The following is a 113,625-nucleotide window of genomic DNA, read 5'->3' on the forward strand; positions in this document are numbered from 1 at the left end:
GTAAATCCTATTGCTGATAACGCTCCGTAAAAATCAGCAGATTGAATTGGCGACCAATAATAAATAACGTCTGTGTATCCGTCCGGCCTGCCATCAACGTTTTGCGTTGCCCAGTACAGGCCTGCTGGTCTATTGAGGTCGAAAAACGCTGTTAAACTTGCTCCGTCTGGAATCCGAACAGCTTTACCACCCCAGCCGAATTCCCCTTTAAGCATTGCATTACTTAGGCCAATACTTGCACGGAACGCAGCAGGGTTAGGAATGTCCGTACCATTTGCAGCCTTTTTCATAGACGCATCAGCGCCCTGTTTTGCTGTGTCAGCTGATTGCTGTGCTGCCGCTACAGCCTGATTGATTATTGCTAATTCCTGACCGACTAAATCCAGAATGAATTTTAAATATTTTGTTCTGTTCGCTAGTGCCTGCGCCTGAAAATTGGCAGGGCCATCGGCTCCGGCTAAAACATCGGTATCAGTTTGCAGCTCTGGAATATGAGCCGTAAACTCGATACGCTCATTAATTGGCGGTAAATCATCTGGTGTAATTATGTCTGACATGCTCAACCTCTGAATTTATTAGAGCCATTAAATTTAATAGCGCCATTGAATTTAGTTCGATTAGATAATGACGACTCGACGTTTTCCCATTCGCACAACGGATTTAAAACCTGTGCGCGCGCAACAACGTCATATCCGACAGGGAAATCAGGCGTAGTGCTGAACTGGCCGTTATCGTCTGTTACTAGCCGTTCCGTCGCAGTCGCACCGCCCGCCAGCGTGTAAATCAGCGTGACATCAATATCTGAAACGACGATCCCCGCCGCAGCAGTCAGCACGCCGGATAGCACGTCATCGGTAAGCGTGAGGGTTAGTTTCAGATTGCTGCGCACTTTTATGCCGTCGCCGTGCCAAAACGGGGCGCGGAAGTTTGCATAATGCTGGCCGAAGCCAAACGGTTTGTACGTGAGAAAGCGATAACTAACACCCACGGCAGCCGGGCGCGGCAGCAGATCGTAATGCTTCAAAACAAACGCGACCGCGGCGTCGGGATGGTATGTAAAAACATACTGAATTCTGGACATGTCGTTAGGGTCTAGCGCGTACGCCTTGCCCTCATCAGATACAAACATGTCCTTCAAAATCCCGTTAACTTCAGGGATCGTGCAGCGAGTGATCAACTGGTAGTAACGCAGGCGACAAACAAACCGCTTTTGCTCTGTCGTTAATGGCATTGAGCATTCAGGAACAAACAAGTTAATGCCGAGTATCCGCGCCCAAATACTTAGGCCGAAATCATTCGCTGTACGCAGATCAAAAACATCACGAAACCAGTTATCCCAAAACTCTGCATGTTCCTCGGTGTACCAGGCTTCCTTTTGCTCCAGAATTTTTTTTATCGGGTTGTCGCCGTCATATTGCCAGATGATATTTTGCAGCAGGTTAACGCTATTCTCTATTTCCGGTATCTGGGATGACATATTTACTCCATAAAAAAACCCAGCGCGATGGCTGGGTTTGTATGAGTTATTCTTTACTTAACCTTTACTTTCTTTCGATGGCGTATCAAGAACCCGTGTAGCCTTAAATCTCTTGTCTAAAGAGGCAGCAACTGAAACATCAGACAGTTTTATTGTTATGCTCTCCCCTTTACCTATAGTTATTGGGTATCCATTACTAGAAACTATAGGGTAATCCTCAATAAAGGATGCTAATGGGCTAAATTTAAAAGGTTCGTCTGTATCATTTTTTAGCTTAACAATAATATTAAAATCATTACCACCGACACCGAATGTTCTTTTTTTAGACTTTTCAATCTCAGATTTAACTTTCTCTGGAACGCGGACTGCCAACTCAACACCGATATCTTTCTGGCTTAGAATATAAAAATCATCTTGAGATAATTTATCATCTTTACTTGCAGCTATAAGACTTACTGGCATTTCAAATCTGGCAAAACTCTCCATTTTCTTTTTATAGCATTCTATATATTTCGATTTTGGCAATATCAGTGCAATTTCTGACTTAGCATCACGTAGTGAACTCGATTCCAGCCTTGAGTCCTCATAGCTTTGACACGACGGTACTTCTACGTTTATTTCAGCATTTTGACTACTGGAATTCTTAGATTGCAATTGAGAAAGATTTACCGGAACAATTAGATCAGTCTTACAGCCAGATAGTAGCAACCCAGCCGAAACCACCAGAATGGCATTGATTTTTTTCATAAATGAACTCCTTTTTCACTAGATTGCTAATCCTATCACCTGTTGACATGCCGATCACTAGCCGCCATTAATTACTACAGCGCAGGCATGTGCTACACAAGAATAACGATAATGTTTTCCTGCGTGAGAGTAGGTATCTCATTTTTCATTATCTCGATCTCGCGCGCATCCGGTGTTTCGCCGGGACGGGAAATCAACACCTGCTGAACAAATACACCCGCCTGCAACATGCTGACGGCACCAGCCAGTTCGAACGGGCTGACATTGCCACCAACGACAAAGCCGCGCTCACCGTCCAACTCTCCCGCCGCATACTGCAACATGGCATCAGGAACCACTGTGGCGGGATTGAGAGAGCTTTGCCCCTTTCTTACCCTGGCAACTACCGTGATCGGTACTTCGGTTGGGCGGTCAAATAGCACCGTGTACGGAATCTCTGCATTTTCCTCGATCACAGTTATCGATACGTCACCATTCCACCCTGCACCGTCTGTTTTGTTCTTTAGTAGGCTGGCGGCTATCTCAGCATCTGAGCCACCATAGACGCACGCCCACACGCTGTGTGGCTTCATGTAAATGCCGTCGATAGTGGCGAATTCATGCGAAATATTTTCAAGGTATGCTAGAGAGTGAACACCATCAATCTCGTACAGACCGCTGATCTGCGCCTCTACCGTCGATATTCCCTGCCGAGCTAAACGTAACTGCCGCTGTGTCCGTAGCGCTATATCGCTCTGTCGTGCCTCACCCGGCACAGCAGCATTGCTGTTACTCACTGTCTCCCACCCCAGCACAGCATCAACAACCGTTATTAAACCGCCAGCCGGACATGTAATAGCCCCCAATTCAACAGAGGAAAAATCAACTGTTGCACGCCCTGTCGTATCCAGCACAACGCGCTGAGCTGTTGCGAAGTAGTCGCCTGAGTCAGAGCGCGCGCGGGAGCCGGCTGGTATTTCGGTGAGCGGTATACCCGTCAATAGTACGCCGGAAATAACAGACGGCGACGCGCTTTTACGTGTAATCCCCAGCAGTGCGCAGATAGACTCAAGGAAAACCCCCGTTGCCAGCACAGGGTTGATCTGGTTTGCCAGTCTCGCATTGTTCGCCGCGACTGCGCGACGGGCTGACACTTCACCGCTGATTAACCGCCCCTGCGGTGTATCTGGTGCCGTGGACATGCTTTCACCCAGCGCACCTTTAAACTCAGTTTCAACATCCTGCTTAATACCCGACACGTCAGGCACAACAATGCCTGTTTCTTCGACGTAGTTATACAGTTCACTCACTGCTTATCCCCCCGATACCCCATTCGGTTTCTATCGTTGCCGAATACGATAATGCGTTATCTGAAAAACTAAATGTGAACGACCGAACACGAATAACCCCGTTAACCGCAAGCAAACTGGTACGTGCTGCCGCTTCAAACTGAGCGGGACGATATTGATCCCATGATGTTTGGCGGTACGGCACCCCCTCGTCCATCGCGTAAATCATTTCCGAACGCTGGGCCAGCATAGCCGTTTCACAGTCTTGCAAGCAGGCATCAAGATTTGATGTCAGCGCCAGATTTCCAGCAGCATCCAAGAATGGCGAGTGGTTGTTTAGTGCGATGCTCAATGTATCAGCCATAAATCCTCCTATTGTGGCGTTCCTGATGTTCCATCACCTGGCTCTACGCCATCATGCTTATGGGTTGCACCAATATTGACGCCATTGTGCTGAGCTCCACCTGCGCCTACAGACAGCACCTGCCCACCAGCGGAGAGAGTGATCGATTCTTCGGTGATTACGACTGACGCATTCCCCACCCGTAGCGCGATTTCATCAGGCTTTACCACTATTCGAGTTTCCCCGGATTTGTGCTGAATTAGCATTGCTCCGTCGTGCTCTGCGGGTAGGGTGAAATCAGAAAACAGGTCAGGGATAAATCGCCCATCGGCGAATTCATGCATGCGTAGCGTGTTGGGGCGCGCCGTTTCATTACTCTGCATGAACAATGAAATATCCCGATCGCTGGACTCTATCCAGCCCCGATCGCCAGCCTTTAGAGGAAACGTAATCCCGAACTCACCGCCGCCAAGCGCCAGAACTGGCACACTGGCAATCGTAGCGCGTTCAATCTGCTGGCCTTGAGTTGTTAGCCTGGAAATTAACGGTCGTACCGTGGCGCGGTTACTCTGGCGATCGTAGCCAATCACCACGGCCGGAAGTTGACCGTCGATACCCTGAAGCATTTTTTTAAACGCAAATTCAATCACGCCCGCGAGACTGGAACCCTGCGCGGGGTCAGCGTCCATCATAACAGTGGTGTCTGCCACATCCCCTCCCGTCTACACTCAGCTGTGTGATACCACGGGGTATCTCTATTGCTGATATCGAAATCCAGTTTAAAAATAACAAACGTCCCGTTGGCGGCGGGGTTCATATCGCTTTCGATAGTGAGTCGCGCCCCCGGCCTGCTGGATGGATCCAGAAGATATTTAACTTTAATCCCCTGCTCCGTGACCTCTGGAATACCAATCAACCCAGAATGTTTATTCAGGCTAACAGATGAATTTTTTAGTGGTTCGTCCCTGTTTTTCACCACAAGCCGATCATCGTCGATGTACGCGTTATAGCTCCCAGCACTCGCCAGCCGGTCCACTTGTTTCAGCTTTGCGCCGGTGTAGTTGTAGTTGCTTACCTGCTTATCCTGCGCCTGAAAATCCAGTGTCAAATCCATGCTGATGGCCGCATCTCCAGCAATCTTTGTGAGGGGTACGGTGGATGCGTAACTCCCAGAAATCATATCTGTCATGAAAAACACACCAGTACGGGCTTTCATTGTCAGCATCACATCAGGTGGTTGCGATGGTGTACAGCCGATAATGTCACCCTCAAACATTTTAAACGTGCCGTAACTACGCCGTCCGGCATACAGGACGACGCGCTTACGCTTGCGCGGCCAGTTATAAGGGGATGTCTCGGTAATGAGGTAATCGCGGGTGGTTTTTTTGAGATTGCCGATTTTTATCGTGCATTCGTTTTGCAGAGTGTTCGCCGTTTTGCTGCCCGTAGCCGAGATATACAGATCGGTAAAGACGTGCATTCGTCCATCTATCTCGATCTCGCAGCGAATAAGGCGCGGATCGATTTCATTCATAGTTCACTCGCTGGAATGTAATACAGCTCATGTCCTGCACCAAACGCCGTGTAATACGGGTATTCGTCGTTGGTTGTCACGAACATGAAATTCCCGAACCTGCCTGCCATATGTCCGGGGAGTAACATGGTGCTCGGCATAGCACGCTGATTCTGAATTAGTAAAACATCATCCCGCTCAATGCTAATCGCCATCATCTCGGCAGTTAGCGCCTTTATCGTGATGGCATAACGTGAATTATCAAGACGGATAGTGAGCGACTGGTTAGGTAATTCTTCGAGTGGTAATTTATTTGCCATTTTAACTTCCTCACCATTTAAATACTTCTTTCGCTTTATCAATGGCGGCAGATCCCCCAGATAACAGGACCGTTTCTTTATTTCCTGCCTTTTGTTCACCACGATTAACGGTGCTGGAATCCTTTGGGTCTTTAACTTTTCTCGGCGGCAATGCCTGGTACTGCGTTTCTACCAGAATCGTTTCCTTGAATCGCAACACGATAGGGATCATGTCGGCGTTCGTTGGGTCTTCTTCGTGCGGCATAGCCGACATTGCCATACTGGGATAAACACCGGAACGGGTGTTTATTGAAAATAGCTCGGTGCTGGTGAACGCCTGCCGGATTTCGGTATAGAGGCTGTTAGATTGGGCTACAGGGATCAACGCCGCTATCTCAATCTCAATGGGCAGAATAATGCGATGGTCGGTTATGGTGCTGCCGTCCTCCAACGGGTGTTCCATCATCTTGGCGTCGCGGATGATGGACGCTTTCAGCACCGTGATGCCATCAAACCGGTGATTAAAGTCAGCGTCATAAACGCCGTACAGCTCAGTATTTTCTTTCATGCCGCAAAGCCATCATCATAGTGAGAAATCGATCCCTGCAAATCCCCGCCTATAGAGTTAGCGATACCCTGCGAGTCCGTCGCCTGGGTGTTTACCTCCATATGGTCTATCCGCACTTCGGTTTTCCGGCTCTCCGTTCTGCTGGAGTTTGTGATTGAATTGCTGGTCATGGCGTTGACCGGGTTACTGTCGATGCTTTTTAGCTGCGATTGTCCGCCGTAAGTGGGGTCAGTTGGTGCGTCCTCCCAGCCCAGCCGCGGCTGTTTACTTGCAGCGATCTCGGCCTGCTTGACTTCGTTTTCGCCAGCACCAAACCACCCTTTGATTGTTCTCCATGCATCCCCGATTTTCGCAAATCCTTTCAGAGCCACACCCACGACGCCAAGAATGATTTTCTCCAGCCCTTGCCATAGCAGCGCCAGTCCCTTTCCCGCATCACTGATAAAATCAAAGATGGTATCGCCAGCGCCTTCCCACAACAGAGCATCAAACAGTGATTTAATCTCGTTTTTCAGCCCCTCCAAAAATTGGATAGGGTCAGTAAACAACATCACCAGCGCATCCCACAGACCAACAACGATCTCTTTCAGTACCTCAAGCACCTGGCCTAAAATCGGGAATTCTTTCACCAGGCGGCCAGTCACGCTATCCATGCCGTTGAAGTAGCCGATCACATCAGCAATCACCAGCGCCAGCGCACCAAACGCCGCCGCTATCAGCAATATCGGCCATGTGGCCGCGATAGTTGCGATCGCCGCCTTTATCATTGCCGGGAGATAGACCGCCGTAATAACCCCGCCGAGCGCAATGAAGAAGTGAGTTACCGCCTCCTGATTTTCACTAACCCACGCCGAAACCTTGTTCCATGAGTCCAGCAGTTTTTCAAATATGGGGATCAGCGCAGTGCCAATTTGCATCTTCATTCCGTCGAACTGCATTTTTAGTGAGCGGAGTTTTTGATTAAACCGATCGGCCTGCTCCACCTGTTCCTTTGTGATGACGCCCTGCTCTTTCTGTTTCTTCAGCAGCTCCTCAACACTGACCTTTCCTTTACGCAACAGCTCGATCGTTCCCTCATCCAACCCCACCATCGCCCCCAAACGCTGGGCGCGGAAACTGCTCATGCCGCCTAATACTTTGCTGTAGCGAAGCAGTGCCGCTTCAGGGTCGCGGAAACGCTGCGCGAGATTCTTCATCGTCCCTGTAAACGCCTCGGCATCACCGCCGCTTTCTTTAACTGCGTTACGCCACGCATCCAGCGTGGACACATTGACGTTCATCTGTCGCGCCTGCATGCCTAGCGCGCTGGTAGTTTCAGCCGCAGTGAGGGCCAGCGCTTTCGCGCCGGCCAGCGTTAATGTCACCCCTAGTAGGCCAGCGGCGGATTTCGCTAATCCCAGAAATGATGAGCCGAGTTTTTCCGCTGCCGCATCGGTACCGGATACCGTATCCTTTAGCTCATCAGCTTTCTTTTCGGCCTCATCCAGCCCTTTGTTTAAGCTGGACGCATCAGCGGCAAACGTGTAATAAAACGCTTCTAAAAGACTCACTTTTTACCCCTTTGCGCATGTTCCATCGCCAGCATTTCATTAACACGCCGGATAACAATGATTTCATGCATATCCATTGCTTCAGCCAGCGTGTAATCGTGTTTCAGTTCGCGGAGCGTTGCGAATCCTTCCCCGACAATTGCGCCAACAAATCCGTTAACGTTCGGGAAATCGACCGCTGGAATTTGGCTTTCAAGTCGTCGAGGAACCGTAACGCGCCGCCGTTCCTGAAAAAACTACAGTTGTACTCCATCATGGCCCATTCGATTTTTAACAGCGTCTCGAAATCCGGCACATGGTTGTTCACCAGCTCTTTCGTGCTCAGCACCAGATGCCCTGAATCGGTCTTCACCGCAACGCATGACATCAGCTTCAGCATTAGCGCCTCATTGGTGCTGTACTCGCCGATCTTCGGTGAGGCTGATAACGGGTACTGTGTGACAATTTCCCGTCCCAAAATGGCGGGGAACTTGCTCAGGACAAACGTTTTTGTCCCGCCGTCCGCCAGCGGGAATTCTTTTTCAATCGGTTCCAGCATTATGAGCCCACCTGATTTTCAAACTTAAACACATAGGGTTTCGTTTTCAGTCGCCCGGCGCTCGCCGCACTATTTCCCAGCATTGCATCGGTGAGCCTGCCGTTTGATAGTGTTCGGGTGCTGCCGTCCGGGTAGATCGCCGTCATAGTGATCACGTCGCGCGCGGGGATTTTCCCTTTCGCAACGCGATTTGCTTCAGCGAGGATGGCGAGATTTTTGTCATCGTCGCCGTTAGGGATGATGTTCAGTGTAATAGCCAGCGGTTGGGCCACACTCCATGTCACCATGTCGCCATTTAACCCCATACCGACATCAGCCAACTGCTGAGAGGGACTATCGAACGGATCAGCGTCGTCCGCGAATTGCGTAACATTAAACCCGCTGGGGAATGTAGTAGAGGCCCGGATATTCACCGTCAGGCCAAAGCCGGAAATATCTGACATTGTTCAGCTCCTGTTAGATTAATACGTGAGTACCCAGCACGCGGCGGATCGAGTCGTCTTTGCTGTAAATCAGCGAGTAAACGCACTGCCACTCAATCCTGCCATCCGGCATTTCAACCTGACTCATCACCGCATCCAGCCAATAGCCGATGTTTTGCACCTGATGCCAGGCGGTATCATCACCGGTCATTTGCGTGATGTAGAGCTTCTGGGTTGTGTTTAAGGTTTTACCCACACTGATGACGCCATTTAAAAGCGCACTATCGACAGGCGTTTGCAGTGTGGTCAGGATTTGCGATCGTCCGCTGATGTTTGCCGGAATGCGACCGATTGATAATTGCAGCGTTAAAACAGCAATCGCGCACTGGTCTTTCAGCCACTGCTCATTGGCGTGAACGTTCATATCCACTGGCGCTGTCGAGCCTCCCATCAACACACCACGCTGGAAAAAATCAATCGCCTGTCCGGCTGTTTGGGTGCGTCCGTAGTAGTTCACTCGCTGGGCATCGAATTGCGTCGCTTTTTGCGTCGTAGTGACTTTCGGCGACACACCGGGCAGTTGCTTATACATGTAGTTGATAACGCCGTTGCGGACGCTGTAGTTCGTCGCCGCCATGAGCGTTCCGGGGATCTGATCGTCGTAATCGCTGTTGGCAGCAGAAACCAGAGTCAGGGACACACTGGCGACCGACAGTAACGCGGCGCTGATGCTGGCCGCGGTGTTTTCTGTCGTTCGCGCCAGCAGCATGTACATAACGTTTTTTTCAGCATTCGCCTCTGCCAGCGTAACCAGGTCATTAAGCTCCAGGTCGCGCGTAAACAAAAAGGTGCCGTAGTTGTTGCTGATATCGGCGGCTGCGGCCACGCTTTCCGATTCGGTTAATGCCGCCGCAACACCGCGAATAACCTCGCCGTTAGACAGCCCCAGCGCATCAGAAACCGCGCCTGTATCAAACGTAATGGCGACAGCCTCCGCTGTGCCGCCCGTCACGATAAAGCGCGACTGAGTGGCATCATACGTTACCGTGACAGCCGCAAACACGGTAACGTCTGCAACTGCACGTAATGCGGTCTGCAACGCTGTAGCGGCTGCGGCTAACGTGGCAACACTGGACAGGTTTACGCTGCCAGTAGTGAATGCCACGCCATCCACATCGCCCGATACTACGCCGCTGGCCTGCTGAAGATTGGCAATCTGATAAACCGCTTTTGCGCCGAGCGTTAACGGGGCGTTCGTGGCATTCTGATCGCGAGCAAACGACAATTTTGAGGGCTGAACGATGAGCGGCGAGATGTAGTTGAAATATTTCACCGCGCGCCGGTACTCTTCCGACGCGGTTCCGAAATACGCGCCCACACTGTCCGAATCAGTGAATTCCATAATGCTATCTGGCGACACCAGAATATTAGGCGTGAAGATGCGCAAGATCAGATCGCGCGCCCGGACGTTGTTACCGCCACCGACGCCAGACGTGATTTTGACATAATGACCGATATCAATTGCCATTGTGATTCCTCTGTTAAACCCGACCAGATCGCCAGTGTGTAGACTCAACGGCGGGTATCTCTGTTGTATAAACGTCGGTGTGATTGAATTGAATGTCGAACATCGGCCGGTGCTCATAACCGGCCGTGTCGCCACTAATCGGGGTGTTATTGACGGTGCCAATGCGAGTGATGTTTGCACCACCAGCAATGAGCGCGGATTGAAATTCTGGAGAGCGCACGACGCGTGCCGCAGTCTTGACCAAATCAGCAGGCGTTACAGCATTAGGATCTGTGTCGTCATAAACCATTGAGCCGCTGATTTGATAACTGGTCAGCATCACTTCGGTTGTTATGCGTCGTAAGATCTGCGCGTCGCTGTCCCACTCTTCGCGGTGTCCGGGGCTGCCCGTTGGTGAGTCCGTGATTTTATGCAGGTAAAGCGTCATGGCTGACGACAGCCCCTGCACGGTTGGCTGGTAGCTCTGCCAGACGTTAACACTACTAAAACCCTGCATAACCAGCCCAGCCAATAACTCCCTGCGCACTAATGCCATCAGGTCGTTATCGCGCATCAGGCAGCCTCCAGCGTAACGACACTCCAGCCGTCCTGATTTTCCCAATCCTCAACATCGATGACGTGATATCGCCGTCCGGCGTACTCAATTTCATCACCGCTGGCGTCACGCTCTACGCCGAGCACGGACTGAGGCACGATCCATTCAATGTGTTTCTTGCTGACATCAAGGCCGAGCTGAGCCACCTTGATTTGTGGGATGGCCTGCGCGCTGCCTTTTTTGACAACCACGCCCGGATCAAATCGGGTCACCAGCACACCGTTTGATAGCGTGTCACGCTGTCCGCTGTCGCGGTAATAGGTGACAGATTGAGATCCGATAGCACCCAGTGCCATGTTTAAAATATTTGCGCCTGGAATCATGTATCCCCCTCGGTGATAACGTGCGTGAGCGTTGTCAGCATGTAGCCTGAATCGTTAAGCGGCTTTACAGAAATAACCTTTGCTTTGCCGCTGGCACGTCGCGCGCGCGCCTTTAACGTACTGGTGGCAAGGGGTGGGGTGAGTATCTGTGTGATTTTTTTGCGGACATCACCAGACGCCAGCGCCCCCATAGCCTCCATAAGCTGGGCGGCGGTGCGGGTTCCGCGCATGACAGCAGAAAAACCGCTTTTCATGGTTTTATCCCAGTCGCCTTTTTTTTCCGCCTGGGTGCTGCGCATGAACGATCGCGGCGGAATGCCCATTTTTTCGCTGCCGTATTCCTGCACAACAGCGATCCCCGCAACCGGCTTACCGTCAGCATAACGGGCGCTTTCCATCCATCCCACGCGAGCCTGCATCTTATCCAGCGCCGCTAATTCTCGCCGGATACGCGCGGCATTCTCACCGCCACTGCTGCGCCACGTTCCCATCAGAAAAACACCCCGCCCACTTTTCGAAATGCGGAACGCTCAGGGAGTCCGCCGACATACGCGCCACCAGCAGCCTTGATGTTCAGTAGCGCCCACAGTTGCAGCCCGAACGGACTGGTGCTGAGCCAGAATTGCCACGCTGATTTTGCTGGTGGCGGCTGCATGGTGACAGAAACCTTACTGATCGTTGCCCCCGTCACGACATTTGCCGTTGTTTGCCCCTTTGCGATGAGGTGTGCCGACCACAGCAGGTGCGCCGTCATCAGGTACAGGGCGTTTTTCAGGCATTCGCCACGCAGCGTGCGTCCGGGACTGATGTAGCACTGAGCCATCAAAAATTGCGCCTGTATCTGTTCGTCGGGAAACTCCACAGCATCAGATAGCGGCTGGAACGTCGCGCGAAACTGAGTTATATCCAGCGTGATTTCTTCGCGCATGCGTCCCCCTTATTTTTTACGGGTAGCGGTTTGGGGTTTCGGTTCGTCTTCCTGACTAAAGTCCGCATCAGTCAGCGGCGCGGAGTTATCCGCAGGGGTCATGTCTGCGGCGGCGCGTTCGGGATCGACGCTGGCCGCTTCCAATTGCACGAAGCCGTTTGCCAGGTGGCGGCGAAACACTGGGTGGCCGCTCAGTAATTCCGCTTCTTCATCGGTTATCTTGGTAGCGACACCGCGCGGTGTTTCCAGATTTTTCTTTGCAACGTTAGCGCCGCCATTGATTACGATGACTTTTTCTACAGACGGCATATCGTTGGTTTTCTCACCGTAAAAGGTGTATGAAACGTCGGTGCTGATGGTTGAATAAACGTGAGGCATGTTTCTCTCCAGAAATAAAAAAGGGGCCGAAGCCCCGCACGGATCAGTTGATGTGATTACACGCCAATCATACGCACCACCAGCAGCGGACGTTTCAACAACGCCCCCGCCGTGGCGTTAGCGGAATCCTCAAGGTACGACTTGGCGCGCTTCTCCGTCCCCAGCGCGAGGTATTTGGCCGGAACAGCCTGCATCCACACCTGGCCGCCGTCATCGCTCACGCCATCATCGAATGATTCTGGGTACAGGTAGAGAACATTCTCCCCGCCCACGGCGTCATTCAGATCCGGCGCAGTGTCGATAGACACGTTCGGGTAGTTTTCTTTCAGCCACTGGCGGACAGAGTTACCGTACTGCGACGTAACGGTCAGGTACTGATTCAATCCGGTAGGCAGCGCCAGTTTTAACGGCGTGGTTTCCGGGTCGATGTTGTCCTGACACTGCACCTGTAGCGTCACCATTAGGCGGCGGATATCTGCCGTGATTTCGAGAAACGTTTTGGTTCCCCACTTGGTGTTATTGCTTGCGCCGGGCGCTGCGGTCAGAGCCGGTAAAAGATTGGGCTCATTCAGGAAACCGAACGTGTTGTTTTGCCCGTTGTTGTAGCCGTAGAACCCCACGCGGTTACGTGCGATCTCCAGAGAGCGAGCAACCGAGATTCGTTTTTCCGCTGCTGACTGAATACGCGCGCGAGCTGTCCGCGCTTCCTCCAGCAAGCCCACCGAAAAGCCCAGTTCAAAACGAACGACAGTACGGCGAGCGTAATCCGCCTGCCATGACGCGAGCGGGATATTACCGTTATCAGTGTACGGAACAGCATCACCGAGATTTTCCAGAATACCCTGGATGATTTCTTCATCTTCCCACGCTCCGACGGTTGCAATGCCCATCAGTTGATCGGCTTTTCGCGCAGCGGTAATGACGCGAACAAAACCCGGCAGCCACTCCTGCAAAAATTGCAGCGGCGTGGGCGTTCCCTGCGCCAGCAGGCCGGGCAGCGGTGACGGGTTCAACCCTACATCATTAGAGTCCAACCCGATCCCGTTAAGCATGTCGCGTGCATCACGATCGCTGATATGGATACCCAGCATCGATAATTCACGATGCGCATGACGGGCGATATCTGCCCGGTTGATTTGTAGCGGGCGAACACGTTCAGATGTCAGCGCGCTATGAATTCGTGAAACTTGAGGCATTGTGTTTTTCCTTAATTAGTCAGGCGCAGTGAAATCAGACCGCCCGATGCGTTAGCCTGACGAACGCGGCTAATAGAGGCGTTCGGAATAGCGATAACGCCAGAGGGGATGCTTTCAGGGTCTTCGATGTGAACGATAACGCCGTCCGCCACCTGATAGCCGAGCACATCACCGTAACCCACCGCCGTACTGACACGTACAGTGATTTCGCCCATGTCCGTGAACTCACCAACAGCGCCATTCGGCAAATGCGGTGCTTCATCGTCACCAATACGCCCCAAATACAGCCCTGTTTTAGGGCTGGTCATTACGCCCCAAAACACGCCAGTACCGCCAGCCTGCACCGTTTCACTGTCGCTATTGAGCGTAAATACCCGCCCCCACACATTGTTAGCGGGGGTTGTGCTGTTCAGTACGCCCGGCTTGGCGCGTGTCGGGCCATCGTGAGAGACCTCACCGACGACGCCGTAGCCCTGACTGAATCGCACCGATTGTTGAAAATCTGCCATTATTTCTCCCCTTTCACATATTTCATTACAACGCTGTTTTCATCCGCGCTATCCAGCGTTACCGCGTGCTGACCTGCTTTTGTCGCAGTGGCGGCCGCGCCGTCCAGATATCCCGTTAGGAACGTCATTTCCTGCCCTTTCGGTGCGCTAATGCCGAGCTTCTTCACACCGTATGCCGCTACATCGGCCGTGGTCATTTCTGCCGCGTCGAACGTGCCTACATGCCATGACAGCTTTTCTGCTAGCGAATCACGCTGACGCATTTCACGTAAAACAGCCTTAACGCTGTTCTTTTCCAGACCAGTGAGGCGCTTATCCATGCTATCGAGCGCAGCTGCGGTTTCTTTGTCCTTTTCGTCGTCGTCCTGAGTAGCCGCAGCATTAGGATCGTCTTCATCCGTGGTTTGTGCGGGCTGATTTTCTGGCGGCGTATCCTCATCAGTCGTAGTGGCTGGCGGGGCTTCCTCCGCTGGTGCTGGTGCCGCTGCTGTAGCGGAAACCAGTTTTTGCAGTGCAGGGAGCATCGTCATAAAGACTTTGATCCCATCCTCCAGTGACAACTGGGCGGTTTGCGTCTCGTCGTTGTCAGTTGTGGTTGCTGCTGTGTTTTCGTTTTCGTCTGCCATTTGTATATCCTTTGCATCTAACGTTACGGCATCAAGAACGGCCACCGATGGCCCCTGACGCCCCTCTTCCACCGATGAGAGGTGGTTACCCCGTATTTTTCGCTGAATCACGTCATGGGGTTGACCATTGGCCACCCCCGTAGCGACACCTGATTTCCACTCGTATCTGGAGCGATAACCCGGCGACAGCTCTTTCTTTCCTGCTTCTATCAGCATTTTCAGTGATTTAGAAAACAGCTTGATGTTTCCGCGTAGCACGCCGTCTTTGTAGTAAACGCGCTCACCGATAACGCCCTGAATACCCTTCTCTTCAGGAGGTGTTAATCCTTCATCGTCATCACCTAGCAGGCCGGGCGGGTGATCGTCCGTCCACGGCAACAGCTTGAATGACTCGATACAGTCAGGGTCTTGCAGCTCCTCCTCTGGCCGCCAGACGCGGTAAATTTTGTCGGGGTCTGGTGCGCCGGGTATGTTCTTTCCCAGATATTCGAATACACCAGCCATCGAGATCGGGTTATCTGGTATCTCAGGCCACCCGTTAATGTCATAAACACGCTGTGTCATTGCTCATCCTCAAAATCCACCACCGGGCGCTTTGTACAACGGCAAAACGGGAGCTGACCGGGAAAGCCGCGCTCTCCTGTTCGCTTGTCAATGATGGGTGGATCATCAATATCGAAAATCCCGCCATTCAATCCTGCAGGCCAGTCCAGCATGTGGTACTCACGCGGGTCATTACTGCCGCCGCTGTGCACCCATTCAAATTTACGAATGCCGGCGCTTTTAAATCCGGCGAGTGATGTGTCGCTGTAAACCTTACGCGTCTGATCAAGTGCGACGTTTTTAGCCCAGTTGCGAACCTTAACGCCGTATTCATCCAGCGCAGGTTGCAGGTCTTCCAGCCCCCGTCCGTTCGATATTGAACGCATCACCTCATCACCGACTTGTTCTAGGTATTTAGCCGGAACACGTTTAATCAGACTTGCTGCTGCCTGGCTGCCAGCGCGTATCGTTTCCTTCACTGCGGCGGATTGCATGTCGAGGCGAAGAGAAACCCCCTCGCCGATTTCGTCCAGACTGCGTTTTACTGCTGTGCCAGCGCTGCCTGTGACGCGCTCAACCATTCGCGCGGTGGCCTTGTCGGTCATATCGTCAAAAATGCCCTGCCATTTTCGGCGCAGGCGACGCAGCACCCCTGACGCGGCGTTAACAAGACTGGCATCCAGTGTTGCGCCGTCGAGCGTGGGTGATTGGGTTTCATAGAGGGAATGGACTTGCTGAACTACGTCTGCGCGCATCAGTTCGAATTCACGCGTAATGCGGTGTTGGTATTCCTGTCCCGCACTGATGGGGGCAAAAACCGCCGCGCCGCGTAATACACCGTCACGACTGGCCGGACGTGGACGGCGGGGCATTCTGCGAACTGCTCTCGCCATTTACTCGATCCTCTCGGTTGTCCTCTCTGGTTTCCTCGTCAGGCGGCTCCGCTCGCGTTATGCCGCTGTACCCGCTGCGCGGATCGGCAATCAGGCGATCGCGCGCGTCGTACTGGTCAATGCTGCCGGTATTGACCAGGTTCAAATCTGTGCGGCTGTTGATTTCGTTAATCTCTGCAACCTCTTTCGCGGTCAGAGAATCCAGCGGGTTCCATGTATGACTGAGCGTTATGGGCTTAATACCCAACTTAGGGGCGATATGTGAGCGCATCAGCAGAAGGTGGTGACGGCGCAGTATTGGCGTCAGGTCGTGCGTTTGTAGGCTTTCCAACTCTTCGTGATAATTCGACTCTTCATACTCACCCGTGGTGTTAAAGCCTTTTGGCTGGGTGCCGAGTAGCTTTGTACCAGGCACATGTGCACCAGCAGCCACAAGTTGGTATTGCGTCATGATCAAGTTGTCAAAATCCGCCAGCGACGTATCAAACTGCTGGACATCATCCTCTGTCATGTCAGCAACTTTTACGCCGTAGTTGTCACGATACTTGATCCACTGCGAAAGGCTTTCTTCGAAGGCGTCTTGATTCGACATCACCTTCGCCATATCGGTTTTCAGTACCGTTGAGCGCTTCGTTAACGCCATGTGCGGCGCTTCGTTTGCCACTCGTTCAGCAGCGTAGACGCGCTCCATGATGCGCTGCGGTACTGATACCCCGCCGTACTGATAGGCAGGCTTGAGAATGTCAGCGACAGGGAACGGGATGAAAACCATCAGGTGTGATCGGTGATAGCGTTTACCGTTTATCATCCAGTGCGTCGGCGTCATGAATCCGGGTTTTTCAGGATTTGCCATTGCCGCACCGCTCAGCTCTGGCGTGCACCATTGCGGATCAACCTGAACAATACCCCGATAACTGAATGGCGTGATGCCATCGGGATTAAACGGTTTTTCGTAATATTTCGGGTCTGTGCTGCGGACATCGAATAGCGCGACGCGAATACCGAATGTGCGACCGAACGACACGTAATCGCGCATCTGTCCGGTAATATCAAAATGCTCGTCGTAGTGATTAACCAGCGACAGCACGTCAGGAGGCAATTCACCGCCGCCAGACTTTTTAACGGTGTAACCGCGCCGAATGGCATCGCGCCCCGGCATCACGCACGCTTTATTAATCAACCAGTGCTGCGCAATCAGCGCACACAGCGTGTGACCGAGGAAGCCCTGATTTGCATACCACAGCGCGAGTGAATGGCTGAATGCCCCGTCAGCAGACACCTCTGGAGATATCAGCGATCCGTCACCGTCCATGCTATCCATTGTGCCGGAAGGCGCTGCTGTGGGTACTTTGCTAAAAATGCGCGTCAGCACGCTGCTTAATGCGCTGGTGACCGATCCACTATCTCCGCTGATTGCGTGAGTTGAAAAGAAGCTCTCGCGCTGCACAGGCGGGTTTTCAGCTTTGCGTTTCTTTTTCCTGAACCATCCCACTTAAAACGCTCCTGTGGCCTGAATGTTGTAGAAATGAAAAAACCGGAGTGGTTAGGCTCCGGTTTCGTTCAGTAGAATTGATTGAGATAAAAAACAGATATCAGCCCACGAAATCGCTGTTATCACGTTGGATTTGTGCTGCTTTTCGTAACTACATCAGTGCTAACCCACCAACCAATCATTAGTTTAAAGTGGTATTTTAAATATAAGTTCAGATAAGCACCATTATGTTAAATAGAGGAAAAACCGACCGTTTTTGATGAGCCATTTATCCAAAAAAGCCACGGCGAGTTTTGACCGGAGCGAACGCCATAATGAAACCATCTGCAACGTTTGGGGATTTAACTTCACGCTTTGCCAAATCCTTTTTGCTCTCAACCTTAACGCGCCCGTTTTTGTCGAAGTCACGCTTTGGCGTGGATAGCTCAAATTTCAGCTTATCTAAAAATGGACAATCACTATCAATACTGATCATTTCGTCAACAGGGAACTTCTCACCATGCGTTACGGCGTTGAACGTATTGCGGAAGCGGTCAGCAACTAGCCACCAAGACTGAGCTTTGAGGTTTGAGAAGAAATCCTTGTTCTTAATGCCAGGTTGATACTCTCGCTCTGGTTCATGAACATCTGCGCCAGCATTGAATTTATGATATTCCACCAGCTTGGCGCGTCGCCCCTCCTCCTTCTGCCGCTCTTCGTTGATCTCGGCAAACTTAGATCCACATGAAGCACCAACACCGATTGAGTCGTAAACCACCTCAGCATCACGCTCCAGCGCAACGTTATACGTCCGCTTGCTGCTTTTCATTAACTCGTCTTCACGGGCCTTCCATTCGTCAGCCCAGAACGCGACAGAGCCGTGAGAAAAAACATTTGCGCACTTATCTTCTCCGCTGTCTGCTACGTCAAAGCCAACGCGTTTACGCCCTTCGGCCTTGAACCCTAACTTTTTATGAGCATCAATAGCCGCTTCAATCCACGACAGCTTAATGATCGCCTCGTCGTCATCCGTGCGAGGTACACCGAGGTAAACGTGATCAAACGCTTCTGGGTCGCGCGCTTTAGCTGCCTCGATAACAGTTTTAATCGTGTCACTCAAAAACGGGTTTTCATCGTAGTTAATTTTACGCACCAAGGTGTTTGGTGGTGGCTCGACAACAAAATTTCTCCAGACGAAATCTGTAACCAGTCGCGGGTTGAAGATAAACCAACATTCCGAGCCCTCTTTACGAATTGTCGGTTCCAGTATCTCCCACTGCGCCTCGGTCATCGCGTGCGCCTCTTCATTCCAAAGCACATCTACGCCTTCCAAAGATTTGATCTCTTCAGTGTGACGCCATAGGCCATAGAAAATGAATTCCGCGCCTGTGTGCCGGTTGATTATTTTGTTATCCATAATGCGGAAGCGGTGACGCAGCCCAAACCTGTTTATCTGGATTCTTAGTAGGGCGTAAACTGACTCCTCGATTTTGTTCTGTATCTGACGAGTGCAAAGGAATCGTAGAGGGTAATTGTCAGCCAGAAAAATAGCGATCCCAGCAGCATCCCACGACTTACTTGATGTTCGCCCACCATATAAAACTTTATTCCTTGCCTTTGTCGTCCAGAACGGGCGCAGCGCTGGATTCAGTGTTGGTTTCGATATCTGCATAGAAGTCATTCAGTCCGCGAGGTGCGTTGTCATTTGTATCACCGACTTCACGTTTAAGTCGGTCAACCTCAAGGCCGACTTTCTCAGTTGCAGCCAGGCGGTAATCGGTATCTGCGAATATTTTCCCAACGGTGGCCAGCGTTCCGGTTATGGATTCAATGCGCACGGTATTTCGCATCATGGCTTTCTCAGCGGCGCTGATATTTTCAAGCAACCCCTTCTTCTCCTGAGGTTCCTTCACATCTTCCAGCTTGGTCATCCACCTTCCGATATTTTCGGCGGCAACAAGATTGCTGGCGCGTAACCGGAATAACTCATCTTCCAGTTGGAGCGCCTTGGCATCCTCTATCACTTCATCGCTCAGCAACAAACGGCGAGCGTATCCGCCATGTTTAAGGGCGTGCTGGTTACCGGGCTGGAATGGGTTAACGGGTGGTGCGGTACGCGATCCGCGAATCGGTTTCGTTTCCTGATGATGTTCGGCCTTCCCTTCCGCGCGCTTTTCGCCATCGCCAGATTTAACGGGGCTTTGAGTGGTACGCGCACTATTTTTTTGCGTACCGCTTTTGCGTACTTGCGTACCTTTTTGCGTACCGCCTTTTTTGTTGCGTACCCAGCCCAGCTTTGCAGCCTTTTTCCGTATGGCTCCCTCGGTTATATCGTGCTGTGCTGCTATTTTATAGAGGGACAACACTCCGGCGCAGTAGGCCTTCTCGATGGCCCCCCAGTCCGGTGTATTGGGCATATCATCCTCGCTTTGATAAAACCATTACGCTATTCACTCACTCAGGAATGAATGGTGTGATGGCAATAAAAAACCGCCCGTAGGCGGTTCACATAGTATTGCTAGCAATTTCAACCACCAGGGCGGTTAACCGGGTTAGTTATCTCAAACAAACGCACAACCTGATCAGTACCACCGTCACTTACAACGGTGCGAATGGTATTGTCTTCGCGAGGAGTGAAAGTCACTTCAACTTCATAACCCATTGCTGCATGTTCATCACACAAATAAGCATTTGTGTTATGAGCCCAAATAGCAGATAAATCATCAAGTTCTCGACGAAGTCTTACCCCGATGATTTTATTTGCTAACCGTCCACAACCACTGATAATACATGTTCCAGACATGTTTTTTCCTTTTGTTGGTTAACCATAAAGGAAAGTACCACAGATCCGGAGGTTATTCAGTAGTTTTGCTAAATGTAACAAATCCATTCAGGCTATTCTGCTCTAGTCCAACGCGATTTTTTGCAACCTCACAATGGGATGGCAATAGCTCGAAACCAATAGAGTTTCTTGAGAGCCTCTCAGAAACCAACAATGTTGTTCCTGAGCCTGCAAAAGGATCCAATATGACATCACCTGGTTGTGTAAAAAGTTTGATAAACCACTCGGGGAGCGATTCAGGGAAAGCTGCGCTATGGCTTTTATTCCCGCATTCAGTAGCCATGTGCAGAACGTTGGTAGGATAAGCCATCTCCCTTTCTTGCCAGTTGGATATGTTTTTTCCAAACCCGCTCCCAACACGCGACTCATCCCGGATAGTATCTTTTGCGCTGAGTTTTTTCAGACGATCCTTCTTCCAGTCACCCATAGGAACCATTACTGCATCTTGGTACATTGCGAATTTTTTTGATTTTGTAAAATGGATACAGCGCTCCCAAGAATCACGAAACCGGTTTGGCCACTTGCCAGGAAATGAGTTTTTTTTATGCCAAATGTACTCTTCCGTCCACAGCCAACCTAACTGGCGCATACGCAAAATCAACTCAAGCACGTATGTATGTCTTTCTCCATTCACCGCTTTTTCTTTGATGTTAAGCACAAACGAACCTGTTGGCTTGAGAACGCGATGTAACTGCTCAGCAATTGGGGTAAACCATTCCACATACTTGTCAGGTGAAATTCCGCCATAGGTGCCTTTTCGCTGATCGGCATACGGTGGGGATGTAACAATAAGATCAACGGATGAATCTTCCATCATGGATAATAAATTAAGACAGTCACCCTGATAGAGATGTGTTCCATCGGTTTTGATATTTATGGCGGTTTTTTTTAACATCCCGTTAGACCTCAAAATGAAAGTCATTGGAGCATACCAGCCCTATCAATGAAGGTCCAGTTATTTATGAATAATGGAGCAACCTTTATAGCCCCCATCTCATCGCGTCAATATCTCTGATTGCCCGTTTATCAGCGTTACATTTCTCTATCACTGTCAGTAGTCGTTCATTCAGTTCAACGCTATCGCCGTATGTCATCTGATAAGGAATTTCCGGTACGATGCAGTCAATCAGCAATTCGGCGGGAATCGGCGCCACCGGAGCTGGCACGTATTCTGTACGCGTGTTCGCGCAGCCGGTTAACCACATCAGCAGGAACATGATTAGCAGCGCATCTCTCACCAGATAGCGATTGACGTATATAAACAATGCGCGTCTCAGACTCATTCTGTATCTGCTGTTTTGCATCTGCATTCGCTCGCGTAATTGTGTTAATGATGCGCATAGATGTGATGACGTTTGACGTTATCGTTTCGGCGCGTTGCTCATTTGCAGCTGATACATTGCTATCACGTTCCGCAGCATCAGCATCCCAGCGCAACCCCTGAACGTAACCGCCAATCACTATTCCAGCCACCAGCCCAACGAGTAGTGATTTTACGTCGCCAAACATAACTCACGCTCCACTGCCCGACGATCCACCAGCCCCCGCCAGACTTTGCCACCAGCTTTATTCCATCGCTTTAGCTCGTCGCACGCTTCTGACGTGTCGCCTGCATTCAACTTACGCAGCATTGTTGAGCGAGTCAGAGAACCAACACCCACGTTGTACGTAAACGAAATCAGCGAAGCTTTGCGAAAATCGCTCATTGGAACTTTGACGTGTCGCTCGACAGCCGCAGCAACCGGAGCCATATCTTTTTCCAGCAACTCATCGCACTCAGCTTGCGTGTACGTTTTTCCGATGATGATATCGGATCCCGTATGCCCATAGCAGACTGTCAGGATTCCGGCGACATCGTAATATGGCGTATATCGAACGCCCTCAAACCACTGAATGAGAACGATAGCAATCGCCAGAGCGCCACCACCGGCGGCTTTCGCAATGCGTGCTTTTAATGTCGGGTTCATGCATCCACCTTTCTTAGCGCTTCAGCCACAACCTCAACAGCAGACGGGCGAGAATCAGCTGGTTTGTTTTTTGCTTCATCCAGGTAGTTCTGAAGCAGGCGCGTCCGCTTCTCTTCTTCCCGGCGCTTTTTGTTCGCATCAAATCGCCCGTAAATGAACGACACGATTGAAATGATTACGCCGATCGCACCGAACGCGAAATAAATAACGTCCTGCGTTGTCCATCCCAGCGCACCCGCTATGGCGGCAAGCCACGCGAAAAATTGGGTAACGATATTCCCCGGTTGTTGGTCCATTCTCATGTTCTCCACCTCCCGGATGGTCGGCGCTGTGTGAAGGAAATAAAAAAGGCCACGCGGATGCATAGCCTTATGGGGTGCCAGAATCGTCTGGCTGCTTGTCGTCGCGTTTGCTATCGTTAAATCGCCAAAAGTAACCATATCAAACACGAGGAATTAAATGAGCGAATCAAATAAACCTTCTGGAGAAAGTAAGCCGCAACCAGCACCACAGCCTAAGCCGGCACCACAGCCAGCCGAAAGGAATCTGAGAACGGGTTATACATTCGTTGCTGATTCTGCTGAAAACATCAGAAAGAAAAGTAAGTAAGCACTGAAATTACAAGTGCACAAACAGGGGTGAGGATTGTAGCGATTCTTACCCTTTCCAGTTCTCGACCTATTCTGGCGTTCTCTTTTTTACTCATCTCGGCCATTCTAGTTAAATCTGCCAGCCGGTAACGCCTCAAGACGTTCAATGTTGATCGTGCTGCTGAAAGTCCTTTCGATTCAAAACCAGAGTAATCATCTTCAGTAAATCCCTTATAACCATCATGATACAGCGCATAGGGTGTCGATGACACGAGAGCTCGCGACCTTACAGCGAGGACGCGACGAACAAGATAAGCCGCACACATTGCCCAGTAGACTAAAAAAACAGACATTCCAGCGGTGAGGTAATCCAAGCCTGTGCGTTGCGTCAACAACAAAAAAGACGAGCCAACACCAGCGATAAGTATGCTCAATAATTTCTGACCGTTTTCCTTATTAAGCGCGTTGGACTGATGAATTTCCCGGATACAGTCCTCTCCCTGTTTTTCCAGAAAAGCCACGAGATCATCGTCGGCATCCAAAAAATAATCATCAGGTAGGTTTTTCATTTCTTCCCCATTTGCATATTGCAATGCGTCGAATTTTAGCCGAAAGCTATTAACCGGAATACTGTGACGAAAAAAGGCCACGCGTTAGCGCAGCCTTGAGTGATTATTTTGAGGGTGGCAAGTTAAGCGACCACCAGTTCCAAGCGCAATCCCATTGCAGAGATCGCCTTTTGAATTGTGTCTATTTTCGTTGAGTGATGCAGATCAAACAGTCGGGTTACCTCCTGTTTTTTTACACCCATGCGTGACGCCAGCTCAACCTGAGTTAAGCCGGAATCAACAAACGCATTCAGCATTAAAACCTTAGCAGCAATGCTGGCCGGAACCTCTACGCAATCACCCGTTATGTTACCTGGTGCCGGAATACGCTGGTTATCCTCGAAATAAAACTCGAAGGCTGTAACCAGCGCATCCAGCGCCTCTTTTAACGCGTCTTCCCGCGTATCCCCTTGCGTCAGGGCTTCCGGTATATCAGGAAACGACACAACGTAGCCGCCTGAATCCGGGTCTAAATTTACTGGATATCGCATATCGTTATGATGAATCTCTGCGAGTAACCAGCCCCGAAGGGCTGGTTTGTTATTTCAGGCCAAGCTGTTTCAGTATGGCCTTTCGCAGTGGTTCTTTTATCTCAGCGCTCGGGTGCCTCGGCATTACACTTCGGTTCCCGTTGTATCTCAGCTTCAAATGGTTTGTACCGTTTGAAACCTCAACCCCCTGAGATTCAAGCCACCGCCTGAACTCGCTTTGCTTCACCACTCCTCCAATCTGTTGAACATGGAATTATAGTAAACATTTTTGATTACCATGTCAACATTTTTGATTACTTTATGCGGTGTAAATCTATCTGCTCACCCAGCCACTTAATGATCGGAACCGCCATAGAATTTCCCAGCGCGTGGTAACGTCGCGTCATTGATGTACCACCAAGATCAGTGTAGCCAACAGGAAACCCCTGTAACCGTTCGCATTCAGTAGGGGTGAGCCTGCGAACCCTGACAGGGTTCGTTTCTGTAATCAGACCGCCGAGCATCGCCATATCCTGTGATGACGTTCCGGTGTAGTTGGCCACCAGCGTTCCTGTGTAGCGCGGGATCGCGTCTATGCAGTAGGTTTTGAATTCTCTTTCAATGCCTGAATTAGCGCCTGATTCGGATTTTTTCGGCGCTCCATAATAGTTTTTAGAGCGCGGGCGCACTGGCTGGGACTCAAATAAAGCGGCTCCGGGATCGAAGTCTGGTCGAGCGCTTGCAATAACAAACACTCGCTTACGCTGCTGGGCGACTCCGAAAAATTTAGCATCGAGAACTCGCCAAGCAACGGTGCGCGATGGTCCAGACACAATACCAGCGTTCGGCCATCTTCCCCTTGCTGGCTGTAATGCGCTACTTTCTCCGGCCAGCGCGCCGAGAAAGCAACCGAATGCGTTGTCTGCACTGTTTAATACCCCTGTTACGTTTTCCCAAACAATAATTGATTCCGGCTTATTTTCGCCCTTTCGCACGTTGTCTATTGCGTCGGCAATATCAACAAATGCCAGCGTTAACTGTCCTCGCGGATCGCTTAAACCCTCTCGTCTACCCGACACGCTGAACGCCTGGCACGGCGTACCACCGATTAAAATATCTGGTGCTGCTATCTGTCCCGATCGTAATAACGATGGGGCGTTAAGCATATTGCCAATGTTATTCACGCTGGGATATCGCGTATTCAATAACTTGCATGGGAATGGTTCAATTTCGCTGAACCACGCAGGGTGCCAACCCAAACCTTTCCACGCAACGCTGGCAGCTTCAATGCCTGAACATACCGATCCGTAGAATAGCGGGGGTTTTTGGTCTTTTATCAAACTGGTCATATATACAGTATTCCGATAGCATTGGCCCGTCTGGCTAGACGATTGGGCCTCGGTTTACTTCATGACCTAGTGCATGGGTAAATGATCGCTGGCAGTCTGACCACTGTTAGTGATCGCCCATTTCCTGAAGATAGAAAAAAGAAAACCCCGCCGAATGGCAGGGTTTGATGATTCAGTGTGCTTTACGCGGAGTAATCCACTATTTGAATGATACACACCATTTTCGGACAAAATCAAGTGCTTTTTATTCTGTCATCTTTTTGAATGCAATATCAGCTCGCCCCTCTTCTCTGTCGCACTTGTCCACCAGCTTTTCAAAAAAAGGCTTCCAGTTCCGGTTCCATGTCCTCTCTTGCAGATCAGGCAGTAGAGCGGAGATAGCTCGATATGCGGCCGATCCTGGTTGCCTCCTGTACCCACGCCCAGCGCAACGATCGCACCCCTTGTAAACAGGAGCGCCCTGACGCTTCGACTCGTCCATGTCGCGTATCTTCCCAGTACCGTTACACCTGCAACGCGCCAGCCTGACGCCCTTTCCGTCACAATGTTTGCATTTCTCGGTCACAACCTCGACAGCTTTTCTCTCCGGTATTTTCTCCTCACCGTCCGCGCCAACATATCCGGGGTATTTGACAACTTCACGGGAGGATTGAATAAGCCCCTTACCTTCGCAGTTAGGGCATTTAATGCTGGTGGACGCAGATCGGGAATACTCCTCAAACGCCAATCCCGATAGAATCACCATGCAACGCCCTAGCTTGCCGCCAGCGGCTTTTGTTACCAGTTTCGGTGCGGTGCGTTTCGCGTATTGCGTTAGTTCTGCAATGGCTCGTTCTTTATCCTCTTCACTAATCCCTGCCCTGCCTAACAATGCTGATACACCAAACCCCGCCTTAGACTGGCATAGGCCAATAGCCCCCATCATGTCGGTGCCTGTTAACGCATCCGAGCTGGTGTTCCGTGATGTGTCCGTAATCTGCTGGGATTTAGGGCTGAAATATTTTAAGGCTGATTCAATACGCATTAGCCACACTCCCCCACCAGATTTAAAATGATGTTATCTGTCTTCTCGCCCAGATCGTTTAGGCTTTCGTTTTCCAGTACCCATCTGCAAACATCTACAGCCTCACATCGAGATACCGGCTTAATGGTTGCCAATCGCTCCCGCAAGTAGTCCTCCCTGTCTCCTATATGATCGCGATCGCTATCACCGTATTCATACCCCAACTCTTTGGCGGCGCTATCACGCATCCAGTAAAGCCAGCCCCAATACTGAAACTCGCGCACCACATCAGACAGCGTTTCCGGCTCTGGTAGTTGCCCCCTGAAACCCTTTGACATGGCGTACCGCTGTTCGGCAACCTCAAAGACTCGTTTTCCGTACATGCACTTGTCTTTGATCTCTTTTTCCGTCCACCCCCAGCACGTTGAATAAACATCAGCCATTTCACCAGAGAGCATTCTTTTTTCGGCTTCAGTGTCTTCCAGTGCGGTTTCGTAGTCGCCAAAAACAGCCCGTACCTCTGAGGCTTTGCTGATTCCCTGCCTTGCCCTGTTGATGTATCCCTGAGGGTTATCCATAAGAAACGTACCAAGGGCGGCTTGCATCGGGTCAGCACCGGATTTGATTAGATAATCCGAATAGTGCCGTTGAGCATCCTTAGGGGTTATCTTCAGCTTTTTTAGCGCTTCTTCTGCTGCTGGTAAATGTGCTGGTTCATTCAGCTTGATGACTTCCAGCACCCACAAGTAAGCATCGGTTTGTTTATGGCCCGTAATCGCTCGCTGGGGTGGTAGCGGCTTCGTTGTCGCCATCTCCGTACCGTGTGACTGTGACGGGATGGTAAAAAGTGTTTTATGTTCTTGGTTATCAGTACGCATTGTCACTCCCGTTGCGATAGCTTTTTTTGTATGGGCGAGATCTTCCGGCCTGCTGAACTTCAGGGGTGGAAAGTTTTTTCGCCTCATCCTGGTTGATCGGGAAAAAATGCCCGTTGAAGAAACGGCGATACACCGTACCTAGTGGGCCATTTCTGTTTTTAGTAATGTTTATTTCGGCAACCCCTTTAGCGGGTGAGTCGGGGTTATAAACTTCGTCGCGGTACAGCATCATGATGACGTCAGCATCTGCCTCTATCTCCCCTGAGTTCTTCATATCAGCGTTAACTGGGCGTTTGTTTACTCTGGATTCCACGCTTCTTGATAGCTGACTCAGGGCAATGACGGGCGTACGCTGCGTCTTTGCAATCCGCTTCAACCCCTTTGATACGTCACCTATTTCAAGGTCGTAACGTTTGCTGCCCTCTGTTTTAATCAGGCCGAGATAGTCAACGATAACCAGTACCGTTTCCGGGTGGGCTATTTTGTGTGCTGCCGAAATGCTCTCTATTTCCGTAACAGTCAGTTCCGAAGCATCAATGATCCAGATAGGGCGGCCTGTCATCTGACCTATACCCCGAGATATCCGCGCCCAGCTCTCATCATCAAGGTGTTCAGGTGCTCTCAGTTTGGATACGGGCAATCCACCAGCCGCAGAAACCATGCGGTCTGTTATCTGGTCATCAGACATTTCCATGCTGAACAGCAGAACGCCGCCGCCTTTAGCGCTGACGCTATCGGTGATATCAAGCACAGATTCCGTTTTCCCCATCGATGGCCGCGCGGCGATGAAAATCAGATCGGTGGGGTCGAATCCGCCAGTAAGCAAATCCAGATCCTCAATACCGGTTAGCAATGATCGCCCGTCGCTCTCTCCGGCCATTTTGGCATCCAGGCGATCGACAACGCGGGGCAGCAGCTCGTCAATGTGAATCGGGCTAATAGTGCCTGAGTTAAAACTGAGTGCCGCAATCACACCCTTTGCATCATTGACCGCTCTCACTGCCTCTTCCGGCGTTCTCGCTCCCCCGATAATCTTCTGTGCATTGCTTAAGGCGTCTTCCGCTTCCCGAATGGCCGCATTGCGCAACAGTGAATCTGCATACGGCTTCAACATTGCCGTTCCTTGCGCGCTTCTTCCGGTTTCGATAATGATTGCTGAATAGGTCGGCATGGCATCACTCAGCAAAACAGGGTCAATCACTCCGGTTGTTTTTGCCTGCTGGCGTACCCCTCTGTAAATTTCACGAAGCTGAAGCGAAGCAAACGCCCCCTCAGGCACTCGGTTGATAATCTCCAAAACTTCACTATCCAATCCGCGCAGGAACAGGCAGCCAATAAAAGCGCTTTCGATATCGTAATTTCTCCAGAAAGACGTCATTCAGTCACCACGCCTTTCTGTGTTCTGTAGCTGTTCCAATCAAACACCAGTACGGCGCCGTCACTCTCGCTCATGCGATCGGTCAGACGTTCGCCGATGGCCTCTGAGATTTGCGCCGGCGTCAGGTTGCTGATCAGCACAGTCGGCATCATGTTTTCATATCGCGTGTTGATGATGTCGAACAGCACCACCTGTTCAGCATTGGTGCCGTACTGCACGCCCACCTCATCGATAATCAGCAGGTCACAGCCGGTATACATCCCGATCAGCTCGTCCTCGGTAAAGTCGCCGCTGCGCGACCATGCGCGTTTGAAAGCGCGGATCATCCGCATGACGGACGTGAGTAACACATTGGCGCGATGCTGGCGGATAAGCGTCTTTGCCAGTGCGATCGCCAGATGGTTTTTCCCTGTTCCTGGCTTCCCGCAAAGAACTAACCCGGTTCCAGCCTCTAACATGCTCGGCCATGACTTGGCATAAGCGCTCACGATGCTGGCCACTTCTTCCGCCTTAGGCGTAACAGGGTGGAAATTGGAGAATTCGCAATGTTCGAACCGCGGCGGGATGCGTACAGCCTCCAGCAACGAGGATGTAACAGCACGGGAGTAATCACGTTCGGCATTGTCGATTTCAGCACGCACGCAGGCGGGGCAATCCGATAATTTATCAAGTGCGCGACCGCGAATCTCAACAGAGGCACGATAGCCGGTATAGCCGCCGTGCGTCGGGCAGTGCCCGTTCTCCATGGTAACCTGCTGGTAAATCTCATTAGGGCCAGTTAGTCGCCCTTCCCCCAACGCTTCAGCGTGGCGCAGATCAGCGATCTGGTTTTCGAGTTTTTTGATGGTTTCGCTATACGCGCTCATGGTTTCGCCCCCTTAGCCCAGACAGGAATATCCGTTGCTCCGTAATCGCGGGATGAAAATCCGGTGTGTTGGCTTACAGCACGCACACCGCCTGATGCTGGTGGTGCCTGCCACGATTCGTTGAAGTGTTTATCGGGGCCGAAGAACGTGGCAGCCTGCTTGACGTATTCCGATCCAGATTTTCCGGTAGCGGTCACGAATGCCGCGTAACGCTTCACGCCATCCAGCATGGTTTCGGGGGTTACCCCTTCCTTGAGCCGGGCATTCCACGCCTTGTACGCTGAATGCTTTGGATTGCCGCCAGCGCGCTTAGGGTAGGCTTGCCACGCAGTTTCAAACTCTGGTGAATATTCCTGCTTGGCAGAGCGTGACGGCATAGCGGCGTCAGCCGATGTGCCAATAGGTTTATTTGTAGAAGTCTCTGTATGTGTAATCTCTGTAGTAATCTCTGTATACGTCTCACTTTTCGGCGTAGGAGGGGTTACATCAGGATGTAAGAGGGTGTTCCGTTTCAACGTAATAGGGGTTACAGTTTCGCGTGATACCTGTTCCGCTTCTGCATGGGTGGTTATTTCGTTCACTCGTTCAGCTATCGGCTCCACGAAAAGAACGTTACTCAGCATCATCCCTGTTTGCGTCTGAATGGTACGCAGATCCAAAGTAATTAACCCTGCATCACGTAGGCGTTTTAGCGCGTCCGTCGTCTCACGCTTTGAAAAGCCGAACTGGTCTGCAAACGCCTGATAGCTGCGCTGTAATTTGTCACCATGAAAACGCTTGCGATATCCGGTAACAGCTCCAGTCTGCTCGTCTCTAACCTCCGCAGGGCGATACCAGTAAACAATATCGGACAGCAAAACAATCGCCGTACTATCTGGCTTACCACTGGGCAACGTGACATGGCGCCACCAGTTAGCCGGGATGACATTTCCGGTAAAATTTATGCGGCCGATAGCCATTACGGATCCGGTTGGGGTGGAAGTTGTCATGCGGCACCTGCTAATTCTTTGTCGTGAGTGAACTCGCCGTTCCAAGTTTTCTTCATGGGCAGGCCGCCTTTTAGGTATTGTGGATAAAGCCAGATAGCCCCCTTCCGTAATAAAATTGGCGTGTAGGCATCGAAACTATCGAAATCGCCTGGCTCTATTTGGTTGTGTCGTTCAGTAAGGTACTGATCACGCGCGTAAGCCTTAACTCGCCATGCTGGGCGACTGGATTCAGGGCGCTCGTCATACAACCAGTTATGCTCTTCCAGAAACGCACTAACCCGCTGAACGTTGACGCCATTCAGTTGTTTGCAGAATTTCACTGGCGTAATGCCTGGCTTAAACAGGTTTTCCAGATGCTCAATGTACTGAGCTTGACGATGGGCATAACCAATCGCCTTATTCGTGGCTTCATACTGATCAGCCCACGCACGCGCGGCAGCTGCTGGATCGCTAAAGTTTGGAATTTCACTGACGGGTGAAAGGCTGTAAGAACCGGTACGGCGAATTGTCGGAATCACCTCAGACGTAACCCAGCGCTTAAAGTGCTTAGCTTTCTTTTTCCGGCTTTTAAGGATTAGTGAGTAGAGGCCAGATTCATTAACCAGCAGAGGCTTTCGACCTGAACCTAAGTAATGTTTATATTCAGCCTTATCCTCTTCATCAACAGCCTGTAAAGCCATTGATGCGTTAGTTAGCTCCAGCGCGGTGCACACGTCCATAGCGAAAAACCATGGTGTCTGATTAATCAATACGGTGCGCACTGAAGCTAAAATTTCACCAGCGCTTGAATTAAAATCGAATGTTCTGATATCGTTACTCATGATTTATCTCCCCGATCAAAGTAGCCGGTCAGAGGTGCCACTCTTTCCGGCTTTTCTTTTGCCTGTTTTCCGTTCCGCTGCTGTCGTTTGTCCAAGAGCCCATTGACGAGCGCGGAACAAACAATCATCGAAACAACCTCCTTTTTTGCTGGCCTGCGACATTCGGCGATAATAATCAACGCCGTGCTCTGCCCCCCCCCTGCGACACCTGAAGGAAACCCCTCAGCCACCAGCGCGGCTGTTATGTGTTTGCGTATGAATTGCTCTGGTGACATGTCACACCTCACGTTACTTGGTGTGTGGAAATACATCAGGAAGATCGGGACGAATTTCATGCGCCTGAACCAACCCATTTGTAGCTCTTACAATGCGCATGACATAATCAGCCTTTACCCTGCCACCATTTAGCCACCGGAACACAGCTGGCTGGGAAACGCTGCAAGCTCTAGCTAACGCAGCTTGCCCCCCAACGGCATCTATCGCTTTCTTGATATACTGGTTGTGATTAGCGCTCATTTTACTTACCAAAAGTTATAAGTGATGAGCGAATAATAGATTCTTGATTAACCCAATGCAATAACTTAATGTAATTGCCAGTTAATAACAAAAGGTATAGAGTTATCAGGATGAAAACATTCACAGAAAGATTGAATTTTGCCATGGAGAACGCTGGGGTAAGTCAAGCCGCCCTGGCTAGCGCTATTGGGGTTTCTCAACCATCAATTTGGAAGTTGGTTACAGGTAAAACACAAACCAGTAGAAACGTTATCGAGATAGCGAAAGTCTTAGGTGTTCGCCCAGAATGGCTGGCGTCCGGTGACGGAGTAATGAAATCGGATAACGTAAATCCTCATTATTCAGAGTCAACGATCCCGCCTGAATCCGAATGGATTGGCGTTGATGCGTGGGATAAAAACAGCCCTTTACCCAATGATGAGGTTGAGGTTCCGTTCCTGAAGGACATCGAGCTAGCTGCAGGGGATGGGAGCCTAACGGAAGATGATTACAACGGGTATAGATTAAGGTTCTCCAAATCCACACTGCGTCGTGTAGGTGCAAACACGGATGGTTCTGGTGTGCTGTGCTTTCCAGCTAGAGGAAACAGCATGGAGCCTATAATACCGGATGGAACCACTGTAGCTATTGATATACATAATAAAAAAATTATTGACGGAAATGTATACGCTATTAATCAGGATGGATGGAAGCGTATAAAAATACTGTACCGTGTAGGCCCTGATCGCCTCAGCATCAGAAGCTATAACACAGCTGAGTATCCACCAGAAGAGGTGGATATGCGGAGCGTTGAAGTAATTGGTCGAATGTTCTGGACATCAACAATTTGGTAACCCCACCCGGCCCCGAGCCGGGTTTTTTACGCCTTTTAATCCCCCCTCCTAAGTCGAAGATTTCTACATCAAGTATCCATCCATCCCTCAACGCAACCAATCCTTGACTCAAAGGCAATTTATTTTTTCTTTTAATTCAGCGACCTAATCAAAAACCAACAGTAAATTACCTTTTGTTATTGCAATAAGTTAAGTTATGAATTAACTTTGATTCATCGAAAAAAAAACACCAGAGGTTAATGAAATGGCGGTGAAAACCTTTTACCAGTTAGTAGATATTCCCGATGTAGGAAATAAAGGTGATACATCTTATATCGATTACTCGGCTATAGCTGAAGATACGGGGTCAAAAACTGCGTCAATTTTTGGTGCAATTAATTATATTAGCTTGCGCATTCTTAACTCCGGTGATGACGCTAACGAAGCTGATATGGATGAAATTCGGGATTTATCGTCAATCATTTGTGACCTTGCTGATTTGGGTATTGCCACAAATAAAATATGCAAAAGTGCGTCATTTTACTCAGGGGAGTTATATCAAAAAGAACGCGGGGAAATAAAATGACCGCTATGAGAAAAGATTGCAGTATTTATGATGGCAAATCAATTGATGCTAATGGTATTGATAATGCATTCCAATTAATCGACTTGCCTGTTTTTGTGGTCTCGCGTCATGGTCGCCATAAGAAATGCTTTAGCCGTGACACTGCCATTAACCGACTGGCACATTTCATGACTGAAAGGGTTTTCTTTCGTGCTGGCCTTAGCTCTCGTCAACCCGACATCAGAATCTATCGTGATGGCGAAAAGGTGTGGACGGGTGGCGAAGTGTTACCGCGATATCTGACGGCGCACAAGCGCTGCGAACGCCGCATTCGTCGGTTGCTTGCCAAAAAGAACAAACAGAAGCGGGATGCTGAACGCTGGAATAAAAAATTTAGCTCATGGGCTGCGAAGCATGAGGTCTTACTAGAGCAGAAGAAAGAATCAGAGAAAATTTATAACCAGTTAATGAAAGAAAGACCATTTTAATTAAATAGCACTCAAAAAAATTTAATTACAGCGTCATCGCTGGGGATTCCCACACCCTAAAATCAGTGAGGCACCAATTATGAATAGCAATAAACCAGTTAGCCAAATTGAATTGGAGCGCAAACGTATAGCCCGTTTATACGTTGATTTCTGCCAGCGTCATTACGGCAGCAGTGTAGCAATACTTAAATTGAGCGACGGCACAAAAACCACTGTTGAAGTTTCAGAAAACAACATCACCGCCTGCATGGTGAAATATATCGAAAGCGCAGGGGCAGAAGAATTCGGGTTGGAAGCAGCAACAAGCCAAATAAAAACGCTTTATATCAATATGCAGAATAAAGACGGCAGCAAATTAACACCGCTGGGCTTTGAAGTAATGAATGAAATGGTAGCAGCAGCAGTTAGTGATGCTATCGAAAATAACGGCGCTAACGTTCTGGAGGTGGGGCATGCCTAATAAAACACAGGATGCAGTTATTGAAGAATTCGCGGGTATGGCGATGCATCCTGAAGATGCGATCACCAATATCGCTGGATTGTTGAATGCGGGAATGTTTCTGATGAACACCAAATGCCACCGTAACATAGGCATTGAGTTAATTAACATCGCCCATGATTACGCCAGTGAGGTTTCTAAAGGGGGTAGCCATGCGTAATCAGTCCTCTCCCAAGTACCTATTTTTATTTCTTACCGGAAAAAGTGGCACACCGGATGCAGAAAGGTCAGCGATAAGTATCAAGGCAAGTAATGTGCGAATTGCATGGAGGTTGGTTAATCGCTCAGTAGCTTCAGGAACAAGTATAAAGCTGGCGGCGAAAATTCGCCTAACCAATGTTCCTTATAGCGTAACGAGCGACGCAGATGGCGCGGGGATCATCATGCTCTTTTCTAAAGCCACTTCTATGCAGGAAATCAACAATGCATGACCAAATCCCAACCATTACCGCCACGCTGCAAGTTACCCCTGATTTCACAGGGCGCGTGCTGGTGTACGTGAAGAACGGCAGAGCCACCAGCGACCGCCGACTATTCGATGATGAGATGGTGGCGGGACTCGATACCTTTCTGGAGCTGGCGCGTAAAGCTGGGTGGCATGTAACGCCACCGGATAGCGTAGCTGCTGTCACCAAGGAGATTAACCGATGAACAATAAATCAGCGGTCATGAATTACGATCCTAATTTAGTCCTTTGTGGGCGCATGGCAAAACAGATGGTGCGCCTAACTTTCGGGCAATGGGAGTACCGCGGCTTATTCGATGTGGCTGTGATGGGAAATATATCCGGTTTGGATGTAATTCGCGTTGCCGTAGAAAACCTGTATGAGTCTCTTCCGTGCGGGGTTATTCCGTTTGATGACATCAAGTACGCAATTATCGAGTTGGGCGAACTGACCTCGTACGACGAAGATTTACGCGAAGAAGAATGGTTGTTCGACATGCTCATAGGTGCAGAAATTATCAGTATTGAGCCAGGGGAACCACTGTGAAACAGGTATTTAAACTAGCCATGCTGACACTCTTTTTTTCATCCCTTGCAGGCTTTGGGGTTACATCTGGTTTTTATTGCTTTATCGGCGTCGCTCGACTGCTGGGGAGGCTTATCGGATGAAATTCAATTATCAGGACTCTGGTGCGGTAGCAACGCTGACTATAACCAGTACCGTTTTTGAGTTCCGTAAGCACAACCGAGTCGTTGATGCTGCTCTGTTCTCTGCTGACGTTCGGGCGGCGCGGTCGGGAGTGTTTCTGATGAAGTCGGTTCTATCCGGCAGAACACCCGCCGTGATGCGTGCGTATAAAGTGGTAACGCAGGAGATGGCGCGATGAATACACCTAATATTACAGAAACGCAGGAAGGACAGCGTCAGGCAGTGAAAAATCGCATTGATGTAGATAGCCTGAACACAATTGGCGATCTTTTGGTTGCTCTGTCGAGCATCAACCAGAGTATCAGTGATATCGACATTCAGTTGGAGTTAGGCAAGGAGCGCGATGCTGATTGGCGCCTTAGGGCTGGTATAGCCAAAAAAATATGCGGAAAGATTCGCCGCGCCATCTGCGACAAGTTGGCAATCTTACGCCAGCAAGATAAAGAACTTATGGAGGCAGACCGCCAACGGGTTTGTGAATTACTGGTAGACGAGATGAAGCGCTATCTGCCGAGGGCTGTATTTCTTGCCTGCGTTCACCGAGCAAAAATAAAGCATCAACTATTTTCCCAGTCAAGAAGCCAGCAAGTAACGGTCAAAGAAAGTACGGGAGCGGCTACCGATGGCGAATAAAAAAGAATTGGCGATGCTGAAAAAGGCGCTTTCGTGTGAAATTCGCGGCGTGGCGTTCCAGTCAAAAGCAGCACTGGCCGATAAGTTGTTTAACGATGGATTGCTGGAGCTGAAAAAGGAAAGTCAGCAAACACCATACGGCCTGATGACGTGGGAACATTACGTGCTAACGCACGCAGGAAGGATCGCATGCGGGGAAAGTTGCGAAGGTAAGGGGGTGGTAGAGTGAACACAATGTTTTTGTTGATGGCTGAATTTAATACGGCCACCATCCCCCTAGCAGATATTGCCGAGCGTTATCTAGGTATGAAGCCAGCTACCGCAGATAGAAAAGCCGGGGCGGGAGATTTGCCAATCCCTACGTTCCGGCTCGGTGACACACAGAAAGCACCGAGAATGGTGCACGTAAAAGATCTAGCCGATTTTATTGATCAGCGGAGAAAGGAGGCAGCAAAAGAGTTAAAGCACTGCTCATCATGAGCGCTGCTTTTTCAGTTCTTCCAGTCGCTCATGCAGGTTTTTAGGGTAAAGCTCTCTGTAAACCTGCCAGAGCACATTCAGGGATCTATGCCCAGTAACTTGGGCAACATCTTCTATGCTGAACCCGGCTTCAAAAAGCCTGCTCGCCCCCTCCCTTCTCATGTCGTGATACCGTAAATCCTCAATTCCCAGAGACTCCCGCACGCGCTGAAATCCAGCGGAAACTGATTTTGATACATAGGGGAAAATGAATTCAGATTTTTTTGGCTGTCGCTGAACGATATCCCACGCATCCCCCAGTAACGCTACTTTCATGTGATTTCCGTCTTTCTTGCGCGGGTCTTTCCTGTCACGAACTAATACGGCTCGTTGCTTTTCATCGATGTCATCCCAGCGTATACGACACACTTCACCAATGCGCATACATGACAGAATAGAAAAATTCAGGATATCAATGTAGGGGATAACTGCCGATCGATGCTCCTGCCGTGTTCTCAGCCCCTCTTCCAACCGATCTAACTCATCCCCTACAGGCCGACGATTACGACGTTGTGATTTACCGACGATACCTAGATTAACCAGAATGACGCGAGCATCAACAACAGGATTTGCAGAGTAATCAATACCAAAAATAGGTTTCGCCGCAGTCAGCACAGATGATAAATAGCTTAAGTCGTGTGAAACGGTGGCAGGGCCTGCCCCTGCTCCTGCACGCTGGCGACCATGCTCGACGACATCATTAACGGACAAGTCTGCCAGCATGACATCGGCTATATCACAATCCACCAGCATATTCAGAACGTAACCTTTCGTGCGTCCAACCTTCCCGCCCAGATCGGGATCGTTAATATACCGCTGAAGCAAATCCCGAACAGTTATCTTGCCAGCATCAGAATTAGATGGAATTCCGCGCTCTTCAATTTCAGCAACCCGGCGAGAACCCCATGCCTTAGCCTGGGCTTGTTTACCGAACGTCTTATTCTCTCTGTAAACGTACTTACCTTTTTCTTTCACGCCCACGGTACAACGGTAGCGCACGGTGCCATCGGCACGCGGCCTTTTCTCTATGCTATAGTAAGCCATACAATCCCTTTGCTTTCAGGCCCCCATACGCAGGGGTGCTGCATGGGGTGCCAATAAAGAGAAAATAAGACAAATTAAACATAAATGCACGTAAATATGACAAACAAAGAACCAAGAGAAAACGGCACACCACGCGGCATTGCACGGCCTACAACGCTTAACCGCTTCTCCATCGCGCCGATGCTCGACTGGACCGATCGCCATTGCCGTTACTTCCTTCGCCAGTTGACTGGCCAGACGCTGCTGTATACCGAAATGGTGACGACGGGCGCGATTCTTCATGGTAAAGGCGACTATCTGGCCTACAGCGAAGAAGAACATCCGCTGGCGCTACAGCTCGGCGGGAGCGATCCGCAAGCGCTGGCGCAATGTGCCAAACTGGCTGAGCAGCGCGGCTATGATGAAGTTAACCTGAACGTCGGCTGCCCGTCTGACCGTGTACAGAATGGCCGTTTCGGTGCCTGTCTGATGGGCGAAGCAGCGCTGGTGGCAGACTGCATCAAGGCGATGAAAGACAGTACCTCAATCCCGATTACGGTGAAAACCCGCATAGGCATTGACGATCAGGACAGCTATGAATTCCTGTGCGACTTTATTCAAACCGTCGCTGAACGCGGCGAGTGCGATACCTTTATCGTCCACGCGCGCAAAGCCTGGCTATCGGGCCTTAGCCCAAAAGAGAATCGGGAAATTCCGCCGCTGGACTATCCGCGCGTTTATCAGCTCAAGCGCGATTTCCCCGCGCTCACCATCGCCATCAACGGTGGCGTCAAAACGCTGGAAGAAGCCAAAACGCACTTACAGCATCTGGATGGCGTGATGATGGGGCGTGAGGCATACCAGAACCCTGGGATTCTGGCGCAGGTTGACCGCGAACTGTTTGGCATCGACACCACCACGCCGGATCTGGCTGGCGTGGTACGTGCCATGTATCCCTATATCGAGCGCGAACTCTCCAATGGTGCAGCATTAGGCCACATCACGCGCCACATGCTTGGCATGTTTCAGGGCATCCCCGGCGCGCGCCAGTGGCGACGCTACCTGAGTGAAAACGCCCACAAACCTGGTGCCGATGCGGCGGTGGTAGAACGTGCATTAGCGCTGGTTAATCTGGTTTAAAAAACACTAACAGTTAGTCTTTTTCATCAACTTTCTTTCTTTTCTCTTCCCGTCGCCGCTGATAAATCAATCACTTACCAGCGGCACATCTTGGCACGATTCTTGTTATAGCTTATGTATACCCTAAATAATTCGAGTTTCAGGAAGGCGGCAAGAGAAGGAATCCCGATGAGCTTACTCAGGTAAGTGATTCGGGTGAGTGAACGCAGCCAACGCACATGCAACTTGAAGTATGACGGGTGTAGCACGCAGAACTTTTCTCTGCGGTTTAACCGCTACAGGAGCGCACCATGTTGGAAATTTTCTTCGTTATTGGCTTTTTTATCATGCTGATGCTGACGGGCGTGTCACTGCTGGGCGTCATTGCGGCACTGTTTGTGGCATCCCTTTTTATGCTGATTGGCGGGCTGTTTACCCTGGCGATAAAGGTGCTGCCGTGGCTGATTTTAGCCGTCGTGGTGGTATGGCTGTGGCGCAAATTTAGCGGGCGTCCCGTCTACAATTCGCATCGTTATACCTATCGAAAACACACTTATCGTCAACGCAACGGGAATGAGTGGTGATGCCAGAAAGGGAAAAATCTGGGTTACACAAAAATGAGTTTCGCGCAAAAATGACGGGCAAGGCCGTATTTAACACTACCTTGTTTCAATAAGGCCTGTTTTAGTACAAAAGTGTGCGCCAACAGATATTTTTTCCCGGATGTGGCTGCTAGGATGACGCCACAGTTTGACACCTGATTGTCGTTTAAAGAGTGAGCAAACTAAGCCAGTTAAATAAAACACGGTGGCAAGCAAGCCACACGATTTCATCATCGTCAGGGAAATAATAGCTGCACAGCGGCACCTTCGTGACGATCACCACGCTGTACCCTACATACAGTCTGATGAAATTAGCGTAATGGCCAAGGCCTTTCAGGCAATAATACCGACTCTTCACGAGTCGGTATTATTGTCAGGCTCTGGCACTCAGCTCCAGCCGTTCGCCCGCACACCCCGTCACACCTCGCTATTGCAGCGACTCGCGCTTGTGTAGCTTCACACGAAAACCCGATGGCGTTACCGTAAAGGCGAAACTCTCCGTGACGGCCGATGCAGGCTGCTGCGCTTCTACGCGAAACCCGCTACACAGTGCATGAAACCCCAGTTTCACTTCCATTAATGCCAGCGAGCGCCCGGGGCACAGTCGCGGCCCTCCGCCAAAGGGCTGAAGATCGGAAAAAGCCGCCTTTCCGCGCTCAAGCCATCGCTCAGGCACGAAATCATAGGGCTGCTGAAATAACGCATCATCGAACCCGCTCGCATTCAGCATCAGCAGCAGAGGCGTCCCCTTTTTGATCAGGAAATCATCAATAACCGTGTTCTTCGTTGGCTCAAGGTACAGCAGCGGTGCAACGGGCTTGAGCCGCATCGATTCATACATCGCTGCTGTGAGCCAGGGCATACGCGGAAGCGGCCACGGAAGGATCGCGCCAGCCCCGTCAGCCGCCTCTTTGCACTCCTGAAACACGCACTCTTCTACCGAAGGTGCCGAGCAAAGCAGGAAACTCATCCAGGCAAGCGTATTCGCCGTCGTGTCCTCCCCCGCGAGAAGAAGCGTAATCGCATTCGCCACAATGTCGTCGTCTTTCAGCGTCTCGTCTTTTTTCTGCTCGGCGAGCATCACCTGTAGCATATTCTCAGGCGTTTCCATTAATTGCGGGTTTAACCGAATGCGTTTCCGTTGGCGATAAATAAATTCATCAACGTATTCGCGAATCTGGCTCAAACTTGCATCAAACTGCTTATCTCGCTCTCTCCTGATGTATCGCCATAGAGGAAACAAAGCACTACTGCGCTCGTTAATCACGGGAAACAGACGACGTAAACTTTGCGATAGCGGGTTATCCCCCTGCTCAAGCGTATTCACGTCTTCACCAAAAGCCAGTAATGACGTGATATCAACCGTGTAGCGCTTGAATTCCTCCACCAGCGCGACGGTCTCCCCGGTTTCAGCCAGCGCCGTAAAGCGGTCAGATAGCCGGGAGGTTACCTTTCTGAGACTGGGATAGAAATACTTCAGATGAGCGGGCTGAAACATCGGTTCCGTCAGCCTGCGCTGATTCTCCCACCGTTTCCCTTCCGATGAGAAAACCCCGTTCAGCCCGGCTTCCTGAAAAACAGACTCAATGCTGTTGATACGCCGAAATTCGTCGGGGCGGGATTTCATGATGGTACGAATCCATTCGGCGTCAGCAATCACGATCGCGGACGTCAGCCCCAGCCTTAAGCGATAAAAACGGCCATACTGCGCTTTCCATCCCAGCATCTGTAAGTGGATGTCGCTTCGTTTTAAGTAATCAACATGTCCGAGAAGGCCTCGGGTCGGGGGCATTGGCAGGCGTTTGATGGATCTCATACTCACATCCTTCTTTAGTGTGTTCAAAGTCAGGCGAGAAATAGCCTGCGAAAACAACCATCGAGATAGCGAAGAGGTAAAGAGAGAGCCATTTTTTGAAAAAATGCCGTTTATTTATGCTTACCGCCGCACGCGAAACAAGCGAGCGGCGCGGCTGATTGGGATAGCAATGATGTACGGCGCAGACAACGATTAAGACACAGCATCGGGATGACTGCCTGAGTCTATATTTTCGTCAAATCCTACAGAGGGGTGTTTAAGAAACAAACAGTCCGTTTTGGTTTTTTTGTTAAGAAGTAATACCGTGACAGCCCTTTTCCCGCAGTAGGGAAAGCGGCGAGGTTATCGCGAGACGTGCGATAACCTCATCACGTGATTAGCCCGGAATCAGCAGACATGACCCTTGTGTGCCACGGCTTTCCAGCGCCCGATGAGCCGCTTGCGCCTCCGGCAGCGCAAATTTCTGGCTCTGTGGCACGTCCACCGTAATCGCTCCGCTGGCGATCAGTGAAAAGAGTTCATTGCTGGCCTGTTCCAGTTCAGCACGATTGGTGACGTAACCAAACAGCGACGGACGTGTGACGTATAGCGACCCCTTCTGGTTCAGAATCCCCAGATTGACGCCGGTGACGGGCCCAGACGCATTGCCGAAGCTGACCATCAATCCACGGCGGCGCAGGCTATCGAGCGAGGCTTCCCAGGTATCTTTCCCGACCGAGTCATACACGACGTTCACCTTCTGCCCATCGGTCAGTTCCGCAACGCGCTGTGCAATGTTCTCGGTACGGTAATTAATGGTTGCCCAGGCACCCGCTTGTTTTGCCCGCTCCGCTTTCTCATCGGAGCCCACCGTCCCGATCAGCTTCGCCCCCAGCGCCTTCGCCCACTGGCAGGCGATCAGCCCAACGCCGCCCGCTGCGGCATGGAACAGGAAGACCTCATTCGGTTTGATTTCATACGTCTGACGCAGCAGGTAGTAAACCGTCAGTCCTTTCAGGAAAGAGGCCGCCGCCTGCTCAAAGCTGATGGCATCCGGCAGCAGCGCAACTTTCTCCGCGACCACGTTATGTACCTCGCTATACGCGCCCAGCCCGGACTGCGCATACACGACGCGATCGCCGACTTTCAGCACGCTAACCCCTGCCCCGACTTTCGTCACGACGCCCGCCGCTTCGGTTCCCAGCCCGGACGGTAAATCCGGCACCGGATACAAACCGCTGCGAATATAGGTATCAATAAAATTAATGCCAATGGCGCGGTTCTCAACCTGAACCTCTCCCGCTGCGGGTTCGGCAGGCGTGAAATCCACATATTGCAGAACCTCAGGGCCACCATAAGCCCGGAACTGAACGCGTTTTGCCATGTTATCTCCTTAATCGTGACGGGTTCATCGTCTCTCTATAATACGTATACCCTAAATAATTCGAGTTTCAGGCAGGCGGCAAGCGAGGGAGTCCCGATGAGCTTACATCGGTAAGTGATTCGGGCGACTAAACGCAGCCAACGCACATGCAACTTGAAGTATGACGGGTATATTGTGTTATTTCGGACGTGTGGCATATACAATGCCCCCTAATCCAATGGCAAATCAACCGGTAAAGAACCCGTTTCATGGCAGAGAAAAGACCCACCAATAAATCGAATGAACCCCGTGACCGCCAGATGGAAGGTCTGAAACTTCCGCCACATTCGCTGGAAGCGGAGCAATCGGTATTGGGTGGCCTGATGCTCGACAATGAACGCTGGGATAATGTCGCCGAGCGTGTTGTCGCGAACGACTTCTATAACCGCGCCCACCGCCTAATCTTCACCGAGATGCAGCGCCTGCTCGAAATGAGCAAACCGATCGACCTGATTACGCTGTCCGAATCGCTCGAACTGCAAGGTTCACTGGAATCCGCCGGTGGCTTCGCCTATCTTGCCGAACTGGCAAAAAACACCCCGAGTGCCGCGAATATCGGGGCCTACGCTGATATCGTGCGCGAGCGCGCCGTGGTGCGTGAAATGATCTCCGTCGCCAATGAGATCGCTGATGCCGGTTACGATCCACAGGGGCGCAGCAGTGAAGATCTGCTCGATCTGGCGGAATCCCGCGTCTTCCAGATCGCCGAAAACCGCGCCAGCAAAGATGAAGGCCCGAAAAGCATCGACCGTATTCTGGAAGATACCGTTTCCCGTATCGAGCAGCTGTATCAACGCCCGCACGACGGCGTAACCGGCGTGTCTACCGGCTATCAGGATCTGGATAAAAAGACTGCTGGCTTGCAAAAATCTGACCTGATCATCGTCGCCGCACGTCCATCGATGGGTAAAACCACCTTCGCGATGAACCTGTGTGAAAACGCGGCGATGATGCAGGATAAACCAGTCTTGATCTTCAGTTTGGAGATGCCCGGCGAACAGATCATGATGCGTATGCTTGCGTCGCTCTCCCGCGTGGATCAGACGCGTATTCGTACCGGTCAGTTGGACGATGAAGACTGGGCGCGTATTTCCAGCACCATGGGGATCCTGCTGGAAAAGCGCAACATGTACATCGATGATTCCTCCGGCCTGACGCCAACCGAAGTGCGTTCCCGCGCCCGCCGCGTGTTCCGTGAACATGACGGCCTGAGCCTGATCATGATCGACTACCTGCAATTGATGCGCGTGCCGTCGTTGTCCGACAACCGTACGCTGGAAATTGCGGAAATCTCCCGCTCGCTCAAAGCGCTGGCAAAAGAATTGCAGGTTCCGGTTGTCGCCCTGTCGCAGCTTAACCGTAGTCTGGAACAGCGCGCCGATAAGCGCCCGGTTAACTCGGATCTGCGTGAATCCGGTTCTATCGAGCAGGATGCCGACCTGATTATGTTTATCTATCGTGATGAGGTTTATCACGAAAACAGCGATCTGAAAGGCATCGCTGAAATCATTCTGGGGAAACAGCGTAACGGTCCGATTGGTTCCGTGCGTTTGACCTTTAACGGGCAGTGGTCGCGCTTTGATAACTATGCCGGCCCACAATATGACGATGAATAACGCAGCGCTCAGCAATGACAACACTGCACTAAGGAACAAGAATGAAAACGGCAACTGCCGTCATTAACCGGCGAGCTTTGCGCCACAACCTGCAACGTATCCGCCAGCTCGCGCCTGGCAGTCAGGTCGTTGCCGTCGTGAAAGCCAATGCCTACGGCCACGGCATGATCGAAGCTGCCCATACCTTTTGCGACGCTGATTGCTACGGCGTCGCACGCCTCTCCGAAGCGCTGGCGCTACGCGCCGCGGGCATCACCAAGCCCATCGTCCTGCTGGAAGGCTTTTTCTCCGCAGACGACCTCCCGCTTCTGGTGGAGCACCAGTTAGAAACCGCCGTTCACAGCCCTGAACAGCTTGCTGCGCTGGAGCAGGCCACTCTGCCACAGCCGATCCCTGTGTGGATGAAACTGGATAGCGGCATGCACCGCCTTGGCGTTCTGCCGGAACACGCCGATGCGTTTTGGCAACACCTGACGGAATGCCGCAATGTGGTGCAGCCAGTCAATATCATGAGCCACTTTTGCCGCGCCGATGAACCCGAAGCGGGAACCACCGAACGCCAGCTAGCCTGCTTCGATGCCTTTACGCAGGGTAAACCCGGCGCACAGTCCATTGCGGCCTCCGGCGGTATTCTGCTGTGGCCGCAGTCGCACCGCGATCGCGTTCGTCCCGGCATTATTCTCTATGGCGTGTCGCCGCTGGATAACGAAGACGCCGCACATTTCGGCTTCCAGCCAGCGATGACCTTTACGTCTCACCTGATCGCGGTACGCGAACACAACTCAGGCGAATCGGTCGGTTACGGCGGCACCTGGACCAGCCCGCGCAATACCCGTCTGGGCGTGGTCGCCGTCGGCTACGGCGATGGCTACCCGCGCTGCGCGCCAGCCGGTACGCCTGTGCTCGTCAATGGTCGCGAAGTACCGCTTTCCGGCCGCGTGTCGATGGATATGATCACAGTGGATTTAGGGCCGGATGCGCAGGACAAGGTCGGCGATGAGGTCATCCTGTGGGGGCCGACGCTACCGGTTGAACGTATTGCTGCGCATACAGGCGCCAGCGCCTACGAACTGATTACGCGCTTAACCCAGCGCACCGTATTGGAATACGTCGACGGTGAGTAAAAACGGACTGGTTGGTTTTTATCGGCAGACTCATGGCTTGCCGGCTTTCAGACGGGTTATCTACTATGCGGCAAGCTGGTTTGCCGCATCCGCTATCCTGACGCTGTTTGCCTTCATTAATTACTCTACCCTGAAACCGACGGATGTCGGCGGCACGCTGTTTGGCGGCATGTTTAGCGCGATGTTCGATCTGATTTACTGGTCTTTTGCTGCGTCGGGATTCTGCTTTCTGGCGCTCTTTCGGCTCTCGGGATGGCGTGTTGCCTGGGTACTTGCGGGACTGGTACAAATCGGCATCAGCGCCCTGTGGCGGGTTCAATATTGGCAGGAGTATGAAAACGACAATGTGATTCTCTCACCCATGCCCGGTGAACTGTATGTTTCCATGCTGGTAGGCGCAGGCATGGCCGCTATCGGCATCGTGAAATATCGACACGCGCGGCACAACCCAGTCGCTCCACGCCCAACGTATGCTAAAGCCGTCGCTGCATTGCTATTGATCGCGCTTTATCTCGCGCTTCCGTTGCATCTCTACCTACGTGAACCCCTTCCCTACTGCGCCTTTAGTCCTGACGGGCAGCAGTTAAGTGTCTGTCTGGGAGACAATGACGAACGGATCATCATTGCTGACTGAGCCTCATGCAGAGCATTTTGCGCGGCAGAACGGTCGCCAGCAGTAACTGGCGCCGTTCATTGACGAGATATCGCCTCTTACGGTGCCACAGCCAACCACTCACCGACGATCTTTTGGTATTCTCCCGTCGCTTTGGTCAGATGTAGCCATTGATCGACATAAAGTTTCCAGCTCATATCATCACGAGGCAGCATGTAGGCTTTTTCACCGTATTGCAGCGGCTGAGCAGGGTTAATCGCACACAGTTCAGGATGCTGTTTCTGCTGAAATAAAGCCTCGGACGCCTCTGTGATCATCACATCCGCTTTTTTGTCCACCAGTTGCTGAAAAATCGTCACGTTGTCATGCAGTGTTAATGCAGCTTGCGGTAAAAAGGCATGAGCAAAAGCCTCATTGGTGCCGCCCGCGGGTTCGATTAATCGCACCGTCGGGCGATTAAGCTGCTCAATAGTTTGGTAACGATCCTTGTTCTCACAGCGAACCAGCGGTATCTTGCCGTCCACATCTAACGGTTGGGTAAAGAACACATTCTTTTGTCGCTGTAAGGTAACGGAAATCCCCCCCATCGCGATATCACATTTTCCCGCCTGAAAGTCCGTCATCAGCGTTTTCCAGGTGGTTTGTACCCAGTTAAGTTTTACACCCAGACTTTTTGCCAGTGACTCCGCCATGGAGATATCAATCCCTTCATAGCCACCGTCTGAGCGTAAGAACGAATAGGGCTTGTAATCCCCTGTCGTGCAGACAGTTAACACACCTTGCTGCTGAACGGCATCCAGATGCGACTGCGCACTCGCTCCCCCAGCGACCAGTAATAACGCCAACCAACACTTTTTCATTACGTTCCCCTGTCAATGTATACCGATAAAACACCTGATATTAGGTATCTGCTTTTATTAGCGGCGAATTCGACGTGCTACCTTTCTTTTTCATTCTATAACTCACACCCAGCGCCAGCAGCCAAAAGGGGATCAGCAGCACCGAAATCTGGATACCCGGCGTCATCGCCATAATGACCAGAATTCCCGCCAGAAACAGCAGGCAAATGACGTTCGTCACGGGGTAACCCAAACTTTTAAAGCGCGTTTCCTGCCGTGCTTGCTTTTTCGCGGCACGGAACTTCAGGTGAGTAATGCAAATCATCGCCCAGTTGATAACCAGAGCAGACACCACCAACGCCATCAGCAGCTCAAAGGCTTTACCCGGCATCAGGTAGTTGATGAGCACACACCCTGCCGTCGCTAAAGCGGAGACGCCAAGCGCCGCCAGCGGGATACCGCGCTGATTGACCTTCAACAGCGCACGCGGAGCGTTCCCTTGCTTAGCCAACCCAAACAACATGCGACTATTGCAGTACACACAGCTGTTATAAACCGATAACGCAGCAGACAGCACCACCAGATTCAGCACGGTCGCGACAACGTTGCTATCCAAAGCATGAAAAATCATGACAAATGGGCTACCGCCTTCAACCACTTTCCCCCACGGGTACAGTGATAACAGCACCGCCAGCGCGCCAACATAAAATAGGAGAATGCGGTAAATAACCTGATTCGTCGCACGCGGAATGCTGTTTTGCGGATCGTCCGCCTCAGCAGCGGTGATCCCCACCAGTTCCAGCCCGCCGAAAGAGAACATGATCACCGCCATCGCCATCACCATGCCACTCACACCGTTCGGGAAAAAGCCTCCGTGTTGCCACAGATTCGCGACGCTAGCATCTGGACCACCCGCGCCGCTGAACAGCAAATAGCATCCAAAAGCGATCATCCCCATGATCGCCGCCACCTTTATGATCGAAAACCAGAATTCCATTTCGCCATATACCTTAACGCTGGTCAGGTTGATCGCATTGATCAGCAAGAAGAATATCCCCGCAGAGACCCAGGTTGGTACATCTGGCCACCAATATTGGATATAAATCCCGACGGCCGTTAATTCAGCCATACTTACCAGGACATACAGCACCCAATAGTTCCAGCCGGACATAAATCCGGCAAAACTCCCCCAGTACTTATAGGCAAAGTGGCTAAATGAGCCAGCAACCGGTTCCTCTACAACCATCTCACCCAGTTGCCGCATGATAAAAAATGCAATGACGCCAGCAATCGCATAACCCAGTAGTACCGATGGCCCAGCCATTTTGATCGTCTGCGCGATCCCTAAAAATAGCCCGGTTCCGACTGCGCCCCCCAGTGCTATCAGTTGAATATGACGATTCTTCAGACCTCTTTTCAACTGCCCTTCTGCATGTTCTGTATCCATGATTTTCCCCGTCAGCAATAAAATTCAAACCGAGAGGGTTTAGCAACTATCAGGCCAGATAACCGTCCTTAGTCTGTAGACAGACTCACTATTGCTAGTAACACAATGAAAATTTTCATAATTTATTTATGACAACAATTTCACACATCGCGCATTCAACCCAAAAAACACCCACACTTAGTGCAAATAAAAGACACCAATGCACGAAATTCAATCATTCATCCCTCTTCGATGCATGAACATGACCTATCATGGTGCACACGGATGAAAAGGTACCTTGCTACGATAAAAAACTCATAGGCAACGAGCCCTAAAAAACTGGTAGTCTGTTTGGCTCACTGCCTGACACTGTTTAGGGAACGCGATGTACACCATTGATGATTTCGATCTGAAAATCCTGACGCTGCTACAAACTAACGGCCGCCTGACCAATCAGGAATTGAGCGATCTGGTTGGGCTTTCCGCCTCGCAGTGTTCCCGCCGTCGCATCGCGCTAGAACAGGCACAGCTGATTCTCGGCTACCATGCCCGCCTGTCGCCGAACGCGGTCGGACTGGAGTGTCTGGGATTAATTGAGGTGCGGTTGATCAACCACACCAGCGAATACGTTGAGCGCTTTCACCAAATGCTGGGAGAAGTGGACGCCATCATCGACGCCTATAAAACCACGGGCGATGCCGACTATCTGTTAAAAGTCGCCGTGGCGGATCTGCCAGGGCTCAGCACACTGATTAGCCAGATTCTGTCGCAGAACAAGAGCGTCGCGCACCTGAAAACCTCAGTAGTATTAAACCGCCTCAAAGAAAACGGTTTGATGATGCCGGAACTGCCTGCGTTGCCCTGAATTAGGGCAACCGCCTCTATTTGGTGCAAAAAAGGAATGATTCACGCAAAAAATTCAAATTAAATGCACGAATCAACCAAATAAAGAATAATATTCGCATGAATCACGCATTATTTTCATTCATATAATTCAATACGTTGCTCTTATCAGTGGCGATATTACATACAGACCCACCGCTAATTTTCACTATCTGGTGCGATTCTTGCTTTGGTAAGCACATGTTTTTACGACAGTCTGTTGAGTGCTCACCATGGATAACGTTATTCCCACACAAAAAATATCACACACGTTGCTGGAAGATATTCTGGCAATACTGTTCGGCACGCTGATGGTGTCATTTGGCGTCATTCTGCTACGTCAGGCAGGTGCGCTCACTGGCGGCACCGCAGGCATGGCTTTCCTTATCCACTATCTGACCAACGTCTCCTTTGGCGTCGCCTTTTTCCTGCTGAACCTGCCTTTTTATTATCTGGCTTTACGCCGCATGGGGTGGGCATTCACGGTGAAAACCTTCTGCGCCGTCGGGCTGGTTTCTCTGTTTTCCGACCTGCACCCGATGTTCGTTCATTTCGATCAGCTCAACCCGTTCTACGCCACGCTGTTCGGCAATATCATCACCGGAATCGGCTTCGTGGTGCTGTTTCGTCATAAGGCCAGCCTCGGCGGTGTGAATATTCTGGCGCTCTATCTTCAGGACAAATACGGCCTGCGGGCAGGAAAACTCCAGATGGGCGTTGACGTTGTGATTGTGCTGACTTCCCTGTTCGTGGTAAGCATACCGATGTTGATTGCTTCGATTCTGGGGGCAACCATTCTGAACCTGATTATCGCGATGAATCATCGCCCCGGCCGTTACGCGGCCTGATTGTCCCCCACCATCGTCGGGGTTGCGGTACCCATAAAAATGACACACTCAGGAGAGCTATACTGTGTTTCAAAACGTTGATACCTATGCCGGAGATCCTATCCTGTCTCTGATGGAAAAATTCAAACAGGATCCAAGAGCAGATAAGATCAATTTGAGTATCGGGCTCTACTACAACGAGCAGAATATTATCCCGCAGCTGCGCTCCGTCAGCGCGGCAGAAAGTAGCCTGAAACAGCCGGCTCAGAGCGCAAGCTCTTATCTGCCGATGGAAGGGTTACAGCCTTACCGTACTGCGATCCAACACCTGCTATTTGGTGAAAACCACGCGGCGCTGGAAGCGGGTCGCATCGCCACCATCCAAACGTTGGGCGGTTCCGGTGCGCTGAAAGTGGGTGCGGATTTCCTGAAACGTTACTTCCCGGATTCAGAAGTATGGGTCAGCGATCCAACATGGGAAAACCATATTGCGATTTTTGAGGGCGCGGGCTTTAACGTTCACACCTACCCGTATTTCGATGGCGAAAGTCTGGGCGTGAAATTTGACGCCATGCTTGCCACGCTGCAAACGCTGCCAGCGCGCAGCATCGTGCTGCTGCACCCGTGCTGCCACAACCCTACGGGGTCAGACCTCACCACCGAACAGTGGGATCGCGTCATTGAGGTCATCATCCAGCGTGAGCTGATTCCGTTTATGGACATCGCCTATCAGGGCTTTGGCCTCGGGATTGAGCAGGATGCCTATGCGATTCGCGCCGTTGCCAGCGCGGGCGTTCCGGCACTCATCGCCAACTCGTTCTCCAAGATTTTCTCACTGTATAGCGAGCGCGTCGGCGGCCTTTCTGTGGTGTGTGACGATGCCGACAGCGCACAGCGCGTGCTAGGTCAGTTAAAAGCGACCGTCCGCCGCAACTACTCTTCCCCGCCGAATTTCGGCGCACAGGTGGTGTCTAAAGTCCTGAACGACGCGCAGTTGAACGCCGACTGGAAAGCGGAAGTCGAAGAGATGCGCACCCGCATTCTGAGCATGCGTCAGGAGCTGGTTTCAGCACTGAAAAACGCGCTGCCGAACCGCAACTTTGACTACCTGCTCACTCAGCGCGGCATGTTCAGCTATACCGGTTTTAGCCCGGAGCAGGTTGATCGTCTGCGTGAAGAATTCGGCGTCTATCTGATCGCCAGCGGCCGTATGTGTATGGCGGGGCTAAACCACAGCAACGTCCAGCGCGTCGCTGCGGCTTTCGCCGCAATTCAGTAAATTGTAAAACGACAACGCCACTGGCTTAATCGACTCACCGTTGTGAACTCGCTTAACTCAGTGGCTTTTGTGATAAAAATCCCATGACCCAACTACGCTACCTGAACGGTTACCCTCCGGCGATTGTTGCCCAAGTTCAAACGCTCCTCGATCAAGGCAAACTTGGCCCCTGGCTGGAAAAAAGATACCCTGACCGCCATCCGATCCAGAGTGACAAGTCGCTCTATCAGTTTGTCGCCGAGCTGAAACAGCGCTATCTGAAAAACGCCCCCGCAATATCAAAGGTGCTCTACGACAACAAACAGAATCCGATAAAAGGAACGCTGGGAACCAATACGTTTGTGGCGCGCGTACAGGGCGGAAAATTAAAATCCAATAACGAAATCCGAATAGCGACGCTATTTCGTGACGGGCCGGAAGATTTCCTGCGGATGATCGTGATACACGAACTCGCCCACCTCAAAGAAAAAGACCACAACAAAGCCTTTTACCAACTTTGTTGCCATATGGATCCTGATTATCACCAGTTGGAATTTGATATGCGACTCTGGCTCAACTGGCGAGAAATAAGTGCAGGTTAGGTCTGAATTCACCTTTTATGATTGTTCGCTTTGCTTTGACGTTGCCTTAGCCGTATTATTTCCGAGCTGATGATTGATATATTCTCACTCAGCCTATTGATAAATTTTCTCATAAGGATTTGATATGGCTAATTTGATTTACGCCAGCATTAATGGTCAAAAGCAGGGTTTAATATCATCGGGTTGCTCGACGCTCGATTCAATTGGTAATCGCTACCAAACGGGCCATGAAGATCAAATACAAGTATTAGGCTTAAACCATAGCATCAGCCGCGATCAGAATGTCGCCCATCATCCGATTCATTTTATTAAACCAATCGATAAATCGTCCCCGTTATTAGGAATGGCAATCTCTTATAATGAAAAGGTTGATGTGACATTTTATTTTTACCGCGTCAATTCCGCTGGGCAGCTAGAGCTTTATTATGAAGTCACCTTAACCGATGCAAGTATTGTCGACGTCACCTGTGTCTATCCACACGTCATCGATAACAACGACATCATGCCGTATGAAAAAGTCCAGCTAAAATATAAAACCATCGCATGGAACCACAAAATCGCAGGAACCTCGGGTTACAGCATTTGGGAGGAAATGAGTCTCTGAGATTTATGACCTTTGATAACAAGCGCATCTTATCAGGTGTGCTTGTTATTCATTACAAAGAGCGATATTTTTTACATACTTATTGGGATCCATCCATGATATTTTCGGACATATTTCATAACCATAACTTCTAAAGTTAAAAGATATGTACATAGATGCAACAAAACTAATAACAACACCAATAAAAAACAAATAACCGCACACATTTGCAAATATTCCATGCATTCCTATAGGTTTGTTTTTTATTGCCATATAAAACCCTAAATACGAGAAATAGAATAGCAAAGGAGAACCAAATACCATTAACCCAACCTTCCATGAAAACACGATCACATCACTTAACTGTAAAATATCCAAATATGAATTAAAAGAAAACCAACCAGTAAAGCATGTTAATAGAAAAATAAAAACTGCAAAAGCGCCAACTAATGGCCTGTTTACCTTAACCACGACTGACTATCTCCCAAGGATGAAGAGCATTCCCTATCAGACGTCCACTTTTCTTCTTACTCTTTACAAAGAGCGATGTCTTTAACATATTTATTAGGCGCTATCCATGAGCTCTTGGGGCAGACTTTATAACCCTGATCATTAAGACTATAAGAAATATACATAGATGAAAACAAACTCACCACAGCACCAAAAATAGCAAAAATGACCAATGCATTTGAAATTTTATTATTCATTTTAATTGGTCTGTTTTTTATCGCAGAAAAAAACCAAAGTAAGAAAATTGAAACACTATTGGCACTAGAAAAATTATGACTCCGAGTTTCCATGAAAATGAAACAACGTTATTTAGATTAAAGAAATCAATATATCCACTTAAAGAAAACCATCCTCCCCAGCATGAAAGAAAGAAAATAAAAATCGAGTATATGAAAAGAATGGTCTGTTTATCTTAGTCACGACTGGCTATCCCCCTATGCATGAAAAAGCATTCCCTCATACCATTTTTACTCTTTACAAAGAGCGGTGTCTTTCACATATTTATTAGGATCCATCCAAGATATTTTAGGGCATATTTCATAACCATAATCTCTAAAATTATAAGACATGTAGAAAGATGAGAATGAGCTAATTACAGCACCAACGAGCATTATTATAAATAATGCCCCTCCAAATTTATTATTAATTTTCGCCACTTTATTATTTATTGCGGAATAAAAAAATAAATATGAAAAATAGAATAGCAAAGGAGAACCAAATACCATCAACCCAACTTTCCATGAAAACACTATCACATCATTTAACTGTAAAATATCCAAATATGAATTAAAAGAAAACCAACCAGTAAAACATGTCAATAGAAAAATAAAAACTGCAAATGCGCCAGCTAATGGTCTGTTTACCTTAACCACGACTGTACCTCCCCCAAGCATGAAAGAATTGATCGGGATGATATGGCGTATACTGTTTTTTATGTGACTTTAAATTTTTTATTATCATCTCACTTATTTTATATTCATTATCTAGCCAGAGTAATGAAAAACTGACAATAACCCCAAGTAAAAATATACCACCAGCAATAATAATAACACTACCTCCTGTGGCCACCATTACCGAGGTAGCTGCCATTTTCGCACCCCAGGCAACTCCAACCGATACCGCTAATTTTGCCGCATCCATCGTTAAATTAACAAAGAAATCGGTTAGTGCGTATTCGTCTTTCACCATCAACTCAATGGCTCGATAAGCGCCTGAAAATACAATACAGAACCTTGCTCCAGTCGCAATACCGCTTTCAATGCCTTTCGTACCAATCCCCATATCGAGTATTTTTTGGTTACCGACTAAATATCGGGTGGCATCTAAATATTTTCTTACTCCCGGATAGCCAGACAGTTTTATGTATTTGCTACCATTTTTTCCGACATATTCCGTTGCCGTTACGCCAAACCCTCTCATCTCCATCACGATTTTGCTTACAGATACCGCTTCTGCAATATTTCCAGCAAACGATGAAACCGGATCAGTGCAGCCAAATATTGCCGTTTTCCAGGAGTCATGAGGATTGGGAGTGCATAACGTCTTTAAAAAATACGTCGCTTCCTGCGCAGTCAATATGGCATGAATATTATCGTTATTTATTTCATTTAGTTGAGCATGTAATTTCTGATAATTAATATCTGCATGCTGCTTTTTGAAATCAAGATGATCCTCTAGCCGATAGTCATCATCCACAAGCGTTTTTAAAACAGGATCGTATTTCACAGTCACCTCACTCCTTTGAATTTGACTTAAGTCACCGTGCTATTTCCCTGTAAGGATACTTTAACGGAAAAATGATGATTTTTAAATGGTAATAATGCCCAACCCGCAATTTTCATTCCCTCAAAAAGAAACTGATTACTTAAAAACGTTACGAAAGAAGGCCATCAATATGCGTTATTTAAGGGGGTGAGCGCTGGCGCAGTACTACCTCGATAATAGCCAGACAACAGCGCTTAATGTCGTGGATGAACTGCCTGTTCGGCAGTGAACACCGTCGCTAAAGTGACCCGGCTGGATATTCTTTTCTAAGCTGCCTGTCCGGCAGTGAACCCGGGTCGCGGAACGTCACGACAATTTCATTCTTTCTAAGCTGCCTATCCGGCAGCTTAGAAAAAGTACCGGAAGGGAAGTCGCACCACTCAGAAGTTCACTGCCGTGTAGGCAGCTTAGAAATGTGCAGCTAAATCGCCGCGTTCTGCGGCTTCGTTCACTGCCGTATAGGCAGCTTAGAAATGCCAGACGTAGTACGCCGATTCTTTTGGTTTGTTCACTGCCGCATAGGCAGCTTAGAAAAGTAATAACCGTCATAGTCGGGATACCACATCGTTCACTGCCGCATAGGCAGCTTAGAAAAAGAGAAGATAGAACACTTCGACCGACAGAGCGTTCACTGCCGTATAGGCAGCTTAGAAACATGAAAAAGGCGCTGACGTATCGCGGCTCACTGCCGTATGTCATATAAAAACACCGTCAATAGCGCTCCACGACTAAAATATAAATATCTTATGAAAATAAAAATGAGGGCTAGATTTATAAAAATAGCCCATCAGCGATATTATTAATTTTATACTTTCCGACTTCGTTTAATTTTCTCTACTAAGGACATCACGAAAATAAAGAAAACCGGCACAAAGAATATCGCTAACAATGTGCCACTGATCATCCCACCAAAAACACCAGTCCCTATTGCATGCTGAGTCGTTGAACTTGCACCGGATGCCAACATGAGAGGAACAACGCCAAGTGTGAATGCTAACGACGTCATTATTATGGGACGCAAGCGTAAACGCGTGGCCTTAACCGTTGCATTAAATAGGCTTTCTCCTTGCTGGTGTAATTGCCTACCGAATTCAATGATTAGAATGGCATTTTTAGCTGAGAGGCCAATAATCGTAATTAAGCCGACCTTGAAAAAGACGTCATTAGGCATCCCTCTTAAAAAAATAGCGGCCACAGACCCCATCAGTCCCAGAGGAACAACCAACATAACCGATAGCGGTATTGACCAGCTTTCATATAATGCTGCCAGCACCAGGAACACAACCAGCATAGATAAAATCATAAGCATAGGTGCCTGAGATACCGATTGTTTTTCCTGAAGCGATTGCCCGGTCCACTCAACCACAAATCCTGGCGGTAACTGCTGAGCAATTCTCTCCATTTCCCTCATTGCATCCCCCGAAGAATAACCATCATTGGCGTACCCCGAGAGTCTGAAAGAGGGATAGCCCTGATACCGGACGAGTTGCTGGGGTGCTTGCTGCCAATCAGCATTAATAAACTCAGAAAGAGGAACCATACCGCCATTTTTATTGCGTACATACAGAGAAAGCAGATTGTTCAGCTGCATACGATATGGCGCATCTGACTGCACAATAACCTGCTGCATCCGGCCATTATTCGGGAAATCATTAACATATGCCGATCCCATTGCGCCAGATAACGTTTGGTTAATCTCATTGAAGGATACGCCCATGGCCTCCGCTTTTTTCCGATCGATGTTGAGATTGATGCTGGTCCCCTCGGGCAAACCATCCAGATAGACAGAGGTTACGATACGGCTCTTTTCTGCCAGCGAAAGCATCATACGCAGCGCATCTGAAAAGGCTTTGGCTCCTTTCCCAGAACGATCCTCAAGCCGGAGTGTAAAACCGGATGACGTTCCCATTTCAGAAATGGGAGGGGGCAACAGGCTGGCAACGGTAGCTTCAGCCACATTGCCCATTTTCTCCTGAACATAGGCAGACTCTTCCTGAGCGGTGAGTCTGTTTTCATCATCCCAGTCTTTTAATGTAGTGAATGCCAGTGCTGAGTTGGTGCCCGATCCCGAAAAACCAAATCCAAGAATGGAGAGATTACTTTCAATACCCGGACGTTCCCCAACGATTTTTTCAAACTGTTTCACCACATTTTCTGTTCTCTCAAGCGTCGCATCCGCTGGAAGCTGTATCGACGTCATAAAATGTCCCTGATCCTCATCAGGAAGAAATGCAGAAGGCCACATTTTAAGCGCGTAAAATAATACAAAGCAGAGGGCACCATAAAGCACCATCATTCGGCCTGTTTTTTTTATTACCTTTTTAACACCGGATTCATAACGCAGCGTTAAACGTTCAAAAAATGCGTTAAACCAATTAAAGAAGCGACCATGCTTATGCGTTTCAGGTGAATAAGGCTTGAGTAATGTGGCACATAGCGCAGGGGTTAACGTCAGCGCTAAAAATGCCGAAAATAAAATAGAGACAGCCATTGAAAGCGTAAACTGTCGATAGATAATTCCAACGGAACCACTAGCAAGCCCCATCGGAATAAAAACAGCGGTGAGGACAAGTGTTATACCAATAATCGCACCGGTAATCTCACGCATTGCTTTTTCAGTCGCCTCTTTTGGAGGCAGCCTTTCTTCAGCCATTATGCGTTCAACATTTTCGACGACGACAATGGCATCATCAACAATGATTCCTATCGCCAAAACCATACCGAACATCGTCAAAACATTTATTGAATATCCGGCTATCAGCATGATAGTAAATGTTCCTAACAATGCGATAGGCGCTACGATAGCGGGGATTAATGTGTAGCGAATATTCTGCAGAAAAAGGTACATCACGAAAAAAACGAGCACCATGGCTTCTATAAATGTATGGATGACTTTTTCGATAGAAATTTTTACGAATGGAGCGGTATCGAACGGAATAGAATATACCATGCCATCGGGCAATGATTTTGCCAGCTCATCCATTCTTAATTTAATCGCTGCGGATGTTTGAACAGCATTTGCCCCAGGGGAAAGCTGGATAGCCGCAGCAGTGGAAGGCTGGCCATTTTCTCGTGTAGTAAACGAAAAGGCTTGAAGGCTAAGCTCAACTCTCGCGACATCACCTAAAGTCACATTTGCGCCTTTCGAATCGGCTTTTAATACGATATGGCGAAACGCTTCAGGCGTTCCCAACTGCCCGCTGACAGTAAGAGGGTATCCTGAACGCTGGCCCGGGACGGTGGGAGCATCGCCAAGCCGACCCGGTGCAATTTGGACATTTTGCTCGCTAATCGCCGTCGTCACATCGCTTACCGTGAGCTGATAAGAAATGAGCTTCGCCGGATCGAGCCAAATACGCATCGCTTTTTCCGCGCCAAAAACCTGAATTTTACCTACCCCGTTAATACGTCGGAGTTCGTCGGATATTTTCCGAACAAAGTAATCACTCAGATCCGCATCGCTGTATTTTCCCACTGGCGACGTGAGCCCTACCATCATCAGAAAACCAGACGACGCGGCCTCAACATTTAACCCATTTTGCCTAACGGCTTGGGGCAATCTGGGCTCGACAGTTTTGAGCTGGTTCTGCACATCAACCTGAGCCATTTTAATATTGGTACCGGGTTTAAATGTAACCGTGATGGAAGCAGCGCCAGAGGTATCACTTGATGACTCAAAATAGAGCAAATTATCCACCCCAGATAATTCTTTCTCAATGAGCGACACAACAGACTCATCCATTACCTGAGGTGTCGAACCGGGATAACTCGCCGTTATTGTTACGCTTGGAGGGGCGACTGAAGGATATTGTTCAACGGGAAGCTGTGGGATTGAGACAATCCCGAACAGTATAATAAACAACGCAATAACCCAGGCAAAAACGGGACGATTAATAAAAAACTGAGGCATCAGGGGTTCCTGTGTCTTGTTATAACGTTATGGCTTTGAATTAACTTTTCGGTATCCAACGCTCTGATTTGACCCGAACACCGTCCTGGAGCCTCTCCTGCCCCTCCACAATCAACATGTCTCCGGGACTCATTCCACTTAGCACGACGACGCTTTGATTCGTCTGTTCGCCAATCTGAATCGCTTTATACTGCGCCTTATCTTCTTTATTTTTGACCCAGACGAAGGCCCTGCCATTTTCATGCTGCACCGCCTGAAGCGGCACCAATAGCCCACCTTTTTGTTGCAGCTGGGTTATCTTCATACGCACATACATTCCGGGCATCATTTGCCGATGCGGGTTATCAGCCACGGCTCTGACGACCACGTCCCCCGTTTCACTGTTGACGCTGCTTCCTGAAAAAAGCATCTGGGGATTAAGCTCGTACGGCTGATTGTGATCATCAAGAATCGCGATCGCGATGTGGCTTTTATCATCCTGTGGGCTTGTTATCCCCTGCAGCATTTTCAATTCAGAAGCAGGCAACCGGGCATCGATGTAGACTTTTGTCGTTTGCTGAACGATAGCCATGGCCTGAGAATTGTCTGTACTGACAAGAGCGCCCTCCGTCACGAATTCTTGCTCGATCCTGCCATCAATCGGCGATCTGACAGTTGAATAAGCGAGGTCGAGTTTTTTTCTATTTAGCGAAGCTGTCGCTTCTGCAACGCTTGCCGCAGCCTGTGCGGTATTTTCTTTTGCATCGTCATAATCTTGCCGACTTACCGCACCACTGTTTTGCAACTGTGCGAGCCTGTCTGTCCGCTGACGTAATTGACGGTATGAAGCTTCAGCACGCTTGAGTGACGCCGAGGCTATTTCGACATCCACTTCAAAAGGCGCGCGATCGATTTGAAACAGTGGTTGCCCTGCTTTAACTTCCGAGCCCTGCGTAAACAGACGAGATTTGATAATTCCTCCGACCTGAGGACGGATTTCAGCGGTACGCATAGCAATGACTCGCGCAGGCCAGACGCGCTCCAGATAGATATCAGCGGGAGCTAACTCCGCAACCCGTACATGTTGATCAGCACTTTCCGTCGTTGAGGAGGTTTCTTTATTATCATTACAGCCACTCGCCCCCAACACGGCCGCTGCGGCAAAAAAAATCATCCCCAGTTTTTTCATATAAATTCCGATTTATAAAATAGAGCAAAACGCAATTCAGAACGGTAAACTATGAAGGTTTAGATTTTTTGCGTGTTATGTGGAGAATGAATGGAGAACAAAAATATTAAAAACTACTTAACAGCGCATTACTTTTAGAATAGGTTAATTATTATGAATAAAAAGCCATTAATTTTAGTTGTAGAGGATGAAGCTGAAATAGCGGATATTCTCATTGCTTATCTCGCACGAGATGGGTACGACACGTTATATGCAAATAATGGAGTCCAGGGGCTTGATTATCACGAGAAATTCTCACCCTCTCTGATTATTCTTGATATACGCATGCCTGGATTGGACGGATGGGCCGTGCTCGCAGAAATCAGAAGGCGAGGAGAAACCCCTGTCATCATGTTGACAGCTAATGACGAAGATGCCGATAAACTTTCAGCGCTTCGAATAGGCGCGGATGATTATGTCGTTAAACCATTTAATCCTTCCGAGATTGTCGCACGTACTCAAGCCGTATTACGGCGTACCCATCATGCTATCGTCAGTAATAATGAAAAAACGCTGGAATCTGAACTTATTAAAATATCACCAACAGAACATAGCGTATTGATTAAAAAATCAAATGAAGATATAGGCTACAAGCTGACAACCACCGAGTTTAAGATCCTCATGCATCTTATAAAACACCCCAAGAAAGTTTTCAGCAGACAGGAACTCATGGAGTCTTGTTTTTCAGAAAGCGATGCGCTTGAAAGAACCGTAGACAGTCATATTAGTAAACTACGAAAAAAATTAGAGAATGCCGGTGTAGCGGGTGTACCTGAAAGTATACGTGGGTTTGGTTATCGTCTGGGGAAATAATATGAAACATTCGAAACTGAACCGAGAACTCGCGTATCTGATGTTCAGAGTAACAATTTACTCAACAGTCGTTACAATGGCTTTCTACTATGTTTTCGCCTGGATTTCCTTCAAATACCTGGGCCACAATGAAAGTGAATATAATGATCTATTTGTGATGACGGAAGAGGATTGGTTTCTATCCTTTATTACCATTTTACTGTCATTAGCCATATCAGTATATACCGCAATAAGATTTTCAAAAAAAATCCTGTCGCCTATGTATTCTCTTGCAGAAACGGCCCGGGATATTACCAGAGGTAAACTCAGCGCCAGGGCAGAAGTCAGCAATGTGGAAATTTTAGAAGTCGCTCAGCTCATCGCCGATTTTAATACTATGGCAGAGAAACTCGAAGTGACCTCCGGAGAAATAAAAACGTGGAATGCCGCTATCGCTCACGAGTTAAGAACCCCAGTCACAATCTTACGTGGCCGGCTGCAGGGTCTTGCTGATGGCGTTTTTCTACCGGAGAACGAGCTTTTCATCAATTTACTTAAACAAACCGACGGCCTTGCCAGATTAATTGAGGATTTGCGTACCTTAAGCCTCGCCGATAGCGGCTATCTTTCACTACAACAAAATACCGTTGATCTAAAAGTTGAAGTTGAGGCCATCACAGAAATTATGCGTTCTTCCTTATCAGAGAAGAAAATCTCCTTAGTCTCGCGATTGGACGATCTAACGCTGGTTTGTGATGCCGTACGCATAAGGCAGGCATTACTTGCTATATTGGACAATACTCGACGTTATACACAGCCCGGACTTGTTATGGTTTCATGTTTTCGGGAACAAGATAATGCCATTATTACCATTGAAGATGAAGGACCCGGAATTCCTTTATTAATAAGAGATTCGCTATTTGAGCCATTCAGAAGAGGTGAAGACTCACGATCGAGACAACATGGTGGGACAGGCTTAGGGTTAGCCGTAGTAAGCGCTATAATACAAGCACATAAAGGAAATATTACTTTATTTACCAGTTCCATGGGTGGTGCGGGATTTAAGATATCATTACCGATTAATTAAAAGGCGGAGTTGTATTTATTGCACACTTGAAAATTAAAATTAATCATAGTAAAAACATGCTTACTTTACGCATTCTCTCCCCTCGCCGTTAGAGAAAGGGGAAAGAAAGACTATTGCTTTATAAAAAACCACCTTATAAAAACGATCATTTTATAAAAAACAACACTTCTACACACAGCCTCCATCGACCATCGATAAATATTCCATAATAAAATGTATCATAGTATGCATCACCACAATCATCTAATCGACCTGTAATGAGTGTGAGAGAAATATTTTTAATTCGTTCCGCCTAATGAAAAGTACGAATCTAAAATACAACATCTATCTCATTCAAAAGGCGACTAGATTTTATTAATCAGAGTTAAAGATGTTAAACAACAGAACGATCATTAGAAAAAATGATGGGTTTAGCCTTTTTTGGGATTTAACCGTAGGGAACGTAACACCTTCCCCAAGCTGGCTGGAAAGGAAAAATAGACTCAAGTTCATGTTGAGAACATTATTTTATTTTCGTTCTTCTATACAGTATTTGAATGAAATTTCAAATCTGAAAAACATCGAAGGCATACTTTCAAATCAGCCTTCCCTGCCTATAAAAATACACAGACCTTATCTCACAAAAAATTTCCCGATGAGATCAAGGATCGCAACAATTGTTAATCACTATAAAATCTGTGAGGAAATCTTACCGCCAGAGATGTTTGACCTTTACACGGTGGGAGAGTGTGTAAATCTATACAAATGTGACACCCCAGAATCACACTCTTTTTCTATCGATCTGCTATCCATAGATAACTTAAACAAAGAGGGAGAAATGACCATTCTCCTCCGTGATTTTGATGGTGAACCTCTGGCGAAACTCACATTTAGCGTCATAAAAATTGATAATGAACTCTGTTTTTTTGTCGGGGGAATACAGGGAGCTAAACTTGATGGAAGCTATGACAGAATAAAAAACATAACGAAAGCCTGTCATGGAGTTTTTCCGAAAAAGATGCTGATCGAATCGCTGGCTTTTCTTGGAAAGCAATTAGAAATAAAAAAAATCTTGATGGCTGGAAATAAAAGCCATATTTACAACAATTGGCGATACAGAAAAAGGCTCAAATTTATGCACGCCGATTATGATGAGCTATGGCAGTCAATTGGAGCAACCGAGAAGGCTGACGTCTATACAGCGCCATGCTTTATCCCTCGTAAATCGCTTAGTGATATTCCGAGTAAAAAAAGATCGGAATATAAGAAGAGATTTCAACTTTTGGATTCTATCGAGGAAGCAATAGCCCTGCATTTTGAAAAAAACAGGAATGCTCAAAGGGAGCAAGGCGGGACTTGTTATTCGCTCTATGACAAGCACGAGGCATGAAGCGGTTAAGAACCCCATTTACATGACAGTCTCATCAGCCCGACGTTTATCTGGCGCAGTGTAACAACCTGCGCCAGTATTTCGTCAGTCACCAGATGGAAATCTCTGGCTTTGGGCTTCAGGCGGATTTCATACTGCGTCCGCATCGCCGTACCCTACTATCAGGCTTCGCGCGCCAGAATCGGTCGCAGGAAACGTGCGGTGTGAGACTGTTCGCACTCTGCTACCGTCTCCGGCGTGCCGGATACCAGGATTTCTCCGCCGCCGCTGCCGCCTTCCGGCCCTAAGTCGACAATCCAGTCTGCCGTCTTAATCACATCCAGATTGTGTTCAATCACCACGATGGTATTGCCCTGATCGCGCAGCTGATGCAACACGGCCAAAAGCTGCTGAATATCGGCAAAGTGCAGACCAGTCGTGGGTTCGTCGAGAATATACAGCGTCTGTCCGGTTCCGCGTTTTGACAGCTCGCGAGACAGTTTCACACGCTGCGCTTCACCGCCGGACAGAGTGGTAGCCGACTGCCCAAGGCGAATGTAGGACAGGCCAACGTCGATCAGCGTTTGCAGCTTCCGCGCCAGCGCCGGAATGGCATCAAAGAACTCTCTCGCTTCTTCGATGGTCATATCCAGCACTTCATGAATGCCTTTGCCTTTGTATTGAATTTCCAGCGTTTCGCGGTTATAGCGCTTGCCTTTGCACTGGTCACACGGCACATAGACATCCGGCAGGAAGTGCATTTCGACCTTAATCACGCCGTCGCCCTGACAGGCTTCACAGCGTCCGCCGCGCACGTTAAAGCTGAAACGGCCGGGGTTGTAGCCGCGTGTACGCGCTTCCGGCACGCCAGCAAACAGCTCACGAATCGGCGTGAAAATACCGGTGTAGGTTGCTGGGTTGGAACGCGGCGTACGGCCAATCGGGCTTTGATCGATATCGATCACCTTATCGAAATGCTCCAGCCCCTGAATCTCGCGGTGAGCAGCGGGCTCCGCCAGCGTCGCACCGTTCAGTTGGCGCTGCGCCAGTGGGAACAAGGTATCGTTGATCAAGGTCGATTTGCCCGATCCCGACACGCCGGTGATGCAGGTAAACAGCCCAACCGGCAGCGTCAGCGTGACGTCTTTCAGGTTATTGCCCTTCGCGCCAATCAGCTTCAGCACTTTGGTCGGATCCGCAGGCACGCGCTGTTTCGGGATTTCAATCTTGCGTTTACCGCTGAGGAACTGCCCCGTCAGCGAATCTGGCACCGCCATGATCTCTTCCATCGTGCCTTCTGCGACAATCTGGCCGCCGTGCACGCCCGCGCCGGGGCCGATATCAATCACATGGTCAGCGGCGCGAATCGCGTCTTCATCGTGTTCCACCACAATGACGGTATTGCCCAGATTACGCAGATGAATCAAGGTTTCCAGCAGGCGCTCGTTGTCGCGCTGGTGCAGACCGATGGACGGTTCATCCAGAACGTACATGACGCCAACGAGCCCCGCACCGATCTGGCTTGCCAAACGAATACGCTGCGCCTCACCGCCGGACAGCGTTTCTGCCGAGCGGGAGAGCGACAAATAGTTCAGCCCGACGTTCACCAGAAACTTCAGCCGATCGCCAATCTCTTTCAGCACTTTCTCGGCGATTTGGGCGCGCTGCCCGCTGAGCTTCATATTCTGGAAGAACGTCATCGCATGGCCGATGCTCATATCGGAAATCTGCGGCAGCGTCGTCTGCTCAACAAACACGTTACGCGCCTCTTCACGCAGGCGCGTCCCGCCGCAGCTGGCGCAGGAACGGTTGCTGATGAATTTCGCCAGCTCTTCGCGCACCGCCGTGGATTCCGTTTCTTTATAGCGGCGCTCCATGTTGTGCAGCACGCCTTCGAACGGATGGCGGCGTACAGAGGTATCGCCACGATCGTTGATATATTTGAATTCGACGTTCTCTTTACCGGAGCCGTACAGAATCACTTTCTGAACCGCGGCGCTCAGGCTTTCAAACGGGGCATCGACGTCAAACTTGTAGTGCTCCGCCAGTGAGCGCAGCATTTGGAAATAGTAAAAGTTACGGCGATCCCAGCCGCGAATCGCGCCGCCTGCCAGCGACAGCTCCGCGTTTTGCACCACGCGAGCCGGATCGAAGAACTGCTGCACGCCCAGACCATCACAGCTCGGGCACGCGCCCGCCGGGTTGTTGAACGAGAACATACGCGGTTCCAGCTCATGCATACTGTAGCCACACACCGGGCAGGCAAAGTTCGCTGAGAACAGCAGTTCAGGCTGGGTAGGATCGTCCATATCCGCGACCACCACGCTGCCGCCGGAGAGATCCAGCGCGGTTTCAAACGACTCCGCCAATCGCTGCGCCAGATCGTCACGCACTTTAAAGCGATCGACGACAACTTCAATGGTGTGTTTTTTCTGTAATTCCAGCTTCGGCGGATCGGACAGATCGCACACTTCGCCGTCGATACGGGCGCGGATATAGCCCTGTGAAGCCAGATTTTCCAGCGTCTTGCTGTGTTCACCTTTGCGATCTTTCACAATCGGCGCCAGCAGCATCAGGCGTTTGCCTTCCGGCTGCGCCAGCACGTTGTCCACCATCTGGCTGACCGTCTGCGCATCCAGCGGCACATCATGCTCTGGGCAGCGCGGCTCACCTACGCGTGCAAACAGCAAACGCAGGTAGTCATGAATTTCGGTAATCGTCCCGACCGTAGAACGCGGGTTATGCGAGGTCGATTTCTGTTCGATAGAGATGGCGGGCGACAGCCCTTCGATATGATCGACGTCCGGTTTTTCCATCAGCGACAAAAACTGACGGGCGTAAGCGGAGAGTGATTCCACATAGCGCCGCTGCCCTTCGGCATACAGCGTGTCAAACGCCAGCGATGACTTACCCGAACCAGACAAACCGGTGATTACGATCAGCTTGTCGCGGGGAATTATCAGGTTGATATTCTTGAGATTATGGGTACGAGCACCACGAACTTCGATCTTATCCATTCACACACTTCCCGGAATAAAAACGGTTTGTCATCGCCTCTCGAAGGGAGAGAACCGGTACGAAACGAGCAATTATGGCACAAAAAAAACTGAATGGATATCCAGTATTAAACCCGTTTACTTTGCAAACGCTGCAAATCTTACTTTCATTTCTGAAGCCATTTCGCAGGTATGACAGAGAGTTTTCCCATGGTAAGATTGATCGTTTAGACTTAGAAAATAAATCTACCGATTCATCAGGAGAGACGAGCATGGCCAGCAGAGGCGTTAATAAAGTGATTCTTGTCGGGAATCTGGGTCAAGACCCGGAAGTCCGCTATATGCCGAATGGCGGTGCAGTTGCCAACATCACGCTGGCTACGTCAGAAAGCTGGCGTGACAAGCAAACCGGTGAGCAGAAAGAGAAGACCGAGTGGCACCGCGTGGTGCTGTTCGGCAAACTGGCAGAAGTGGCGGGCGAATACCTGCGTAAAGGCTCTCAGGTTTACATCGAAGGCGCACTGCAAACCCGCAAATGGGCCGATCAGGCTGGCGTAGAGCGCTACACCACCGAAGTCGTCGTTAACGTCGGCGGCACCATGCAGATGCTGGGTGGACGCCAGGGCGGTGGCGCACCAGCAGGCGGTAACGCAGGTGGCGGTCAGCAACAAGGCGGTTGGGGTCAACCTCAGCAGCCGCAGGGTGGCAACCAGTTCAGCGGCGGCGCGCAGTCTCAACAGCGTCCGGCACAAAACAGCGCTCCGGCGCAAAGCAACGAACCGCCAATGGATTTCGACGACGACATTCCGTTCTGAGTTCGATCTCCCATTTGACGTTCATATGCGCAAAAACCACCGCCTTCATCCTGAAGCGGTGGTTTTTGTTATTGGGGCCGACTCTGCGGTTCTAGCTAGTTTGCGATAGTCTGACGGCGGGATACGCCTTGGGCTGCGTTAGACACATCCTCCCATTTTTCCCACTCAGCCAATCTTGCTGCATAAGCCGCGCGCGCAACTGGTAGCCCCTCGGTACCGAGAAAAAACCGGAGAGGTGGTTCATTCATGTCGACAAGTTGCAGAACTGTGTCCGTAGCTGGTGGTTAAAAAAGAAATACGTCTTAGCTTTTCCAGTGACGAGATACGCCTGTCGCGCTGCCGATCAGCCAGTCAAAGGCCCGATCGGATAACAGCCCGCGCAAAAAGATCATCGGTTTGGCACTGAAGCCAACCGCATAACGTGTTTTTGGTCGCCGTGCGCTTACTGCACGAGCAATCGTGTCAGCAATGACTTCCGGAGGTGACAGACGTTTGCTGTTCGCTTCCCCAATCATCGATTCACTCATTGCCACCGCTTGAGGCGCATAGGGGCCCGTGCCGGAGACGTCGCGCAGTTTATTCGCGGCGATACTCCCCCACTCGGTCTTGATACCTCCCGGCTCAACGATCACCACATCAATACCGAACGGCTTTACCTCCAGTCTCAGGCAGTCACTTATCGCTTCCAACGCGAATTTTGTTCCGTGATACCAGCCGCCCAGTGGGGTATACATCTTGCCCCCCATCGAAGAGATGTTGACGATAGTGCCGGAGCGCTGAGCACGCATGTGGGGCAGCACCAGTTGAATCAGGCGAACGGCGCCAAAGATATTGACGTTAAACTGCTCGCGAGCCTCATCAGGTGAAACCTCCTCCAGCGCCCCGTATGAGCCATACCCCGCGTTATTGATCAGCACGTCGATACGTCCCGATTTTTTGAGGATGTCATCAATACCGGCCTGCATAGAGGCGTCATCGGTTACGTCCATCGCCAGCGTGTGAATACCGGCATCGGCCAGATTTTTCATTCTGTCGACTCGGCGAGCCGCGGCATATACCGTGTGGCCCAGCGCTTTTAATCTGAGGGCCGTCGCCTGCCCGATTCCAGAAGACGCCCCTGTGACTAAAGAAACTTTCGCGTTCATATTGGCTATTCCTGTCTGTCGTAAAGGTTGCAAGCGGGCCGTTTTCAGAACCGCGTGAATAGGGTTGCCACTATATAAGGCAGCGTGCGCCAATCATCTAGCGCGATACGCCATAGCACTTGCAGATTGCGCCAGCCGTATTTAGCGCGTTCGGCGAACGTTCAGTGGTGCGATTGAGAGGATGAAATGGATCGCCGCGATCGGATTGCCGAAGGTGGGTTTATGGGGGGGGGTACTGGGTGTTTTTTTACTGGGTATTGTGGCGGAATAGGTATCGAGAGGGGCTGTAGAAAACGGATGAACGCATTGATTAGACATTAATATTCACGCCATCTAATCAACACGTGATTGCTCCGCTTTCGGTTTAACGCATCAATTCAATCGCATCGCCTGACGTGCATTGTCAGGCGTTTGCCCTGTCCATCCCTGAAATGCACGATAGAACGAGTTAGGGTCTTCAAAACCAAGAAGAAAAGCGATTTCACCACCGGACATCGTAGAGTTAGCCAGATAATGCCGGGCCAGTTTCTCTCTGGTATGGTTAACCAGCGCGCGGAAGTTCGCGCCCTCCTCCTCTAAGCGACGCTGTAGCGTCCGCTTGCTCATCGCCAGACGCTCCGCAACGGTATCAATGGTTGCCGTGTTGCTGGGAATTAACTCCAGCAGTAAGGCTTGCACACGCTCGGTGATCGCGGCCTCGGCATCCAGCTCGCTCAAACGCCGACGTAATTCAGGTTCAAATACTCGCCACATGCCTTCGTTGACGGTCAAAAACGGGCGAAGGGCATCTGCGGCGGAGAACGTCACACTCAAGTTCGGATCGTAGTGTGCTGCTACGCCGAAAAACGCCTTATAGGCTGGCGCATAAGCAGCGGAAGGAGGAACGGGCAGGCTAACGCGTTTGGCCTTAACAGGTTCGCGTGTCGCTAACCGAGCCAGCCGAACCAGAAAGGCGATCTCTGCAACCTGTAATGAAGCGGGGACCTCTCCCTGTGCAAACAGCCAACGCGGTGAAACGTTCAAATCACCATTGCTGGCGACATCAATATCCAGACGCATAGGGAGTATCAACTGTTTGTATCTGGCAAGCCGTTGCGTAGCCTGCATCAGGTTCGCACTACAGAGCGCCGCGAAAAGAGGAGGATCAAAGAGTTCCACGCTTACCAGCTCGATAAGTTTCAAGGGAAATAATGGATCGTCAGCCTCCGTCTCCAGACTGCGCCAAAACCGAAAGTAATCCTCTACGGAAAGCGTCTGTTCTCCACGGGAAAAGAGATCTTCCGGTAACCCCGCCCGGCGCAAGACATGCTCAGGCCGAAATCCAAAATCCTTTAGCAAAGTCCGCCAGCCAATATCTAAAGGAAAACCCTGATTACGAGTCATGAAATCTCCATTGTCGCGAGAAAAGCAGGCCTACACGTAAACCCCACAGCAGTGAGTATATGCCAACGCGCGATGCCCAATATATGCAAAGTGCGCCAAGAAACCCGCAATTGGTGCCATTTCATGCATCGGCTATAGGGAGTGAAAGAATTGGTCTGCTCCTCTCCCAATAAGTGGAGGGGCCTATCCATCTATTTCATTGCTATTTTATTCCGGTAAATATCAGCCTGATTGCCAGCACTTATCCACGATACTATGAGAATAAAATGATGAATACAGACCAAGAAATTAGGGTTAATCCCGTTGAGCCAGAAGATCACGAGCTGTGGCTGCCCTATTGGAAGAGTTATCAGGAATTCTATAAGGTGCAGCTTTCCGATGAGGTCACGGAAGTCACCTGGAGCCGCTTTTTTAAAGCCGATATCCCTGTGTATTGTGCGGTAGCGAGAGAAGGATTACACATTGTGGGCTTCGTGCACTTTGTTTTTCACGACTCCACCTGGGGAGTAAACTCTTATTGTTACTTAGAAGATCTTTTCGTTGCATCCACCGCTCGCGGTAAAAACGTTGGCAAAAAACTGATTGAATACGTGAGAGAACAGGCACGAGAAAAAAACTGCGATCGGTTGTATTGGCATACTCAGGAAACCAATCAAACAGCCCAGCGACTTTATGATTGGGTGGCGGAAAAACCGGGCGTTATAGAATACAGAATGCCGCTTTAACGATAAAAAATAGATTGCCGCCGCACAGACTTTCTGTGCGGCGTCAGGCACTCACGACCAAAGCGCTATTTGTTCGACTTGGGTATTGGCCGCCAGTCCACCTTTATAGGATACGCTTTGAAGTTATAGTCGATACCATAAGAATGCTGCCTGCCAGCCAGACTGCATTTACCGAAAAAAGAGTATTCTCCGTTGTATCTCTCTGGAGGTGTCGAAATCACAATTTTTCCGCAGCAGTCAGGATAAATACACGCCGTCGTGTGGGTAAATACAATATAGCCGTCCTCGGTTCTGCTAAATAACCTGTCGGCATAAAGCTGTTTGCATTCCTCTTTATTCGGCGCGCCGGAGACCAAAATGCGGAGATTGTCATAATATCCCGCCACCACCACAGCAAATATCACCCCGAATGCAATGACATATGCCCACAGCGGCAAGTTGATTGCAGGATGAATCTGCATAAGATCCGCGACAAGACTCAATCCCGGCAATAAACACACGGCCACAAAGCTGACAATGAACTTACTCTGCTCAGAATGCGAGATTTCCTTATAAATGCGAGCCGTGTTTTCACCCACCAGATTGGTGTATTGCCCGTGGTGATTATTGACGTTAATAACGCCGGATTCATTATTGATAACCGTTTGATGTTCGCCAGTGTTTCTCTGTTCAATATCCATCACTCCCTCCTTAGACACAAAGTCATCACAGTAAGGGATTTGAGCACAACATGAATGAACCCGCTACGTTGATCTTCGCTACTCCACCCGCCGAACCGACTCTCTGACCACCACCTGTCCGGCCAGCTCCGTGCGCTGGGCAATACCAAGCGCCTGTGAAGGCGTCATTTGCTGCGCCAGCAGCTGTAGCGCCGCACGGGCAATCGTTTCAAATGGCAGATGCACCGTGGTGAGCGAGACTGGCAGCATATCGAACGGCAGGATGTCGTCCATTCCCATCACCGACATGTCTTCCGGCACTCGTAGCCCGTGCTGATACAGCGCGTCGATCACGCCGATGGCCTGATTATCCGCCGCGCAGAAAATCGCGGTAACCCCCAGCCTATCGGGATTCGCCGTTAGCCAGCGCAGCAGCGCATCACGCGCCGTACGCGGGTGGAAATCCGGCAGCGAGAGGATCAGATCCTCATCCACCGCAATCCCCGCCTGCATGAGCGCGTCCCGATAGCCGCGCTCGCGCTGTTTGATCGTCATGCGCGACGTCCAGGTCAGGTGCAGGATCCGCGTGTGCCCTTGCTCGATCAGGTAGCGCACTCCCGCCGCCGCCGCATAGTGGTTGGCGGGCGTCACGCTGCTCAGCCGCATTGAGGGATCTTCACCGTTGATCAGCACCGCCGGAATCCCGCTTTCCGCGACAGCGTTCAACAGCGTCGGGTGATCGTCATTCACAATCAGAATGCCGCTCTCTTTTCCGCCCTGAAGTTCACGCAATAGCTGCTGTTCGTTAATGGTGTCATGCTCCCCCAAAAACGGACGCAGTTGGATATTACGTTGCAGACAGAGCGTTTTCAGGGCGTTAATCAGCGTCAGCGACACCAGATTGTACTCACTCTCCAGCATCAGGTTACGCGGCGTCGCCAGCAGAATATGGCGCAGCGGCTCCGTCTGCGCGACGGTTGCTTTGGCCACTTTATGCAGCGGATAGCCCTGCTCGGTGGCAATCGCCATAATGTGCTGCCTGACTTTGGCGCTGATCGGTGCTGTACCGTTCAGCGCGCGGGAAACCGTGCTGATGGAAACCCCCGCGCGATCGGCAATATCCTTGAGTGTCGCCATTATTTCATCCCCGTGTTGGCAATCCCCGTCGTGATGTATTTTTGCAGGAAGACGAACACCGCCGTCACCGGCAGAAGCGAGAGCATCGTCATCGCCAGTATATAGTGCCACTGCACCGAGAACTGCCCCTGAAACGCGTTCAGGCCAATTTGCAGCGTAAAATTATCCTGACTGGAGAGGACGATCAGCGGCCAGAGGAAATCATTCCAGCGCCAGATCACCGAGAAGATCGCCAGCACCGCCAGCGCAGGCGCGGTCAGCGGCAGGATGATCTTCCAGTAAATACGGAACTCGCTGGCGGCATCGATACGCGCCGCCTCGATCAGCTCATCAGGGATCGTCAGCATATATTGCCGCAACAGGAATACACCGGTCGGCGTCGCCACTGTGGGAATAATCACGCCCCATAGGTTATCGCCCATATTCAGGCCAATCACCACCAGGAACGTCGGCACCATCACCACCGACAGCGGAATCATCATGGTGGAGAGAAACAGCGTCAGCACCGTACCGCGCCCACGAAACTCGTATTTCGACAGCGCAAACGCCGCCATCGAACTGAGCAACAGGGTCAGCAGCGTCGCCATCACCGTCACGAACACGGTGTTCTTCAGGTAAGTAGCAAAGTGGAACTTCGTTATCGGCGTCGTGTAGTTCTCCGTCTCCAGATGCAAGGCCTTCATCGGCACCAGATCTTTGGTCGATACACGTACCACTTCACTCGGCGCATCCGGGTTCACCAGCTGTGCAATCAGGCCGATGCGTCTAACCAATGCCATCGTTTTCGCCTCGCCGTCATCCTGCTTAACCTGCCACAGTTCCAGCGGCTTCGGGTACTCCGGCAGCGTGATGGTATCCGCCGCCTGCGGCAGAAAGCTGGGCGGAAAACGGTTGATCTCCGCGGGCGTTTTGAACGACGACATCGCCGCCCACATCACCGGAATCAGCACCAGCAGCGTGCCGACCACCAGCCAAACCCAGCTCATGATATCCGTTATGTGAATGCGCCCCGGATGACGGGTACGGGTGAGAAATGCGATTATTTTCATCATGGCTCCCGTTATTATTTCCCTTCCAGCCGACGTGTCAGCAGGAACTGCAACGCTGTCAGGATCATCAGCACCACGCCCATCAGCACCGAGGCCGCCGAAGCCAGCCCGTAGAGTGACGCGTTCGACGAAAAGGCGGTCTGATAGATGTACTGCACGATGAAACTGTTGGCCGTACCGGGCCCACCGCCGTTGGTTAACACCCAGGCTTCATCGAAGATCTGCACGCTGTTGATAGTCAACAGAATCACCACCACCAGAATGTTCGGCGCCAGCAGCGGCAGCGTCAGGCGATAAAAACCGCGCCAGCGCGAGGTACCGTCCACCGCCGCAGCCTCATAAATGTCACGCGGGATCGCCTGCAATCCGGCCAGCAGGATCAGGGTATAAAACCCGACGTGAAACCAGACGGAGACAAACACCACCCAGAAGCGCGACAGCGTCGGATCGAGCAGGAAGGTAATCGGCTGCCCGCCCAGCGACGACAGCACCAGATTCAACAGGCCGTTGCGGTTAAGAAACCACTGCCAGATCAGGCCCACCACTACCGGCGACAGCAGCACCGGATAGAAGAACATGGCGCGGAAAAAGCCACGGGCGATAATCTTGCGGTTGAGGATCAGCGCCGTCACCAGCGCCACCAGCAGCGTGCAGAGCACGTTGAAAAAGGTGAACGACACCGTGTTGTAAACGCCAGTCCAGAACAGATCCTGTTCACAGGTCGATGGCTCAGCGTAGTTGCCGCAGCTCAACAGCGTAGAAAAGTTATCCACGCCCACGTAGGGGCGTTCCCACAGCAGAATATTGGTGCCGCCGGTAAAGGCGTAGCACACCGCCAGCAGAATCGGAATAAAGACAAATACGGCGAACAGCAGCATATTAGGCGCGATAAAAAACCACGGCATCACTTTGCGGCCACCGAGTTTTTGTAGCAGATTCACCGCTTTTTCCACTGGCGTTACCAGCTTATCGATCAGCGATCCTGCGGGCAGTAAGGCAATCTTTCTCATGTCGTCCTCTCCCGTCGCGATAATTAATGCTCGGTACAGCGCGGCAATGTGTCATCCGTTTCACCATCGAACAGATGGCAATACGCCGGTGGGAAGCGGACGAACACCGATTCGCCCGCTGCGAACTCGCGGTGCTGCGCCAGATGGACGATCATCTCATCGTCAATGCCGCCCATCCGCCCGTAGATGAAAGTCTCATGCCCCATCATCTCGCAGCGATCGACACACAGCGCAATCCCCTCGCCTTCCTCCACCAGCTCACAGTGCGAAGGGCGAATGCCGAGCGTGACGTTCTGTCCGACTGTGCCGATAAACGGCAGCACCAGACGATTGCCCGACGGACACTGCACTTCGAGGCCGTCTGCGCAGGTGGCGACAATCTGTGCCGGGAACATGTTCATACGCGGTGAACCAATGAAGCCTGCGACAAATTTGTTTTTCGGCCGATTGAACAACTCCAGCGGCGTGCCAACCTGCTCGATGCGGCCGGCGTTCAGTACCACAATGCGCTGCGCCATCGTCATCGCTTCCACCTGATCGTGAGTCACGTAAATCATGGTGGTGCGCAGTTTCTGGTGCAGTCGGGACAGCTCGCCGCGCGTCTGCACGCGCAGCTTGGCATCCAGATTGGAGAGCGGTTCATCAAACAGGAACAGATCGGGTTCACGCACAATCGCACGGCCAATCGCTACACGCTGCTGCTGTCCACCTGACAACGCGCGCGGCTTGCGATCCAGATAGGGTTCCAACCCCAACATACGCGCCGCTTCATCAATACGGCTGTTAATTTCCGCTTTAGGGAAGTGCAGGTTTTCCAGCCCAAACGCGAGGTTCTTACGCACCGAAAGGTGCGGATAGAGCGCGTAAGACTGGAACACCATCGCAATCTTGCGCTCCGCTGGCGTGAGATCGTTCACCTTGCGCTGGTCAATCCACAGTTCACCGCTGCTGATCTCTTCCAGTCCGGCAATCATGCGCAGCAGCGTGGATTTCCCACAGCCCGACGGGCCGACAAAGACCATGAACTCACCGTCATGAATCGTTAAGTCCACGCCTTTGATGATGTTCACCGCACCATAACTTTTGTGGACGTTTTTTAGTTCCAGACTCGCCATTGTCAGCCCTCGCAAACAGAATCTAACTGTGCCAATAACATCAGCATGACCAGCGCCTGCCCGTAAGGCACGGCAACATTGGGAATATCGCGATAGAACTGTAAGTCGTGCCCCATCGCTGTGCCGTCCGAGACACCCTGCACCACGCCCTGTGCGTCAATCTGCGCCACCACGGCGGCATAGCCTTTTTCCAGTACGTCCTGCGGGAAATCGTGCAGCATGCCCAGTCGACGTGCCGTCAAAATCCCGGCGATAAATCCGGCGCTGGCGGAGGTTTCCAGCGGTGAATCCGGGTCATCCAGCAGCGTGTGCCACAGGCCGGACTCGTGCTGGCAGCGCGCCAGCGTGGTCGTTTGCTGTTCCAGAATCGCTTCCAGCGTGCGCAGTACCGGCGCGGACAGCTGATCCTCCGCCAGCACCCGCATTTCCGGCAGCACCAGCGTGATCCAGGCGTTGCCGCGTCCCCAGAACGCATTCGCATAGTGATGGCGACCGACGAACGTCCAGCCGTGATACCACAGCCCGCTACGCACATCGGCCAGATAGCGCGCATGCGTGACGAGCTGGTATTCCGCCTCTTCGATCAGATCGCGACGGGAGAGTAATTTCCCCGCGACCACCAGAAACAGACCGGCCATAAACAGCGTGTCATCCCACAGCTGTCCGGTATTCGGCCGCTCTTTCACCGTGTGCTGGAAACCGCCATCCTCGGTTTTTGGCAGCGAGTGCAGCAGCCAGTCCGCCCAGTCGCTCACGGTTTCACGCCACTGCGCGGGGGCATCCGGTTTGTCCTGACACAGCAGCGCCAGCACCAGCATCGGCGCCGTCGAGTTGATCTGACGCGGCGGCAGCCCGGCATCCAGCTTTTGCTGATACCAGTTCGCCAGCGTCGTCAGCATGGTGTCGTCCTGCGTCAGATGCGCCAGCTTCCAGAAACCGTACAGCCCGACGCCGACCTCCCAATCCCACTCTTCGAATTGAATCGTCAGTCCGGCGTCCGGCGTGTCGTCCTGCGTCACGCTGTCGATCGCTTTCAGGCGGCAAAATGCCCGCGCCACCTGCGCCAGCAGCGCTTCGGTTTGTTGTCGGTTAAGTGAACCTGTCTGCATGTCATGGGTTTCCTGTGTTGAACTGCAGGACGACCGGGACATCGTCGGGAAAAATGAAAGGCTGCTGCGCCACGCTGAATCCTGCCGCGTGGCTAAAGGCCAGTTCGCCGTAATCGGGATCGTCGATACGCACGCCGTCGCTGTCCTGTATCAGAGAACGCCCGCGGAAGCGGGCAGCGAATGCGATGAATCCTTGCGCGCCGTCGCCGCTGTCCACGGCAACGAACCACACGTTCTGCTCGCCATACGCCCGCAGTTCGCCTTCCGCCTGCTGGCCTGCGGTCGCAAACGGCTGCAATCCGGCGGGATTATGAAACGCGGCATAGCCGTTGCCGCCGCGCACGAAGCACCAGACATCTTCAACGATGACCTCATCCAGCGCGGTTTGCGGCAGATAAAGGTGTGTCCACGGGCGGATATCCTGTTGCAGCTCGAACACCATCAGCGCGCGATTACGATGCTGCATCAGGTGCGGCAAACGTCCGTTGCCCGCCCAGTAAGAAGGACGGTGCACGCCGTCAGGGCGATCCTCGCCGGGGTGGTTCACCCACAGGCGGGCGGCATAGTGCGTACCTAGCCGCACATCCAGCAGATGCTGCTGGTGCCCATGCTCGCCGGGGTGATGATCGAAAACGGAAGAAAAGGCGACATCGCGCTGCTTCCAGGCAATGATGCGGGCGCTGCGGTTCAGCCCTTGTACCCAGCGTGCTTCTGCACCGTGCGGCAGTGACCAGTGCGCAATCCGATCCGTCGTTTCCGGCGGCTGATAGTCGCTCAGGCACAGCAGCGGCAGCGCAGCGCAGTGCGGAATCAGCCAGCCCTCGCCCCACATCAGCGCACACAGGCCAGACAGTTCGGTCAACATGCCGGAGCGCAGCTCTTTATCGTAGGCGCGTCCCATGGTGCCAACCGCAACGCCGTTCTGATGCACCCACGCCGTCATCAGCATGATGCGGTCAATCACCACGCGGGATTTCTCGCGCAGATCGGCGTCCTGCGCCAGTTCGTACAGCGCCACCAGCCCGATCAGATCGATGGGGTAATAGGCCGCCGAATTCCACTCCACCAGCCCGTGTTCCAGAATGGAATCAAACCAGCGCGTCAGGCGTTCGTGAGCTATCGTCTTCTGCTCCAGCCCGCGACGACCACTGCACGGAAAGGTGTCATCAGGGAAGTTTTGCCCGGCCAGATACTGTGCGACGTGGAAACACAGGCAGTGGTTTTCGCTCCAGAACCACATGGTGTCGTTGCCCGGTTCATCAATCCAGTAGCGGAAACCGAGAATGGCACTGCGCACGCGCCGCCAGTCCTGCGGCGGCAACTGTTGCCCCTGATAGCGCTGCCACAGCCAAATCAACGGCACCAGTTGGAAATCAGCGCAGTCTTCACGGCGGCTGATTTTCTGCAATGCGCTGTTGAGAATCGGCGCGGCGGCATCGTTGCCCTCGCTCGTCGCGACAATCGCCAGCAGCCGCCCGAGGCGCTCAAAACCGTGTAACGCGGTATGGCGCAGTACCGCTTCACGCCGTGCCGCTAATGTTGGCAGCGCAGGCATCGTTTGCTCAGGCAAGCGCCCAAAGCTGAGGGTGCGCGTCAGCGTAATGCCGTTGCAGGTCGCAGCGCAGACCAGATCGTAATAGCCAACCAGAACCGCAGGCAGATCCACCTGCCAGCCCAGATTGCCGGCAGGCAGCGTCTGTTTCTGCTGCCATACGGGGACGGATTCGTTGACGTTGCCAATCAAGCGATGCGCCATCGTCACGGATTCCGGCAGCGGCTGCGTGCTGTTCAGCACCAGCACGGGCGGCTGGATCAGGTTATTTTCCAACGTCAGCCCGTTCACCCAGCTATCCAGCGCGGTCAGTTGTGCGCTGAGCGCCGCGTCGTCGTCAAGCTGCCAGCAGAGCGTGTCTTCCCCCTGATAGCACAGGCTAAACAGGTAATCTGTATCGCGCTCGCACAGCTCTTCGCTATGTACCACCAGCGTGTTCATCCCTGCTTGCAGCGGCAGCGTGATAGCACAGGTTTGTTCGGTATTACGGGTAAAGGGCGTAAAGCGGGCAACCTGCTCGCCGTTCAGCCACAGCGTGACCCCGCCGCAGGTGCTGAGCGTAAAGGGAGCGGCCTGCGCGCTGTCGCTGTGAATCACGCAGCGGGAAAAACGCTGAACGTGCACCGGACACGGCCAGAAATCGCTGAAATTCACGCTGCGGCTTTCATCGCCGCCGCTCCACATCAGCGGGAAGCGTAAATCGTCCGGCAACGTCACCTCACGCTTTGCTTCCTCCTGCAAAAAACGCACGCGGCAGGGCAACACGCCGACATCGACAAAGCCGTTAATAAAGCGGTAATTCACCTTATCCGGCAGCGTATCCGGCTCGGCGAAATAACGTTTTTCCGTCAAATCGGTAATCAAAAACCGATTAATGACGCCGTTCTTCTTTAATTTCCAACCGATATTCATACGGAATCCTGTTTACGGCTTTGACAAATAAAATAACGAAAATGTATGGCTGCACTTATTTGCACTTTCGCTGTGCGTACGCTGCCAATATTTAGGGCAACGAGCCAATTCCTGCACCGTGATATCGCAATTAGAATGCAAATTTGCATAAAAATGTCATTTGCATTCATTTATTGACATTTCGCATTAATAAATAAGATTCTCACGTTTATATATGTGATTAATATCACAAAAACGCTTTATTTAAATCAACATTTAAAATATCTTTAACCTGCTTCACATAAATCAATCAGGGTTCTGTCCATGATTGCATGATGAAAATGACAGATGAATGCAAATTTGCATTAATCAAAAGACAGGATAAACCGCAGAAATAAAATAACCCGTCGCCAACGCCAGGGTATTTCAGCCATTAATCAAACTTATGATGTGGAGAGGTTTATGATGCGTTCCAACACCGCGTTATTTTTTTCCGCCCTTGCACTGGGGTTATTCAGCAACAGCGCGTTAGCCGCCAAAACGCAAATAACATTTTTATATAGTGACGACGATCCCGAATTAGTGCATTTCATGGAACAGAAAGTAAAAGCTTTCTCCCAAAGCAATGAGCGCATCGATGTGAATTTTGTCAGCACCGGCTATAACGCGCTGCAAACGCAGTTGCCGATGCAGCTGGCGGCGGGCTTAGGTCCGGATATTGCCAAAACCACACAGATGGGGCTGCTCGGGTATACGCTGGATTTGCGCCCTTACCTGAAAGACCCCGCCGCCTTTGAGAAACGCTACAGCGCCGGTATCGAAAAGATCATTCGTGTGAAAGGCGTGCATAAAGCAGATGCGCTGCCGGGCTTTGTCGCGTCCTGGACGGCCGATCTACCGTTCGTTAACGTGACGCTGTTTGAACAGGCGGGCGTTCCCCTGCCGCAGCCGGGCTACACGATTGATGATTTGATGAAAGCCTCGAAGCTGGTCGCGGAAAAAACCGGCGTGCATATCCCCTTCACCATCGACCGCAGCGGTTTCCGCTTCTCCGGCCCGGCCTACTCTTATGGCGCACGTTACGATAAAGACGGGCTGATCAACTTCCCGGACGCGGCAGCACAACAGTGGATTAAAGATCTGAAACGCTGGTCGGATGAAGGCGTGTTCCCGCGTGAAATGTGGGGCGCGGCGGGCGGCGGCCAGTACAAGAGCATGGCGGACGATTTCGTGAACGGCAACATCGTGACCTACTTCTCCGGCAACTGGCTGTTGAACCAGTTCAGTAAGCAGATTGGCGACGGTTTTGACTGGAAAGTGCTGCCCGCACCTTGCAAAGAGAAGTGTATTTCGATGGGCGGAGCAACCTTTATCATGCCGTTCACCACCACCAAACACCCGCAGGAAGTCGCCGAATTCATGGAGTGGCTGGGCAGCGAACCGCTACAGCGTGAGATTGCCGAGCGCTTCAATATCATCGTCGGCGCGGATATTACCGATCTGCACTACCAGACCAAAGATAAGCACGTGATCGACGGCCTGAACACCGCGCGCGAAGAGATCAAAAAGATCCCGTCTTACGTCTTTGATTGGGAACGCATGGAAAGTCTGGGCGCGAACGAACTGTACCCGATCATCCTGACGCGCTTTACCCAATATCTGAACGATCAAGTGTCGTTTGATGAGTATCTGCGCCTGACGTCAAACGATGTGAAGCGCCTCAACGAAACGATCGCGACCAATCAACAACAGCGGAAAAGCGCACCGTGAAATGGCAACTGAGGGAGATCGACATTGATGGCGATCGCCCCTTTGATCGGGCGCAGGAAAGTGCGTGGTGCGAACAACATTGGCCGGGGCAAAGCCGCTGTCTGCTGGTCAGCGGCGGTTTTACCCGGCTGCTGCACTGGCATGACGGCCTGCTGACCTGCCGCGGCGGCGACTGCTTTCCTATCGGCACCCCGGCCAGCCTGTCGCGGCTGGGGCTCTGGGCGGTACAGGAGATGCTTCAGGCCGTTGAGGGCATCACACCGCTTACGCCGCTCAGCGAAACGCTGTTCCTGCACTTCGATAAGCATGTCGACCGGGTTATCGACTGGTCAAAACAGGCGCAGGCCGCAGACTACACAACGCTCGGGCAAACAGTGCTGGCACACCCGCAGGACGCGCTGGCGGTGCAGTTGCTGACTCGCTGCGCCGGCGAGCTAGCCCTGTTGATCAACAGCCTGCCGGATTCACAGACTGACGCCGTCGACCTCAGCGGCGATCTGGCAGCTGCCTGCCTTCCCTATCTGGACTCAGGAGCACGCGCATCATGACGACATGGCTGTATGCTGGCGTGGATGGCGGCGGCACTGGCTGTCGGGCACGTATTTATCAGGCCGACGGTACGCCGCTCGGTCAGGGACACGGCGGTCGTGCCAATCTGCTGCTCGGCGTGGAAAGCGTGCGCCAGTCGGTGGATGATGCCATCGCACAGGCGTTGAAGCACAGCGGGCTGTCACCGGATGACGTCTCCCGGCTGAAAGTCGGACTGGCACTCGCCAGTGCGGAACATCGCGCCGCCTACGAGGCGTTTATGGCGTTGCCACATCCTTATGCCGCTCAGGTACTCAATACCGATGCGCTGGGTGCCTGTCTGGCCGTCAATCAAGGGAAAGCGGCGGGCGTAGTCATTGCCGGCACTGGCTCCTGCGGGCTGGCGTGGCAAAACCAAACGATTACCGCCTACGGCGGCCATGAATTCCCGATTTCCGATCAGGGGAGCGGCGCACGCCTCGGGCTGGCGGCGTTGCAACACACCTACTATGTCCTACAAGGCTGGTGCGCGCCGTCTGCACTCAGCCAGAGTATCGACGACTTCTTTTCCGTCAACGCTGCGCCCACGCAGGCCGCGAACACGCTCGACGCGCTACAGACATTTAGCCAGCAGGCGAAACCGGGCGATTATGCGCAGTTCGCCCGCCACGTATTTGACTGCGCTCAGCAGAACGATGCCGTTTCTCACACGCTGCTGGCGCAGACGGCCAGCGAAATCAGCCTGCTGTTGGCCGCCGTAGCGGGCCACGCCACACCTCGCTTATCGCTCATGGGCAGCATCGGCTTACATATTCGCCCGTGGCTGCCGGACGAGTGGCAATCCCAACTCGCCGCCCCGATGGGCGATGCGCTCGACGGCGCACGATTGATTGCCTGTCATGATTATGCGTTATACAGCCATCCGTTATAAAAAATAAATTCCGTTATAAAAATAAATAATGCCGGAGACATCAATGACATCACTCACTCGCAGAACCTTCGTCAAGCTCGGCGCAGGCAGCGCCATTACGCTGGCTGGCGGTTTTTTTCACGCTAACGCCGACACGACCGCACCCGCCGGGCCGCTGCGCATTGCCATTATTTCGGATGTCCATGTCCACAATATCTACGGCAACTACGATTTTGACGGCCTGCCCGATGCGCAGACCGGAAAGAAGCTGACCATTCGCACCCTGAAAGATTCGGTGAATTCGACCCGTATCTTCAATGAGCCCTACTTTGCGCTGCTGGCCGCGCTGGACGAACTGGCAAAACAGCAGGTGAAATACGTGGTGCTGTCCGGCGATTATTCTGATGACGGCCAACAGCCTACCGTTGAAGGCATTGCCGCCATCCTGACGCAGTATGAGCAACGCCACGGCATGCGATTCTTCGCCACGCCTGGCAACCACGATGTCAATCGCCCACAGGGGGATGACTCCTGGCAAAGAATGCTCAACGCCGACGGCAGCAGCACCATGCTGAGTAGCAAACCCGGCGTTAAGCTTGGCGACGCACAATCGCTGATTGTCACCGCCAAAATGCAGGCGCTCGGCTATGAACGCGGCCTGCCGCTGATGAAGCCGTTTGGTTTCTTTAAACGCGATGACTTCCTGCACTGGGAAACGCCGTTTGGCGACAGCGACGAACTCAGTAAACGTCAGTATCTCGCCCGTTCACCGGACGGCAGCAAGCAGTGGAACATTGTGGACGCGTCCTATCTGGTAGAGCCGGAAGCGGGACTGTGGCTGCTTTCCATCGATGCCAACGTGTATCAGGTCAAAGACGGCCCGGAGAAACGCGAAGGGATTGAAGGCTATTCCACCAGCAGCAATACGGGCTGGAACGCGCTGCTGACCGAGAAGCCGTTCATGCTGCCGTGGGTGAAATCGGTGGTACAGCGGGCAAAAGCACAGAACAAGAAGCTGCTGGTGTTCTCACACTATCCGCTGGTCGATTTCCTCGACGGCACGGTAGAAGACGAAAAGCAACTGTTTGGCAGCAACAGCTTCATTAAACGCACGCCGCGACCGGAGGTCGCCGAACAGGCGCTGGCAGCCGGAATTCGCCTGCACTTCAGCGGCCACCTGCACGTCAATGACACTGGCGTGTATCGCGGTTCGCAGGGGACGCTGGTGAATGTCGCAGTGCCGTCGCTGGCCGCTTACCCACCCGCCATGAAGCTGGCGACGCTGCACAACGACCGGGTGGATATCGATACGCTGGTCCTGCGCGACGTGCCGCAGTTCAACCATTTATTCCCGTTTTATCAGAAAGAGTTAGATCGCACCGGTGAACCACTGGGCGATATTCTGAAAAGCCGCGATTATTACGACTTCCTGCACCATCATCTGGCGCTGCTGGTACGTCAGCGTTTTCTGGTGAAAGACTGGCCGGAAGATTTATCGCCTCTCATCAATACGCTGAACTGTGGCGATCTGCTGTGGATCGCCCAGCAGCAGGATCCGCTCAGCGCCAAAACGCTGCCTGACGCCGCTGAGCGCAAACCAAAGGCGGTAGCAGGCACTGATGGGTTACAGGATATTTCACTGCTCACGCTGGTGACCGACTGGTATTGCCTGCGCAACGGCAGCGATCTCGCCTGGCAGGATATTCCATCTGCGCGGGTGAAACAGTACCGCGCCCTGCTGGCGGCCTACACGCCAACGGCCACGCTGCCGCCGGACAGCCTGCAATACCGCTTCGGCCTGATGCTAAAAATCCTCGCCGGTTACATCAACGATGAGCCTGCAACCCGCTTTGTGGTTGATATGCAGGGGAATTTCGTCACGGTGTGATGTGTTCATAGAATTGGCTTTTAGTCACATGGGTTATGTAGAACTAGAGGTGGTTTCGTGCGCGTCGAGCACTGTTCTCTTCATGCTACGTCGTAGCACGCGCCCGACATAGGGGGCTACGCCAGCCCCCTATGAACCCCGGCTTTTGGCGGAAATTATGCCGCTAAAGCGGTGCCTTCGGTGCCCATGCCCGCGTTTCGAGCCGCCAGTGACGCGTTCCCTACGCGGCACTGGCTTTCGCGGCATCCATGCCGCTCACTCGGCGTTCATGTTCCCCTCAGCATAATTTTTTACGCCGTGAAAAGAAGCGCCATCGCGATATGAGTTGGCTGGTTTTTTTCAGCAGTGCGGCGCACGGAACACTTCCCCAAACCCAACCAAACCCAATCGACTTACATACTTTCTTACCTATTCCCTCTGTCATCACCGCCAAAAAGTGATACGTTATAATATAACAGTTAGACTTTTCCCGATGATAATGACAAGTTTTTACTCCCTCTCCGCGCTTAAGCGCGTGTTACTGGTTTCCCTGCTGTTAGTGCTGTTGTGGCTATTGGTCGGGTGGGCGGTGGTGTTGCCATGATTGCCCTACAGGAACTGGCCTTTGGCTATCGTCGTCAGCCGCCTCTCGCGACAATCAGCGGATGTTTCCACCAAGGTTCGCTGACGGCGATTATTGGCGCAAACGGCTGCGGAAAATCCACATTGCTGAAAACGCTGGCGGGTCTGCTGCCGCCGCTTTCCGGTTCATTCAGCCTCGGCGATGGCAGCAAGGATAATGCTATCGGCTATTTGCCGCAGCTCTCCGAATTCGATCGGCAATTCCCTATCAGCGTACGCGACCTGGTACTCATGGGATCGCTGCCCCATCGTGGCCTGCTGCGGAGTATCAACGCCAATTGGCATCGCAAAGCGGTCGCTGCGCTCGACGCCGTCTCGATGGCGGATTTCGCCGATCGGCATATTGGCGTCCTGTCCGGTGGGCAGCTACAGCGCGTGCTCTTCGCGCGGCTACTGCTGACACAGGCTCCCATCATTCTGCTGGATGAGCCTTTTACCGGCATCGATAGCCAAACCACGCAGGCGCTTTTACAGACAATCGAGCAGCTTCACGCCGAAGGCAGAACCATTCTGGCCGTTTTGCACGATCTGGAACTAGCCGGTCAGCACTTCCCGAATATCTTGCATCTCACCCCGGACGGCCATCGCTGGGGGGATGCTCAGCCCATACTACATAGCCTGCGCAAGGCCGACAGCGATACGCCAACGCTCAGGATCGTCACGTCATGATGTTATTTCACCTGATCTCTTCTCCTTTTGCCGAATTCGGTTTTATGCGTCGTGCGCTGGTCGGCTGTCTGGTCATCACGCTAAGCGCCGCGCCGCTGGGCTGTTTCCTGCTGCTGCGGCGCATGAGCCTGATTGGCGATGCGCTATCACACGCGGTCTTACCCGGTGTCGCCATCGGCTATCTCATCTCTGGGATGTCACTGCTGGCGATGGGAATCGGCGGCTTTATCGCCGGGCTGTCCGTCGCCATGCTCTCCGGCTTCGTCACCCGCCACACGGAATTAAAAGAGGACGCCAGCTTCGCCGGATTTTACCTTGGATCGCTGGCGCTCGGCGTCACGCTGGTGTCACTGCGCGGATCCAGCGTCGATCTGCTGCATGTGCTGTTCGGATCGATTCTCGCGGTAGATCGCGCCGCGCTGCTCGACATTGCGCTGATCGGATCCGCCTCCCTGCTGGTGCTGGCCGCTCTCTATCGGGCGCTGGTTATCGAATCGTTTGACGTGACCTTCCTGCGCATGAGTTCAGGGCGCTATCGGGCGCTGATTCACGGCCTGTTTCTGTCGCTGGTGGTGCTGAATCTGGTCGCCGGATTCCAGCTGCTAGGCACGCTGATGACGGTCGGCATGATGATGCTGCCTGCCGCCAGCGCACGCTTCTGGACGCAGCGCCTGCCCGTCATGCTCGGCATTGCGGTGCTGCAAGGAATGGCCGCCAGCCTGATCGGCCTGCTGTGGTCTTACTATGCCGAGCTGCCCGCCGGGCCTGCCATCATCCTGACGATTACGCTGTTTTTCTGTTTCTCGGTTTGTGTTGGTCACAACGGTGGGCTGTTACGCCAGCGTCGTTGACCGATGAATCTCGTTATCTGCAACTTTCTGTGAGGGAAAAATGAAACGTTCACTGTTAGCTATTGCGTTATCCGGCCTGCTGCTTAGCCCACTGGCGATGGCAAAGAATCTTGATGTGGTTGCCAGCTTTTCCGTACTTGGCGATATGGTCAGCCATATCGGTGGCGATCGTGTGACCGTGACCGATCTGGTGAAGCCCAATGGCGATCCGCATGAGTTTGAACCCTCGCCGAAAGACAGCAAAACGCTGGCTCACGCCGATCTGGTTTTCGTTAACGGGCTGGGGCTGGAAGGGTGGATCGACCGGCTGGTCACCGCATCCGGCTATCATGGCGACGTCGTTACGGCCTCAAACGGAATTGAAACCCGCACCATGGTGGAAGATGGCAAGACGGAAACCGATCCCCATGCCTGGAACAGCATGAGCAACGGCGTGGTCTACGCGCACAACATCGTCAACGCGCTGGTGAAAGCCGACCCAGCGAATGCCGATTACTATCGTCAACAGGGCGAAGCCTACATCAAGCAGCTACAGGATCTGGACAGCTACGCGAAGAAAACCTTTGCCGCTATTCCGCCAGAAAAACGTAAGGTGCTGACCAGCCATGACGCGTTCGGCTATTTCAGCCAGGCCTACGGCGTGAAGTTCCTGTCACCGGTGGGCTACTCTACCGAATCGGAAGCCAGCAGCAAAAAAGTGGCCTCGCTGATTAAGCAAATTAAACAAGAGAAAGTGAAAAGCTACTTCATTGAAAACCAGACCGATGCACGTCTGGTGAAACAAATCGCCGATGCCAGCGGTGCACAGCCCGGTGGTGAACTGTACCCGGAAGCCCTGACCGACGCCTCCGGCCCTGCCGCAACCTATACGGCCGCGTTTAAGCACAACGTCGATACCCTCGCCGCCAGCATGAAGTAAGCCCCATTCCAGCCAGCGTCACACCGCTGGCTGGAAACCTCGCTCTGCTCTGCCCTCTGGAAAAGATTCACTACACTTAACCCGTACGCTATTTCCAAGAGGGGATCTATGACATCGCAATCGTTCAACAACAACGGGTTGTTACGCCAGAAACTTTGTGGGCTATGGTTTCTGGAATCCTTCATTGATGTACTGGGTGACGGCAGCGTGGTTTATATGATGGGAGAAGGGGCGACCGGCTATATCCAGTATACCGATGATAACTGGATGACGGTGCAAATCATGGGCAGCGACAGATTGCCCTACGATGCAGGCATTATGACGGGTGGCTCAGAGCAGCAGTTAATACAGGCCGCCGCCACCTACTTCGCCTACGCCGGCCGTTATGAAACCAATGACGCCGAGCAGACAGTCACACACTACCTGGACTATTGCCTCATCCCAAACTGGGTTGGCTCCAGCCAGCTGCGCTACGCGCAGTTCAGTGAAAACGACACGCGTCTTTCTTTAACCACGGATCCGATGACGTTTAACGGCGTGGTGCATAAACCTGAACTCAACTGGCGACGGCAGTCAGCCTGACACAGGGCATCATGCACAAGGCGTCAGGCACAAACCCGGTTTACACCAGCGTCAGATTGAACGTTTTACCTTTCAGTTGCTCCTGCACCTCGGGCGCGAGCGCACTGTCGGTGATGATATCGGTCAGTTCAGACAGCGGCGTCACGCAGAACAGCGAATAGGCGCCATATTTACTGCTGTCCGCCAGCAGGATCCGGCGGCTGGCATTTACGCCGAGATCTTGCTTCACGCCCGCTTTTTCTTCCGTCGGCGTGGTGATCCCTTTATCCAGGCTCCACGAGTTGCAGCTGATAAACGCGATATCGGGATAAATACTGCGTAACAGACGGCGGCCGTGCTCACCAATACAGGACTGGCTGCTGTCATCAATACGCCCGCCGATAATCGTCACTTCGATCTGCTTAAACTCAGACAGGAACAGCGCAATTTGCAAATCGGCAGTAATCACGCGCAGCGGCAAATGCGTCAGGTGACGCGCCAGTTCCAGCATGGTCGTTCCTGCATCCAGCACCACCGCACTGCCCGGTTTGACCAGCGTTGCGGCATAGCGAGCTATCGCCTGCTTTTCCTGAAGGCTGCGCTGTAATTTTTCATTCGTGGTCGGCTGGGAAGGAATAAAACGATTGAGCGTCACGCCGCCATGACTGCGACTAATCACGCCCTGCTCATCCAGCTTGATTAAATCACGACGGATCGTCGCCGGAGAAGCGTCGATCACGGACACCAGCTCATCTACCGTCACCAGATTATGGCTTTTCAGATAATCCATAATCTGATCAAGACGGCTCTGGCCTCTTACTTTATCCCCGCTCATGCGGAAAGCATCGGTTAATGTAGGATCCACGGCGATATCCATCTTGCTGTCATATACCCGTAATACTTCAAGCTGCTTGTGCGTTGGCTGCGCTCACTCACCCGAATCACTTACCTGAGTAAGCTCATCGGGATTCCCTCGCTTGCCGCCTTCCTGCAACTCGAATTATTTGGGGTATAAAGTTACTGTAAATTGTTGGTTGCAGGATACCAGAAACCTTCCCAAACGCGGGAAGGAAGATATCCTGCAATGCGCGCTGTATCGCGTTTTATTCGCTTACAAAACCCGTGCCATCAACGGTGATAAGTTACCACTAATCAGGCCAGTTGCATCGCGAGCTGGATAGAGATCGCCATACTTTCGGACTTCGCTTTTCCTGTCCAGGCAATATCAAACGCCGTGCCGTGGTCAGCAGAGGTGCGGATGAACGGTAATCCGGCAGTGATATTCACCCCATCATAGAAGCCCAGCAGCTTGAGCGGAATGTGTCCCTGATCGTGATACATCGCCACGACCATGTCGTACTGGCCTTCATACGCCTGCAAATAGACGGTATCCGGCGGGCACGGGCCATAAACATCAATGCCTTTGGCCTTCATGGCTTCAACCGATGGCGACACGATGGTGATCTCTTCGTCACCAAACAGACCATTCTCGCCCGCGTGCGGGTTAACCCCGGCAACGGCGATACGTGGGTGGGTAAAACCGACACGCTTGAGGAAGACATCCGCCATATCGATCACCGTTTCCACGCGATCGCGGTTCAGCGTATCCAGGAATTTACGCAGCGCGATGTGCGTTGAAACATGGATAACCTTCAACTTATCGGTATACAGCACCATCGCATAATCGCGGCTGTTGGTCAGTTTCGCCAGCAGCTCGGTGTGACCCGGATAAATATGCCCCGCCGAGTGCAGCGCTTCTTTATTCAGCGGTGCCGTCGCAATCGCGTGGACCTCACCGGCCATCGCCAGCGCCGTCGCTTTCTTGATGCAGCGATAAGCCAAATCGCCCGCCTGTGCCTGAACGACGCCAGGTTCCAGCGCCTGAGGATCTTCCAGCGGCTCATCAATGATGTTGATGACGCCCGGCGCGAAGACCGCGTCAGCTGGCTTATCAATGATTTTCAGCTCTACGGCTGGCACCACATTCAGCGCCAGAATACGTCGCATCGTCTGTACGCAGCCCACCACCACGGCAGACGCGCCGGAAAGCTCGCCTTCGGCCAGAGACTTGATAATAATTTCCGGTCCAATCCCTGCCGGATCACCCATCGTTACCGCAATAATTTTACTCACTGACCTTCTCCTCAATAAAACGTAAAACGTCGAGCAAAGTAGTTTCGTTGCCAAAACCCCCCGCTTTAGTCATCACAGGGGTCGTGCCGACAACGCTGTTCAGCAGGTATCCCCAGGGCACACAGGATGCGATTTGCCCCTTAATCTGAAAGCCGGTCGCGCCCAGTGCGGTTGCCACGGCAATCGCAATGTCACCACCGGATAAATACAGCCCACCCGGCAGGCGCCGGTTAGTCCTGTCCGCTGTCAGGCTGTCGAGCGCCTGAACAATGCTGCGCGTAAGTTCCCCCAGATAGTGGCTGATCGTTTCGCCAAGCTGCTGTCGGCTAAGCCCAAGCTGCTGGCACCGCGCGTCGATTTCGAAGCGCTGATTTTCGTTGTGACAGGTACGAATAATGCAATGCTGGCCGTTCATCAGCGCCGCCACCGCCTCCTCACACTGGGATGCCATGACGGTGGATGAATGGGGTGAAAAGAGCGCGTTGATGTCGATCTCAACCAGCGTGACATCGCTGCGCAGTCTGGCGGCTGCAATCTGTTTTTGAGCGATATCGCTCATTGACCCAATGACAGCCAGCAGCGGCTTCTCCGTTTTGCGCGTAAAATCCTGCGCGTTCGCCAGCGCTTCGCTCAGGCCAGCCGAACCGACCAGCAAGGGACAAAACGGTAACGCTCTGGCGGCGTCAACGATATGCACCAGATCGTCCTGCACATCCGTATCAAGAATAATCAGACGTACGCCCTCGTCCGCTAACTGCTGCAAACGCTGGGCTAAATTGGCCTGACGGACGTCATCAAGGTGTATTTCCGCCACCGGTAAAGCGGTTTGCTCCGCCAGACGGGCTGCGATAGAAGCCGAGGTCACCGGCGTTTTGGGATCGCTGGCAAATTCCGTGTCGGTAAGCAGACGACCATTCACCCAGACCTCGCCTTTGCGGGTCACACGTCCAAGCGTCGGCGACGCAGCGGCAATCAGCGCAACGGGCACCTCTGCCGCAGACAGCGCCGCAGCAATCTCTGCGCCCAGATTTCCGCGCAGCGTCGAGTCAATCTTCTTGATAATCCAGCCTTGCCCGCCTGCTGCCTGCCAGGCCGCAACCGCTTCTGCGGTGCGTTGCGACGCTACGTCATCACGCGCCGCACGGCTATCGGTGTTAATCACCACCGCGTCACCCAGTAAATCCGCATGCAGTTTATTAACGTCAAAGACGACGCTAACCCGCGCACCATGCTGCGCCAGACCGACGCCCGCATCATTGGCACCCGTAAAGTCATCAGCGACCACTAACACCTGTTCTGCTGATTGCTGCACGTTTGACATACTCCATCCCCGGTTCATGATTACCTGATAATGATTATATTGAATCACGTTTGATTATATGTGAGCAATATCAAATTATTTAAAAGGAATTTCACCTATAAATTATCACCACGATGTGGCAAATGGCGCTTAGGCGTGATGAGAACCGCGTCATTTGACTGAAAGTAATCACCATCGCAACCATTATCATCATAGCGATAACGCTCTGGCGAAAGAGAAAAGGCAAGGTAATAAGCATGAACATCAATAGCACTATCCTCAGCGGTTACCGGGTACTTCAGGACATTAGTCACCTGTTGGCAGGGAAACAGCACGTTTTATTTGTCACCGACAAAAACATCGTCGGGCTGCCTGACGTTCAGGCGCTGATCGCACAAGTTAAGCAAGCCGTTCCGCAGGTTCTGTTAGTTGATAATGTTCCTGCCGAGCCAAGCCAGCATGATGTAGCCCAAATACTGAGCCAGCTCACACAAACCCAGACAGATCTGGTAATCGGCGTCGGTGGCGGTAGCGTGCTGGATGTCGCCAAACTGCTTTCCGTACTGTGCGCGGGCGATGACGCCGTCACGCTGGATAGCCTGCTGGCAGGGGAAAAACCGACTCGCCGCACGACATCCCTGCTTATCCCGACCACCGCGGGAACGGGCTCAGAAGCCACGCCGAATGCCATTCTGGCGATCCCGGAAAAAGAGACCAAGGTCGGTATTATTACGCCAGTGATGCTGCCGGACTACGTTGCGCTGGTGCCGGAACTGACCATCAGCATGCCGTCACATATCGCCGCTTCAACGGGTATTGATGCGCTCTGCCACCTGATTGAGTGTTTCACCTCAACGATTGCCAACCCGGTCAGCGACAACTACGCGCTGATTGGCCTGAAAAAGCTGTTTGCCAACCTCGAAACCTCCGTGCGCGAGCCGAGCAACATGGAAGCCAAGCTGAACATGCTGTGGGCGTCCTACTACGGCGGTGCCGCCATTGCCCACTCTGGTACGCATCTGGTTCACGCCATGTCTTACCCGCTGGGCGGCAAGTATCACATCCCGCACGGCGTGGCGAACGCCATCCTGCTCGCCCCTTGCATGCGTTTCGTGCAGGACGCCGCACAGGAGAAATTCGCACAGGCGTATGACCTGCTGCCGGATGCCGATTTGACGCTGAGTACCGCGGAAAAAGCGCAGGCGCTGGTGACCTATTTCAGCGAATTGGTTAAACGCCTCAACCTGCCCAACACCTTACAGCAGCTCGGCGTGGAAAAAGACCACCTGCCCTACCTGGTTGATGCCGCGTTACAGGTTCAGCGCCTGATGAAAAACGTGCCGACACAGGTCAGCGCCGACGATGTTCGTGAGGTTTACCTGACTCTCTTTTGAAGCACGGTTTGAAAGAGAACAGGTTTCGGCAGAACGGTTTTAAGTTTTCATCTTTTTGATTACGTGTCACGAGGAAGAACAATGAGTAAAAACATTACCGGCGTCCTGACCGCCATCGTCACGCCGTTTGATAACCAGGGCGAATTTAACCCCGCTGCCATGCGCCTTCAGGTGCAGCGCCAGATGCGCTACGGCAACGGTATTTTTTGTAACGGCACCAACGGTGAGTTTTTCGTACTGCACACCGATGAGAAAGTCGCCGTCACTGAAACCTGCGTTGATGAAGTTGCCGGAAAAGTGCCGGTTGTCGGCCACATCGGTGAAATCTCCACGCGGGAAACCATCAAGCTCGGTAAGCGCATCGCCGCGCTGGGTGTTGATGCCGTTTCGGTCATCACCCCGTATTTCATCCCACTCAAACAGGAAGAACTGATTGCCCACTACACCGCCGTCGCCGATGCGCTGACTGTGCCGGTGTTTCTCTACAACATTCCTGCACGCACGGGGAATACGCTGGCGCCGGAAACCGTCCGCACGCTGGCGGATCACCCGAACATCATCGGCATTAAAGACAGCGCAGGCAGCTATGAAAGCCTGAGTGGCTATGTGCAAGCGGTGAAAGGCGTACAGGGCTTTAACGTATTGAATGGCCCAGACTCGCTCATTCACCAGGGCTTTGTTGACGGCTGCTCCGCCTGTATTTCCGGGCTGGCTAACGTGGCACCGGAACCGATCAGCCAGATCTGGCACCGCTTCAACGCGGGCGACATTGAAGGCTCTCGTCAGGCACAAGAACAGGTTGCCGAATTGCGTAAGACACTGTACGCCATCGCGTTCTCACCGGCTGTGGTGAAAAAAGCGCTGGCAATCATGGGTGAAGATGTCGGCGTCAGCCGCTATCCGATCCAGTTTTCCGCACAGGATGAAGACAACATCCGCAACATACTTAGTCAATTCTCGCAGTAACAGAGAAATATCAATTTCCACTTATAGGCCGAGAAGATATGAACCATTTTAACCTTACTGACACCCTCATAATCGTTGGGATGATTGTGTTTTATATCGCATTCACCTCATGGTTAACCTACAAGCTCCGCAGTAAATCGAACACCGAGTTCATGGAAGGGTCACGCGCGCTACCGGCGTTTATCGTCGGTATCCTGCTGATGACCGAATTCATCGGTGCCAAATCCACCATCGGTACGGCGCAGTCTGCCTTTGAAAACGGCTTTGCCGCCTCCTGGTCGGTGATTGGCGCCGCCATCGGTTTCCCGCTGTTTGGTATCATTCTGGTGAAAAAAATCTATAACACCGGGAAGATCACCATTTCTGGCGCGATCGCCGAGAAGTACGGCACCAGCACCAAGAACATCATTTCGATCATCATGATCTATGCGCTGTTGCTGGTAAACGTGGGCAACTACGTCAGCGGCGCGGCAGCGATTGCCACCGTGTTGAAAGTCTCCCTGCCAGTCGCCGCGTTGATCACCGCGGTCGTCAGTACCTTCTACTACTACTTCGGTGGTTTGAAAGGAACGGCCTACATCACGCTGATCCACAGCGCCGTGAAGTACGCTGGCGTCATGATCATTCTGTTCGTGGCATTGAAAATGACCGGCGGCTTCAAGCCAATGATCGAACAAATGCCGGATTACTACTGGACGTGGGACGGTAAACTCGGTGCCAGCACCATCTTCGCCTGGTTGATCGGGACTATCGGTTCTATCTTCTGTACCCAGTTCGTGATTCAGGCAATTTCATCAACAAAAGATGCCACCAGCGCCAAACGTGCCACCTGGGTTGCCTTCTTCTTCTGTATGCCGATTGCGCTGGCTATCGCGGTCATCGGTGTTGCAGCGAAATTTGCGCACCCTGAAATCAACAGCCTGTACGCGATGCCGGTCTTCCTGCAAGACATGAACCCATGGCTCGCCGGTCTGGTCACCACGTCACTGGTCGCGTCTATCTTCATCAGCGTGAGTATGGTGGCACTGGCTATCGTTTCCCTGCTGATTAAGGACTTCTACGTTCCTTACTGGAAACCAACGCCAGAAAAAGAGATGAAAATGACCCGGATCCTGTCGCTTGTCGTAGGTTTCGCGCCGCTCGTCTTCGTTCTGTTCGTTCCTGAAATCCTGAAGCTGTCGTTCTTTACCCGTGCTATTCGCCTGTCGATTTCTGTGGTTGCGGTGATTGCGTTCTATCTGCCGTTTTTCAACAGCGCACGCGGTGCCAACGCCAGCCTGATATCAGCCTGTGTCGTCACTTCTGTCTGGTACATACTCGGCAACCCATACGGCATCGATAATATGTACGTCGCGTTGGCCACGCCAGCTATCGTCATGTTGCTTGACCGTATGATTCCGAACAAAGCCAACAAAGCGAACAAAATCAAAACCTCTCCAACTGAAAATAAATCAGGAGCCTGAGTCATGAGTAGCGAAACCATTACCGTGGAACGTAGCGGAAAAGTTCATCACGCAGAAGGCGATGCCGCGCGTCTGGATGCCTACATTCCATCGGAATGCCCGCAGAATCATGCGGCCAACCTGCTCCATCTGCCAAACGGCGATGTGCTGTGCGTCTGGTTTGGTGGCACACAGGAAGGGATTGCGGATATCTCTATCTACATGTCCCGCCTGGTGAAAGGCAGCGATAACTGGACTAAAGCCGTTAAGCTATCTGAAGATGCAACGCGTTCCGAACAGAACCCGGTTCTGTTCCTCGCGCCGGATAATGTGTTGTGGCTACTGTATACCGCGCAGAAATCCGGTAATCAGGACACCGCCATTGTGCGTTACCGCCAATCCACGGATTTCGGCGCTACCTGGGGCGAAATTGGTACGCTGCTCGATCAGCCGGGGACGTTCATCCGCCAGCCGATCACCGTGCTGGCAAACGGTGACTGGCTGCTGCCAGTGTTCTACTGCCGCGTTCAGCCGGGTGAGAAGTGGGTCGGCAACAACGATGACAGCGCCGTGAAAATTTCCAGCGATCAGGGTAAAACCTGGCGGGAATATCCGGTGCCAAACAGCACGGGCTGCGTACATATGAACATCACCCCGTTGCAGGATGGCACGCTGCTGGCGCTATACCGCAGCCGCTGGGCTGATTTCATCTACCAAAGTCGTTCAACGGATGGCGGTAAAACCTGGTCAGACCCCGTGCCGACCGATTTGCCAAACAACAACTCGTCCATTCAGGTGACCACGCTGGAGAATGGCCATCTGGCGCTGGTGTTCAACCACATGAGCGCCGCCGATGCCACCGAGCGCCGTCTGTCGCTGTACGATGAAATCGAGGATGAAGAAGACAAAGCCAGCAATGCCAAAATGCCGGAAGTACAAGCTGGCAGCCGTAGCGCCTTCTGGGGTGCCCCGCGCGCGCCGATGACGCTCGCCATTTCGGAAGACGGCGGTAAGAGCTGGCCGTGGCAGCGCAATATCGAAGTGGGCGACGGCTACTGCATGACGAACAACTCCACGGAGAAGCTGAACCGCGAGTTCTCTTACCCCAGCGTCAAGCAGGCGCAGGACGGTAAGCTGCACGTGGCGTTCACCTACTTCCGTCAGGCGATCAAGCACGTCGTGGTGAGCGAGGAGTGGGTCAAGGCGAACTAAACCGCGCTCAGCCCGTACAAAACTATTTGCGAAACGAAAACGGTGATAATGGGATAGAAGAGTAAAGCGTCCGCGCCAGGGACAAAAGCGTCAGGAACGCTTTTGAACGTCGCTTGCGACGGCCCTGAAAGGGTGAATCTCAGGGATGAGATTCATATCTGCGCGGCTCGAGCTTACAGGGACGTACTTGCAGCGTCTTTACGATCTACCCATTACCACCGCCCGACGTACCTTGTCAGCAGGGGGGATATCCCTGCTATACCCGGGATATGATTATGATTGCAGGAAACCTCACCACCCTCAAACTCGCCACGCTGCCCGATGCGCTGTGGGCTATTCTGTCCGCGCCGGGCATGTCGTTGGCTGAACTGAATGCACTGCCCGAAGGCCGCTATCAGCCGGAAGGGGCCGAATGGTTCTACAACATCGGCACCGTGAACACCGCACCGCGCGCCACACGACATACCGAATTTCACAGCAACTACCTCGATATTCAGTTGATTCTGGAAGGCGAGGAGATTATCGGTTACGGTCTGAATGATGTGCATGGCCAGCCCGCCACCGAGCGTAAACCGGATCTCTACATTCTGGATAACCCACAGGTGCCGCATCAGATCCATCTGCGGGCAGGCGACTTTGTCACGTTTTATCCGGGCGAAGCCCATCAGGCGCTGTGTGCGATTAACGACAGCCCCGCTCCGGTCAAAAAAGCCGTGTTTAAAATCCCCGTTACGTTGTTAATGCCGATCGTTTAAAGATCGAGATACCGGGGGCTACCACGGTGCGAGGTATCCCTGCGGGAACCTCATCACCGTGTTTCCCCCTAAATCCATATTTAAGTGAACAGCATTACGTCACGTTGTTGCAATAAGAACGGTTGAATATTAAGGAGACGTATTTCATGTCAGCTACAGCCCCTAAACACGCCCTGATTACCGGTAGCAGCTCAGGGATCGGTGCCGCCATCGCACAAAAATTACTGGCGGAAGGCTGGCGGGTAACCGGCCTGTCGCGCAAGCCGGGTGACTATTCACATCCACACTTTACCCACCGTGCGGTGGATATCATGGATACACCCGCGCTGACGGCCATTCTGGACGAGATTGCGCAGGTTGATGCCGTCATCCATGCCGCTGGCATCATGAAGGCCGCCCCGCTCGGTCAGCTTTCGCTGGAAGATGGTGAAACGCTATGGCGATTGCATATCAACGCGGCGCAGGTGCTCGCCGACCGTCTGGTCGATAAGCTGCCGCAAGGTGGAAGAATCGTGCTGCTGGGCAGCCGTACATCCAGCGGCTCCGCGGGGCGCAGCCAGTACGTCACGACAAAATCCGCGATGATCGGCATGGCAAGAAGTTGGGCGGCAGAACTGGCTCCGCGCGGCATTACGGTAAATATTGTCGCACCGGGTGCCACAGAAACGCCGATGCTGACGATGCCCGGCCGCCAGAGTTCTCCGCCGAAGCTGCCGCCGATTGGGCGCTTCATCCAGCCGCAGGAAGTGGCCGATCTGGTGGGTTACCTGCTTTCCCCGTCTGCTGCGGCCATTACCGGCCAGCAGTTGGTGATGTGCGGCGGTGCCTCGCTGTAATTCATCATGATTTCCATAACTGATATTCATAACTGATGTTCATAACTGATGTTCATAACTGATGTTCATAACTACAGGCCAATATTCTTAAACGGAGATTGGCCTGAATTATTTCCCCGCTTCTTGTCCCCGTGTCACTCGTATGATGTATGCGATATATCACTCCCTTTTATTATGAATGCATCCGTTCGAAATAATTAACAGAAGAATAATAAAACCCCACTGCCCAATAAAATAGAATGAGTTGATCTCAATCAATTTATTAATACCATTATTCACCACCATTATATAAATAGCGCCTACACTATCTTTAACGTATAAAACAGAAACCATAAAAAACATTCGCTAAGTAATAATAATTTACCCTCTTGAATAACGATATAAGAAATTAAAATATTGATAATTAAAAATAAACTCACAAAAATCAAATAACTTAAAAATAAAAAAACAGCATCAACATGAATAGTCATGACAACATTCAGGCCGGCATTTCCCTGCCTATTACCCCATTCAGATATGACATATTGAATTCACCCTATCGCTATTTATTGAATCGGACAAATAACAACAGGAGATTTTCGTATGGATAATGACACGTTAGCACCAGAAAAAAATCATTTCCCGTTTAATAACAGCCTATTGAACAATGAAAAAATGACTACACCGGGTGGCATAAAAAAATCACCCAGCCTAGCGGAGCAAGAAACCCTTACGCCACGCATGCAACGCCTTCGCGCCCGCTATTTAGAAGCACGCCCCAGTATCTCTATTTATCACGCACTGGCCTTCACCGAGGTGGCAAAGCACAATCCTGGCCTGCCGCCTATTCTGTTACGGGCAAAATCCTTTCGCAGAGCCTGCGAAACAGCACCGATTCTGATTCAGGATGAGGAACTCATTGTCGGGCATCCCTGCGGCAAACCGCGTGCGGGCGCGTTCTCTCCCGATATTGCCTGGCGCTGGGTACGTGACGAACTGGACACCATGAGCACTCGTCCTCAGGATCCTTTTCAAATTTCAGAAGAAGATAAAAAAACCATCCGTGACGAGATCGTCCCCTTTTGGCAAGGCCGCTCGCTGGATGAAATCTGCGAGACGCAATACCGTGAAGCTGGCGTCTGGGCATTCAGCGGAGAAACCTTCGTCAGCGATCTTTCTTACCATCAGATTAACGGCGGCGGCGACACTTGCCCCGGCTACGATGTGCTGTTGTTTACCAAAGGCATGGAAGGCATCAAAGCCGACGCACAGGCAAATCTGGCTCAGCTTGATAGGGGAGAACCGGAGGATATCGATCGTATCTATTTTTATAAGGCCGCAATTGAAACCTGCGACGGCGTCATGGCCTATGCGCGCCGCATCGCGGCCCGCGCACGCGAACTGGCGGCACAGGAGAAGGATGCTTCACGGCGCGCTGAACTGCTGACCATTGCAGAAATCAACGAGAACGTGCCAGCTCATCCCCCCAAAACGTTGCAGGAAGCGCTGCAAAGCATCTGGACACTGGAGTCGCTGTTTGAAGTGGAAGAGAACCAGACAGGGATTTCACTGGGGCGTGTCGACCAATACTGCTACCCGATGTATGAAGCCGACATGCAGTCCGGTCGCCTGACGCGTGAGCAGGCACTAGAAATGATGCAGATGTTCATTCTGAAATGTGCGGAGCTGATGTGGATGTCCAGCGAAAGCGGTGCGAAATATTTCGCGGGCTATCAGCCGTTTATCAACCTGACGGTCGGCGGGCAGAAGCGTAGCGGAGGCGATGCCTGTAACGACCTGACTTACCTGATCATGGATGCGGTGCGCTTCGTGAAGGTGTATCAGCCGTCACTGGCCTGCCGTATTCACAACCAATCCCCTCAGGCGTATCTGGAGAAAATTGTCGACGTCGTTAAATCAGGGATGGGCTTTCCGGCCTGTCACTTCGATGATTCCCATATCAAGATGATGCTGCGCAAAGGCTTCGATTTTGAAGATGCGCGCGACTACTGCCTGATGGGGTGCGTTGAACCGCAAAAATCGGGCCGCATTTATCAGTGGACCTCCACGGGCTACACCCAGTGGCCCATCGCTATTGAGTTTGTCCTAAACCGCGGCCGTATGATCCTGTTCGATCGCGTTCAGGGACTGGACACTGGCGACTTGAGCACGCTGGAGACCTTTGAAGATTTTGATCGCGCAGTGAAAACGCAGATTGCGCACATTATCCGCCTGTCCGCGATTGGTACCGTGATCAGCCAGCGCGTGCATCGTGATGTGGCACCCAAACCGCTGATGTCCTTACTGGTCGAAGGCTGTATGGAAAAAGGACGGGATGTGGCAGCCGGTGGGGCCGTCGTCAATCACGGGCCGGGGCTCATTTTCTCCGGGTTGGCGACTTACGTTGACTCCATAGCAGCCATTCGCAAGCTCGTTTATGAAGACCATCAATACACGTTGGAACAGCTACGCGATGGCCTGTTGGCGAATTTTTCAGGTTATGACGAACTCAGAAGAGACTGCCTAAATGCGCCGAAATACGGCAATGATGATAACGCAGTCGATCAGCTCGCGCGGGATATCACCGAATGGACGGAAAAGGAGTGTCGTCAGTACAAGATGCTCTACTCCACGTTTAGCCACGGCACATTATCGATCTCGAACAACACCCCAATCGGTGAACTGACCGCAGCCAGCGCGAATGGCCGACTGGCATGGGCACCACTCTCCGATGGGATCAGCCCAACGCAAGGGGCTGACAAAAAAGGGCCAACAGCGAGCATCAAATCTGTCAGCAAAATGAATGTGGAAAGTATGAACATCGGCATGGTGCATAACTTCAAATTCCTTAAAGGCATGCTGGATACGCCAGAAGGCCGCAACGGCTTGATTTCCCTGCTGAGAACATCGTCCATTCTGGGTAATGGGCAGATGCAATTCAGCTACGTTGACGATGAAGTATTGAGAAAAGCCCAAAAAACGCCGGAGCAATACCGTGATTTGATCGTGCGTGTCGCGGGATACAGCGCCTACTTCGTTGAGTTATGCAAGGAAGTTCAGGATGAGATCATTAGCCGCACCATGATCGATAAGTTCTGATCGATAAGTTCTGATCACCACAGGGCCTAAAAGCATCCGCAGAATCTCGTCAAGCAGGGACGCTGACGGTGACAGAGGGAGGCATAACAATGAAACCTGCGCAGAAAACCACAGGACGAATATTTAATATTCAGAAATATTCGATCTACGACGGAGACGGCGTCCGCACGCTGATCTTTATGAAAGGTTGCAATATCCGTTGCCCCTGGTGCGCGAATCCGGAAGGAATCAGTAGCGCCTATCAAATCATGATTTCTCAGGATAAATGCGTAGACTGCGGAAAATGTGCGGACGTTTGCCCGACGGGCGTCCACAGCATGCGGGCGGACAGCAAGGGCCAATGGCGCCATCATCTCAATCGCACAGCGGGCTGCATTGGCTGCCGCAAGTGTGAAACAGCATGCCCGTCAGGTGCGTTGGACGTCATGGGAAAAGAGATGACGGTTGCGGAGCTGATGGCAATCATCATGCAGGATTATCCTTTTTATATGTCCTCTGGCGGTGGCGTCACTCTTAGCGGCGGAGAAATGAGTCTGCAAACGGATTTCGCTGTCGATCTGCTCACCGCCTGTAAACGCATGATGATTCACACCGCTGTCGAAACGCAGGGCACAACCCTGAAATCCCACTACAGCAGGTTAGCCGCCGTAACGGATTTATTTCTTTTTGATATCAAACACATTAATACCCAGCAGCACAAGGCGCTATTTGGCATCGGGAATGAAAACATACGGCGTAATCTGGAACATCTGGTCGGGCTGGGAGCCGATATCGTCATTCGTATGCCACTCGTTCGCGGCTATAACGATTCGTACGATGCGGTGACCAACGCCATTCACTATGTTCAGACGCTGGCACAACGCGGCAGTATACGGCGCATCGACGTGCTTCCCTACCACCAGCTAGGCCGTAAAAAGTACGAAAGGTTGGGCATGATTTACCCAATAAAAGAGGATCCCAGTTACAACGAAGAAGAGTTAAATCGTTTGGAGATTTTCTTTAACGAATTTGATTTCGATATTCGTCTGGTTCGTCATTAAAGAGAAAATCAGATAGCGTATTCTTAACATAAGTCAGGAGCAATATATGTCACTGAGAAAGCAATCATGGCTTTGGATGTTATTAGTTATCCTGTCAGAAACGTCAGCCACATCTACGCTAAAAATGTTTGATGATAGTCAGGGGATAACAAAAATAGCGTTATTGGGGGTTATTATTCTGCTGTACTGCGTCTGCTATTATTCGTTGTCAAAAGCCGTAAAACATCTTCCGGTGGGGTTAGCTTATGCAACCTGGTCCGGCACGGGTATTTTATTGGTTTCGACGCTCAGTATTATTTTTTACGGCCAACGTCCTGATACTCCTGCCATTATTGGTATGAGCGTGATTGCCACTGGCATAGTAATCATGAATCTTTTCTCTAAAATGGGCGCTGATGAACAGCCCGAAATACTCACGGACAGCGATCAAACTCCACCATTGGACACAAAAATCATTCATTAAAAATAAGGATGGCCATCATGTTAAACGGATTTCTCTGGCTGGCGCTTTCCATTGGTTCAGAAATTACCGGCACGTCGATGATAAAGAAAACCGATGGATTCAAAAAACTTTCGCCTTCTATTATCGTAATTCTGGCTTACTGCCTTTGCTATTTCTCGTTAACACGTGCGATGGGCTATTTACCCGTAGGGGTTGCCTACTCCCTATGGTGCGGTTTTGGCATCGTCGGCGTGACGTTTATTTCGATGCTGCTTTATAAACAAAAACCCGATCTCCCTGCCGTCTTCTCTATGGCGTTAATTATCAGCGGGGGAATTATCATGAACCTGTATTCGAGCATGTAACTAACATACCTGATAGCATTATCTTTGATTGCAATCCGATAATACAAAATTACAGTCATCACCTTATTCTGTGCGGATTTAACAACCGGGGCATATAAGTTCCCCGGTTACGCCTCGCCCTAATCTATTAGTCTGGTCATGATACTTTTTCTCCCCTGCTAGCTGCTGGCACGGGGTTCAAAGATAAACTTCACCTGTTCCAGTACGGGCGGGTGATCGTCGTTATCCATCATGGCGAGCACCAGACGCCCGACCTCCGCGCCCAGCTTTTCATAATCAAGCCGCATCGCGGTCAGCGCGGGGAACGCGTGTTCGCATTGTTCAGAACCGTCCAGACAGGCAATCGCCAGATCGTAAGGAACTTTCATCAGGCGGCGCTGGCATTCAAAGAGTGCGCCCAGCGCAATTTCTTCATGGCTACAGATAATCGCATCCAGTTCCGGCTGGTTTTGTAGCAGTTCCGTCATCGCATAGCGGCCAAATTGCAGGCTAGGTGCTTCTGGAATCGTAATTTTCAAATCCGCATTGTGATAATGCGCCAGCATGGCTTTATTCCAGCCATTCAGTTGCTGTTTTTGCAAACGGTTATCCGTATGCGCGCCGATATAGGCCACGTGACGATACCCCTTTTCCAGCAAAGACATCGTCAGCTGTTCCGCCGCTTCGGCAAGGGCGATATCAATATTGATGTTTGCACTCAGCGCGGCAGCACCGGACACATTCACCGTAATGACGTTGCTGGCCTGTATGATGTCCTGAGTACGTTGTGAGAGTTGCGCGCTGAATAACACCAGCGCCGCTGGCCGCTGCTGCAAGAGTTTTTCCACCATTCCCGCTTCGGTATGCTGGCGATATTCATGGCAGCCCATGATTAACGAAACGTTATGCTTGCCCACTGCCTGTTGCAGCGACTGCACAAAACGCACGCTGGCGCGATCTTGCTGAAAAGGATAAAGCACCGCAATAGCGGGCTGATAGGCTGATGCCAGCGCGCCTGCGGCCTGGTTCGGTACATAGCCCAGCGTTTTTATCGCATCATTGATTTTCTTCTGCGTGGCATCGGAGACCAATCCCGGTTCCCTCAACGCGCGGGACACCGTCATCGCGCCAACACCCGCATGGTTCGCAATGTCCTGTAGCGTGACGCGACTCGTACTCTCGGTAAGCTGGCTGGCTTCTTGATTGGGTTCATAGCCCAATGTTCTGGCGGCCAGTTCCACTTTGCTGCGTAACTTCTCAGAGACCAGATCGGGTTTGCGCATCACACGTGATACCGTCATCGTCCCGACACCCGCGTAGTCGGCGACATCCTGTAGCGTAACCTTACCGGTACTACGACGCTTACGCATGCTCACTTCCTCTCCATTCGTCATTTTTCTCATCACGCGTCCGCGATCATCCACAGTGTGCCTGCGTCGGTGGCGGGGAACAAATAATGGCCCCACTTGTGCTAAGTGGGTCACAGTTAATGATATGCATATCAGTTAGCGCTATCTTTTTAGATGTTAATCACATTATTTTCGCAATCAGCACACTATTCTGCGTTCAGAATGATACAGGGGTGACTCCAATGCTTAACACTTTACTAACACCAGACGTTGTTCAGATTTTACCTACCTGTGATGATTGGCGTCACGCTATCGCTTTGTCCTGTAAGCCTTTACTGGATAACGGCTCGATTGAACCTACCTATCTTGAGGCGATCTATCGCTCTCATGAGGCCATCGGCCCTTATTATGTCGTCGGCCCCGGCATTGCCATGCCGCATGCCCGTCCGGAAGACGGTGTGAATCAACTCGCTGTCAGCCTGACGCTGATTCGTGACGGCGTGGTTTTCCATTCTGACGGTAACGACCCCGTGCATTTGTTGATTGTTCTGGCCGCCACGGACAGCAATAGCCACATCGATATTATTTCACAGCTCGCTCAGTTGTTCGACACACCTGATGACGTCGCCGCGTTACTCCGTGCGACGGATATCGAACAGGTGCTTTCCGTTATTTCTCGTTATTAATTGCCACCAGAGGGACACACATTATGAAAATTACAGTCGTATGCGGTAACGGTCTGGGTACCAGCCTGATGATGGAAATGAGCATTAAAAACATCGTGAAAGAACTCGGCGTGGTTGCTGACGTGGATCACGTGGATTTAGGCTCGGCGAAAGGTACGGACAGCGACATTTTTGTCGGTACAAAGGATATTGCCGATCAGCTCGTCGCGCAGGCGGTAGGGGGAAAGATCGTTTCCCTGAATAACATGATCGACAAAGTGGCGATGAAAGAGCGCCTGTCGGTCGCCCTGACAGAACTTGGCGCCTTATAAGCGGAGGATCAAAAATGGAATTCTTCCGTTTTTTAATGAGCGATGTGCTATCTGAACCCTCAATATTGGTCGGTTTGATTGCACTTATCGGCCTGATTGCACAGAAAAAACCGGCTACGGAGTGCATCAAAGGCACGGTGAAAACCGTGATGGGTTTCCTGATTCTCGGAGCAGGTGCCAGCCTGATTGTGTCCTCTCTGGGCGATTTCGCCGAGATTTTCCACCATGCATTTGGTATCGCCGGTGTGGTGCCTAACAATGAAGCCATTGTCGCCGTCGCACAGAAGAACTTCGGCACCGAGATGGCAATGATCATGTTCTTTGCGATGGTTATTAATATCGCGATCGCCCGCTTTACGCCGTGGAAATACATTTTCCTGACCGGCCACCATACGCTGTTTATGTCAATGATGGTTGCCGTGATTCTGGCGACAGCGGGCATGAAAGGTGTGCTGCTGATTACCGTTGGCTCGCTGGTCGTTGGGGTATCGATGGTACTGTTCCCCGCCATTATTCACCCGTATATGAAGAAAGTAACGGGTTCGGATGACGTCGCCTTTGGTCACTTCTCTGCGATATCACAGCTGCTGTCAGCATTTATTGGCAGCAAGTTTGGCAATAAAGAGAAATCAACGGAAGACATGGAAGTACCGAAGAGCCTGCTGTTCCTGCGTGATACGCCGGTCGCCATCGCCTTTACCATGTTCTTCATCTTCATGTTTACCTGCTTGTTTGCCGGCCCGGAAGCAGTGAAAACGATGAACGCCGGTGGGAAAAACTGGTTCATGTTTTCGCTGATTCAATCCATTACCTTTGCCGCTGGCGTGTACATCGTGCTGCAAGGCGTGCGTATGGTGATTGCGGAAATCGTGCCTGCGTTTAAAGGCATTTCTGACAAACTGGTTCCCAATGCTAAACCAGCATTGGATTGCCCTGTCGTCTTCCCCTATGCGCCAAATGCCGTGCTGGTCGGCTTCCTGAGCAGCTTTGCAGCTGGAGTGGTCGGTATGGTGCTGCTCTACCTGTTGGGTATGACGGTGATCATTCCTGGCGTGGTGCCGCACTTCTTCGTCGGCGCAGCGGCCGGCGTTTTCGGTAACGCTACCGGCGGGCGTCGCGGCGCGATTTTAGGCTCTTTCGCCAATGGACTGCTGATTACCTTCCTGCCTGTTTTCCTGCTGCCAGTATTGGGCAGTATCGGACTGGCAAACACCACGTTCAGTGATTCCGATTTCGGCGCGGTGGGAATTCTGCTGGGCATTATCGTGCGCTAAGACCGTACGATGAATCTCATCCGCAACACTGGTTTTCATTAACGGGGGAAATGATGGAATTCTATTTAGATACGGCTGATGTGGCCGCAGTAGAACGGCTTGCTGGCGTGTTGCCGATTAAAGGCGTGACGACCAACCCAAGTATTGTCGCACGTGGAAAATCCGATATTTATACCGTGCTACGGGACATGCAGGCCATTATCGGCGCAGAAGGCCAGCTGTTTGCTCAGGTGATGGCACGCGATCCTGATGTGATGGTGGAAGAAGCATTGAAGCTCAGAGATGTGATTCCTTCTCTGGTCGTCAAAGTGCCGGTGACGCATGCAGGCTTACGTGCCATTAAGCAATTGACGGCGCTGGATATTCCTACTCTCGGCACCGCCGTCTACGGCGCGGGACAAGGGTTTTATGCCGCGCTGGCGGGGGCTCGCTATATCGCGCCTTACGTCAACCGTATTGATGCACAGGGTGGAGACGGGATTGCGCTCGTAAAAGAGCTGCAAACACTGATTAATCTACACAGCCCGCAAACTCAGGTGCTGGCAGCCAGCTTTAGGACGCCACGTCAGGTGCTGGACTGCCTGCTGGCCGGGTGTCGGGCGATTACGGTTGACCCTGCCGTTGCCGAGTTGTTCCTGCAAGATCCCGCGGTTGAAGATGCGCTTAACCGGTTCGATCATGACTGGCAGACGCGTTTCGGCCATGCCGATCTTGGCTAACTGATAGAAAAACACCACTCGCCCGTCGGGTGGTGTGTCCAACATAACTGTGTTCTCAAAACGATCGCATTGCCAAATGCGGTCGTTTTGCCAAAAAGCATCAATGCAGGATGAACTCGCGGTATTTTTCCACCAGCGTCAGAAAATCATCCAGACCGCATAAAGACAGGCTCTCTTCGTCGTAATAACTCATGCCTTCTTCCAGCTCATCCGTGGTGAAAGACAGCTGATTTGCCTGCACCATCACTTCTTCTTCATCCAGCGACAGCGTGTATTCATGACCCACGCGCCGCCACTGCCGTTCGCTGCCAGCAACAGAACGCGCCGCCTCTTCAACATCAGTCAATATCGTCAGTTGGCCTTTCACTTCTTCATTGAACCAGTGCCCGATCGCTTCATGTCCCATCGACATACGAACGATGACCTGACCCGTCACATCCCGCAAAAATTCATAGTCCATGATGCCATCCTCACTGTTATGTTTCTTCTATTCAGTTTAGTCGCCTCTCCACCCTATCGTCGTGATGCACCTTCACCTTTCATGCTGCGCCCGTTGCCAACCGCCAAGGCACAGGCACAGGCACAGGCACAGGCAACATGAAGTATGATGCGTATAAAACGGGCAGAAAAAAAGGAGGCTCAAGGCCTCCTTCGGTGTAGAGATGCGAACTATAGCGAGTTAGACAGTCGTCTGGAAGATCACGCCATCGGCTTTCTCGGTATATTGACCTAACTGGTCAAAATTCAGATAGCGATAGGTGTCCTGCGCGGTTTTATCCACCTGCGACATGTAGGTCTGGTACTCTTCTGACGTCGGCAGGCGACCCAGCAGAGAAGCAACCGCCGCCAGCTCAGCAGACGCCAGATACACGTTGGCACCAGTTCCCAAACGGTTCGGGAAGTTACGCGTCGAGGTAGAAACGACCGTCGCACCATCCGCTACGCGCGCCTGGTTACCCATACACAGCGAGCAGCCTGGGATCTCAATACGTGCTCCGCTCTTACCAAACACGCTGTAGTAGCCTTCTTCGGTCAACTGTGCCGCATCCATCTTGGTCGGTGGCGCAACCCACAGGCGGGTCGGCAACTGGCCTTTGTGGCTATCCAGCAGTTTACCTGCCGCACGGAAGTGACCGATGTTGGTCATACAGGAACCGATAAAGACTTCATCAATCTTCTCGCCCTGCACGTCAGACAGCCAGCGCGCATCGTCTGGATCGTTCGGCGCACACAGGATCGGCTCTTTGATGTCGGCCAGATCGATGTCGATCACCGCCGCGTACTCGGCATCGGCATCCGCTTCCAGCAGTTGTGGATCGGCCAGCCATTTTTCCATGCCCTGAATACGACGCTCCAGCGTACGGCGATCGCCGTAGCCTTCGGAGATCATCCACTTCAGCAGTACGATGTTGGAGTTCAGATACTCGATGATCGGTTCTTTATCCAGCTTGATCGTACAGCCAGCCGCAGAACGTTCCGCCGAGGCGTCGGTCAATTCAAACGCCTGCTCGACTTTCAGATCCGGCAGACCTTCGATTTCCAGAATACGGCCAGAGAAGATGTTCTTCTTACCTTTCTTCTCAACGGTCAGCAGGCCTTGCTTGATGGCATACAGCGGGATGGCGTGAACCAGATCGCGCAGAGTAATGCCCGGCTGCATTTTGCCTTTGAAGCGCACCAGAACGGATTCCGGCATATCCAGCGGCATCACGCCCGTCGCGGCAGCAAACGCCACCAGACCGGAGCCCGCCGGGAAAGAGATACCGATTGGGAAACGCGTATGGGAATCACCGCCCGTACCGACGGTATCCGGCAACAGCATACGGTTCAGCCAGGAATGGATAACCCCATCGCCCGGACGCAGCGATACGCCGCCACGGTTCATGATGAAATCAGGCAGCGTGTGGTGCGTGGTCACGTCAACCGGCTTCGGATAGGCCGCGGTGTGACAGAATGACTGCATCACCAGATCGGCGGAGAAGCCCAGACAGGCCAGATCTTTCAGCTCATCACGGGTCATCGGCCCAGTGGTATCCTGTGAACCGACAGAGGTCATCTTCGGTTCGCAGTATTCGTCAGGGCGAATACCCGCGACGCCACAGGCACGTCCCACCATTTTCTGCGCCAGCGAGAAGCCTTTTTTGCTGGCTTCAACCGCTTTGGAAATACGGAACACATCACTGTGCGGCAAGCCCAGTGACTCACGCGCTTTGGACGTCAGCCCGCGGCCGATAATCAGTGGAATACGGCCACCAGCGCGTACTTCATCCAGCAATACGTCGGTCTTCAGCGCAAACGTCGCCAGAACTTCATTGGTGTCGTGGCGGCGTACTTCGCCTTCATACGGGTAAATGTCAATCACATCACCCATATTCAGATCGTTCACATCGACTTCGATCGGCAACGCACCGGCATCTTCCATCGTGTTGAAGAAGATCGGAGCGATCTTACCGCCCAGCACCACACCACCGCCGCGTTTGTTCGGAACGTAAGGAATATCTTCACCCATGAACCACAGCACGGAGTTGGTTGCCGATTTACGCGACGAACCGGTACCGACAACGTCGCCGACGTAAGCCAGCGGGAAGCCTTTCTTGTTCAGTTCTTCGATCTGTTTGATCGGGCCCACGGTGCCAGGCTGATCGGGATCGATTCCTTCACGGGCGTTTTTCAGCATCGCCAGCGCGTGCAGAGGGATGTCAGGACGTGACCAGGCATCAGGTGCCGGAGACAAGTCATCCGTGTTGGTTTCACCGGTGACTTTAAAAACGGTAACGGTAATTTTTTCCGCCAGTTTCGGGCGGGACAGGAACCACTCGGCATCAGCCCAGGATTGAATCACTTTCTTGGCGTGCGCATTGCCCGCTTTCGCCTTTTCTTCCACATCGTAGAAGTTATCAAACATCAGCAGCGTGTGGGACAGCGCTTCGGCGGCAATCGGTGCCAGCTTGTCATTGTCTAACGCATCAATCAGCGGATGGATGTTATAACCCCCTTGCATGGTACCCAGCAGCTCAACCGCTTTTTCCTGAGTAACCAATGGGGAAGTCGCTTCGCCTTTGGCGACGGCAGCCAGAAAACCGGCCTTCACATAGGCCGCTTCATCAACGCCGGGGGGAACACGGTTAATCAGCAGGTCAAGCAATACTTCTTCTTCGCCCGCCGGGGGATTCTTGAGTGACTCAACCAGCGCGGCCATCTGCGTGGCATCTAACGGTTTAGGAACAATCCCCTGCGCAGCCCGGTCGGCTACGTGCTTACGATATTCTTCTAGCACGACGTTCTCCTCGCTCTCATTGTCTTCATTATGCCCGGCGCTCTTGTTCCCGCTTGTGGTGTCCATGCCTGGGTGCCAGCGTGTGGATGTAAGGTAGTAGAGTGTCCGGTCCAGCCTCGTCAGCATATCAGGATTTGAATTGATTGTTAATTCGTTCACATAATAGCAACATTAATTTTTATTCAACTATGCTATGTGCCCAATTTCACTATCGCTGAAAAATACCGACACCAGCAGAATAGCATGTCCCTGACGGCGCACACTAACTATGCTGAGTTAACCACATAATAGGTAGGTTTTTAACAACATAGCGTGATTAATCATCGTTTGATGGCGTAGCGATAATCAGAATGTTCGCAATAGAGTCGGGAAAAGTGTTAACAGATGATAGGTGCCTTTACGGCAACGATGCCGGATGACCTCTTTGATAACAGGAAAAAACGCCATGAAGATAACACGGTATCTGCCAGTGGTTTTCGTCTCTGCTTTCGCGTTCAGCGCATCCGTCTATGCCGCCCCTATCGAGCTGGAGGGCATCGGTTTAACGCGCGATATTCCTTGTAATGGCAATGATGTCAATATTTCAGGCAACGGCAACAAGATCGTACTGACGGGCAAATGTGCCAATATTTCCGTCGCAGGCTCTGAGCACAACATCACGTTCGATACCGCAACATCGCTTACCGTGACCGGTTCAGAGATTGCCGCCACAGGTCAATCGACGGGTGACCTGACCGTCGCCGCGTATAAAAACACCATCCGCACGCACATCCTTGCCGAGGATAAACCAGCAAAGGTGAATGTAACGGGTACGGAACATCATCTCAATCTGGATTTTAAAGGCCCCGCCGTTGTTTCCTTCAATGGCATCAGCAACCGCCTCTCATGGGGAGGAACAGAACCGAAACTCTCTTCTAGCGGTGCTAATAACGTCATCAAGCAAAAACCATAATTTGCTGCGTTTATTCCTATGACAGATACCTGACGAACGGATTCCGGCAACGAAGAACTCACGACCCAATCGACAACTCGCCGATTGGGTCGTCATTTTTAGTACAAAGACTATTTTAGTACAAAGACTATCGAATCAATTCCCGCCAGAGCGGGTCACATCAGGCCTTAAACGTCAGCCACGGGCGCAGCCGTGCAACAGGCTGAATCAGCCCTGACTGCGTCTGAATATCAATCACAGGCGTAACCGGCTTATAAGCCGCCGGCGCCTCTTCCCGCAGGCGCTCATCCTTCAGCGTGATACATTGCCAGGGCAACGCATCTGCCGACTTCGCCGTATCAACCTTATTACGCATACTTTGCCGACGCTCGGCACGTCCCGCACCGTGTGAACACGACCACAGCCAATCGGGATTCCCCTTCCCCGTGACGAGATAAGAGTAGTCTCCCATCGAACCGGGAATCAGCGCGAATTCTCCGGCTTTGGCGGGGGTCGCGCCTTTGCGATGCAGGTTCATCCCGTGTTCCGGCAGGATAATGTTATGCGACAGATCGACCACCAGCTTGCTGGTATCTCGCGTAAACACCTGCTTCCAGGAAGAGCGAATCAGTTCAGTCAGCACAATCCGGTTGATCCACGCATAGCGGGCGGCGACGCCCATGGCTTCCATATAGTCCGTCGCCTGCTCATCAACCAGACCAAACAGGCCGGACACCGGGTATTTCTCCCCAGTTGGCCAGTTAGCTCGTGCTTTATCGATCCCACGCTGGCCGACATAAAAGCCCACGTCCCGTGAACCGGTATGAATCATAACCACGACTTCGCCTTCCTGTACGCCAGCCTGATACGCCGCATGCCGGTCCAAAACGGCATCAACAATTTGCAGCTCAACGAAATGGTTACCCGACCCGACCGTACCCAGACTGGAAGGGCGAAGAATCTCGCGCGGTGCAAAAAACGGTTCCGGCGCATGTCGGCTAGCGGCACGAACCGCATCGGTTCCGGCGATAGCGCTGAGTTCCGCCGATAAACGTCGGAAATCCACTTCCTGCCAGAGCCCCTGCTGAGGCAGTGCCGTCAGCCACGCCGCAAGCCCCTCATCAAAGAGCGCGGAAAATGAATCCGGTGTCACGGGAACATCGCGCTGATCCAACAGTAGCGTATTTTTCAGCGCCTGAATCAGCGCCGGTTTATGCGCGTCAGCATCCGTATGATGCACGCCCGTGGTCAGCAAGCGCATACCGCAGTTGATATCCGTCCCAATCGCCGCAGGGATAACAAAGTTCTCCGTGGTGGCGACAATGCTGCCGACGGGCGCAAGCGTACCGGGGTGGAAATCCGGCGTCGCGCGAGCGGCACAGACGCGTGCATCGCTGCCCGGTAGGTGTACCGAGGCGAAATCCAGCAGTTGCTGAACCGCCTTTTCTTCCAGCAGCAAGGTGTCCGGCAACAGAACCTGCGCTTCTGCATGCTGCCTGCGAAGATGATAAATAGAATGTTGGTAATCGGTGTCTATCCCCAAACGGGATAAACGTTTTTGTAAGCGAGTAAATGTAGACATGGTGCTACCTAGAAAAACAAAAAATCCTCCTCCCGTTTCGAGGAGAAGGTTGTTTTTCCTGCAGCAGCAGATTCAGGAAAGGATGTCGGGCTATTCTAGGGAGGAACGTCGCGATTGTAAACCGTCACGGCATAACGTGGCGGCACCGTCCGCAGCGTTGTTGAGCACCGTCATTATCCGTGCTCAAGGCCGAGGGTATGGTAAACTCAATACATTAGTCATCACTAAATTAGTTAGCCACGCAGGACGGTATGAACATGACGTTGAGCAATTCGGATCGGGAATTCATGCAGGACGGTGCGGCAAAAGCCGCGGCGCTGCTACGTGCGATTGGCAACGAAAACAGGCTGTTGGTGCTTTGCCTGCTTATCGAACACAGTGAAATGTCGGTTGGGGCGTTGCTTGAACATATCCCGCTCAGCCAGTCCGCCCTCTCGCAGCATCTGGCGAAAATGCGTGAAGAAGGATTGATTAGTTATCGACGCGAATCACAAACGCTGTACTACCGCATCGAAAATCAGAATGTAGAAACCCTCGTCGCCACCTTAAAAACCATTTTCTGTCCCTGATACCTGCAACGGCCCGCAGGGTGACGACCAGGATGGCACGCCATAAAAAACGCCACGGTACAATGGCACCGTGGCGTTCGCGATTAAGTATAAGGGGTATAGAACTTAGAACGACGTCTTCACACTCACAAAGAAAGTCCGTCCCGGTTCGTTATAGGTTGCTGCACCTGCACCCGCGATGGTAACCACATTATTGTTCACCACATCCTGCGCATTGCCCGCACGGAACAGACGTTTATCAAACAGGTTCTCTACACCGCCCGTCACGCTCAGGTTCTTGTTAAACGTATAGGTACTGCTTAACCCGAACAGCGCATAAGGGCTTAACTCATTGGTTGCGCTACCCGTTACACGCTCACCTTTGTAGTTATACTTCTTCGGTTTCTGGCGACCATACCAGGTCACATCGGCCAGGAAGGAGAGATTCTCTGTCGCCTGCCAGTCCACGGATGAATTCAGGGTAAACTCCGGCGTAATCGACAGGTAATCGCCCGTGGTTTTATTCTTAGACTCCAGCATCCAGGTCAGGTTGTTACGCCAGTTGATGCTTTCCGTAACAGGAACGGTCAGGTTACCTTCCAGCCCCTGAATAACCGCTTTCGGTACATTGCCCCACTGGAAAATATTGGCGTTGGCATAATCCTTATTCGTCCCGCCCACCGCTTTACCG

120 protein-coding genes, 3 pseudogenes and 1 CRISPR repeat array (2 of these 124 only partly in view) are annotated in these 113,625 nt (G+C 51.6%); of the genes and pseudogenes, 51 read left to right on the plus strand and 72 right to left on the minus strand.

Annotated elements, in window-relative coordinates; all coding sequences use genetic code 11:
• The 42 genes from R9X49_RS15400 to R9X49_RS15605 form a co-directional block, all read right to left on the minus strand.
• Nucleotides 1–557 carry the start of a hypothetical protein gene (locus R9X49_RS15400; RefSeq protein ID WP_319849227.1) on the minus strand. 829 nt of this gene lie to the left of the window's left edge, so 557 of the gene's 1,386 nt are visible here — the first part of the coding sequence; its start codon is at nt 555–557; the stop codon falls past the left edge of the window.
• 2 nt (nt 558–559) lie between these two features.
• Nucleotides 560–1,477 carry a DUF2612 domain-containing protein gene (locus R9X49_RS15405; RefSeq protein WP_319849228.1) on the minus strand — a complete coding sequence of 306 codons (918 nt, stop codon included), beginning with the start codon at nt 1,475–1,477 and terminating at the stop codon, nt 560–562.
• A gap of 57 nt (nt 1,478–1,534) precedes the next feature.
• The gene (locus tag R9X49_RS15410; RefSeq protein ID WP_319849229.1) at nt 1,535–2,224 is read right to left on the minus strand and encodes a hypothetical protein; all 690 of its coding nucleotides are present in this window, start codon (nt 2,222–2,224) and stop codon (nt 1,535–1,537) included.
• A 92-nt stretch (nt 2,225–2,316) separates the two neighbouring features.
• Complete coding sequence (locus tag R9X49_RS15415; RefSeq protein WP_319849230.1) at nt 2,317–3,513, minus strand: baseplate J/gp47 family protein; 1,197 nt, start codon at nt 3,511–3,513, stop codon at nt 2,317–2,319.
• Nucleotides 3,506–3,856, minus strand: a complete 351-nt coding sequence (locus R9X49_RS15420) for a hypothetical protein (protein ID WP_319849231.1) — start codon at nt 3,854–3,856, stop codon at nt 3,506–3,508. Before R9X49_RS15420 ends, R9X49_RS15415 begins: the two co-directional genes overlap by 8 nt.
• An 8-nt stretch (nt 3,857–3,864) precedes the next feature.
• Nucleotides 3,865–4,545, minus strand: a complete 681-nt coding sequence (locus tag R9X49_RS15425; protein WP_319849232.1) for a Gp138 family membrane-puncturing spike protein — start codon at nt 4,543–4,545, stop codon at nt 3,865–3,867.
• Nucleotides 4,524–5,369: a baseplate hub protein gene (locus R9X49_RS15430; RefSeq protein WP_319849233.1), complete on the minus strand. Its 846-nt coding sequence runs from the start codon at nt 5,367–5,369 to the stop codon at nt 4,524–4,526. The genes R9X49_RS15425 and R9X49_RS15430 overlap by 22 nt, the downstream gene beginning before the upstream one ends.
• The gene (locus tag R9X49_RS15435) at nt 5,366–5,668 is read right to left on the minus strand and encodes a hypothetical protein (RefSeq protein WP_319849234.1); all 303 of its coding nucleotides are present in this window, start codon (nt 5,666–5,668) and stop codon (nt 5,366–5,368) included. The genes R9X49_RS15430 and R9X49_RS15435 overlap by 4 nt, the downstream gene beginning before the upstream one ends.
• Nucleotides 5,669–5,678: 10 nt before the next feature.
• Nucleotides 5,679–6,215 carry a phage baseplate protein gene (locus R9X49_RS15440; RefSeq protein WP_319849235.1) on the minus strand — a complete coding sequence of 179 codons (537 nt, stop codon included), beginning with the start codon at nt 6,213–6,215 and terminating at the stop codon, nt 5,679–5,681.
• The gene (locus R9X49_RS15445) at nt 6,212–7,765 is read right to left on the minus strand and encodes a hypothetical protein (protein WP_319849236.1); all 1,554 of its coding nucleotides are present in this window, start codon (nt 7,763–7,765) and stop codon (nt 6,212–6,214) included. Before R9X49_RS15445 ends, R9X49_RS15440 begins: the two co-directional genes overlap by 4 nt.
• Nucleotides 7,766–7,868: 103 nt before the next feature.
• Entirely contained in the window at nt 7,869–8,303 is a 435-nt protein-coding gene (locus tag R9X49_RS15450) for a hypothetical protein (RefSeq protein ID WP_319849237.1), read from the minus strand.
• The gene (locus tag R9X49_RS15455; protein ID WP_319849238.1) at nt 8,303–8,746 is read right to left on the minus strand and encodes a phage tail fiber protein; all 444 of its coding nucleotides are present in this window, start codon (nt 8,744–8,746) and stop codon (nt 8,303–8,305) included. Before R9X49_RS15455 ends, R9X49_RS15450 begins: the two co-directional genes overlap by 1 nt.
• Nucleotides 8,747–8,759: 13 nt before the next feature.
• Nucleotides 8,760–10,253, minus strand: a complete 1,494-nt coding sequence (locus R9X49_RS15460) for a DUF3383 family protein (RefSeq protein ID WP_319849239.1) — start codon at nt 10,251–10,253, stop codon at nt 8,760–8,762.
• A 13-nt stretch (nt 10,254–10,266) separates the two neighbouring features.
• Nucleotides 10,267–10,806 (minus strand): phage gateway protein, encoded by a 540-nt coding sequence (locus R9X49_RS15465; protein WP_319849240.1) that lies wholly within the window; start codon nt 10,804–10,806, stop codon nt 10,267–10,269.
• Nucleotides 10,806–11,171 carry a phage collar protein gene (locus tag R9X49_RS15470; RefSeq protein ID WP_319849241.1) on the minus strand — a complete coding sequence of 122 codons (366 nt, stop codon included), beginning with the start codon at nt 11,169–11,171 and terminating at the stop codon, nt 10,806–10,808. The genes R9X49_RS15465 and R9X49_RS15470 overlap by 1 nt, the downstream gene beginning before the upstream one ends.
• Nucleotides 11,168–11,662: a hypothetical protein gene (locus tag R9X49_RS15475; protein ID WP_319849242.1), complete on the minus strand. Its 495-nt coding sequence runs from the start codon at nt 11,660–11,662 to the stop codon at nt 11,168–11,170. Before R9X49_RS15475 ends, R9X49_RS15470 begins: the two co-directional genes overlap by 4 nt.
• On the minus strand, nt 11,662–12,099 hold the full coding sequence (locus tag R9X49_RS15480; RefSeq protein ID WP_319849243.1) for a DUF4054 domain-containing protein: 438 nt from the start codon (nt 12,097–12,099) through the stop codon (nt 11,662–11,664). Before R9X49_RS15480 ends, R9X49_RS15475 begins: the two co-directional genes overlap by 1 nt.
• Before the next feature lie 9 nt (nt 12,100–12,108).
• Nucleotides 12,109–12,477 (minus strand): hypothetical protein, encoded by a 369-nt coding sequence (locus tag R9X49_RS15485; RefSeq protein ID WP_319849244.1) that lies wholly within the window; start codon nt 12,475–12,477, stop codon nt 12,109–12,111.
• A gap of 56 nt (nt 12,478–12,533) precedes the next feature.
• A complete protein-coding gene (locus R9X49_RS15490) occupies nt 12,534–13,673 on the minus strand; it encodes a major capsid family protein (protein WP_319849245.1) in 1,140 nt (379 codons plus the stop codon).
• A gap of 11 nt (nt 13,674–13,684) precedes the next feature.
• Complete coding sequence (locus R9X49_RS15495; protein WP_319849246.1) at nt 13,685–14,182, minus strand: phage minor capsid protein; 498 nt, start codon at nt 14,180–14,182, stop codon at nt 13,685–13,687.
• Nucleotides 14,182–15,372, minus strand: a complete 1,191-nt coding sequence (locus R9X49_RS15500; RefSeq protein ID WP_319849247.1) for a DUF2213 domain-containing protein — start codon at nt 15,370–15,372, stop codon at nt 14,182–14,184. Before R9X49_RS15500 ends, R9X49_RS15495 begins: the two co-directional genes overlap by 1 nt.
• A complete protein-coding gene (locus R9X49_RS15505) occupies nt 15,369–16,244 on the minus strand; it encodes a phage minor head protein (RefSeq protein WP_319849248.1) in 876 nt (291 codons plus the stop codon). Before R9X49_RS15505 ends, R9X49_RS15500 begins: the two co-directional genes overlap by 4 nt.
• Nucleotides 16,192–17,736: a DUF1073 domain-containing protein gene (locus tag R9X49_RS15510; RefSeq protein ID WP_319849249.1), complete on the minus strand. Its 1,545-nt coding sequence runs from the start codon at nt 17,734–17,736 to the stop codon at nt 16,192–16,194. The genes R9X49_RS15505 and R9X49_RS15510 overlap by 53 nt, the downstream gene beginning before the upstream one ends.
• Nucleotides 17,737–18,004: 268 nt before the next feature.
• Nucleotides 18,005–19,396 carry a PBSX family phage terminase large subunit gene (locus tag R9X49_RS15515; protein WP_319849250.1) on the minus strand — a complete coding sequence of 464 codons (1,392 nt, stop codon included), beginning with the start codon at nt 19,394–19,396 and terminating at the stop codon, nt 18,005–18,007.
• Nucleotides 19,320–20,132: a hypothetical protein gene (locus R9X49_RS15520; protein ID WP_319849251.1), complete on the minus strand. Its 813-nt coding sequence runs from the start codon at nt 20,130–20,132 to the stop codon at nt 19,320–19,322. Before R9X49_RS15520 ends, R9X49_RS15515 begins: the two co-directional genes overlap by 77 nt.
• Nucleotides 20,133–20,242: 110 nt before the next feature.
• Nucleotides 20,243–20,518: a hypothetical protein gene (locus tag R9X49_RS15525; RefSeq protein WP_319849252.1), complete on the minus strand. Its 276-nt coding sequence runs from the start codon at nt 20,516–20,518 to the stop codon at nt 20,243–20,245.
• A gap of 52 nt (nt 20,519–20,570) precedes the next feature.
• Nucleotides 20,571–21,452, minus strand: coding sequence for a site-specific DNA-methyltransferase (locus R9X49_RS15530; RefSeq protein WP_319849253.1), 882 nt, complete (start codon nt 21,450–21,452; stop codon nt 20,571–20,573).
• A gap of 85 nt (nt 21,453–21,537) precedes the next feature.
• The gene (locus R9X49_RS15535) at nt 21,538–21,840 is read right to left on the minus strand and encodes a hypothetical protein (protein WP_319849254.1); all 303 of its coding nucleotides are present in this window, start codon (nt 21,838–21,840) and stop codon (nt 21,538–21,540) included.
• A 210-nt stretch (nt 21,841–22,050) separates the two neighbouring features.
• Nucleotides 22,051–22,524 (minus strand): lysozyme, encoded by a 474-nt coding sequence (locus R9X49_RS15540; protein WP_319849255.1) that lies wholly within the window; start codon nt 22,522–22,524, stop codon nt 22,051–22,053.
• On the minus strand, nt 22,521–22,820 hold the full coding sequence (locus R9X49_RS15545) for a hypothetical protein (protein ID WP_319849256.1): 300 nt from the start codon (nt 22,818–22,820) through the stop codon (nt 22,521–22,523). Before R9X49_RS15545 ends, R9X49_RS15540 begins: the two co-directional genes overlap by 4 nt.
• A 293-nt stretch (nt 22,821–23,113) precedes the next feature.
• Nucleotides 23,114–23,683 (minus strand): hypothetical protein, encoded by a 570-nt coding sequence (locus tag R9X49_RS15550; RefSeq protein ID WP_319849257.1) that lies wholly within the window; start codon nt 23,681–23,683, stop codon nt 23,114–23,116.
• 122 nt (nt 23,684–23,805) lie between these two features.
• Entirely contained in the window at nt 23,806–24,213 is a 408-nt protein-coding gene (locus R9X49_RS15555) for a type II toxin-antitoxin system HicB family antitoxin (protein WP_319849258.1), read from the minus strand.
• A 49-nt stretch (nt 24,214–24,262) separates the two neighbouring features.
• Nucleotides 24,263–24,439, minus strand: coding sequence for a type II toxin-antitoxin system HicA family toxin (locus R9X49_RS15560; protein WP_072014142.1), 177 nt, complete (start codon nt 24,437–24,439; stop codon nt 24,263–24,265).
• A gap of 67 nt (nt 24,440–24,506) precedes the next feature.
• Nucleotides 24,507–25,541, minus strand: coding sequence for a DNA cytosine methyltransferase (locus R9X49_RS15565; protein ID WP_319849259.1), 1,035 nt, complete (start codon nt 25,539–25,541; stop codon nt 24,507–24,509).
• Between the two features lie 244 nt (nt 25,542–25,785).
• The gene (locus tag R9X49_RS15570; protein ID WP_319849260.1) at nt 25,786–26,565 is read right to left on the minus strand and encodes an antitermination protein; all 780 of its coding nucleotides are present in this window, start codon (nt 26,563–26,565) and stop codon (nt 25,786–25,788) included.
• Nucleotides 26,565–27,422, minus strand: coding sequence for a helix-turn-helix domain-containing protein (locus R9X49_RS15575; RefSeq protein WP_319849261.1), 858 nt, complete (start codon nt 27,420–27,422; stop codon nt 26,565–26,567). The genes R9X49_RS15570 and R9X49_RS15575 overlap by 1 nt, the downstream gene beginning before the upstream one ends.
• Nucleotides 27,412–28,800 carry a replicative DNA helicase gene (locus R9X49_RS15580; RefSeq protein WP_319849262.1) on the minus strand — a complete coding sequence of 463 codons (1,389 nt, stop codon included), beginning with the start codon at nt 28,798–28,800 and terminating at the stop codon, nt 27,412–27,414. Before R9X49_RS15580 ends, R9X49_RS15575 begins: the two co-directional genes overlap by 11 nt.
• Entirely contained in the window at nt 28,797–29,666 is an 870-nt protein-coding gene (locus tag R9X49_RS15585; RefSeq protein ID WP_319849263.1) for an ATP-binding protein, read from the minus strand. The genes R9X49_RS15580 and R9X49_RS15585 overlap by 4 nt, the downstream gene beginning before the upstream one ends.
• The gene (locus R9X49_RS15590; RefSeq protein WP_319849264.1) at nt 29,663–30,655 is read right to left on the minus strand and encodes a replication protein; all 993 of its coding nucleotides are present in this window, start codon (nt 30,653–30,655) and stop codon (nt 29,663–29,665) included. The genes R9X49_RS15585 and R9X49_RS15590 overlap by 4 nt, the downstream gene beginning before the upstream one ends.
• On the minus strand, nt 30,652–31,476 hold the full coding sequence (locus R9X49_RS15595; RefSeq protein WP_319849265.1) for a Bro-N domain-containing protein: 825 nt from the start codon (nt 31,474–31,476) through the stop codon (nt 30,652–30,654). Before R9X49_RS15595 ends, R9X49_RS15590 begins: the two co-directional genes overlap by 4 nt.
• A complete protein-coding gene (locus R9X49_RS15600) occupies nt 31,473–31,811 on the minus strand; it encodes a hypothetical protein (protein WP_319849576.1) in 339 nt (112 codons plus the stop codon). The genes R9X49_RS15595 and R9X49_RS15600 overlap by 4 nt, the downstream gene beginning before the upstream one ends.
• Nucleotides 31,765–31,992: a transcriptional regulator gene (locus R9X49_RS15605; protein WP_205605910.1), complete on the minus strand. Its 228-nt coding sequence runs from the start codon at nt 31,990–31,992 to the stop codon at nt 31,765–31,767. Before R9X49_RS15605 ends, R9X49_RS15600 begins: the two co-directional genes overlap by 47 nt.
• Nucleotides 31,993–32,102: 110 nt before the next feature.
• On the opposite strand from R9X49_RS15605, the gene R9X49_RS15610 reads away from it, so the two are divergent.
• From R9X49_RS15610 to R9X49_RS15665, 12 genes are all read left to right on the plus strand, one after another.
• Complete coding sequence (locus R9X49_RS15610) at nt 32,103–32,825, plus strand: XRE family transcriptional regulator (protein WP_240461583.1); 723 nt, start codon at nt 32,103–32,105, stop codon at nt 32,823–32,825.
• A 244-nt stretch (nt 32,826–33,069) separates the two neighbouring features.
• A complete protein-coding gene (locus tag R9X49_RS15615; protein WP_205605909.1) occupies nt 33,070–33,390 on the plus strand; it encodes a hypothetical protein in 321 nt (106 codons plus the stop codon).
• Nucleotides 33,387–33,857 carry a hypothetical protein gene (locus R9X49_RS15620; RefSeq protein WP_319849267.1) on the plus strand — a complete coding sequence of 157 codons (471 nt, stop codon included), beginning with the start codon at nt 33,387–33,389 and terminating at the stop codon, nt 33,855–33,857. Before R9X49_RS15615 ends, R9X49_RS15620 begins: the two co-directional genes overlap by 4 nt.
• Nucleotides 33,858–33,936: 79 nt before the next feature.
• Nucleotides 33,937–34,317 carry a hypothetical protein gene (locus tag R9X49_RS15625; RefSeq protein ID WP_319849268.1) on the plus strand — a complete coding sequence of 127 codons (381 nt, stop codon included), beginning with the start codon at nt 33,937–33,939 and terminating at the stop codon, nt 34,315–34,317.
• Nucleotides 34,310–34,516 (plus strand): hypothetical protein, encoded by a 207-nt coding sequence (locus tag R9X49_RS15630; RefSeq protein ID WP_319849269.1) that lies wholly within the window; start codon nt 34,310–34,312, stop codon nt 34,514–34,516. Before R9X49_RS15625 ends, R9X49_RS15630 begins: the two co-directional genes overlap by 8 nt.
• Complete coding sequence (locus R9X49_RS15635) at nt 34,509–34,787, plus strand: hypothetical protein (RefSeq protein ID WP_319849271.1); 279 nt, start codon at nt 34,509–34,511, stop codon at nt 34,785–34,787. Before R9X49_RS15630 ends, R9X49_RS15635 begins: the two co-directional genes overlap by 8 nt.
• On the plus strand, nt 34,780–35,007 hold the full coding sequence (locus tag R9X49_RS15640; RefSeq protein WP_319849272.1) for a hypothetical protein: 228 nt from the start codon (nt 34,780–34,782) through the stop codon (nt 35,005–35,007). The genes R9X49_RS15635 and R9X49_RS15640 overlap by 8 nt, the downstream gene beginning before the upstream one ends.
• Entirely contained in the window at nt 35,004–35,348 is a 345-nt protein-coding gene (locus tag R9X49_RS15645; protein WP_319849273.1) for a DUF5406 family protein, read from the plus strand. Before R9X49_RS15640 ends, R9X49_RS15645 begins: the two co-directional genes overlap by 4 nt.
• Before the next feature lie 118 nt (nt 35,349–35,466).
• The gene (locus tag R9X49_RS15650; protein ID WP_319849274.1) at nt 35,467–35,688 is read left to right on the plus strand and encodes a hypothetical protein; all 222 of its coding nucleotides are present in this window, start codon (nt 35,467–35,469) and stop codon (nt 35,686–35,688) included.
• On the plus strand, nt 35,685–36,143 hold the full coding sequence (locus R9X49_RS15655; protein ID WP_319849275.1) for a hypothetical protein: 459 nt from the start codon (nt 35,685–35,687) through the stop codon (nt 36,141–36,143). The genes R9X49_RS15650 and R9X49_RS15655 overlap by 4 nt, the downstream gene beginning before the upstream one ends.
• Nucleotides 36,133–36,372: a hypothetical protein gene (locus tag R9X49_RS15660; protein ID WP_319849276.1), complete on the plus strand. Its 240-nt coding sequence runs from the start codon at nt 36,133–36,135 to the stop codon at nt 36,370–36,372. Before R9X49_RS15655 ends, R9X49_RS15660 begins: the two co-directional genes overlap by 11 nt.
• Nucleotides 36,369–36,623, plus strand: coding sequence for a pyocin activator PrtN family protein (locus tag R9X49_RS15665; protein WP_205605901.1), 255 nt, complete (start codon nt 36,369–36,371; stop codon nt 36,621–36,623). Before R9X49_RS15660 ends, R9X49_RS15665 begins: the two co-directional genes overlap by 4 nt.
• Here R9X49_RS15665 and R9X49_RS15670 read toward each other — a convergent pair.
• The gene (locus tag R9X49_RS15670) at nt 36,618–37,706 is read right to left on the minus strand and encodes a site-specific integrase (RefSeq protein ID WP_319849277.1); all 1,089 of its coding nucleotides are present in this window, start codon (nt 37,704–37,706) and stop codon (nt 36,618–36,620) included. The two genes, R9X49_RS15665 and R9X49_RS15670, sit on opposite strands and share 6 nt — an antisense overlap.
• Before the next feature lie 96 nt (nt 37,707–37,802).
• Here R9X49_RS15670 and dusA point away from each other — a divergent pair, with 96 nt between their 5' ends.
• The gene (gene dusA, locus R9X49_RS15675; protein WP_319849278.1) at nt 37,803–38,825 is read left to right on the plus strand and encodes a tRNA dihydrouridine(20/20a) synthase DusA; all 1,023 of its coding nucleotides are present in this window, start codon (nt 37,803–37,805) and stop codon (nt 38,823–38,825) included.
• A gap of 290 nt (nt 38,826–39,115) precedes the next feature.
• On the plus strand, nt 39,116–39,388 hold the full coding sequence (gene pspG / locus R9X49_RS15680; protein WP_319849279.1) for an envelope stress response protein PspG: 273 nt from the start codon (nt 39,116–39,118) through the stop codon (nt 39,386–39,388).
• Between the two features lie 445 nt (nt 39,389–39,833).
• Here pspG and R9X49_RS15685 read toward each other — a convergent pair whose 3' ends face one another.
• Both R9X49_RS15685 and R9X49_RS15690 read right to left on the minus strand, forming a co-directional pair.
• A complete protein-coding gene (locus R9X49_RS15685; protein WP_319849280.1) occupies nt 39,834–41,222 on the minus strand; it encodes a cytochrome P450 in 1,389 nt (462 codons plus the stop codon).
• Between the two features lie 376 nt (nt 41,223–41,598).
• The gene (locus R9X49_RS15690) at nt 41,599–42,585 is read right to left on the minus strand and encodes a quinone oxidoreductase (protein ID WP_319849281.1); all 987 of its coding nucleotides are present in this window, start codon (nt 42,583–42,585) and stop codon (nt 41,599–41,601) included.
• A 248-nt stretch (nt 42,586–42,833) separates the two neighbouring features.
• Here R9X49_RS15690 and dnaB point away from each other — a divergent pair, with 248 nt between their 5' ends.
• The 3 genes from dnaB to R9X49_RS15705 are packed head-to-tail and all read left to right on the plus strand — an operon-like array spanning nt 42,834 to nt 45,998.
• On the plus strand, nt 42,834–44,240 hold the full coding sequence (gene dnaB / locus R9X49_RS15695; RefSeq protein WP_010279223.1) for a replicative DNA helicase: 1,407 nt from the start codon (nt 42,834–42,836) through the stop codon (nt 44,238–44,240).
• Nucleotides 44,241–44,281: 41 nt separating this feature from the next.
• Nucleotides 44,282–45,364, plus strand: a complete 1,083-nt coding sequence (gene alr / locus R9X49_RS15700; RefSeq protein ID WP_319849282.1) for an alanine racemase — start codon at nt 44,282–44,284, stop codon at nt 45,362–45,364.
• Nucleotides 45,357–45,998 carry a hypothetical protein gene (locus R9X49_RS15705; RefSeq protein WP_319849283.1) on the plus strand — a complete coding sequence of 214 codons (642 nt, stop codon included), beginning with the start codon at nt 45,357–45,359 and terminating at the stop codon, nt 45,996–45,998. Before alr ends, R9X49_RS15705 begins: the two co-directional genes overlap by 8 nt.
• A gap of 77 nt (nt 45,999–46,075) precedes the next feature.
• Here the strand turns inward: R9X49_RS15705 and R9X49_RS15710 are convergent, their stop codons facing one another.
• Together R9X49_RS15710 and R9X49_RS15715 are read right to left on the minus strand one after the other, a co-directional pair.
• Complete coding sequence (locus R9X49_RS15710; RefSeq protein WP_319849284.1) at nt 46,076–46,837, minus strand: transporter substrate-binding domain-containing protein; 762 nt, start codon at nt 46,835–46,837, stop codon at nt 46,076–46,078.
• A gap of 40 nt (nt 46,838–46,877) precedes the next feature.
• Nucleotides 46,878–48,263: an amino acid permease gene (locus R9X49_RS15715; RefSeq protein ID WP_319849285.1), complete on the minus strand. Its 1,386-nt coding sequence runs from the start codon at nt 48,261–48,263 to the stop codon at nt 46,878–46,880.
• A 364-nt stretch (nt 48,264–48,627) separates the two neighbouring features.
• On the opposite strand from R9X49_RS15715, the gene R9X49_RS15720 reads away from it, so the two are divergent.
• The 5 genes from R9X49_RS15720 to R9X49_RS15740 all read left to right on the plus strand — a co-directional run bounded on the left by R9X49_RS15720 (nt 48,628) and on the right by R9X49_RS15740 (nt 52,415).
• A complete protein-coding gene (locus tag R9X49_RS15720; RefSeq protein ID WP_319849286.1) occupies nt 48,628–49,107 on the plus strand; it encodes an Lrp/AsnC family transcriptional regulator in 480 nt (159 codons plus the stop codon).
• A 250-nt stretch (nt 49,108–49,357) separates the two neighbouring features.
• Nucleotides 49,358–49,972 carry a YitT family protein gene (locus R9X49_RS15725; protein ID WP_319849287.1) on the plus strand — a complete coding sequence of 205 codons (615 nt, stop codon included), beginning with the start codon at nt 49,358–49,360 and terminating at the stop codon, nt 49,970–49,972.
• A 64-nt stretch (nt 49,973–50,036) separates the two neighbouring features.
• Nucleotides 50,037–51,230, plus strand: coding sequence for an aromatic amino acid transaminase (locus R9X49_RS15730; RefSeq protein WP_180741595.1), 1,194 nt, complete (start codon nt 50,037–50,039; stop codon nt 51,228–51,230).
• A gap of 83 nt (nt 51,231–51,313) precedes the next feature.
• Nucleotides 51,314–51,811 carry a M48 family metallopeptidase gene (locus tag R9X49_RS15735; protein ID WP_225085719.1) on the plus strand — a complete coding sequence of 166 codons (498 nt, stop codon included), beginning with the start codon at nt 51,314–51,316 and terminating at the stop codon, nt 51,809–51,811.
• A gap of 124 nt (nt 51,812–51,935) precedes the next feature.
• The gene (locus R9X49_RS15740; protein WP_010295094.1) at nt 51,936–52,415 is read left to right on the plus strand and encodes an Hcp family type VI secretion system effector; all 480 of its coding nucleotides are present in this window, start codon (nt 51,936–51,938) and stop codon (nt 52,413–52,415) included.
• A 45-nt stretch (nt 52,416–52,460) separates the two neighbouring features.
• On the opposite strand, the gene R9X49_RS15745 is transcribed toward R9X49_RS15740, so the two are convergent.
• The 6 genes and pseudogenes from R9X49_RS15745 to R9X49_RS15770 all read right to left on the minus strand — a co-directional run bounded on the left by R9X49_RS15745 (nt 52,461) and on the right by R9X49_RS15770 (nt 59,746).
• A complete protein-coding gene (locus R9X49_RS15745) occupies nt 52,461–52,865 on the minus strand; it encodes a DUF1240 domain-containing protein (protein ID WP_319849288.1) in 405 nt (134 codons plus the stop codon).
• A gap of 56 nt (nt 52,866–52,921) precedes the next feature.
• Nucleotides 52,922–53,324, minus strand: a pseudogene (locus R9X49_RS15750) (DUF1240 domain-containing protein).
• A 47-nt stretch (nt 53,325–53,371) separates the two neighbouring features.
• The gene (locus R9X49_RS15755) at nt 53,372–53,776 is read right to left on the minus strand and encodes a DUF1240 domain-containing protein (protein WP_319849289.1); all 405 of its coding nucleotides are present in this window, start codon (nt 53,774–53,776) and stop codon (nt 53,372–53,374) included.
• Nucleotides 53,769–54,629: a hypothetical protein gene (locus R9X49_RS15760; protein WP_319849290.1), complete on the minus strand. Its 861-nt coding sequence runs from the start codon at nt 54,627–54,629 to the stop codon at nt 53,769–53,771. The genes R9X49_RS15755 and R9X49_RS15760 overlap by 8 nt, the downstream gene beginning before the upstream one ends.
• 425 nt (nt 54,630–55,054) lie before the next feature.
• Nucleotides 55,055–55,323: direct repeats of the CRISPR family, unit length 29 nt; unit sequence GTTCACTGCCGCATAGGCAGCTTAGAAAA.
• Nucleotides 55,324–55,473: 150 nt separating this feature from the next.
• The gene (locus tag R9X49_RS15765; RefSeq protein ID WP_319849291.1) at nt 55,474–58,578 is read right to left on the minus strand and encodes an efflux RND transporter permease subunit; all 3,105 of its coding nucleotides are present in this window, start codon (nt 58,576–58,578) and stop codon (nt 55,474–55,476) included.
• Between the two features lie 40 nt (nt 58,579–58,618).
• A complete protein-coding gene (locus tag R9X49_RS15770; RefSeq protein ID WP_319849292.1) occupies nt 58,619–59,746 on the minus strand; it encodes an efflux RND transporter periplasmic adaptor subunit in 1,128 nt (375 codons plus the stop codon).
• A gap of 153 nt (nt 59,747–59,899) precedes the next feature.
• Between R9X49_RS15770 and R9X49_RS15775 the strand changes: the two genes are divergently transcribed.
• From R9X49_RS15775 to R9X49_RS15785, 3 genes are all read left to right on the plus strand, one after another.
• Entirely contained in the window at nt 59,900–60,598 is a 699-nt protein-coding gene (locus R9X49_RS15775) for a response regulator (RefSeq protein ID WP_319849293.1), read from the plus strand.
• Between the two features lies 1 nt (nt 60,599).
• A complete protein-coding gene (locus tag R9X49_RS15780) occupies nt 60,600–61,664 on the plus strand; it encodes an ATP-binding protein (RefSeq protein ID WP_319849294.1) in 1,065 nt (354 codons plus the stop codon).
• Nucleotides 61,665–62,034: 370 nt separating this feature from the next.
• Nucleotides 62,035–63,033, plus strand: a complete 999-nt coding sequence (locus R9X49_RS15785; protein ID WP_319849295.1) for a VirK/YbjX family protein — start codon at nt 62,035–62,037, stop codon at nt 63,031–63,033.
• 17 nt (nt 63,034–63,050) lie between these two features.
• Here R9X49_RS15785 and R9X49_RS15790 read toward each other — a convergent pair.
• Nucleotides 63,051–63,179, minus strand: a pseudogene (locus R9X49_RS15790) (YjbQ family protein); the annotation flags it as partial.
• Nucleotides 63,180–63,194: 15 nt separating this feature from the next.
• Nucleotides 63,195–66,029: an excinuclease ABC subunit UvrA gene (gene uvrA, locus R9X49_RS15795; RefSeq protein WP_180778596.1), complete on the minus strand. Its 2,835-nt coding sequence runs from the start codon at nt 66,027–66,029 to the stop codon at nt 63,195–63,197.
• A gap of 251 nt (nt 66,030–66,280) precedes the next feature.
• On the opposite strand from uvrA, the gene ssb1 reads away from it, so the two are divergent.
• Entirely contained in the window at nt 66,281–66,823 is a 543-nt protein-coding gene (gene ssb1 / locus R9X49_RS15800) for a single-stranded DNA-binding protein SSB1 (RefSeq protein ID WP_039283288.1), read from the plus strand.
• A 302-nt stretch (nt 66,824–67,125) separates the two neighbouring features.
• Here ssb1 and R9X49_RS15805 read toward each other — a convergent pair whose 3' ends face one another.
• Entirely contained in the window at nt 67,126–67,968 is an 843-nt protein-coding gene (locus R9X49_RS15805; protein ID WP_319849296.1) for an oxidoreductase, read from the minus strand.
• Between the two features lie 372 nt (nt 67,969–68,340).
• Nucleotides 68,341–69,351, minus strand: coding sequence for an AraC family transcriptional regulator (locus R9X49_RS15810; RefSeq protein ID WP_319849298.1), 1,011 nt, complete (start codon nt 69,349–69,351; stop codon nt 68,341–68,343).
• 266 nt (nt 69,352–69,617) lie between these two features.
• On the opposite strand from R9X49_RS15810, the gene R9X49_RS15815 reads away from it, so the two are divergent.
• The gene (locus tag R9X49_RS15815) at nt 69,618–70,076 is read left to right on the plus strand and encodes a GNAT family N-acetyltransferase (protein ID WP_319849299.1); all 459 of its coding nucleotides are present in this window, start codon (nt 69,618–69,620) and stop codon (nt 70,074–70,076) included.
• Nucleotides 70,077–70,141: 65 nt separating this feature from the next.
• Here R9X49_RS15815 and R9X49_RS15820 read toward each other — a convergent pair whose 3' ends face one another.
• The 7 genes from R9X49_RS15820 to R9X49_RS15850 all read right to left on the minus strand — a co-directional run bounded on the left by R9X49_RS15820 (nt 70,142) and on the right by R9X49_RS15850 (nt 78,619).
• Entirely contained in the window at nt 70,142–70,756 is a 615-nt protein-coding gene (locus R9X49_RS15820) for a hypothetical protein (protein ID WP_319849300.1), read from the minus strand.
• 78 nt (nt 70,757–70,834) lie between these two features.
• Nucleotides 70,835–71,872 (minus strand): LacI family DNA-binding transcriptional regulator, encoded by a 1,038-nt coding sequence (locus tag R9X49_RS15825; RefSeq protein WP_319849301.1) that lies wholly within the window; start codon nt 71,870–71,872, stop codon nt 70,835–70,837.
• The gene (locus tag R9X49_RS15830; protein WP_319849302.1) at nt 71,872–72,924 is read right to left on the minus strand and encodes a carbohydrate ABC transporter permease; all 1,053 of its coding nucleotides are present in this window, start codon (nt 72,922–72,924) and stop codon (nt 71,872–71,874) included. Before R9X49_RS15830 ends, R9X49_RS15825 begins: the two co-directional genes overlap by 1 nt.
• 11 nt (nt 72,925–72,935) lie before the next feature.
• A complete protein-coding gene (locus tag R9X49_RS15835; RefSeq protein ID WP_319849303.1) occupies nt 72,936–73,931 on the minus strand; it encodes a sugar ABC transporter permease in 996 nt (331 codons plus the stop codon).
• A 23-nt stretch (nt 73,932–73,954) separates the two neighbouring features.
• Entirely contained in the window at nt 73,955–75,046 is a 1,092-nt protein-coding gene (locus tag R9X49_RS15840; protein ID WP_319849304.1) for a sn-glycerol-3-phosphate ABC transporter ATP-binding protein UgpC, read from the minus strand.
• Nucleotides 75,047–75,048: 2 nt separating this feature from the next.
• Nucleotides 75,049–76,155 carry a glycoside hydrolase family 105 protein gene (locus tag R9X49_RS15845; protein WP_039465869.1) on the minus strand — a complete coding sequence of 369 codons (1,107 nt, stop codon included), beginning with the start codon at nt 76,153–76,155 and terminating at the stop codon, nt 75,049–75,051.
• Between the two features lies 1 nt (nt 76,156).
• Nucleotides 76,157–78,619, minus strand: a complete 2,463-nt coding sequence (locus R9X49_RS15850; RefSeq protein WP_319849305.1) for a hypothetical protein — start codon at nt 78,617–78,619, stop codon at nt 76,157–76,159.
• A 441-nt stretch (nt 78,620–79,060) separates the two neighbouring features.
• On the opposite strand from R9X49_RS15850, the gene R9X49_RS15855 reads away from it, so the two are divergent.
• The 8 genes from R9X49_RS15855 to R9X49_RS15890 all read left to right on the plus strand — a co-directional run bounded on the left by R9X49_RS15855 (nt 79,061) and on the right by R9X49_RS15890 (nt 87,336).
• The gene (locus R9X49_RS15855) at nt 79,061–80,368 is read left to right on the plus strand and encodes an ABC transporter substrate-binding protein (RefSeq protein WP_319849306.1); all 1,308 of its coding nucleotides are present in this window, start codon (nt 79,061–79,063) and stop codon (nt 80,366–80,368) included.
• Nucleotides 80,365–80,916: a glucosamine kinase gene (locus R9X49_RS15860; protein ID WP_319849307.1), complete on the plus strand. Its 552-nt coding sequence runs from the start codon at nt 80,365–80,367 to the stop codon at nt 80,914–80,916. The genes R9X49_RS15855 and R9X49_RS15860 overlap by 4 nt, the downstream gene beginning before the upstream one ends.
• Nucleotides 80,913–81,827, plus strand: coding sequence for a BadF/BadG/BcrA/BcrD ATPase family protein (locus R9X49_RS15865; protein ID WP_319849308.1), 915 nt, complete (start codon nt 80,913–80,915; stop codon nt 81,825–81,827). The genes R9X49_RS15860 and R9X49_RS15865 overlap by 4 nt, the downstream gene beginning before the upstream one ends.
• 43 nt (nt 81,828–81,870) lie before the next feature.
• Complete coding sequence (locus tag R9X49_RS15870; RefSeq protein ID WP_319849309.1) at nt 81,871–83,694, plus strand: metallophosphoesterase family protein; 1,824 nt, start codon at nt 81,871–81,873, stop codon at nt 83,692–83,694.
• 579 nt (nt 83,695–84,273) lie between these two features.
• Nucleotides 84,274–84,984, plus strand: coding sequence for an ABC transporter ATP-binding protein (locus R9X49_RS15875; protein WP_319849552.1), 711 nt, complete (start codon nt 84,274–84,276; stop codon nt 84,982–84,984).
• Nucleotides 84,981–85,835, plus strand: a complete 855-nt coding sequence (locus tag R9X49_RS15880) for a metal ABC transporter permease (protein WP_319849310.1) — start codon at nt 84,981–84,983, stop codon at nt 85,833–85,835. The genes R9X49_RS15875 and R9X49_RS15880 overlap by 4 nt, the downstream gene beginning before the upstream one ends.
• A gap of 40 nt (nt 85,836–85,875) precedes the next feature.
• Entirely contained in the window at nt 85,876–86,754 is an 879-nt protein-coding gene (locus R9X49_RS15885) for a metal ABC transporter substrate-binding protein (protein WP_319849311.1), read from the plus strand.
• 108 nt (nt 86,755–86,862) lie between these two features.
• On the plus strand, nt 86,863–87,336 hold the full coding sequence (locus R9X49_RS15890) for a lipocalin-like domain-containing protein (protein WP_319849312.1): 474 nt from the start codon (nt 86,863–86,865) through the stop codon (nt 87,334–87,336).
• A 40-nt stretch (nt 87,337–87,376) separates the two neighbouring features.
• Here the strand turns inward: R9X49_RS15890 and R9X49_RS15895 are convergent, their stop codons facing one another.
• The 3 genes from R9X49_RS15895 to dtnK form a co-directional block, all read right to left on the minus strand.
• Nucleotides 87,377–88,192: a DeoR/GlpR family DNA-binding transcription regulator gene (locus R9X49_RS15895; protein WP_319849313.1), complete on the minus strand. Its 816-nt coding sequence runs from the start codon at nt 88,190–88,192 to the stop codon at nt 87,377–87,379.
• A gap of 275 nt (nt 88,193–88,467) precedes the next feature.
• Nucleotides 88,468–89,448: a D-threonate 4-phosphate dehydrogenase gene (locus R9X49_RS15900; RefSeq protein ID WP_317177424.1), complete on the minus strand. Its 981-nt coding sequence runs from the start codon at nt 89,446–89,448 to the stop codon at nt 88,468–88,470.
• Nucleotides 89,441–90,769, minus strand: a complete 1,329-nt coding sequence (dtnK, locus tag R9X49_RS15905; protein WP_319849314.1) for a D-threonate kinase — start codon at nt 90,767–90,769, stop codon at nt 89,441–89,443. Before dtnK ends, R9X49_RS15900 begins: the two co-directional genes overlap by 8 nt.
• Before the next feature lie 236 nt (nt 90,770–91,005).
• On the opposite strand from dtnK, the gene R9X49_RS15910 reads away from it, so the two are divergent.
• From R9X49_RS15910 to R9X49_RS15955, 10 genes and pseudogenes are all read left to right on the plus strand, one after another.
• The gene (locus tag R9X49_RS15910; protein WP_319849315.1) at nt 91,006–92,142 is read left to right on the plus strand and encodes an iron-containing alcohol dehydrogenase; all 1,137 of its coding nucleotides are present in this window, start codon (nt 91,006–91,008) and stop codon (nt 92,140–92,142) included.
• Between the two features lie 81 nt (nt 92,143–92,223).
• On the plus strand, nt 92,224–93,108 hold the full coding sequence (locus tag R9X49_RS15915; RefSeq protein WP_039470120.1) for a dihydrodipicolinate synthase family protein: 885 nt from the start codon (nt 92,224–92,226) through the stop codon (nt 93,106–93,108).
• 38 nt (nt 93,109–93,146) lie between these two features.
• Nucleotides 93,147–94,571, plus strand: coding sequence for a sodium:solute symporter family protein (locus R9X49_RS15920; RefSeq protein WP_319849316.1), 1,425 nt, complete (start codon nt 93,147–93,149; stop codon nt 94,569–94,571).
• A 3-nt stretch (nt 94,572–94,574) separates the two neighbouring features.
• Nucleotides 94,575–95,762, plus strand: a complete 1,188-nt coding sequence (locus R9X49_RS15925; protein WP_319849317.1) for a sialidase family protein — start codon at nt 94,575–94,577, stop codon at nt 95,760–95,762.
• A gap of 275 nt (nt 95,763–96,037) precedes the next feature.
• Nucleotides 96,038–96,517, plus strand: a complete 480-nt coding sequence (locus R9X49_RS15930; RefSeq protein ID WP_271876049.1) for a YhcH/YjgK/YiaL family protein — start codon at nt 96,038–96,040, stop codon at nt 96,515–96,517.
• A gap of 146 nt (nt 96,518–96,663) precedes the next feature.
• Nucleotides 96,664–97,353, plus strand: a complete 690-nt coding sequence (locus tag R9X49_RS15935) for an SDR family oxidoreductase (RefSeq protein ID WP_319849318.1) — start codon at nt 96,664–96,666, stop codon at nt 97,351–97,353.
• A 702-nt stretch (nt 97,354–98,055) separates the two neighbouring features.
• Nucleotides 98,056–100,431: pseudogene (cutC, locus tag R9X49_RS15940) on the plus strand (choline trimethylamine-lyase); the annotation flags it as partial.
• Between the two features lie 89 nt (nt 100,432–100,520).
• Nucleotides 100,521–101,471, plus strand: a complete 951-nt coding sequence (gene cutD / locus R9X49_RS15945) for a choline TMA-lyase-activating enzyme (RefSeq protein WP_319849319.1) — start codon at nt 100,521–100,523, stop codon at nt 101,469–101,471.
• A 46-nt stretch (nt 101,472–101,517) separates the two neighbouring features.
• Nucleotides 101,518–101,934: a multidrug efflux SMR transporter gene (locus R9X49_RS15950; RefSeq protein ID WP_319849320.1), complete on the plus strand. Its 417-nt coding sequence runs from the start codon at nt 101,518–101,520 to the stop codon at nt 101,932–101,934.
• 17 nt (nt 101,935–101,951) lie between these two features.
• Nucleotides 101,952–102,278, plus strand: a complete 327-nt coding sequence (locus R9X49_RS15955; protein WP_319849321.1) for a multidrug efflux SMR transporter — start codon at nt 101,952–101,954, stop codon at nt 102,276–102,278.
• A 158-nt stretch (nt 102,279–102,436) separates the two neighbouring features.
• On the opposite strand, the gene R9X49_RS15960 is transcribed toward R9X49_RS15955, so the two are convergent.
• Nucleotides 102,437–103,627: a LacI family DNA-binding transcriptional regulator gene (locus R9X49_RS15960; protein ID WP_319849322.1), complete on the minus strand. Its 1,191-nt coding sequence runs from the start codon at nt 103,625–103,627 to the stop codon at nt 102,437–102,439.
• 221 nt (nt 103,628–103,848) lie between these two features.
• Between R9X49_RS15960 and R9X49_RS15965 the strand changes: the two genes are divergently transcribed.
• From R9X49_RS15965 to fsa, 4 genes are read left to right on the plus strand one after another with little or no spacing between them, the layout of a single operon-like run.
• Nucleotides 103,849–104,292 carry a PTS sugar transporter subunit IIA gene (locus R9X49_RS15965; protein ID WP_319849323.1) on the plus strand — a complete coding sequence of 148 codons (444 nt, stop codon included), beginning with the start codon at nt 103,849–103,851 and terminating at the stop codon, nt 104,290–104,292.
• Nucleotides 104,293–104,315: 23 nt separating this feature from the next.
• Nucleotides 104,316–104,603: a PTS sugar transporter subunit IIB gene (locus R9X49_RS15970; RefSeq protein ID WP_010286822.1), complete on the plus strand. Its 288-nt coding sequence runs from the start codon at nt 104,316–104,318 to the stop codon at nt 104,601–104,603.
• Nucleotides 104,604–104,617: 14 nt separating this feature from the next.
• Nucleotides 104,618–105,877 (plus strand): PTS ascorbate transporter subunit IIC, encoded by a 1,260-nt coding sequence (locus R9X49_RS15975; protein WP_225085752.1) that lies wholly within the window; start codon nt 104,618–104,620, stop codon nt 105,875–105,877.
• Nucleotides 105,878–105,930: 53 nt separating this feature from the next.
• Nucleotides 105,931–106,596, plus strand: a complete 666-nt coding sequence (gene fsa / locus R9X49_RS15980; RefSeq protein ID WP_319849324.1) for a fructose-6-phosphate aldolase — start codon at nt 105,931–105,933, stop codon at nt 106,594–106,596.
• A gap of 100 nt (nt 106,597–106,696) precedes the next feature.
• On the opposite strand, the gene yacL is transcribed toward fsa, so the two are convergent.
• Together yacL and acnB are read right to left on the minus strand one after the other, a co-directional pair.
• Nucleotides 106,697–107,056, minus strand: a complete 360-nt coding sequence (yacL, locus tag R9X49_RS15985; RefSeq protein ID WP_319849325.1) for a protein YacL — start codon at nt 107,054–107,056, stop codon at nt 106,697–106,699.
• 219 nt (nt 107,057–107,275) lie between these two features.
• The gene (gene acnB / locus R9X49_RS15990; protein WP_319849326.1) at nt 107,276–109,873 is read right to left on the minus strand and encodes a bifunctional aconitate hydratase 2/2-methylisocitrate dehydratase; all 2,598 of its coding nucleotides are present in this window, start codon (nt 109,871–109,873) and stop codon (nt 107,276–107,278) included.
• A 445-nt stretch (nt 109,874–110,318) separates the two neighbouring features.
• Here acnB and R9X49_RS15995 point away from each other — a divergent pair, with 445 nt between their 5' ends.
• Nucleotides 110,319–110,825 carry a DUF3060 domain-containing protein gene (locus R9X49_RS15995; RefSeq protein WP_319849327.1) on the plus strand — a complete coding sequence of 169 codons (507 nt, stop codon included), beginning with the start codon at nt 110,319–110,321 and terminating at the stop codon, nt 110,823–110,825.
• 160 nt (nt 110,826–110,985) lie between these two features.
• Here the strand turns inward: R9X49_RS15995 and R9X49_RS16000 are convergent, their stop codons facing one another.
• Nucleotides 110,986–112,386, minus strand: coding sequence for an RtcB family protein (locus R9X49_RS16000; RefSeq protein WP_319849328.1), 1,401 nt, complete (start codon nt 112,384–112,386; stop codon nt 110,986–110,988).
• Nucleotides 112,387–112,643: 257 nt separating this feature from the next.
• Here R9X49_RS16000 and R9X49_RS16005 point away from each other — a divergent pair, with 257 nt between their 5' ends.
• Nucleotides 112,644–112,955: a metalloregulator ArsR/SmtB family transcription factor gene (locus tag R9X49_RS16005; RefSeq protein ID WP_319849329.1), complete on the plus strand. Its 312-nt coding sequence runs from the start codon at nt 112,644–112,646 to the stop codon at nt 112,953–112,955.
• A gap of 105 nt (nt 112,956–113,060) precedes the next feature.
• Here the strand turns inward: R9X49_RS16005 and R9X49_RS16010 are convergent, their stop codons facing one another.
• Nucleotides 113,061–113,625, minus strand: partial view of a TonB-dependent siderophore receptor gene (locus R9X49_RS16010; RefSeq protein WP_319849330.1) — the 3' end only. It continues 1,736 nt past the right edge of the window; only the last 565 of its 2,301 coding nucleotides appear in the window; the start codon falls outside the window, past its right edge; its stop codon occupies nt 113,061–113,063.

The organism is Pectobacterium carotovorum (assembly GCF_033898505.1).
GTDB classification, from domain to species: domain Bacteria; phylum Pseudomonadota; class Gammaproteobacteria; order Enterobacterales; family Enterobacteriaceae; genus Pectobacterium; species Pectobacterium carotovorum_J.

What these genes read in the sequence shown, in the direction of transcription:
- R9X49_RS15405 (WP_319849228.1), bottom strand. Translation starts at nt 1,477, where the DNA reads ATGTCATCCCAGATACCGGAAATAGAGAATAGCGTTAACCTGCTGCAA.
- R9X49_RS15410 (WP_319849229.1), bottom strand. Translation starts at nt 2,224, where the DNA reads ATGAAAAAAATCAATGCCATTCTGGTGGTTTCGGCTGGGTTGCTACTA.
- R9X49_RS15420 (WP_319849231.1), bottom strand. Translation starts at nt 3,856, where the DNA reads ATGGCTGATACATTGAGCATCGCACTAAACAACCACTCGCCATTCTTG.
- R9X49_RS15430 (WP_319849233.1), bottom strand. Translation starts at nt 5,369, where the DNA reads ATGAATGAAATCGATCCGCGCCTTATTCGCTGCGAGATCGAGATAGAT.
- R9X49_RS15435 (WP_319849234.1), bottom strand. Translation starts at nt 5,668, where the DNA reads ATGGCAAATAAATTACCACTCGAAGAATTACCTAACCAGTCGCTCACT.
- R9X49_RS15440 (WP_319849235.1), bottom strand. Translation starts at nt 6,215, where the DNA reads ATGAAAGAAAATACTGAGCTGTACGGCGTTTATGACGCTGACTTTAAT.
- R9X49_RS15450 (WP_319849237.1), bottom strand. Translation starts at nt 8,303, where the DNA reads ATGCTGGAACCGATTGAAAAAGAATTCCCGCTGGCGGACGGCGGGACA.
- R9X49_RS15455 (WP_319849238.1), bottom strand. Translation starts at nt 8,746, where the DNA reads ATGTCAGATATTTCCGGCTTTGGCCTGACGGTGAATATCCGGGCCTCT.
- R9X49_RS15460 (WP_319849239.1), bottom strand. Translation starts at nt 10,253, where the DNA reads ATGGCAATTGATATCGGTCATTATGTCAAAATCACGTCTGGCGTCGGT.
- R9X49_RS15465 (WP_319849240.1), bottom strand. Translation starts at nt 10,806, where the DNA reads ATGCGCGATAACGACCTGATGGCATTAGTGCGCAGGGAGTTATTGGCT.
- R9X49_RS15470 (WP_319849241.1), bottom strand. Translation starts at nt 11,171, where the DNA reads ATGATTCCAGGCGCAAATATTTTAAACATGGCACTGGGTGCTATCGGA.
- R9X49_RS15475 (WP_319849242.1), bottom strand. Translation starts at nt 11,662, where the DNA reads ATGGGAACGTGGCGCAGCAGTGGCGGTGAGAATGCCGCGCGTATCCGG.
- R9X49_RS15480 (WP_319849243.1), bottom strand. Translation starts at nt 12,099, where the DNA reads ATGCGCGAAGAAATCACGCTGGATATAACTCAGTTTCGCGCGACGTTC.
- R9X49_RS15485 (WP_319849244.1), bottom strand. Translation starts at nt 12,477, where the DNA reads ATGCCTCACGTTTATTCAACCATCAGCACCGACGTTTCATACACCTTT.
- R9X49_RS15490 (WP_319849245.1), bottom strand. Translation starts at nt 13,673, where the DNA reads ATGCCTCAAGTTTCACGAATTCATAGCGCGCTGACATCTGAACGTGTT.
- R9X49_RS15495 (WP_319849246.1), bottom strand. Translation starts at nt 14,182, where the DNA reads ATGGCAGATTTTCAACAATCGGTGCGATTCAGTCAGGGCTACGGCGTC.
- R9X49_RS15500 (WP_319849247.1), bottom strand. Translation starts at nt 15,372, where the DNA reads ATGACACAGCGTGTTTATGACATTAACGGGTGGCCTGAGATACCAGAT.
- R9X49_RS15505 (WP_319849248.1), bottom strand. Translation starts at nt 16,244, where the DNA reads ATGGCGAGAGCAGTTCGCAGAATGCCCCGCCGTCCACGTCCGGCCAGT.
- R9X49_RS15515 (WP_319849250.1), bottom strand. Translation starts at nt 19,396, where the DNA reads ATGACTTCTATGCAGATATCGAAACCAACACTGAATCCAGCGCTGCGC.
- R9X49_RS15520 (WP_319849251.1), bottom strand. Translation starts at nt 20,132, where the DNA reads ATGCCCAATACACCGGACTGGGGGGCCATCGAGAAGGCCTACTGCGCC.
- R9X49_RS15525 (WP_319849252.1), bottom strand. Translation starts at nt 20,518, where the DNA reads ATGTCTGGAACATGTATTATCAGTGGTTGTGGACGGTTAGCAAATAAA.
- R9X49_RS15530 (WP_319849253.1), bottom strand. Translation starts at nt 21,452, where the DNA reads ATGTTAAAAAAAACCGCCATAAATATCAAAACCGATGGAACACATCTC.
- R9X49_RS15535 (WP_319849254.1), bottom strand. Translation starts at nt 21,840, where the DNA reads ATGAGTCTGAGACGCGCATTGTTTATATACGTCAATCGCTATCTGGTG.
- R9X49_RS15540 (WP_319849255.1), bottom strand. Translation starts at nt 22,524, where the DNA reads ATGAACCCGACATTAAAAGCACGCATTGCGAAAGCCGCCGGTGGTGGC.
- R9X49_RS15545 (WP_319849256.1), bottom strand. Translation starts at nt 22,820, where the DNA reads ATGGACCAACAACCGGGGAATATCGTTACCCAATTTTTCGCGTGGCTT.
- R9X49_RS15550 (WP_319849257.1), bottom strand. Translation starts at nt 23,683, where the DNA reads ATGAAAAACCTACCTGATGATTATTTTTTGGATGCCGACGATGATCTC.
- R9X49_RS15555 (WP_319849258.1), bottom strand. Translation starts at nt 24,213, where the DNA reads ATGCGATATCCAGTAAATTTAGACCCGGATTCAGGCGGCTACGTTGTG.
- R9X49_RS15565 (WP_319849259.1), bottom strand. Translation starts at nt 25,541, where the DNA reads ATGACCAGTTTGATAAAAGACCAAAAACCCCCGCTATTCTACGGATCG.
- R9X49_RS15570 (WP_319849260.1), bottom strand. Translation starts at nt 26,565, where the DNA reads ATGCGTATTGAATCAGCCTTAAAATATTTCAGCCCTAAATCCCAGCAG.
- R9X49_RS15575 (WP_319849261.1), bottom strand. Translation starts at nt 27,422, where the DNA reads ATGCGTACTGATAACCAAGAACATAAAACACTTTTTACCATCCCGTCA.
- R9X49_RS15580 (WP_319849262.1), bottom strand. Translation starts at nt 28,800, where the DNA reads ATGACGTCTTTCTGGAGAAATTACGATATCGAAAGCGCTTTTATTGGC.
- R9X49_RS15585 (WP_319849263.1), bottom strand. Translation starts at nt 29,666, where the DNA reads ATGAGCGCGTATAGCGAAACCATCAAAAAACTCGAAAACCAGATCGCT.
- R9X49_RS15590 (WP_319849264.1), bottom strand. Translation starts at nt 30,655, where the DNA reads ATGACAACTTCCACCCCAACCGGATCCGTAATGGCTATCGGCCGCATA.
- R9X49_RS15595 (WP_319849265.1), bottom strand. Translation starts at nt 31,476, where the DNA reads ATGAGTAACGATATCAGAACATTCGATTTTAATTCAAGCGCTGGTGAA.
- R9X49_RS15600 (WP_319849576.1), bottom strand. Translation starts at nt 31,811, where the DNA reads ATGAAATTCGTCCCGATCTTCCTGATGTATTTCCACACACCAAGTAAC.
- R9X49_RS15605 (WP_205605910.1), bottom strand. Translation starts at nt 31,992, where the DNA reads ATGAGCGCTAATCACAACCAGTATATCAAGAAAGCGATAGATGCCGTT.
- R9X49_RS15610 (WP_240461583.1), top strand. Translation starts at nt 32,103, where the DNA reads ATGAAAACATTCACAGAAAGATTGAATTTTGCCATGGAGAACGCTGGG.
- R9X49_RS15615 (WP_205605909.1), top strand. Translation starts at nt 33,070, where the DNA reads ATGGCGGTGAAAACCTTTTACCAGTTAGTAGATATTCCCGATGTAGGA.
- R9X49_RS15620 (WP_319849267.1), top strand. Translation starts at nt 33,387, where the DNA reads ATGACCGCTATGAGAAAAGATTGCAGTATTTATGATGGCAAATCAATT.
- R9X49_RS15625 (WP_319849268.1), top strand. Translation starts at nt 33,937, where the DNA reads ATGAATAGCAATAAACCAGTTAGCCAAATTGAATTGGAGCGCAAACGT.
- R9X49_RS15630 (WP_319849269.1), top strand. Translation starts at nt 34,310, where the DNA reads ATGCCTAATAAAACACAGGATGCAGTTATTGAAGAATTCGCGGGTATG.
- R9X49_RS15635 (WP_319849271.1), top strand. Translation starts at nt 34,509, where the DNA reads ATGCGTAATCAGTCCTCTCCCAAGTACCTATTTTTATTTCTTACCGGA.
- R9X49_RS15640 (WP_319849272.1), top strand. Translation starts at nt 34,780, where the DNA reads ATGCATGACCAAATCCCAACCATTACCGCCACGCTGCAAGTTACCCCT.
- R9X49_RS15645 (WP_319849273.1), top strand. Translation starts at nt 35,004, where the DNA reads ATGAACAATAAATCAGCGGTCATGAATTACGATCCTAATTTAGTCCTT.
- R9X49_RS15650 (WP_319849274.1), top strand. Translation starts at nt 35,467, where the DNA reads ATGAAATTCAATTATCAGGACTCTGGTGCGGTAGCAACGCTGACTATA.
- R9X49_RS15655 (WP_319849275.1), top strand. Translation starts at nt 35,685, where the DNA reads ATGAATACACCTAATATTACAGAAACGCAGGAAGGACAGCGTCAGGCA.
- R9X49_RS15660 (WP_319849276.1), top strand. Translation starts at nt 36,133, where the DNA reads ATGGCGAATAAAAAAGAATTGGCGATGCTGAAAAAGGCGCTTTCGTGT.
- R9X49_RS15670 (WP_319849277.1), bottom strand. Translation starts at nt 37,706, where the DNA reads ATGGCTTACTATAGCATAGAGAAAAGGCCGCGTGCCGATGGCACCGTG.
- dusA (WP_319849278.1), top strand. Translation starts at nt 37,803, where the DNA reads ATGACAAACAAAGAACCAAGAGAAAACGGCACACCACGCGGCATTGCA.
- pspG (WP_319849279.1), top strand. Translation starts at nt 39,116, where the DNA reads ATGTTGGAAATTTTCTTCGTTATTGGCTTTTTTATCATGCTGATGCTG.
- R9X49_RS15685 (WP_319849280.1), bottom strand. Translation starts at nt 41,222, where the DNA reads ATGAGATCCATCAAACGCCTGCCAATGCCCCCGACCCGAGGCCTTCTC.
- R9X49_RS15690 (WP_319849281.1), bottom strand. Translation starts at nt 42,585, where the DNA reads ATGGCAAAACGCGTTCAGTTCCGGGCTTATGGTGGCCCTGAGGTTCTG.
- dnaB (WP_010279223.1), top strand. Translation starts at nt 42,834, where the DNA reads ATGGCAGAGAAAAGACCCACCAATAAATCGAATGAACCCCGTGACCGC.
- alr (WP_319849282.1), top strand. Translation starts at nt 44,282, where the DNA reads ATGAAAACGGCAACTGCCGTCATTAACCGGCGAGCTTTGCGCCACAAC.
- R9X49_RS15710 (WP_319849284.1), bottom strand. Translation starts at nt 46,837, where the DNA reads ATGAAAAAGTGTTGGTTGGCGTTATTACTGGTCGCTGGGGGAGCGAGT.
- R9X49_RS15715 (WP_319849285.1), bottom strand. Translation starts at nt 48,263, where the DNA reads ATGGATACAGAACATGCAGAAGGGCAGTTGAAAAGAGGTCTGAAGAAT.
- R9X49_RS15720 (WP_319849286.1), top strand. Translation starts at nt 48,628, where the DNA reads ATGTACACCATTGATGATTTCGATCTGAAAATCCTGACGCTGCTACAA.
- R9X49_RS15725 (WP_319849287.1), top strand. Translation starts at nt 49,358, where the DNA reads ATGGATAACGTTATTCCCACACAAAAAATATCACACACGTTGCTGGAA.
- R9X49_RS15735 (WP_225085719.1), top strand. Translation starts at nt 51,314, where the DNA reads ATGACCCAACTACGCTACCTGAACGGTTACCCTCCGGCGATTGTTGCC.
- R9X49_RS15740 (WP_010295094.1), top strand. Translation starts at nt 51,936, where the DNA reads ATGGCTAATTTGATTTACGCCAGCATTAATGGTCAAAAGCAGGGTTTA.
- R9X49_RS15765 (WP_319849291.1), bottom strand. Translation starts at nt 58,578, where the DNA reads ATGCCTCAGTTTTTTATTAATCGTCCCGTTTTTGCCTGGGTTATTGCG.
- R9X49_RS15770 (WP_319849292.1), bottom strand. Translation starts at nt 59,746, where the DNA reads ATGAAAAAACTGGGGATGATTTTTTTTGCCGCAGCGGCCGTGTTGGGG.
- R9X49_RS15775 (WP_319849293.1), top strand. Translation starts at nt 59,900, where the DNA reads ATGAATAAAAAGCCATTAATTTTAGTTGTAGAGGATGAAGCTGAAATA.
- R9X49_RS15780 (WP_319849294.1), top strand. Translation starts at nt 60,600, where the DNA reads ATGAAACATTCGAAACTGAACCGAGAACTCGCGTATCTGATGTTCAGA.
- R9X49_RS15785 (WP_319849295.1), top strand. Translation starts at nt 62,035, where the DNA reads ATGTTAAACAACAGAACGATCATTAGAAAAAATGATGGGTTTAGCCTT.
- uvrA (WP_180778596.1), bottom strand. Translation starts at nt 66,029, where the DNA reads ATGGATAAGATCGAAGTTCGTGGTGCTCGTACCCATAATCTCAAGAAT.
- ssb1 (WP_039283288.1), top strand. Translation starts at nt 66,281, where the DNA reads ATGGCCAGCAGAGGCGTTAATAAAGTGATTCTTGTCGGGAATCTGGGT.
- R9X49_RS15805 (WP_319849296.1), bottom strand. Translation starts at nt 67,968, where the DNA reads ATGAACGCGAAAGTTTCTTTAGTCACAGGGGCGTCTTCTGGAATCGGG.
- R9X49_RS15810 (WP_319849298.1), bottom strand. Translation starts at nt 69,351, where the DNA reads ATGACTCGTAATCAGGGTTTTCCTTTAGATATTGGCTGGCGGACTTTG.
- R9X49_RS15815 (WP_319849299.1), top strand. Translation starts at nt 69,618, where the DNA reads ATGATGAATACAGACCAAGAAATTAGGGTTAATCCCGTTGAGCCAGAA.
- R9X49_RS15820 (WP_319849300.1), bottom strand. Translation starts at nt 70,756, where the DNA reads ATGGATATTGAACAGAGAAACACTGGCGAACATCAAACGGTTATCAAT.
- R9X49_RS15825 (WP_319849301.1), bottom strand. Translation starts at nt 71,872, where the DNA reads ATGGCGACACTCAAGGATATTGCCGATCGCGCGGGGGTTTCCATCAGC.
- R9X49_RS15830 (WP_319849302.1), bottom strand. Translation starts at nt 72,924, where the DNA reads ATGATGAAAATAATCGCATTTCTCACCCGTACCCGTCATCCGGGGCGC.
- R9X49_RS15835 (WP_319849303.1), bottom strand. Translation starts at nt 73,931, where the DNA reads ATGAGAAAGATTGCCTTACTGCCCGCAGGATCGCTGATCGATAAGCTG.
- R9X49_RS15840 (WP_319849304.1), bottom strand. Translation starts at nt 75,046, where the DNA reads ATGGCGAGTCTGGAACTAAAAAACGTCCACAAAAGTTATGGTGCGGTG.
- R9X49_RS15845 (WP_039465869.1), bottom strand. Translation starts at nt 76,155, where the DNA reads ATGCAGACAGGTTCACTTAACCGACAACAAACCGAAGCGCTGCTGGCG.
- R9X49_RS15850 (WP_319849305.1), bottom strand. Translation starts at nt 78,619, where the DNA reads ATGAATATCGGTTGGAAATTAAAGAAGAACGGCGTCATTAATCGGTTT.
- R9X49_RS15855 (WP_319849306.1), top strand. Translation starts at nt 79,061, where the DNA reads ATGATGCGTTCCAACACCGCGTTATTTTTTTCCGCCCTTGCACTGGGG.
- R9X49_RS15865 (WP_319849308.1), top strand. Translation starts at nt 80,913, where the DNA reads ATGACGACATGGCTGTATGCTGGCGTGGATGGCGGCGGCACTGGCTGT.
- R9X49_RS15870 (WP_319849309.1), top strand. Translation starts at nt 81,871, where the DNA reads ATGACATCACTCACTCGCAGAACCTTCGTCAAGCTCGGCGCAGGCAGC.
- R9X49_RS15875 (WP_319849552.1), top strand. Translation starts at nt 84,274, where the DNA reads ATGATTGCCCTACAGGAACTGGCCTTTGGCTATCGTCGTCAGCCGCCT.
- R9X49_RS15880 (WP_319849310.1), top strand. Translation starts at nt 84,981, where the DNA reads ATGATGTTATTTCACCTGATCTCTTCTCCTTTTGCCGAATTCGGTTTT.
- R9X49_RS15885 (WP_319849311.1), top strand. Translation starts at nt 85,876, where the DNA reads ATGAAACGTTCACTGTTAGCTATTGCGTTATCCGGCCTGCTGCTTAGC.
- R9X49_RS15890 (WP_319849312.1), top strand. Translation starts at nt 86,863, where the DNA reads ATGACATCGCAATCGTTCAACAACAACGGGTTGTTACGCCAGAAACTT.
- R9X49_RS15895 (WP_319849313.1), bottom strand. Translation starts at nt 88,192, where the DNA reads ATGGATATCGCCGTGGATCCTACATTAACCGATGCTTTCCGCATGAGC.
- dtnK (WP_319849314.1), bottom strand. Translation starts at nt 90,769, where the DNA reads ATGTCAAACGTGCAGCAATCAGCAGAACAGGTGTTAGTGGTCGCTGAT.
- R9X49_RS15910 (WP_319849315.1), top strand. Translation starts at nt 91,006, where the DNA reads ATGAACATCAATAGCACTATCCTCAGCGGTTACCGGGTACTTCAGGAC.
- R9X49_RS15915 (WP_039470120.1), top strand. Translation starts at nt 92,224, where the DNA reads ATGAGTAAAAACATTACCGGCGTCCTGACCGCCATCGTCACGCCGTTT.
- R9X49_RS15920 (WP_319849316.1), top strand. Translation starts at nt 93,147, where the DNA reads ATGAACCATTTTAACCTTACTGACACCCTCATAATCGTTGGGATGATT.
- R9X49_RS15925 (WP_319849317.1), top strand. Translation starts at nt 94,575, where the DNA reads ATGAGTAGCGAAACCATTACCGTGGAACGTAGCGGAAAAGTTCATCAC.
- R9X49_RS15930 (WP_271876049.1), top strand. Translation starts at nt 96,038, where the DNA reads ATGATTGCAGGAAACCTCACCACCCTCAAACTCGCCACGCTGCCCGAT.
- R9X49_RS15935 (WP_319849318.1), top strand. Translation starts at nt 96,664, where the DNA reads ATGTCAGCTACAGCCCCTAAACACGCCCTGATTACCGGTAGCAGCTCA.
- cutD (WP_319849319.1), top strand. Translation starts at nt 100,521, where the DNA reads ATGAAACCTGCGCAGAAAACCACAGGACGAATATTTAATATTCAGAAA.
- R9X49_RS15950 (WP_319849320.1), top strand. Translation starts at nt 101,518, where the DNA reads ATGTCACTGAGAAAGCAATCATGGCTTTGGATGTTATTAGTTATCCTG.
- R9X49_RS15955 (WP_319849321.1), top strand. Translation starts at nt 101,952, where the DNA reads ATGTTAAACGGATTTCTCTGGCTGGCGCTTTCCATTGGTTCAGAAATT.
- R9X49_RS15960 (WP_319849322.1), bottom strand. Translation starts at nt 103,627, where the DNA reads ATGCGTAAGCGTCGTAGTACCGGTAAGGTTACGCTACAGGATGTCGCC.
- R9X49_RS15965 (WP_319849323.1), top strand. Translation starts at nt 103,849, where the DNA reads ATGCTTAACACTTTACTAACACCAGACGTTGTTCAGATTTTACCTACC.
- R9X49_RS15970 (WP_010286822.1), top strand. Translation starts at nt 104,316, where the DNA reads ATGAAAATTACAGTCGTATGCGGTAACGGTCTGGGTACCAGCCTGATG.
- R9X49_RS15975 (WP_225085752.1), top strand. Translation starts at nt 104,618, where the DNA reads ATGGAATTCTTCCGTTTTTTAATGAGCGATGTGCTATCTGAACCCTCA.
- fsa (WP_319849324.1), top strand. Translation starts at nt 105,931, where the DNA reads ATGGAATTCTATTTAGATACGGCTGATGTGGCCGCAGTAGAACGGCTT.
- yacL (WP_319849325.1), bottom strand. Translation starts at nt 107,056, where the DNA reads ATGGACTATGAATTTTTGCGGGATGTGACGGGTCAGGTCATCGTTCGT.
- R9X49_RS15995 (WP_319849327.1), top strand. Translation starts at nt 110,319, where the DNA reads ATGAAGATAACACGGTATCTGCCAGTGGTTTTCGTCTCTGCTTTCGCG.
- R9X49_RS16000 (WP_319849328.1), bottom strand. Translation starts at nt 112,386, where the DNA reads ATGTCTACATTTACTCGCTTACAAAAACGTTTATCCCGTTTGGGGATA.
- R9X49_RS16005 (WP_319849329.1), top strand. Translation starts at nt 112,644, where the DNA reads ATGACGTTGAGCAATTCGGATCGGGAATTCATGCAGGACGGTGCGGCA.